The following is a 107,629-nucleotide window of genomic DNA, read 5'->3' as shown; positions in this document are numbered from 1 at the left end:
CCGCTTTCGCAGCATCGTGCCGTCCGGCTACGGTTGCCCGCCGGATGGCCCGACCCAGCAACTGCTGGACCAACTGGGCCGCCATGGCCAGCGCCCGGCGCACATCCACTTCTTCATCTCCGCCGATGACCATCGCCATCTGACCACCCAGATCAACCTGGATGGCGACCAGTACCTGCACGACGATTTTGCCTACGCCACTCGCGACGAGCTGATCGCCCAGATCACCTTCAGCGAAGACCAGGCTCGGGCCAAGGCCCTGGGGGTCAGCGGGCGCTTTGCCGAGATCGAGTTCGACTTCACCCTGCAATCTTCGGCCCAGCCGCAAGAGCAGCAGCGCCACGAGCGGGTCCGCGCCCTGGAGGACTGAAGCGCCGACCGTGCCTGGCCCGGCCACGGAGCACCGACCAGGTGCCCGTGGCTTTTGCCGTTATGCCGGGCCTGACGAGACTGCGTTGCGTGCCTGAAGCGCAGACCCAATAAGAACCATCAGAGTGACCCGATCATGCAGATGCATCTGTTGAGTGAGCGCAGCAGCGTGTTTGTTCAAGCCGATCCCTATGCCGTATCCGGTTACGTCAATCAGCACGTGGGCAGCCACTGCATCCGCCTGCCCCGGGCCGGCCATCCCCAGGCCAGCCTGCAGCACCGGGCCCTGGCCAGCCTGGATTTGTGCAGCATCAGCTACGGCGCCAGCGTGCGCGTCACCTCGCCGGCCCTGGAAAGCATCTACCACCTGCAAGTACTGCTGCGGGGCCACTGCCGGTGGCGTGGCCCGGGCCAGGAGCACTACTTCGCCCCGGGGGAACTGCTGCTGATCAACCCCGACGACCCGGTGGACCTGACCTATTCCGACGACTGCGAAAAATTCATCATCAAGATTCCCACCCGCCTGCTGGAAAACGCCTGCCAGGAACAGCGCTGGCAGTACCCGGGGCAGGGCGTGCGCTTTCTGCGCCAGCGCTACCAACTGCAGGAACTGGAAGGCTTCGTGCCCTTGCTGAGCCTGCTGTGCCAGGAAGCCGAAGCCCTGGAAAGCATGCCCAAGGTCCAGGAGCACTACGCGCACATCCTGGTGGGCAAACTGCTGGGGCTGATGCAGACCAACGTGCAGCGCGGTGCCCTGGGCGCCTCGGCGGCGACCTTCGAACGGATTGCCGACTACATCGAACGCAACCTCAAGCACGACATCGGCTGCGAAGAACTGGCGCAACAGGCGCGCATGAGCCTGCGCTCGTTGTACGCGCTGTTCGAGCGCAACGCCCGCACCACGCCGAAGAACTACATCCGCCAGCAGAAACTGCAACGGGTGCACGCCTGCCTCAGCGACCCGCACAGCCCGGTGCGCAACGTCACCGAACTGGCCCTGGATTTCGGCTTCCTGCACCTTGGGCGTTTTGCCCAAAGCTACCGCCAGCAATACGGCGAACTGCCCTCCGACACCCTCAAGCGTCGGCACTGATCCTCTGGCATCGGCCTCTTGTAGGAGCTGGCTTGCCAGCGAAGGGGTTGGCAGGCTCAGCGCCCCACCCAGGGGCCTCTTCGCCGGCAAGCCGGCTCCTACACAACCCACCGTCGGTGCTTTTGCAGAAAACGGATACAGGTCTGCACGCATTGGCTATTGCCCGTTCCAAGCCCGCCCTAGCATGGCCCTGCCTGAATAAAAACAATGGAGGCGGCGGCCATGTCCCTGCGACCCGAATACCTGCATTCCCTGCTTGAAGAAGACCCCGACCAGGGCGTCTACCGCTGCAAGCGGGAGATGTTCACCGACCCCCGGCTGTTCGACCTGGAGATGCAGCACATCTTCGAAGGCAACTGGCTGTACCTGGCCCACGACAGCCAGATCCCCAATCCCAACGACTACTACAGCACCACCATGGGCCGGCAATCGATCTTCATTGCCCGCAACAAGAACGGCGAGCTCAACGCCTTCATCAACGCCTGCAGCCATCGCGGCGCCATGCTTTGCCGGCACAAGACCGGCAACAAGGCCTCCTTCACCTGCCCGTTCCACGGCTGGACCTTCAACAACACCGGCAAGCTGCTCAAGGTCAAGGACCCGGCCGCCGCCGGCTACCCGGCCAGCTTCAACTGCGAAGGCTCCCACGACCTGACCCGCGTCGCGCGCTTCGAGTCCTACCGTGGCTTCCTGTTCGGCAGCCTCAACCCCGACGTGCTGCCGCTGGTGGAGCACCTGGGGGAGTCGGCGAAGATCATCGACATGATCGTCGACCAGTCCGCCGACGGCCTGGAAGTGCTGCGCGGCTCCTCCAGCTACATCTACGAAGGCAACTGGAAGCTCACCGCCGAGAACGGCGCCGACGGCTACCACGTCAGCTCGGTGCACTGGAACTACGCCGCCACCCAGAACCAGCGCAAGCAGCGCGAGGCCGGGGAAGACATCCGCACCATGAGCGCCGGCAGCTGGGCCAAGCAGGGCGGCGGTTTCTACTCCTTTGATAAGGGCCACATGCTGCTCTGGACCCGCTGGTCCAACCCCGAAGACCGCCCGCTCTACGAGCGCCGCGACGAGCTGGCCCGGGACTTTGGCCAGGCCCGCGCCGACTGGATGATCGAGAACTCGCGCAACCTGTGCCTGTATCCGAACCTCTACCTGATGGACCAGTTCAGCTCGCAGATCCGCATCGCCCGGCCGATCTCCGTGGACCGCACCGAAATCACCATCTACTGCATCGCCCCCAAGGGCGAGAGCGACGAAGCCCGGGCCCGGCGCATCCGCCAGTACGAAGACTTCTTCAACGTCAGCGGCATGGCCACCCCCGACGACCTGGAGGAATTCCGCTCCTGCCAGCTCGGCTACCAGGGCAGCACCACGGCCTGGAACGACATGTCCCGCGGCGCCGAGCATTGGGTCCAGGGCGCGGACGACGCAGCGAAAGAAATCGACCTGCAACCGATCCTCAGCGGGGTGCGCACCGAGGACGAAGGCCTGTTCGTGATGCAGCACAAGTACTGGCAGCAAACCCTGCTCGCGGCCCTGGAGCTTGAAGCCTCTCGCCGGATCGACGTGGAGGCCGTGCAATGACCATTTCCTACGACGTCGTGCGCGATTTCCTGTATCGCGAAGCTCGCTACCTGGACGACAAGGAGTGGGACAGCTGGCTGGAACTCTACGCCCCGGACGCCACCTTCTGGATGCCCTCCTGGGACGACAGCGACCAGTTGACCGAAGACCCGCAGCGGGAAATCTCGCTGATCTGGTACGGCAACCGCAGCGGCCTGGAAGACCGGGTGTTCCGCATCAAGACCGAGCGCTCCAGCGCCAGCATTCCCGACACCCGCACCTCCCACAACCTGAGCAATATCGAGCTGCTGGAGCAGGGCGACGGCCAGTGCAAGCTGCGCTTCAACTGGCACACCCTGAGCTTTCGTTACAAGACCGTGGACAGCTACTTCGGCTGCAGCTTCTACACCCTGGATGTGCGCGGCGAAAACCCGCTGATCCTGGCCAAGAAAGTCATCCTGAAGAACGATTACGTTCGCCAGGTCGTCGATATCTACCACCTCTGAGGCGACTGCCATGAGCCATCAAATCGCACTCAATTTCGAAGACGGCGTGACCCGCTTCGTCAACGCCAACCCGGGCGAAACCGTGGCCGACGCCGCCTACCGCCAGGGCATCAATATTCCCCTGGACTGCCGCGACGGCGCCTGCGGCACCTGCAAGTGCCTGGCCGAGGCGGGGCGCTACGAGCTGGGGGAGGACTACATCGAAGACGCGCTGAGCGCGGATGAGGCCGAGCAGGGGTTTGTCCTCACCTGCCAGATGCGCGCCTTGAGCGACTGTGTGGTACGGGTGCCGGCCTCGTCCCAGGTCTGCCGGGCCGGCCAGGCCACCTTCCAGGCCAGCATCAGCGCGGTGCGCCAGCTGTCCGACAGCACCATCGCCCTGTCGATCAAGGGCGAGGCCCTGAACCAGCTGGCGTTCCTGCCGGGGCAGTACGTCAACCTCGGCGTGCCTGGCAGCGAGCAGACCCGCGCCTATTCCTTCAGCTCCCTGCAGCGCGATGGCGAGGTCAGTTTCCTGATCCGCAATGTGCCCGGCGGCCTGATGAGCAGCTTCCTCACCAGTCTCGCCAAAGCCGGCGACAGCATGACCCTGGCCGGGCCCCTGGGCAGCTTCTACCTGCGGGACATCCGCCGACCCTTGCTGTTGCTGGCCGGTGGCACCGGGCTGGCGCCGTTCACCGCGATGCTGGAGAAGATTGCCGAGCAGGGCAGTGAGCACCCGTTGCATTTGATCTACGGCGTGACCAACGACTTCGACCTGGTGGAACTGGAGCGCCTGGAAGACTTTGCCGCGCGTATCCCGCAGTTCAGCTTCAGCGCCTGCGTGGCCAACCCCGAAAGCCAGTACCCGCGCAAGGGCTACGTGACCCAGCACATCGAACCGGCGCACCTCAACCAGGGCGATGTGGACGTCTACCTGTGCGGGCCGCCGCCAATGGTGGAGGCGGTGAGCCAGTTCATCCGCGAACAGGGCATCGCCCCGGCGAATTTCTACTACGAGAAGTTCGCCGCCAGCGCCGCCTGAAGAGCGCCCCGCCGCTGTAGGAGCTGGCTTGCCAGCGAAGGCGTCCACAAGGGCGTGCAAGGCTCGAGGGCCTCTTCGCCGGCAAGCCGGCTCCTACGGAATCCCACACGGCAAGGCATAACGTTGTAGGAGCTGGCTTGCCAGCGAAGGCGTCCACAAGAGCGCTGCTAGGCTCAAGGGCCTCTTCGCCGGCAAGCCGGCTCCTACGTCGGGTGGTGTTCTCCCTATCTTTTTGCATTTACGAGGTTTCCATGAACCGTTTCCACAACCAAGTCGCCCTGGTCACCGGCGCCGCCCAGGGCATCGGCCGTCGCGTTGCCGAACGCCTGGCCGAAGAGGGCGCCCGCGTGGTGCTGGTGGACCGCTCGGAACTGGTCTTCGAACTGGCCGCTGAACTCGACCCCCGCTACCCGATCCTGGCCCTCACCGCCGACCTGGAGCAGTACAGCGAATGCAGCCGCATCATGGCCGCCGCCATCGACCACTTCGGCCGCCTCGACATCCTCATCAACAACGTCGGCGGCACCATCTGGGCCAAGCCTTTCGAGCACTACGAGCCGGCGCAGATCGAAGCCGAAGTGCGCCGCTCATTGTTCCCCACCTTGTGGTGCTGCCACGCCGCCTTGCCGCAGATGCTGGAGCAGGGCCGCGGCGCCATCGTCAATGTTTCCTCCATCGCCACCCGCAGCCTCAACCGCGTACCCTACGGCGCGGCCAAGGGCGGCATCAACGCACTCACTGCGTGCCTGGCGTTTGAAACCGCCGGCCGCGGCGTGCGGGTCAACGCCACCGCTCCCGGCGGCACCGAGGCACCGCCGCGGCGCATTCCGCGCAACAGCGCCGAGCCCAGTACCGAAGAGCAGGCCTGGTACCAGCAGATCGTCGACCAGACCCTGGATAGCAGCCTGATGCACCGCTACGGCAGCGTTGACGAGCAGGCGGCGGCGATCCTGTTCCTGGCCTCCGACGAAGCCTCCTACATCACCGGCACGGTGCTGCCGGTGGGCGGCGGCGATCAGGGCTGAACGAGGGGCGAACTGGACGCCCCTACCTGTGGCTGGCCACGGCGGTGCTTATGCAGCTGGCCAGCCCGATGGCCTCTATGGCTGCGGTGGAATGGGGTAGGGCAAGGTGATCGGCGGTGCATCCTGCAGTTGCCGCGAAGACTGCGCCATCAGATAACCGATGATCTGCGCCGAGCTCAGCTCGATATGCAACATATCTTGATCGCCAAACCACTCGTTGGGCCAGAAGATCAGGTCCGAGGCATTGGCCTCGGGGAAGTTGGTTTCCAGCAGGCTCAGGGCGTAGTCCGTATCAGATTCCGTGCCTTCGCACTGGCAGATGAAATCCGCCAGGGCGCAGGCCTCGGCGAAGCTCAGGTCGTCAACGTAGCGCTCCTGATGAAAGGCCGTGCGCAGAAAGTTCGCCGCGCTGGTATGGCTGTGCATATCGCGAAATTCGTGGAACTCGAAAGGCCGGCCGGCGTGGCTGTTCCACTGCTGGATCAGTGCATTGATCTCGGGGCTTTCCCGTTCCTGGTTGTCCCAGATGCGGTCGAGGATCTGCTTCAGCAAGCCCTTCATCAGCGCACGTATTTTCGGCGTGGCGGGTGTTGGTTTCAGCCGTTCCGGCATGGCCATGGGTGTCTCCCTGATTGTCATTTCGTTTGTAAGAGTCGGCTGCCGACGAAGGCGATCTTACGGACGCTTTCGCCGGCAAGCCGGCTCCTACGGGGGCGTGCTTGTGTAGGCGCTGGCTTGCCAGCGAATACGCCCGCAAGGCCGCCCCCATTCCCGAGCGGCGCACAGGATAGGCCCTTCGCGCCGCCGACTAAAGCGCCGGTCCCAGCAACAACAATGCACACAGCCCGCCCTCAGGCCGATTGCGCAACTCCAGGCGACCGCCGATCTTGCTGACGATCATCTGCACGATTGCCAGCCCCAGCCCGGCGCCATTGGCGTTGCCCTGGCTGTAGAAGCGCTCCAGCAAACGCTCGCGCTGCTGCTCGTCGATACCCGGCCCCGCATCTTCCACACACAGGTGCATCGCGCCGTCCGCCTGGGGCCGCAGGCCGACCCGTACCTCGCTGCCCGCTGGGGCAAAGTTCAGGGCGTTGGTCACCAGGTTCTGCAGGGCGATGGCCAGGGCCACCGGGTCGGTAGCGATCAGGCAGCCTTCGTCGCCTTCCAGCACCAGTTCGACGTCTTTCTCCAGGGCCAGGGGCGTCAGTTCCGCCAGCTCTTCGCGCACCAGGGCGCTGAGGTCGATGCGGCTCAGACGCGGGCTGTTCAGCTGCGGTTCGATGCGGGCCATGGTCAGCAACTGGCTGCCGATGCGGGTGGCGCGGTCGACGCCGCTCACCAGAAAATCCAGGGCTTCCCGGCGCTGCTCCGGGTTGCCGGCACTCTGGGCGTTCTGCGCATGAATCCGCAGGATCGCCAGGGGCGTGCGCAGTTCATGGGCAGCGTCGGCGATAAAGCGCCGCTCGCGCTCCAGCAGGCTGTCTATCTGGGCCAACAACTGGTTGAGGGCGGTCTGCATTGGCTCCAGGTCCTGGGGCAGGGGCTTGAGCCCGAGCGGCTGCAAGGTGTCGCTGCTGCGTCCGCGAATGGCCCGGGCCATGGCCCGCAGCGGCGCCAGGCCCCAGCCGATGGTCAGCCAGATCAGCAACGCCAGCAGCGGCACGCCGATCAGGGTCGGCCACAGGGTATGGCGCACGATGCGCTGGATCAGGTCCTGGCGGATGTCATCGCGCTCGCCAACCCAGATCAGCAAGCCCTGCTGTGGGTCGGCCAGCAGGAAGGCGCACCAGTCCTTGCCGTTTTCCAGGATGTCGTGGGCCCCCAGGGTGGTGGGCGGCGCCTCCAGCAGCGGGGCCTCGGCGGAGCGCATCAGCAACTGGCCATCGTCGCGCCAGACCTGGAAGGTCAGGCGGGTTTCATAAGGGTGGGCCGCGCCTGCCACGCCGACCCGGCTCATGGCCTGGTCGAAGGCCTGGTGCAGGCGCTCCCAGTCCGCCGCGTCCGGCTTTTGAGCCGGGTCGCGCTGGCGCAGCACCCCTTGCAGCAGGCGCGCGCTCTGGGCCAGCTGGGCGTCGTAGACCTCTTCGATTTCGTGGTGGCTGTCGCGCAGCACCAGCCAGCTGATCAGCAAATCCCCCAGCAGCACCAGGACCAGGACCGGTAGCAGAATCCGCGTGCGCACCGAGTTCATGGCTTGAGCGCCAGCACGTAACCGACGCCGCGCACAGTGCGGATCAGCTCGCTGCAGAGCTTCTTGCGCAGGTTATGGATCAGCACTTCCAGGGTGTTGCTCTCGACCCGGTCCTGCCAGCCGTACAGCGCCCGGGACAGGCGCTCGCGGGTCACCACCTTGCCCGGGCGCACCATCAGCTGGTGCAGCAACTGGTATTCCATGGGCGTCAGCACCACCTCGGCGTCGTGGTACTGCACCTGCTGGTTGGCCGGGTCGAGGCGGATACCGGCGTGTTCCAGCAGCGGCTGGGCACGACCCTGGCTGCGGCGCAGCAGGGCGCGGACCCGGGCCTTGAATTCCTCGACATCGAAGGGCTTGACCAGGTAGTCGTCGGCCCCGGCATCCAGCCCGGCGATGCGTTCGGCGGTGCCGTCGCGGGCGGTGAGGATCAGCACTGGCAGGTCCTGCTGGGCGGCGCGCAATTGCTGCAACAACTCCAGGCCGTCGAGCCGCGGCAGGCCCAGGTCCAACAGCAACAGGTCGAAGCTTTCGGTGCGCAGGGCGTGCAGGGCGCTGGCACCGTCCTGCAGCCAGTCCAGGGTGTAGCCTTCGGCGCTCAGGGCCACGCGGATGCCCTGGCCGAGGGCACGATCATCTTCGACAAGCAGCAGGCGCATGGGCGGTTCTCGGTCGGGCGAGGGGGCAGGGAAGGGGCGCATGATGACGCCGGCCAGGGTCCGTCGGCAGGGGTTTTTAGCGGGGAAAATGTTACCGCGCGTTGCCAACTAAGCTTTCACTAAGCTTGGTTTTGCACAGTGGAATCTCCCCCATCACCGGAGCGTTTTCCATGCGCAAGATCCTCCTGCTGTCCCTGGTTCTCGCCAGCCCCCTGGCCCTCGCCGGCCCGCAATGCACCACCGCCGAACGCTCGCAATGGCAGGATCAGAAGGCCTTTCAGGAACAGCTCAAGGCCCAGGGCTACCAGATCAGCAAGTTCAAGGTCACCGACGGCAACTGCTACGAGATCTACGGCTTCGACAAGGACAAGCGCAAGGTCGAGATCTACCACGACCCGGTCACCGGCAAGGCGGTGAAGACCGAGATCAAAGGCTGATGCCGCACGCTTCCCTGCGGCTGTGGGACCCGCTGGTGCGACTGTTTCACCTGTCCATCGCCGGGGTCTTTATCGGCAACTACTTCTTCAATGAAGCCGGTGACGACTGGCACGTCTGGCTCGGCTACTACGCCATGGCCTGGCTGCTGTTGCGCACAGTCTGGGGATTTGTCGGGCCGCCCAGTGCGCGCTGGTCCGACTTCTGGCCGACCCGGGCCCGGCTGGCGCGGCACCTGCGCTCGTTGCTGGCCGGGCGTCCCGAGCATCGCCTGGGGCATTCGCCCCTCGGGGCTTTGGTGATGTTGCTGATGCTGCTGGCCCTGTTGCTGATCGGCATCAGCGGTTTCCTGATGCAAGAGGTCGATGCCCTGTGGGGCGCCGACTGGCCGCTGCAAGTGCATGAGACCAGCGCCGATGTGCTGCTGGGGCTGGTGCTGCTGCACCTGTGCGCGGCGATTTTTGAAAGCCTGCAGGTGCGCGACAATCTGCCGTTGTCGATGCTCACCGGCCGCCGCCGGCCCTTGCCGGGCAGTGATAAGCGCTAATGGTTTTTCCCTTGTTCCCACCCTGTATTTGCCACGGGCTCTTGTATGCGTGCGCTGTCCTTTCGCCTGATCTTCCTCTGCGGCAGCCTGCTGTTGGCCGTCGTCTTTATCGCCGCCTGGCGCAGCCATCCGCCTCACCAACTGGCGCCGTTCGCCCAGGCCGCCGTCGGCAGCGATGCGGCTAAAGCCAACAGCACGCCGCAATACAACAGCCGCTTCGTCTCTTCGGACCTGGATGACTTCGTGCATTCCTCCTCGGTGACCGCCTTGCCCGGCGGCGACCTGATGGCCGTGTGGTTCGCCGGCTCCCGGGAAGGCGCCGCCGACGTCCAGGTGCGCAGCGCACGCTTTGACGCCCAGAGCGGCGAGTGGGGCGCCGAGCAAGTACTGGCCACCCGCGAATCGACCCGTGACGGCACCGGGCGCTATATCCGCAAGCTCGGCAACCCGGTGATCGCCCTGGGCCCGGACCAGCGCCTGTGGATGTTCTACGTCTCGGTGTCGGTGGGCGGCTGGGCCACCAGCGCCATCAACCTGATGGTTTCCGATGACCTGGGGCGCAGTTGGTCGGCGCCGCGGCAACTGATTACCTCGCCGTTCTTCAACATCAGCACCCTGGTGCGCGCCGCGCCGGTGTTCCATGCCGACGGCGCGATCGGCCTGCCGGTGTACCACGAGTTCATGGGCAAGTTCGCCGAGTACCTGTACCTGAGCGCCGACGGCGCGGTGATCGACAAATTCCGCATCAGCCGTGGCAAGCACTCCCTGCAACCGACCATCGTGCCCCTGGACGAACGCCGCGCCGTGGCCATGCTGCGCTACGCCGGCGACACCCACCACAAGGTCCTGGCCAGCCGCACCGAAGACGCCGGGCAGACCTGGAGCGAGCCCTATCCGCTGCAACCGTCCAACCCCAACTCATCGCTGGCGGCGGTGGGCACCGACGACCAGGGCCTGCTGGTGGCCCTCAACGACCTGCAGGACGGACGCTTCAAACTCAGCCTGTACGGCACCGATGCCGGCCTCAGCCAATGGCGGCCCCTGGTGGAACTGGACCAGTCCCCCGATCCCCTGGGCCAGCCGTTTTCCCACGAGGCCTACAAGGACATCATCGGCGAAGGCTTTCGTGCCTCCAGCGGCGCCCGGCGTCTGCCCCTGGAACAGCGCTTCCTGAGCAACCTCGACTACCGGGTGTGCAAGCCCCAGGGCTGCGACTTCGAGTACGAATACCCCTACTTCAGCCGCGGGGCGGACGGCCTGTACCACCTGGTCTATTCCTGGAACAACACCTTTATCAAGCACGTCAGCTTCAACGCGGCGTGGCTGGCGGAGCGCTTGTGATGCTGTCGCTATGGCAAGCACACCTGAGTTTTATCCTCCTGGGCTTCGTGCTGCTCGGCAGCCTGCGCCTGACCGCGCCCTGGCGGCCCTGGCTGCTGCCCGTGCTGGCCCTGGTCAGCTTTATTCCACTGAACCAGCTGCCGCTGGCGGCCTATGTGCGCAGCTTCACCGATGACCTGGCCATCAGCACCCTGGTGCTGCTGGGCTGGGTCAGCCTGCGGCACTTGGGGGTGATTGCGCCCTTGCCAGCCAAACACCGAGTGCAGGTTTTGCTGCTGTTTATCGGCCTGACCCTGAGCCTGTACCCCGCGACCCTGGGCCTGACCTACCTCGACCCCTACCGCTGGGGCTACAACCCACGGCCGATGATCGTGCTGATGGGCCTGGCGGCGCTGGTGCTGCTGTGGCAGCGCAACCTGCTGGGGGTACTGATGCTGGCGGCCGGGACCCTGGCCTTTGCCCTGCGTCTGAAGCCTTCGGAAAACTACTGGGACTACCTGCTGGACCCGCTGCTGGCGGGCTACTGCCTGATCGCCGGCAGCGGCGCGCTGCTGCTGTGGCTGTGGCGCCGCTTTGCCCTGCGCAGCCGCGGGCAGCCCCTTGCCGGGTAAACCAACAGGCCGCGCCGCGGCCTTCGACAACACCACACAGAGGTCAATGATGGGCGGGTTGCAATCACGCCGCCTGCGCTACGGCGTGGGCGCAATTGGGCTGGTATTCGGCTTGCTGGCACTGCTGCGGCTGCTGTTCGCCGTGGGGTTTTCCGGAGTGGACCTGAGTGCCGCCGACCAGCGCGAGGCCATTCTGCAGACCCTCGGCATCGGTCTGCGCTTCGACCTGCGCCTGACCCTGCTGCTACTGCTGCCCCTGGCCCTGCTGGCCTGGCTGCCGCGCTGGAACCTGCTGCGGCTGCCAACTTTGCGCTGGCTGGCCCGGGCCTACCTGCTGCTTGTACTGGGCGGGGTAGGGCTGCTGTACATCATCGACTTCGGCCACTACGCCTACCTCGGCGTGCGCATCAACGCCACCGTGCTGCGCTACCTGGACGACGCACAGATCTCCCGGCAAATGCTCTGGGAAAGCTACCCGGTGCTGTGGATCGTCCTCGCCTGGGGCAGCGCCCTGGCCCTGTGCTGCTACGCCTTGCTGCGCCTGGAACGCCGGACCCTCGACCGCCCGGCGCAACCCCTGGGCCGCTGGTCCCTGGCCAGCGTCAGCGTCCTGGGCATCGCCGCCGTGTTCCTCGGCCTGCTGGGCCGGGTAGAAAACCTCAACCTGGAAAACCCCGTCCCCCTGCGCTGGAGCGACGCCTACTTCTCCGGCAACAGCCAGATCGCCGCCCTGGGCCTGAACCCCGTGCTGTTCTTCTACGACACCCTCAAGGCCGGCGAGGCCCAGTACGACGAAGCCCAGGTGCGCCAACATTACCCGGCCCTGGCCCGCTACCTCGGCGTCGACCACCCGGACCCGCAGCGCCTGAGCTTCACCCGCCAACAAGGCGTGCAGCCGTACCGCATCGACCGCCCACGGCCGCCCAACGTCATCTTCGTCATGCTCGAATCCCTCGGCACCAGCGCCGTGGGCGCCTACGGCAACCCGCTCAACCCCACCCCCAACCTCGACCGCCTGGCCCGCCAGAGCTGGTTCTTCAAACACTTCTACGTCCCGGTCACCGGCACCGCCAAAACCGTTTGGGCCAGCATCACCGGCGTGCCCGACGTCACCCGCCAAGAGACCGCCACCCGCCAGCCCCTGATCACCCGCCAACACAGCCTGATCAACGCCTTCAGCGACTACCACAAGCTCTACCTGATCGGCGGCAACGCCGGCTGGGCCAACATCAACGGCCTGATCCGCCAGAGCATCGACAACGTGCGCCTGTACGACGAAAGCCACTGGCAATCGCCCCAGGTGGACGTCTGGGGCATCTCCGACCTTGACCTGTTCAAGGAAAGCGACCGCCTGCTGCGCGCCATCCCCCAGGACCAGCCGTTCTTCGCCTACCTGCAAACTTCCGGCAACCACCGCCCGTTCACCATCCCCAAGGACAACGACGGCTTCCAAGCCCAGGACCTGCCCCTGGAACAAGTCCAGGCCGCGGGTTCCCGCAGCCTGGCGCAATACAACGCCGTGCGCCTGCTGGACTTCAACATCGGCCGCCTAATGGAGATCGCCAAAGCGGGCGGCTACTACGACAACACGATTTTCGTGTTCTTCGGCGACCACAACACCCGCATCAGCCAGATCCCCCACATGGCCCCCGCCTTTGAACAGCTAGGGCTGGAAAGCAACAACGTACCGCTGCTGATCCATGCCCCGGGGATGTTGCAGCCCAGAGTGATCGAAGCAGCCGTCGGCCTCGCCGACCTGCTACCCACCGTAGCCGGCATGGCCGGGATGCCCTTCACCAATGGCGCCATGGGGCGGGATATTCAACAGCCTGCACCGGAAGGGGAGCGGGTGGTGCCGTTGGTGTTGAGGGAAGGAACCTTCCCGGTGATTGGCGGTGTGACCAAGGATTTTTTGTTGCAGATGCAACACGACGGCAGTGGTGCGACCTTGCATGATTTAGCGTCGAGCACCCCGCGTGAGGATGGGGCGCAGGAGCATCCGCAGGAGTTTGAGAGGTTGCTGGAGTTGACGCGGGGGATGCATGAGGGGGCGCGGTTGATGCTTTATCGGAATGTGCGGTGACACCGCGTAGTCATCGGTTGACGCCAGCCCGTGTAGGAGCTGGCTTGCCAGCGAAGGTGGCCGAAAGATCGCCACCAAACTGTCCAACCAGCCACTCTGACCCCTAAACCAGGGAGTCACAACATCACATTTACGTCTGCTTCAGATTGGCCTGATACCGCTCCTTCACTTCAGCCACGCTCAGCCACTTGCGTTGCGAATGCACCACCCGATGGCAATTGGCACACAACAACGCCAAATCGGCGAGCTTAGTTTTGTCACCCGGCTGCAGCGTGTGCAGAGGTTTAGTGTGGTGGACGTCAATCACCCCCTCCACATCTGCACCATAGGTTTGGCTGAAGTTAAAACCACACGCCTCACACTGCAGCGCTCCATGTTGCTTCAGCGCCTCTTCCTTTTTGCGCTTAACGATTCTCTTGTCTCTTTCCCGTACCCGATGCACCCGGGTGAGCACTTTGCCTTCCTCTGCCTCGAAGAGGCCCGGGTCATCCGCCGCACTTAAATCGATAGGGTATCCGCCCGCCGGTGTCCTCTAGCCCGCTCTGAAAACTATGATGTCCATCCTTTGGGCGAGTCGGTGAAACAGAGTGACTCGTCTACTCACCTGCTACACCGGAGCACGCTAAACCTAGGTCAGATTCAACCCGCCGTCTGAGAGGAGTATCTCGCCGGTCAAGTAGTCCGACTCGACCAGCATTACAACAGCTTTTGCGATGTCGTCTGGGCTAGCGGCCCTGCGCATAGGGGCGCGAGTTCGCCATAGCTCTTGGGCACCCGTCCACTCTGCGGTCATAGGCGTGTCGACCAAGCCAGGCGCCACAGCGTTTACGCGAATATCTGGCCCCAGGGATAACGCGAGCAAGCGGGTCATGTGATTAAGCGCGGCTTTACTGACCGCATAGGGAATCGATGCACCTTTAGGACGAATACCGGCATGGGAACTGATATTTACGACGCAACCTGCTCGACGGTAACGGGCGGCATCGCGCAATGCCGACTCGGCCAAAGTGACGAGGTGGAACGGCGCCACGACATTCACCTCGTTAAGTTCGTGCCACACCGTCGAGTTGGCCGAGGCAAGGTCGCCGTGGGGAATCACTTTGCTAATACCGGCGTTATTGACCAATACGTCGAGCTGCCCCCACGCGGCGATCGCCTCGTTAATAAGCCTGACCCTGTCAGCTTCGACAGCAAGATCAGCCTGCACGTAAATCGCCTGCTGCATTTCGGCAGCCATAGCGCGTCCCGTATCCGCAGAGTTTCGCGAATGGAGCACCACCGCATAGCCTGCCTGGCTTAGTACACGTGCAATGGCTGCGCCGATACCGGAAGTGGATCCTGTAACCAAGGCGACGCGTAATACGTTATCGATTGTCGGATTGGGGTTCATATGGATTTCTCTAATGGGTTGCTGGAAAGCCAGCACCGGAGCACCAAGCGAGCAACGTCGGCGTCAGGCAGTCACGATGGGCAGGTATCCATCTTCAAATCAGGTTGGCGCTTACCGGGTAAACCGTCGCGGTGAAGGAGATACCGGTTCAGGGCAAGAACGAGCTCGTCGCGGCTCCAAACAGGGTTGGATTGATTGCGGGTAGGTGCAGGGGGCATGCGGGAGCTATCCGTAGGTTTCCCGATTCGCTGTACGACACAGCGTAAGAGGCCGTAAGGATATTCTTTTCCCAACTAGTTTGGGAGTTCAGTAGTGAGTAGGAAAGGGAGGCGAGCAGGGGAGGGACGGGATGCTCTCACTACGCGGCCACGGGTGTGGCAGATCATTGAGAGTGCTTAAGCAATATCGAGTACCACAAGCTCTACCTGATCGGCGGCAACGCCGGCTGGGCGGCCACAACACCCGTATCAGCCAGATCCCCCACATGGCCCCCGCCTTTGAACAGCTAGGGCTGGAAAGCAACAACGTACCGCTGCTGATCCATGCCCCGGGGATGTTGCAGCCCAAGGTGATCGTAGAAGCCGTCGGCCTCGCCGACCTGCTGCCCACCGTAGCCGGCATGGCCGGGATGCCCTTCACCAATGGCGCCATGGGGCGGGACATTCAGCAGCCAGCGCCGGAGGGGGAGCGGGTGGTGCCGCTGGTATTGAGGGAAGGGACCTTTCCGGTGATTGGCGGCGTGACCAAGGACTTTTTGTTGCAGATGCAGCACGACGGTAGTGGCGCGACGTTGCATGACCTAGCGTCAAACACACCGCGTGAGGATGTGGCGCAGGAGCATCCGCGGGAGTTTGAACGGTTGCTGGAGTTGACCCGGGGGATGCATGAGGTGGCGCGGTTGATGCTTTATCGGAATGTTCGCTGACACCGCACAGCCATCGGTTGACGCCAGCCCGTGTAGGAGCTGGCTTGCCAGCGAAGGCGGCCGCAAGATCGCCACCAAACTGTCCAACCAGCCACTCTGACCCCCTAAACCAGGGAGTCACAACATCACATTTACGTCTGCTTCAGATTGGCCTGATACCGCTCTTTCACTTCAGCCACACTCAGCCACTTACGTTGCGAATGCACCACCCGATGGCAATTGGCACACAACAACGCCAAATCAGCGAGCTTAGTTTTGTCACCCGGCTGGAGCGTGTGCAGAGGTTTAGTGTGGTGGACGTCAATCACCCCCTCCACATCTGCACCATAGGTTTGGCTGAAGTTAAAACCACACGCCTCACACTGCAGTGCCCCATGCTGCTTCAGTGCCTCTTCCTTTTTGCGCTTAACGATTTTCTTGTCTCTTTCCCGTACCCGATGCACCCGAGTGAGCACTTTGCCTTCCTCTGCTTCGAAGAAGCCCGGGTCATCCGCTGCACTTAAATCGATAGGGCTAGCTGGAATCGTCTGAACGTTGGCATTGATCGCCGCCACAACCTCAGCAAGACGCTCCGGGTCATTGGCAAATTCCAGCCACACCAACTGCTCATCCTTATTGCCTTTTGCAAGCCCCGTACGCCCATTGTTGGTGTAGCTCGGGTCCCAACGCCGGAAGTTGTTGAGCTTCATGCACACACCGTTGGCATTGCGAAAGCTCTGATTCTTGCTCACCCCGGTGGCATTGCCGATGAGATTAAGAGACTGCGATAACGCCAAAACATCCGGATGATTCACACCGGGTAAACCGTTGCGGTGAAGGAGGTACAAGTTCAGGGCAAGAACGAGCTCGTCGCGGCTCCAAGCAGGGTTGGATTGATTGCTGATAGGTGCAGAGGTCATGCGGGGGGCTATCCGTAGGTTTCCCGATTCGCTGTACGAAACAGCGTAAGAGGCCGTAAGGATATTCTTTTCGCAACTGGTTTGGGAGTTCAGTAGTGAATATGAAAGGGGACGTAGCAGGGGAGGGACGCGTTGCCTCTCACCACGTGTCTATGGCCGTGGCTGGGCAGTGAGAGAGCTTAAGCAATATCGAAGGGCTACAGCATCTGTAGGAGCTGGCTTGCCAGCGAAAGCGACCTAACAGAAACGGGACAAATCAGTCTTCACCCCGTTTCCATATTTTTCGGACCTGAGTATCTAGTCGATTACCGAGGCTGCGCTGGTTTATTGGCATCTAGCAACGAATCCACCACCGCTCTAGCCATCTCCACCGAATGGATCATCGACCAAATCAACCCACGCTCCACACCGCTGGCGCGCTCGGTAATTTCATCGCTGACCTGTACCGCACAGTCCAGCAGCAACGACACATGCACCAACGCTTCTTCGGCATTGATGCCGGGGCGGACACTAAACATGGATTGATGACCTACGGACGTAGACACGGTGTCTTTCAGGTTGTTGAGGATCGAGGTTTCAGCGCTATGCGCCGCCAAGGCCAAGCGAATGCGCTGGGTGTCGATATCGTGTTCGGGGATTCTGAATTGTCCAGGTAAGGACAGGGGGGGATCGGGAACGAGCTTTTTCATGGTGCATCTCCAATGTGAATGGAGCTGCCAGCTATCGCTGCTAAACGAAGGAGTGGCAGCTGTACGCAGGTTAGCAGACCGGTCACATTGGAAACCGGCGCACCCGAAGGTGCCCTGCGCACAGCCACCATAAAGAGCAGAAGAAAAATCTGCCGATAGGTGACGTCGATGCGCCCAATGTGATGTTTCGAGCTGCTAAACCCGATCACTGATATGCAGTGATGAACCGAGCCTAGCCAGCCGAAGTATCAGGCGCAAGCGGGTTGGATTCTCTAGGAAAAGTCGCTCAATAGAAAGGGACTAGCCTTACAAGGAGCTGTGAACTGAGTAGGGAATATGGCACCTGAAGAGTAGAGATGAAGGTGGTTAGTCTTCGTTAGCCATCCAGTGATGGCAGGATTGAGTACGTCATCACTGGTAGAGGAAACGTGACTAATGACACCTACAAAGCTGACTCGCCTTCTGCCAGTCGGTTGGCAAAATATTGCGCCGTCTCTGGGTCGGTACAGTACAAGTAGCAGCCCTTCATTCCTCGGGTCATCAAGGTCCGGTAGGTGTTCTTGATGATGAGATCAGTCTCTTGCTGTGCGAAGTCGGGTTGTTCCTTCATCAGCCTTTTCCAACCACGAATCGTCTTGTCGTATTTGTCTCGCGCTTTGGGGGATGTCACTACTTTTCCATCGCGCACGATCAAATCTGGCCCGATGATCACACCGATATAATCCACCTCTAATCCTTGGCAGGTGTGAATACAGCCGACCTGATCCACGGATTTATCCGCGATGATCCACAGACTGCCGTCTTGATCCAGGTTCCATTGGCGGGCGTAGTGTTCACCGATTTCAATGTCTTTGGCTTTAGGGTCTTTCTTGCTGCTCCATGGCCAGCAGTAACCTGCGACGACACGCGCCTTGTTTCCGTGGTTCTTTTGTTCGATTGCCTCATGCATTGCTTGTGGCGAGTCGAACACTTTGAACTCGTACTCACTGGCATCGAGTATTGGGTTCGCGGTTTTGCGAATGCCCAGCACGTCATCTAGCCATGCCAAGTAACCATCGGAGCCACTGCAACGGAACTGGGAAGACAAGGTGTATTCCTCCACCGTTGCCCCTCGGGCCTCAGCAAACTCTCGGATTGCTTGTTTGCTGCCAATATCCTTAAGGGTTACGCGTTGATCCTCGTCGATAAAGAACACTGAGCATTTAGCGGACCCAATTAGTTCTTTGATCTGGTTTTCACCCTCGTTGCCATAAAAGCCGCTTTTCTCATTCAGCCTGTGGGCTTCATCAATGATCAGCGCGTCGTAAAAGTCAGGCTTGATATCGGTATAGGCCCCCGAGCCGGAGAACAGACTGGAGAACTTGGTGGGCTTGACAGTGCCGACCAGTTTCTTCTCGTACACGGCACGTGGGGCGGCATTTTTTGAGACATACCTGCTCATCAGGCGTAAGGCCGTGAGCCTGACCAACAGGTTGATGGCTACTACTGTCTTTCCGGTACCAGGGCCACCCTCAATGATCAGCACCTTCGGAGCATCGGCAGAGGCCTCTGCGACCGCCGCAAGTACTGACTCGAAGACGGTCTTTTGATCATCAATCAGAACGAACTCAGGCTTGCCTTCCATTAGCCCAGTTAGAGCTTCAGCCAAAGCTTTGGAGGGGCGGCTCTTACCGCTAGAAAGCTCGTAAAGAACGTCTTGGTTGTCGCCGTAATAGATGTGCTGTTTGAGGAAACTTCTCAGTTTCGTCAACTCGTCAGGACCTTTTAGGAACAAAGGTGCCTTGCTGGTATAGGCGTCGTAGTGAGCCGAGTTGATAACACCATCGCTGACATAGTTATGCAGGTAAGCGCATGGGTGTACTTTGATGCCTTGGTCATAGACGGCTTCATTGAAGCCTTCCAGCAAAGTGGCGTAAGACCACACCTGATAGGAAGGATGAATGGTTTCAACATGACTGCCACCCAGCGCGGTTTTTACGATCGCATCTTTACTGGTGGCGCTGGCTTTGCTCCATTGCTTCAGTTCCACCAACACGGCATTTTTACCCTGGTGCTGGTCGTGGCCTGTCAGCAAGAAATCGATACGTTTCATGGATTGCGGAATATGTAGCTCAATGGCTACTCCGGCATCCTCCGGCAGGTCCTTGTCTCTTAGGACCTTGGCCATGTAAGTGAGCGATCCCTGCCAAGATCGGATCTCTGAAGCCGCCACTTTCTTGCCAGTGGCCTCTTTGAAGTGCTTGAGGATCACCTCTTCAATATCGTTGTTGTCGCAAACGTCGAGGAATTGTTGTTTGGTCGCCGAGTAAACGATCACAAGTGGTCCTTAGAGCCCAGGGGGTCAGAGTTGGTCGTACTTCTTGCTGGTGCTTTTGGCTTTGTCGACGGGGTACTTCTGGCCGTTCAACGCGAGTTTGTTTGTCACCGCCTCGTTTAGATCGACGCCCAGCACCGTGCTTAATCGCACGAGGTACATGAGTACGTCGGCCAATTCATCTTTCACGGCTTGAGCGGTTTCTGGACGCATGGCTGCATCCTTGGCGTCGGCTTCGCTCATCCACTGGAAAATTTCGCAGAGCTCACCGGTTTCACCGGTTAGAGCTAGGAGCAGGTTTTTGGGGGAGTGGAATTGCTGCCAGTCGCGATCGTCTGCGAAGCGCTGCAGCGCTTCTGCAAGACGGGTGGTGTTGAGCAGTGGGGCAGGGGAGTCAACAGCGGTGTCCACGATCTCGCCTCTTGGTTGACCACAGCAGGCATGAAGGGGAGCCGTGTGGGAATTCGAAGAGATGATTGTAGGAGTTTTCGGTTTTATGGGAAGAAAATTTGAGGGGAAATAGTGGCATCTGGTAAAGCGAGTGGTCCCAACTGTTCATCGTTTTGAGTGGGCTCTGTTTTTGTAGGCCTATTTTGAATGATCGATTTTTGAGTTGGCTTTTGCTCTTTATGGGTAGGCAACAGACGAGTCTGTTGAAAAAAGTCCACTCTGATTTACACAGAAGAAAAGCAAGCTCCTAAGATTGAGGTCCTGAATATGTGCAGATACTTTCGGACTCGGATTTTACTTAGGAGCTTACTAAAACGTCGTTTCCAGCGATTTATTTCTTACCAGTTTATAAAACGATTTTCGACAGGTTCGGCCAATAGTGGGCTTTCGGCATCGTGCGCTTAAGTTGCAACGCAACAGGTCAAAATCGCCAGCAACCGGTCTTTCGACCCACCGAGGCTCAGGAAGCCTATCTTGTAGCGCTAGATATTTGAATGAGAAACGCCCCGGCCTCAAAGAAGGTTGAGGCTTGCCAAATACGTCCCTACCTCTTTCATTCCTCTTGTTGCCACGGCCACCAAATCATCCCTAGCTTGACGCCCCGAAGGCAGCGGTCCTGCCTGGGGAACCCATCTTGCAGCATCAGCATGTGGCAATCTTCTAGAGGCAAGAATCATAGCCATTAGGTCATCCCGTGCTTTGCTGTCGTTCATCACTGAACTCAGATCTTGCCCTCTTCCGTACTGGGTGGTATCAGTCATGCCTGCTGCATGGAACGATGCCCTACGTATTATGCATGGGACGCATTTGCCACACTGAACATGAGTCCTCTTCCATTTGCCACACGAGACGGTCTCTGATACCAGAAGATTGAGAGAATTTTGGTCTAGGCACTCAATCAGCATCTCCCCCTTTGTTTTCAGTGAATAAGGATTTATGACCTTCACAGGGAGACCAACGGTATCTAAAACCTGTTGGAAGAGCCGGAGGAAATGAGGGTGAGTAGTTCGTGTACTCAGCGCACCTATTCGTCTTCGTGTCATTGGAGGGTTGAGCGCGATTAAGCCGTTTTCAGGAACGAAAAGCTCAACAGGCGGGCCAGCCACGCGGAGCTGAGCTAGGGTCGCACCAACAAGAGTGCCGTACGCAAGGAAATTAAAACTGCGGGTACGCATTTGCACATCAGTCTGTGTTCCCAGCCAGGAGATCGGGTGCGCAACCGCAGCGAATCTCGATACATTCACAGGGAGTTGGTCGCGAATTGATATCTGCTTTTCTGAGTCACCTCGGTAGGAATGGCTGATCAAAAGAGGACGACGACCTTTGGCTAAAAGATCAAGTGCACCGATACCGCTATCCATCCCTCCCGAAAAAAGGCTAACGCAATCATGACCTGCCATGACAGTGATATGCCCACGCTTCTGTGCTGGCAACTGACGTGGCCCATCTGGCATCAATGTGATTTCCCAAATATCTCCGCTCAGAAAATGCAAAGCTTTCTGAAGAGTCGGGACGGCAGGATTCCAAAGGTCCGGGTCTGCTATTGGAATCGATAAACGTAGAACCCGTGCCCACCCATCATCCGACTCTGCTTTATCGACAAAGGTGTCAGCGGCGGTGACCGCCATAGCAATGGTTAACAGATCGAATCCAGCTCTACTAACTGGCGCACCCAGCCGCCGAACCGCATCTCTGACCGGCCCCCCGATGGAGCATGTTCCTCGAGCCGGAGGCCGCGCTCCGTACATGAGCACTGGTATTAAGCCATTTGATGGAGGGGGTAGCAGATGCATTTCATGTTGAAAAATAAGGGTTGTCACTGTTCGTAGCTCTCCCACTCACTCCAAACTTCCTTAATTACTAAAAGCTGGACCTGTTCAACGCGGACAGAGGTAAATGATTTCAAATCTCCACTCAGTAAAGGCCGCATATGCTTGTCAGTGACCGACTCAACCAACGAATGTAGATCCTTCTCCGCTTGCTCCACTTGACCTGCTGAGTTTGTTTTCGCGAATGCATCATTCGAATCCAAAACGACTTGGCTGAATACACAATTCGTCACGTAAACCAACATCATTTGGACAAGCATTTCATCCGTGATGCTAGAAAAGTCGAATTCGTCGTACCCCTGAAGGCATTCTGAGAGCGCTTCATTCATTGCTACGCGAACACGGTCAGAGTCGCCATCCTCAGTTGCCAGAACTTCGACAATAGCGCTGATTGCTAAATCGGTGTCCTGGCCATTGAGTGTTGCCAAATCCAGTCCTGGTATCGATTGACCTTCCCGAAAAGCGGCCATTGCTCCAAAGAGCGCTCCCCCGGCCCCAGCCATAGATCCAAATCTTGCCGCGCCGATCGCGCTACCACCGGTTGCTGCACCTGCATAGCTGCTTACGGCCGATCGAAGATATTCACGGTCGCCACTGGCGACAAACTTTCCCAGGTTAGTGCGGAAGTCCTTGAAGCGCTGCGGAGGTGCCTCAGGTATTGGCGGTTGACCATCAGTGTCAACCCATCCAGGCACGTAGGGAGAATTTCCCCCTGGCCCCTTACTCGATGTCGACGTCCCCATATCATTTCAACTCTTTCTGTTTGAACCACTTAGCACCACGCACCTTTGCGCTGAGCCATGGCTTGAGTTTGCCGGGCATTACCGTGTGGATGAAGTCAGAAAGGACACTTCCCGCATCAGACGAGTTTTCTGCAAGCAACTGCGCGCCCTCGAAACCTGGGGCCCTTACAGACCAATCAGAATGCGACCGCATTGACTCAATTAGCTGGGCCATGACAAGACTTCGTTCTGATGCCGGAATAGTCTTTATGGCTGATATAGCCGCGGGAGAGGACGTGTTGATTGTTCGCTTTAAGATCCCAAGGGCGTTTGCAGCATCCGCCGATAGGCCCGCGCGTAGCACTCGCAACGGCGTCGTTTCTCTGCTCAAGTAAACAATTGGGCGAAGATCGATTGGAGCAAGTGAGGGCTCCAACGTAAGCCACTCACGCAATAACTCACTCTTCTCTTTCCACACATCAGGGCATGCTGCTTTGAACTTTTCTGGATCCTCTAGAAGAGCTTCGAGCACCGCTATGATCTCCGGCTTGCCACCAGCTGCGATATTGATGACGGAGTACAAATGTGCAATCGCCTTTTCTTCCATGCATCGCTCGAAGAGAGCGATCTTTGCTATGAGGGCTTCGTTGACAGGCATTTTCCGGACTTTGGCAACGCGAGACCGCATTCGGATCACATTGAGCATCCGTTTAACTATTCGAGGATTTCCGGAAACTGAGGTCGACGTCGCAAGCATTGATGCGATGCGATCAGCTATTGGGAAAGCCTCGGCGACCTCTGCGGGCGGGTTTACGCCCATGAGGCTTAATGCTTTCTCTGTGCTAATGGGCTCATCCTTCCAAGCCTCACGAAGGTTTGCCTCAAGACCTGTTCTTAGACGCTCAAAGCTTTCGGAGTCTGCTTGACCGCCAGCAGATGCAAAGAGCAGAAATAGATATGCCCTTACCTCTTGAACGCCCAACTTAGGTACCCGGACCGGAACTTGGATCAACTTGTCTAGGTAGTCAGTTACATGCCTATCACCTGGATCTTTGAAGTGCTGACTGACCGAGTGCCGAACCATGTCCTCGTCAGCAGCAACCACGAAAGCTGTGTGCCCCATGAAGAGGAAAAGCCGTAGTGCCTCTAGAGTGTGAATAGTCTGGGCCGGCAGGCATCGATCCAAATTATCTACGAATACAACTAGCGTCTTGTTCAGTCCCTCCAATACATCGGCAAACTCCGCCCTGAAGGCTGCTATTTGCTTAGGGGGAGTGCTTTGCTTTTCGTCTGCTAACAAATCCGTGAAATGTGCTTTTGCCTTAGCTCCATCTTCTCTCAAGACAGACACGGCATTAGCGTCGACTTCGCCGGAAAACAAGTTTCCGATGGCGTCCATGCTCTTTGCACCAAGCCCAAAAGCAGGCACACCAGCAGCGAGTGCGCCGCCCTCAGCCATCAGGCCCAGCAACCGCATTTTCCTGACTCGGGAGAACAGTTTCTTAGCTTTTTCGAAGAGGGTTTCGGATGACCTAGTGGCATCCATTAAGGTGGATGCGATCACCTCCATGAGTGCTGCACGCGAATCATCGAATCCTTGATACAACCATGCGTCGAAGCGAACGACAACGAAGTCAGTGTGGTCCTCAATTGGATTCAGCCCGTCTTCGATTAGGTTCAAAAGCGTCGATTTACCAGTGCCCCAGGATCCAAATACCCCAACGGTTACTGGCCTCATGTTGGGATCACGTATTACATCGATAACGAGATCTGCGACCTCGGAATAGTTAAGAAAATCTTGCTTTGTGTCGACGTCAGCCCACATCGAGGCCTCCCTGCCAGCGTTTTTATGAAAAGGTAAACGAATGCGCCATAAGTTGCAGTGCGATCAATCAATTCGGCTCCCATCATTCGCCAAAAAACGAAGGTGCGCCACTGTTTTGGAATCACTCATGCTGGGACTGTCTGGCTATAGGCATTGAGGAAAAAACCATTTCTATTTTCTGAGGTATGGCGTATGGCTAGGGAGTTTCGGGACAGCTAATGGCGCCGCTGTAGGAATCCGCTTCTTTACGCGTAAATCAAAATGTTTTTGCTATCCTGCGCCCCTTTTCCCCACCGCAAGGAGCGCAGGCATGACCCAGCCCATTGGCAGCAGTTCACAAACAAGGGCTGGCCAACAGCGTCACCTGCCACACCTCCTTTTGCGCCTGACCGCAGCGCTCTTGCTCGGCCTCGGGCTAATCACTCCAACCGCCCAAGCCAACCCCACCACCACCTACCGCGGCACCCTCGGCGACACTCCGGTTGAACTGGCGCTCACCTACGACTCCCAATACGGCGGCGGTATGTCCGGCTATTGGTTTTCCGAGTCCGAGCGCCTGCCGATGGCGTTGGAGTCCACCCCTTTCCATCCTGGCTCCGCGCTGTTGATCAACATCATGGACAACCCGACCCTGCCCGCAACGGCGGTGTCGTTGCAGCCGTTCGCCGAGGGGGCGCAGGCGTTGCAGGGCAGTCTGGTGGATTTGCGCACGGGCACGCAGCAGCCGTTGCAGTTGCAGCGGGTGATGCGCTTTGGCGACAGTCAGCGGGAGGCGTTTGAGGGGGAGTTGTTGCAGCCGGTGTTCGATCGGGATTTCTATTTCAGTGTGCATGCCGCGCGCAAGGCCGGGGAGGAGGTGGCGCAGGTGGACAGTATTCGAGTCATGAGCCGCACCACCGGGCGGCGGGTGCAGGAGATCAGTGGGCAGTGGTGCATGTCGTCGGTCGGTACCAGGACGCTGACTTTCGGGCATTTCCAGGCCGAGGCGCGGATTGATTTTCAGGCCCAGGGCTATCGCCTGGCGGAGTCGGATGGCCGGCTGTGGTGCTCGCCCACTCAGTACTACCTGTACAACCGTGAGCGCCGGGAATACCGGCGCCATCCGCAGTTGGAGCAGTTCGCGGTGGAGGGGGATCTGCGCTTTTCCCCCGGTGGCCAGATGGAGTTCAGCAAGCAGGACTTCATCAATTACGACCAGCGCACTCGGCGTTGGGATTATTACCGGGTGATCAGCCCTGATCGGCTGGAATATCTGTCGTCGGGCGAGGAGCGTTTCTGATGCGTGGGTTTGATGTTGCTCGGGGGCTGGCGGTGCTGGTGTTGGCGCTGTGGCTGTTGCCGGCGCAGGCGTCCCACGGGGTGTATGAGGGCACGGTGGGCAAGCAGGCGGTTGTCTTGACCCTGGGCAGCCAGAATGCGGTCTACCAGGGCACCTATGCCTATCAGCGCTATCGCACGCCGATCCGCCTCAAGCCGACCTTCAGCTACAGCAACAAGACGCTGGCCATGGATGAGCTGGACGAGCAGGGCTTGCCGGTGGCGCGTCTGCAGTTCAATGACTTGCTGAACTCCCGCCAGCAGGAGCAGGTGCGCGGCACCTGGACCAGTTATCGCACGGGCAAGACCTTGCCCATTGCGCTGAAGCTGGTGGGCCTGGTGGATTCGGATCGCTCGTGGCCGCAGCCGGTCACCACGCTGCTGCAAAGTGCTTCCACCAAGCGCTGGTATTTCCAGGTGCCGATGCCGGGCAATGATCAGCGGATCACGACGGTGGAGGTGATGGACAAGGCCAATGGCAAGTTGCTGCAGAGCCTGGCGGTTGCGGCGCCGGGGTGTCGCAACCTGGGGGTGGATACCTTGCAGGTGCAGGCTGAGGGGGAGCAATTGCGGATCGGCTTTCAGGACTGCACGTTGCCGGGGTTTGCGTGGAATACGGGCAGTGGGCGCTTTGAGCCGTTGCCCTGAGGCAGGGGATGGAAGCGCTGGGTAACAGAACAAGGGTCAGGTGTTGAACGTGGAAACTGTGGAGCCCCGTATGGATGACAAGCAATCCCCTGTGCTGATTCAGGTGTACATGGCCGATGACGATGGCGCCGTTCGCGAGGAGCTGTTGGCGCGGCAGATTGATGAGCATACCTACGAGTTGCTGTCCTCGCCGGGCCTGGCGCAGAACCTGGCGCGGGGCGATATCGTTTCCATCCGCAATCCCGATGCGCCGGCGCAAGTGCTGAAGCGGGGCGGGAATTTCTGCATTCAGATCTATGCCGACTACATTGATCCGGCGGTGATCAGTGCGCTTGAAAGCGAGGTTGCTGGTGAGTTGGGCGGAACCCTGGATGGGCTGTTCGAGGGGAACCTTTCATTCGCTGTTCCTGCGAGGAATGGCATGGACCGTATCAATGCGGTGTTCGATCGCTTCCGCGAGAGAACTGGGATTGAGTGGTACTACGCCAATGTCTATAAAAACCTCGATGACGATGAGGACGAGACGCTGTTGAACTGGTGGTTGGACGTTTGATCATCCTTGGAGCTGGAGCCAGAGCGACCAAGTAACCGATCAAGCAGGTTGGCAGCTTCGAGTCATTGCAGAGTGACGCGCCTTGGTTTACCACGGCTCTCTTGAGGACACCTTCGCCGGTAAATCGGCTCCGAGCCTGTAAGGCAAATCTGTATTTTCGGTAAGCAGTGGCTGCCCTCGATGATTGCGGCCACCCTCGGTGATGAGTAGATCAAACGTCCACCCCTTGCGATGCCTGGTTGCGGCAGGGGTATTGGTCTTTCCAGCGCCAGCAGGTTGTGTCGGACGAATGCCTGTCTGTTCGTCTGTACGGCCTTGCCGTAGATGGTGGAGCCATGTATACCGTTATCGAAACCGAGGTCTTCAAGCGCTACGCCGAGCCTATCTGGAATGACGCCGAGCGCTTGGAATTCATCACCTGGTTGGTCGCAGACCCATGGGTTGGAGACGTCATCCCCGGTACCGGAGGGCTGCGCAAGGTGCGCTGGTCTTGCAGTGGCATCGGCAAGCGCGGCGGCACACGAGTCATCTACTACAACCTGCTTTCGGAAGGTCTTATTTGGTTGCTGATCGTCTACACCAAGGCGAAGTTAGACAATCTGCCCATCGGCTTTCTGAATCAATTGAAAGAGGGAATCAGTCATGGACCATGAACTGCAGCAGTTTCAGAAGGATTTGCTGACTTCGGTGGGCCAGATGAAAGCCGGCAAGGCGGCGCGTGCAACGGTGGTAAAACTGTCCGGGGCGGCAGAGGCCCGGGCTAAGGTGGGGCTCTCTCAGAGTGCGTTTGCCACGCTGTTGGGGGTCAGCCTGCGTACACTGCAGGATTGGGAGCAAGGCCGGCGCCAGCCGACAGGCGCGGCTCAAACGCTGCTGCGTGTGGCCAGCCAGTACCCTGAAGCCTTGCGGGCTTTGCAGCCGGTTTGATGGCGAGTAGACCAGGCGCTGACAAGTCGGTCTTGATGACCGGCTTTTTTGTGCATGCCTGACAGATTCGCATAGTCACTGGTTTGCCAGCGAAGGTGTCCTTGAGACCGCCTTCGCCGGCAAGCCGGCTCCTACAATACAGCGGCTAACTTGAGAGGCGTATTCTCGCTGGGCGGTTGGCGCTGCATCAGAAATTCACCGAAGCACTCAACCGAGCCGTCAGCGGCGCGCCCTGGAACAGGTAGTCGTCGCCCATGTATTCCCCGGTGTCGCGCCAGTAGCGCTTGTCGAACAGGTTGTCCACGGTCAGGCGGAACACGGTGTCGTAGCCATCGATACGGGTGCTGTAGCGGCTGCCGATGTTGAAGATGGCGTAGGCGCCGGTGGCGACGTTGCCCTGGCGGTCGGCGTATTGGCTGCCGCTGTATTGCATGCCGCCCAGCAGGGCCAGGCCGTCGAGCCAGGGCAGGGCGTAGTCGCCCTGCAGGCTGGCTCGCAGGCGCGGGACGTTGAGGGTCTGGTGCCCCTCGTAGGCCGGGGTACCGGTGCCCTCCACCCGGGAGCGAATTGCCGCGACGCTGGCGGCAATCTGCAGGCGCTGGGTGGCCCAGCCGTTGGCGGAGAGCTCCAGGCCAGTGTTCTTTTGCTGGCCCTGCTGGACGTAGGTGAAACCGCCGGCAGCGTCGGGGCGCGAGTACTGGTAGGCCTGGCGCATCTGGAACAGGGCGGCGGTAAAACTCATGCGCTGCCAGTCATATTTGATCCCGGTTTCGATTTGGCGCGAGACGGTGGGGGCGAGGGTCTCGCCATTGTTGCTGGCGAACCAGGGGGCCTGGCCACCGAGGGACAGGCCCTTGCTGTACTGGGTGTACAGCGAAATGTTGTTGATCGGTTTGTAGATCAGCGCGGCCTGGGGCAGGAATACATAGCGTTGGGTGTGGCGATCGCGCACGCCGTCCTTGTCGAAGCTCTCTTCGTCCAGGCGTACTTCGCGCCCGCCGAGGACGGTCTGCCACTGTTCGTTGAAGCTGATGCGGTCGCTGAGGAACAGGCCGTATTGGCGGCTGTCCAGGCGTTTGTGGGAGTCACGCAGGTCTTCAGTGGAGCGAGGATGATCTTCCGGTTCGTTGTTGATGTTTCCACTACCGAATGACTCATTGATCGCTTCACGCTTGTTCACCACACGACGAAACGCACTGGTCCCCACGCTCAACTCATGGCCCAGGCCTGCGGCGTCGAAGCGGCCATTGAGCACAGCCTGCACTTCATCGTTGCGCCGGGTGTCGTCGGGGCTGCGGAAGTCGTAGATGTCGTAGTTGCCTTCGGGGCTGAAGTAGTTGCCGTTGGCATTGATGCAGCCGGTGGTACAGCCGCCCCAGGCAAACGAACTGTAGTCATCGATCACCACCTTGCTGCGCGACGCACTGAGGTTGCCCTTCCAGTCATCGTTGAAGCGGTACTCGAAGTTGCCGCCGATGTTCAGCGATTCATTGGTCACCGGCTTTGACCCGCTCTGGTGCCCCAGGAGTTTTTTCGGCGAGGCGTGGTGGGGCAGGCTGGAGCCCCCCAGCAGTTGATAGCCCGGTGCCGAGCGCTGCTGCTTGTTCTGGTATTCGATGTCCAGTTGCAGCAGGGCGTCGGGGCTGATGTTCCAGTCCAGGGCCAGGGAGGCGAAGTCGCGCTGGCCATTGGTGTGCTCGACGTAGGAGTGCAGGTCTTCATGGGCCAGGTTGGCACGCAGGCCGAACTGCTGTTCGCTGCCGAACCAGCCGCCGACATCGGTGGCCAGGTAGCCGCTGCCGCGGTCGTCGGTGGAAACGGTCACCGAACGAATGTCCGTGGGCCGCTTGGTCACATAGTTGATCAACCCGCCGGGCTCGCTGACCCCGCTTTGCAGGCCGGAAAGGCCCTTGAGCAATTCCACCCGCTGCTTGTTTTCCAGGGCGACGTTCTGCTCGCCGGTGATGGTGCGGTTGTTGATCTTGTAGCTGCTGGCGGCATTCAGCGAGAAGCCGCGCACTTCGAAGTTTTCGTAGTAGCCCACCGGCGCGTAGCTCTGGCCCACCGAGGCATCGTTCTTCAGCACGTCGCTGAGCAGTCGGGCCTGCTGGTCGAGGATCATGTCTTCATTGATCACGCTGATGGAGGCCGGGGTATCCAGCAAGGGCGCTTCGCTGAAACCACCCACCGAGGCGCTGTCGACGCGATAGCCGTAGGGCTCTTCGCCGCTGACCGTCTGGGTCGGCAACTGGGTGCCCGCGGCGTTGGCCACGGCGCTGCTGCCGGCCAGCAGCAGGCCCAGGGTCAGGCGGTTGAGGGGCAAAGCTGAGCTGCAGGTGCGCGCGGGGGCAGTCGGGTGAATCCGGCTCATGAACAATCCTAGAAGGCGACGCGGCCCCATGGCAGAAGCCGGAGGAGGTTCCTGGGAAGGCTAGGAGCGTCGACCTGCGTGTGTAGTGAGGAACAGCGGGGGAGCCCTGCGAGCATCAGGCCGGGGCCTGGCGGTTGCCGCTGGGTACTGTCGGGCAGGCGCCATCATACAAGCTGCAGCGAGGGGGTAAAGGCGGGAAAGGTAGAAGATCGCGTGGCGGGAGTCGCCGCTTCAAGTCCTTGCGTAACACGGCGGTGGGCAATCCTGCTCGGGCTCCGGGTGGCCCATCTGCAGGCACTTGATCCGCTCCTCCATGGAATCGACCTTGCGCAGCAGCAGGCTGATGAGTTTCTCATTCATCTCACGGGTTTCATCGACGACCAGGGACTTTTCCAGGCGGTCGACGATTTCATTGTTCATGCTGCGGTTTTCTCGTTTGGCAATGTGTTTGAGCTGGTTGTGCAGGTCGCCTGGAAGACGAACGATGAACTTTTGCAGGGAGGAGCACATAGCGGACCTCAGAGTAATGCCAAAGAGCAGCATCATAAGAATGAGGCAGGCTTGCTTGCTTCAAGAAAATTCTTAAAAGAATGAAAAAAACGACGATTTTTCATTAGGAAAGTTCTGATTCGCACCAGAACCGGCCTCTAATCCGATTAAAAAGCGGACCTGATTCAGGTCCGCTTTTCACCGGGGTCGTTCAGCCTATGACGTGGTCACCGAGCCTCAACGGCGATCCAGCCACACCGTCTGCGCATTGCAGAATTCGCGTACGCCAAAGTGCGACAGCTCGCGCCCGAAGCCGCTTTTTTTCACTCCGCCGAAGGTCACCCGGGGGTCGCTGGCGCTATAGCCGTTGATGAACACGCCGCCGGTTTCCAGCTCGTCGGTCATCTGCCGGGCCCGTTCCAGGTCCTGGGTGAAGATCGTGGCGGTGAGGCCGAACTCGCTGTCGTTGGCCAGTTCCAGGGCGTGTTGCGCATCCCGGGCGCTGATGATGGCGGCCACCGGGCCGAACAGTTCCTGCTTGAAGGCGGTCATCTGCTCGGTGACGTTGGCCAGCACCGTGGGTTGGTAATAGTTGCCGGCGCCTTCGACCTTGTCGCCGCCCAGCAGCAGGGTGGCGCCTTCGGCCAGGGTCGCCTGGACCTGCTGGTGCAGCTCGTCACGCAGGTCGAAGCGGGCCATGGGGCCGATGTAGGTGTCGCTGGCCAGCGGGTCGCCCATGACCAGGGCGCGGGTGGCTTCGACGAATTTGCGGGTGAACTCCGCGACCACCCCTTGCTCGATGATCAGGCGCTTGGCGGCGGCGCAGACCTGGCCGGTGTTCTGGTAGCGGCCGATCACCGCGGCCTTGACCGCTTGGTCCAGGTCGGCGTCGTTGAGCACGATAAAGGGGTCGGAGCCGCCCAGTTCCAGCACGCATTTCTTCAGCGCGGCGCCGGCCTGGGCGCCGATGGCGATGCCGGCGCGCACGCTGCCGGTGAGGGTCACAGCGGCGATGCGGCGGTCGGCGATGGCGCTGGATACGCCGTCCGGGGTGACGTTGAGCAGCTCGAACACCCCTTCAGGGAAACCGGCGCGCTGCATGGCGTCCAGCAGCAGGTAGGCGCTGCCCATGACATTCGGGGCGTGCTTGAGCACGTAGGTGTTGCCCGCCAGCAGCGCCGGCACCGCGCCGCGCAGCACCTGCCAGATCGGGAAGTTCCACGGCATCACCGCCAGGAGCGGGCCCAGGGGCCGGTACTCGATGCGCGCCTTGTCGTTCTCCACCAGGGTTGCTTCCGGGGCCAGCATGGCTGGGCCGTGCTCGGCGTACCACAGGCACAGCTGGGCGCACTTCTCGATTTCACCGCGGGCCTGGGGCAGGGGCTTGCCCATTTCCAGGCTGATCATGCGGGCCATGGCCTCGCTGTTGTCCCGCAGGGCCTGGGCCAGTGCGTTCAGGCGGCTGGCGCGCTCGGCGATGCTCTGGCGTTTCCACTGGGCGAAACCAGCGGCGGCACGGCTCAGCGCGGCGTCCTGCTCAGCCTCGGACTGGTAGGGGTAGGCGCCGATCTGCTCGCCAGTGGCGGGGTTGATCGACAAGGCGTGGGTGTGGCTGGAAACAAGGCTCATGGCACCGTCCTGCTCGGGTGGGAATGGCGGCAGGTTACGGTGCTGGATCTTTGCTGAAAACTGAATAATATTGAGCAAGTCGTTCACGTTTGGAGAATGCCGTGGATCTGGTCCAGCTGGAAATTTTCAAGGCCGTTGCCGAGCAGGGCAGCATCAGCGCCGCCGCGCAACTGATCCACCGGGTGCCGTCGAACCTGACCACCAGGATCAAGCAACTGGAGCAGGACCTGGGGGTGGAGCTGTTTATCCGCGAGAAGAGCCGCATGCGCCTGTCCCCCGCCGGCTGGAATTTCCTCGACTACGCCCGGCGCATTCTCGACCTGGTGGCCGAGGCGCGTCTGACCGTGGCCGGCGAGGAGCCTCAGGGACCGTTCGCCCTGGGCTCGCTGGAAAGCACGGCGGCGGTACGCATCCCGGCGCTGCTCGCGGCCTACAACCAGCAGTACGCCAAGGTGGAACTGGACCTGTCCACCGGACCCTCCGGGACCATGATCGACGGCGTGCTGTCCGGCCGCCTGGTGGCCGCCTTCGTCGACGGCCCGGTGCGCCACCCGGCTCTGGAAGGGCTGCCGGTGTTCGAGGAGGAAATGGTGCTGATCGCCCCGCTGGGGCATGCGCCGATTACCCGGGCGCGGGAGGTCAACGGCGAAAGCATCTATGCCTTTCGCGCCAACTGCTCCTACCGTCATCACTTTGAAAGCTGGTTCACCCAGGACGCCGCGGTGCCGGGCAAGATCCATGAAATGGAGTCCTACCACGGCATGCTGGCCTGCGTCAGCGCCGGCGCCGGGCTGGCGCTGATGCCCCGCAGCATGTTGGAAAGCATGCCCGGCTGCGCCACGGTCAGCGTCTGGCCGTTGTCCCCGCGTTTTCGCTTCCTGCGCACCTGGCTGGTCTGGCGGCGCGGCACCGTGTCGCAAAGCCTGAGCAGTTTCGTGAAGCTGCTGGAAGCGCGGGGCGTGGTGCTGGCCGAGGGGTGAATGGCGGGGGCGGGCAGATCGCCTGTGCTGTCCAGCCGTTGTGTGCGAAAGCGCCCCCGGCAGCCATTAATGTCCTTGTGCAATGGCTGCGCAGGGCCGATGTGTGTAGGCTTTTCGGCCCTTGCCTAACCCCTGGACACTGAGCCATGACCGATCAGCTTTGCCTGGTATTCGTACCTGCGTTGGTGGCCTTGCTGCTGAATGCCGAAAACACCAAGGGCATGCCCCTGACCGAGGCCGAAGTGCTGGAGATTCGTGATAACGCCGCCTGTATCGCGTTGCCGGTGGCCGTGGCGCTGAGCATGGAAAACCAGCGGGGTTACCGCGATCTGGTGGCCGAGAACTGCTGGGAACAGTGGCAACAGTTTAGGAGCGAGGCGCAAGCCTGAGTGGCGGCCTTGGCGTGATCTCGTGAGTTTGTCGGGGGCGTTGGCAGTGGCTGGGAGCGGCTTCTCAGCGCCTGCTCAAGGCCAATCGAGCGGCAAACAGTACGAAGATCATCCCTGTGGTGCGGTCCATCCACTGGATCACCTTTTCCCGCTGCAGCACACCGGCCAGGGGCCGGGTGGCGGCGATCAGCAGTAGCGACCAGCCCAGCCCCAGCACCACGTGAATGCTCACCAGGCCGAAGGTCCAGGCCACCAACGGCTGGCCCTGGGGAATGAACTGCGGCAGAAAGGACACGTAGAACACTCCCACCTTGGGGTTGAGCACATTGCCCAGCATGCCCTTGAGAAACCAGTTGGTGCCGGGGTCGCTGTTCGCGCCTGTGGGAGCAAACGAGTGGCGCGGGCGCAGCAGCATGTTCAGTCCCAGCCAGGCGAGGTAGGCGGCGCCGCAGTACTTCAACAGGTTGAAGGCCAGTTCCGACACCGCTATCAAGGCCCCCAGGCCGAAGGCCACAGCCGCGCCCCAGATCAGGCAGCCGGCATTGATGCCCAACGCCGCGCGCAGCGCCTGCCGCCGGCCTTCCACCGTGGCGGTGCGCAGCACCAGGGCGGTGTCCAGGCCCGGGGTCAAGGTCAGCAGCGTGGCGGCCAGGGTGAAGGCCAGGAGATTCTCAGTGATGGACATGGGGGCTCCGGAGTTAGGGGCACAGGTTAAAAAGGGACCGGTAAGTGGCCTGAGGGCCTGATGCTGCGCTCGTACACTGGATACTCAACCGAGGCTGGTAATCGAGTCCTCATAGTTGAGCTTGCCACACAGTACGTACCTGGCCTCTTCCTTCAACCGTGCTCCGCTGGAGAGAACAGCGTTGGTGACAATGAAAACCTGCGGTGGCGAGGAGCCCATAAAGACCCTGACAATCACTGTTTCGCCACTTTCGAACAACTGCCTTTCGATTTTGGCGTTGAACACCAGCTGCGCGAAGATGTTACTGGGTCTGAGGTACCTGGCTTTGGTGGCCTTGAGTTCGACCTTTTGCCGGGGTTCGCCGTTCTGTTCCAGCCACAGATCAAAGCCACGGTCTCCCGGCTCCTTGGGATGAAAGCGATAATCGGCATGGGTGAACTGATTGAGCAGGTAGTGCCTAGCCAGGTCTTCGATTTTGCGTGTCATTGGGTTTGCCTGAGGGCGGGTAGGACAAAGGAAGGTCGGTGCTAATTGCTTGAGGCAGTTTCTGGCCTTGGGCCATCAGGACGAATGATCATTCGTCCTGACACTGCGGCTCCTCAGCCGAACAGCCCTGCCATTCTGAACAGCGTGTCCAGGGACATCCCGAGAACCTCGGCCATTGAATGCAGGAGGATCGGAACCAGAAGGCCGCCACTGACTATTCTGGCGACCGCGAAAATGCAGCCACTGGCAAAGATCAGGGCCATTGTCGTGCCGTTGCCGTACTGGGTGTGAAGCCCGGCGAAGATGGCCGCACTGACGATAACGGCGATCCATTTCCAGACTTGGCTGTTTTCATACGGAAACAGGCGCAGCAGGTAATGGCGGAAAAACAACTCCTCAACGATGGGGGGCAGCACCATCAGTGAGGCGATCTTGATCAGGGTTTGCCAGCCGTTCAGGCCCGCCAGCAATTCGGCCATGAACGCCTCTTCAGGAGATCCGAGCATGAGGATGGCGACCCCGCACAGCACATAGGCGGCCACCATGCATGCAGCGCCTATGCCCAGAGGATGGCGTATTACCCGTCCGCGCCAGGCGGCGCTGAAATGCTGGCGGTACTGCAGCCAGAACAGGCCGAGCAAGAGCAGCATGCCCAGGCCCTGGGTGCTGATGAATATCAGATAGGTTTGCATCTGTGGCGGCACCAGCAGGATGCCGGGTATTCCCGCCAGGATGTATAACAGGGTGGCCAGAATAAACAGGCCGACCCTGGGAAAGAACCGGTAGGTAGAACGCTCAGGGGCGCAGACCCCAGGCGGGGAAAACAGATGAGTCACAGTCACTCCATGAATGCGGGATAAACGGGGGCGGCATAGTGCCACTATCGTCGACCGCCGGGAACCGCTTTCAGGTGGCGCTTGCAAAGGGCATTCAGCCTTTGCGCTTGACCAGCGCCAGATACACCCCGGCCTCTTTCTTCGGTTCGACGTAGTGGGCGCCTTCCAGATCGGCGACCTGAATCGGCTCCATCGCCAGCTCCAGCTCAGGGGTACCCGTGTAACGGTCAGCGTCATCGCTCAGTGCATGCCTGAAGGCTTGGAGAAAGGCATCACGGTTGGCGAACTTGCCGTAGACATAGTTGCCTCGTTGGTCGCTGTAGAAGCGCGAGTAGGTCAGCAGCACGATGCCCCAGCGTTCGATGTGTTCGTCAGGCGCGGTGTGGGGAATGGGCTTGATCAGGTCCTTGCGAATTTGCCGAATCTTGTCATACGCATTCTTGTTGTTGTGTATCACTTTGAATTCGATAGCGGTGGAGGGATGTTCGCCGTAGCTGTCTTCAACCCAGATATCCACCTTGCGGCGTTCGGCAGCGATCAGCCAGCGAGGTACGTTGCGGCGTTCATCCAGCTGGCCGCCGAGGCCGAACTGGTCGCGGTTGATATCCAGCAGCGCCGCTGACTCCAGGCTCAGCCATAGCTCGGCAGCGACGCTGACTGCGATGGACTTGAGGATGTGCTGGCGCTCTTCTTTTAGGTGGTTTAGCAGGAACGGGGCAAATTCACGGACAAAGGACATGGGATCTCCAAGGAATAACACCGATCTGTAGGAGCGAGCTTGCTCGCGATGATTTCCAAAGCGCCGCCTGTTCCCTGCAAGTGCGCGTTATCGTTGACGTCCTTCGCGAGCAAGCTCGCTCCTACGAGAGGGCGGCGGTCAATAGGGGCCGCGGGGTTCAGGAATGCCCAGCTGCTGTTGCCGGGCGTCGAGCTGTTTGTCCACGGCGCGTTTGCCACTGATGAGCTTGAGGTGCTGCACGCTGGGCGGTAGCTGGCTGTCGATCAGTGTCAGCAGATCCATCTGTGGGGCCTTGATGATGCGCAGATCAGCGATGTTCGAGGTTTGCAGGCCGCTGAGTTCCCCCAGGCTCTTGAGGTTGATCAGGCTCAGCTGGTGCAGCCGCGCCAGCCCGGCGAAATCCAGCCGGCGCAGTTGCGCCTGGTCTTCGATCTTCAGTACCTCAAGCTGTGGAAAGCCATCCAGTTGCAGTTGGTGGAGGCCGCGCACCCGCAGGATCTCCAGATCCGTGACCTGGGGGTTGCGCAACTCCGGCATGCTCTCGCGGCTGCCAAAACTCAGCGCCAGGCTGCGCAGCCCGGCCATGCCGGCCACCATGCCCAGGGTGGTCTTGGCCGGCAGGCGATGCAGGCTCAGGTGCCTGATGCTCGGGCACTGGCTCAGCACATCCAGCTGATGGCTCTGCACGCTGATGCTCAGGCTGTGCAACTCGGGCATCCAGCCAATCGGCGCCAGTTCAATCGCCGGCCCATTGTCCATGGACAGCCGCAGGCTGCGCAGTTGCTCCAGATTGGGCATGCTGAGCAGTTCAGGCAGGTCGGCGCTGATCACCTGCAGGGCAAACTCCCGAAGCAGGGGCAGGCGGCCGATGGCCTCGTAGTGATCCAGGGTGTCGAGGCAGTCCAGGCTCAGGGACTGCACATGGGGCAGGGCCAGCAACACCCGGGCATCGAACGCGCTGCCCGGATAATGGCTATAGAAACGCACATTGAGGCGCTCGCCGAAACGGGCGCAGAGCGTGTCGAGCTGACTCAGCAGTTCGCCGTCGTACTGTTCGGCCTTGGCGAACTGGACGATGACCTGGGCCTGGTCATCGGCCTCCAGCCGGGCGCTAACCTGCAGTTCCAGGTCGGCCTGGCTGGGGGCTTGAATTCGATGGGGAAACATCAGCGGTCCTTGATGATTTTCGCCGCGGCATCATGCCATTGCGCGATCTTCACCGCCATCTGCGCGCAGGCCCGGCCAGCCGCCGGGCCGCCTTGCAGGAAAGGCTACGGGTCGACCTGGCCCATCAGCTCGGCCACCGATTCCGGGCGCTTGGCGTAGCGCTGGGCCAGCACCGCGCAGACCATCAGCTGGATCTGGTGGAACAGCATCAGGGGCAGAATCAGCACGCCCATGGTGCTGCCGGCAAACAGCACCTGGGCCATGGGCACGCCGGTGGCCAGGCTCTTTTTCGAGCCGCAGAAGAGGATGGTGATGCGGTCTTCCTGGTCGAAGCCGAACAGCTTGCCGAGAAAGCTCGACGCCAGCAGCACCAGCGCCAGGAGGACGCAGCAGGCCACCACCAGGCCGGCCAGTTCCCACAGCGGGATCTGGTGCCAGATGCCTTCGTTCACCGCTTCGCTGAAGGCGCCGTAGACCACCAGCAGGATCGAGCCCTGGTCGACGAAGCGCAGCCAGTTCTTGTTGCGCCCGACCCAGGCGCCGATCCAGCGTCGAGCGATCTGCCCGGCGATAAAGGGCAGCAGCAACTGCACGCTGATCTTGAGGATGGCGTCCAGGGTCGAGCCGCCTTCGCCGTGCACGTTCAGCAGCAGGGTCACCAAGAGCGGGGTGAGGAAGATCCCGAACAGGCTCGACGCCGCGGCGCTGCAGATGGCCGCCGGGATATTGCCCCGGGCCAGGGAGGTGAAGGCGATCGCCGATTGCACCGTGGCCGGCAGGGCGCACAGATACAGCATGCCCATGTACAGGTCGTTGCCCACCAGCGGTGACAGCAGCGGCTTGAGCGCCAGGCCCAACACGGGAAAGAGGATGAAGGTCAGGCTGAACACCAGCAGGTGCAGGCGCCAGTGGCCGGCCCCTGCAATGATCGCCTCGCGCGAGAGCTTGGCGCCGTGGAGGAAGAACAGCAGGCCGATGGCGATGTTGGTCAGCCAGCCGAAACCTATGGCCACCTGGCCGCTGGCCGGAAGGAAACTGGCCAGCAGCACCACGCCGATCAGGGTCAGGGTGAAGTTGTCGGGCAAAAGACGCGAGCGAGTCATAGCGGGATCATCCGGGGGTTGCCAAGTGCGGTGGGGCGACTCTAACGTGGCTGCGTTTTACCGACTAACGCCAAGGAGCCAGTTAATGCCGCCTAAAGGACATGAAAAGATCGTCCGGCGCAGTATTCCCGGTTTGCCCAGCCTGCCGCGGCCGGTGTACGGGCGCACCGAATCCTTGCCCAATCGCGCCTTGACCCGGCGTCACAGCCACCCGTGGGTGCAATTGTCCTACGCCATTGCCGGGGTGCTGGAGATCCAGACCAGCGGCGGGCGCTTTATCGCCCCGCCGCAACGGGCAGTGTGGATTCCCGCCGGGGTGCCGCACCGGGTGTTCAGCTCGCCGCGCACCGAGATGCGCAGCCTGTACCTCGATTGCAGCGTTACCACCTGGGCGGCGCCGGACAGCTGCCAGGTGCTGGCGGTCAGCAGCCTGCTGCGGGAGTTGATCCGCGCCTTCAGTGAATTGCCGGTGGAATATGTCGAGGACAGCGCCGACGGGCGCCTGGCCCAGGTGCTGCTGGACCAGTTGGCCGCCGCGCCGCAGTTGGACCTGATGCTGCCGCTGCCCCACGACGTGCGCCTGCGGGCGATCTACCGCAGCCTGCAGGCGCACCCGGAGCAGGCCACGACGCTGGGCCAGTGGAGCCAGAAGCTCGGGGTGACGGAGAAGACCCTCAGCCGCCTGTTCCTCAAGGACACCGGGCTGACCTTCCGTGCCTGGCGCCAGCGCCTGCGCCTGCTGGGCGCCCTGACTCCCCTGGAGCAGGGCGAGCGGGTCACTGATGTGGCGCTGGCCTGTGGTTATGACTCGACCTCGGCATTTATCGCCGCCTTTCGCCAGCAGTTCGACGCCACCCCGGGGGAGTTCTTCCGCGACCTCTGACACCCCGAGCTTCCTGTAGCCGCTGCCCCAGGCTGCGATGGGCTGCGCAGCAGACCCGAACCGGGTTCCTGGCCCTGCGCGGCGCCCGCCCGGCGGTCGCTGCGCGACCGTTCGCAGCCTGCGGCAGCGGCTACAGGGGGCGGTGGTGGGGCCAGGTGCGATAGGTGCGGCAGGTCAGGTTCTTGGTGGGCGCAGCAGTTCGATGCGCTCCGGCGGCACCAGGGTGCGCAGGGTCTTGTACAGGGCCCGGGTCTCCAGCAGGTTCCAGATCCGCAGCAGGGTTTCCAGGGCATCCAGGGGCTTGCTGATGAAGTCCCGGGCGCCCAGGGCCAGCGCCCGCAGGCGGGTGTCGCGGGTGGCGTCGGCGGTGAGTACCAGGATCGGCAGGTAGTCGTTGGCCGGGATCCGTCGGTTGAGCTGTTCCAGTACCGCAAAGCCATCGAACTCGGGCATGTGCAGGTCGAGGATCACCAGGTCCGGCTCGAAGCTGTTGAACAGCTCCAGGCTGCGCAGCGGCTGGGTGCTGCTGAGGACGTTGTGCAGCCCTTCGCGGGCCAGCAGCTGTTCCATCAGGTCGAGGTTGGGGCGCTGGTCATCGATGATGAGGATGCGCAGATCGGCAGTCATGGGAGCTCCGGGAGACAGGCATCGAGGTGGGCGAAGAACACCGGGATGTGGATGGGCTTGGTCAGGATCGCCGTGGCCCCGGCGTCGAGCAGGGCGCGCCGGGTCGGTTCGCTGGCGTCGGCGGTGATCATCAGGATCGGAGTGTCGGCCGTGGCGCTGGAGGCCCGCAGGCGTTGCAGCACGTCCAGGCCGGGCAGGTCCGGCAGGCTGACGTCCAGCAGGATCATCTGCGGCGCGTGCTGGCGGGCCAGGTCCAGGCCCATCTGGCCTTGCATGCTCGACAGCAGCTGGATGCCCGGGCGCCGTTGCAGCAGGGTTTCGATCAGCGCCAGGCTTTGCAGGTTGTCTTCGATGCACAGCACCTTGCCCTGGTAGCGGCTTGCGGGCTGTGGCGCCGGCACGTTCAGCGCCGGGGCGTTGCAGGGCGCCACGGCAGCTGCAGCGGCCAGGCGCACGAAGGGCAGCTCCAGGGTGAAGCAACTGCCGCTGCCCGGGGTGCTCTGTACGCCCAGGCTGCCGTCCATCATTTCCAGCAGGCTCCTGCTCAGGGCCAGCCCCAGGCCGGTGCCTTCGACCCTGGGGTCGGCGTCCAGGCGTTCGAAGGGCTTGAACAGGCGCTCCAGGCGCTCGGCGGTGATGCCGGCGCCGGTGTCGAGCACGCTCAGGCGCAGGCGCGATGCCTCGATCGCCACGTCGATGCTGACCCGGCCACCCGCGCGGTTGTACTTGATGGCGTTGGACAGCAGGTTGAGCAGCACCTGGATCAGGCGCTGGCGGTCGGCGATCACGCCGCTGTCCGCCGCCAGTTCCGGCAGCGGCGCCAGGGTGATGCCGGCGTCCGCGGCCATGGGTGACACCAGGGTCAGGGCTTCGTGCAGCACCGCCGCCAGGGCCATGGGCTCGACGTTCAGCGGCAGGCGCCCGGCCTCGATACGGGCAATGTCCAGCACCTCGTTGATCAGCCCCAGCAGGTGCTGCCCGGCCCGCAGGATATGCCCGACCTGGGGCCGCTGGCCGGCATTGGAATCCATGTCCAGCAGTTGGGCGAAGCCGAGGATGGCGTTGAGCGGCGTGCGCAGTTCGTGGCTCATGCGCGAGAGGAATTCGCTCTTGGCGCGGCTGGCGCTTTCCGCTTCCTCGCGGGCGGTGCCCAGGGCGATTTCCGCGGCACGGCGATCGGTGATGTCCCGGGTGATCTTGGAAAAACCGCGCAGGGCGCCGCTGGCGTCGTACTGCGCGGTGATCACCACGCTGGCCCAGAAGCGGCTGCCGTCCTTGCGACAGCGCCAGGCCTCTTCCATGTAGTGGCCGTGGGCGGTGGCCTCGCGCAGGGCCATGTCCGGGTGCTGGGGGCACTCTTCGGGCAGGTAGAACAGGGAAAAATGCCGGCCGATGATTTCCTGCTCGCTGTAGCCCTTGATCCGTTCCGCGCCGACGTTCCAGGTGGTAACCCGGCCTGCGGTGTCCAGGGCGAAGATCCCGTAGTCCTTGACCCCGTCGATGATCAGCCGCAGGCGTTCCTCGTTGTCGCGCAGGGCCCGTTCGCGCTCGGCCAGCAGTTGCCCGGCCTCCACCAGGCGCGTGCCCAGCTGGCCGATTTCATCCTGTTCCGGCGCTTGCGGGCGCAGCGGCTGGCCCAGGGCCAGGCGCTGGGCATTGCCCTGTACCTGCTGCACCCGGGTGACGATGCCCCGGGACAGCAACAGCACCGCGACGATGGCGCCGAACAGCCCGCAGCCGGCGGCCAGCAAGGTGGCGAACAGCAGGCGCATGCGGGTTGCCGCGGCGGCTGCGCTACGTTCGGCCAGCAGCGCATCCTCGCGCACGCGCATGGCGCTGATCTGCTCGCGCAGCACGTCCAGCACCTGCTTGTTGTCGATCAGGATCGCGGTCACCGTGGCGGCGTCGTCGCGGCTGCCGTTGCGCAGGGCCACCAGGCCGTCGAGCTTGGTGCGGATCAGCGGGGTGATGGTCTGCAGGTAGTCGCGCATGCGTGGGTCCTGGACATTCTGGTCCAGGCGTTGCAACGCGGCCTCGATCTGCGGCCGGGCCTGGAGGTAGGCGGGCAAAAAGTCCTCGCGCCGGGTCAGCAGGTAGCCACGCACGCTGGCGGCGGCCTCGGCCAGGAGGGTGTGCACCGCCTGGATATCGCCCTGCACCAGCAGCACCCGGCGCACGTCCTCCTCGGCGCGGGCGGTCTGGCGCTCGGTGCTGTAGATCAGCACCAGCGACAGCAGCAGGATCACCAGTGGCAGGGAGATCACCACCAGCGCCTTGCCCCGCAGCGGCAGGTCGGCCCAGCGCCGGGCGCTGAGCAGGTTCACGGCCACTGCCCGGCAGGTTGCGCCACCAGCCCCAAGGCCATGCCGCGCACCGCGGCCTGGGTGCGGTCGGCGGCGCCGAGCTTGCCGATCACTCGTTCCACATGGGCCTTGGCGGTGCCGGTGGTGATGCCCAGCTTTTCACCGATCTCGCGGTTGCTGAAGCCGCCGGCCACCAGCCCCAGCACCTGGCGCTCGCGGGCAGTCAGGGCCTGAGCCTGGGGCGCCTGGCCGTTGCCGCGCTCGCTCATGCGCCGCAGCAGGCGGGCGCTGACTGCACTGTTGAGCGCCTCTTCGCCGCGGGCCACACGCTGCAGGGCGTCGAGCACCTCTTCGCGGCTGGCGTCCTTGAGCAGGTAGCCCACGGCGCCGGCGGCCATGGCGGCTTCCAGGTGATCGGGGCTGTCGTCCATGGTGAAGATCACCACCTTGACCTCGGGCTGGCGCTGTTGCAGCAGGCGCGCGGCCCCCAGGCCGTTGAGCAGGGGCATGCGGATATCGAGGATGGCCAGGTCCGGGCGCAGTTGCTCGCACAGGGCCAGGGCTTGCTCGCCATCCCTGGCTTGCCCCACCACCTCGAACTCCGGGTTGCCCGCCAGCAGGGCGATGAAGCCGGTGCGGGTGACTTCATGATCGTCCGCCAGGACCAGGCGTATCACCGCTGTCATACCGCGTGCTCCAGGGAGGGGACGGGGACGCGGGCGAGAATCCGCGTGCCGCTGCCGGGCCGGCTGTGGCAGGTGAAACGCCCGCCCAGCAAATGGGCGCGTTCCTGCATGGCCACCTGGCCCAACTGTTCGATGCCCTGGCCGGATGCCGGCTGGAAACCTGCGCCGTCGTCGCTGATGCCGAGCACCGCCTGGCCTGCTTCCAGGGCCAGGTTCAGGCTGACGCTGTGGGCCCGGGCATGCTTGAGGATGTTGTTGATGGCTTCCTGGGCGATGCGGAACAGGGCGATTTCCAGGGCCGCCGGCAGGCGCTCCGGGTAGCGCTGCTGCCAGTGCACCGCCAGCCCGGCGTCGCGCAGGCGGTCGGCCTCGCGGTCGATGGCCCGCAACAGGCCGAAGTCGTCCAGCACATGGGGGCGCAGGCCGCCGATCAGTTGCCGGCCTTCGCCGACGCAGCCCTGGGCCAGTTGCAGGATGGTCTGCAGTTCATCGTGCAGGTGCTCCGGCAGCGGCGGGCAGCGCCCGGCGAAACCCTGCAGGCGCTGGTGCAACCCGGCCAGGGTTTGCGCCAGGCCGTCGTGCAGGTCGTAGGCGACGCGCTTGCGCTCATCCTCCTGGGCGCTGAACAGGCGCTGCACCAGCTCCGACATACTGCGCTCCCGGGCTTGCAGGTCCTGCAGCAGGCGCTGGTTTTCCAGGTGCGTGGCCAACAGCGTGGCCAGCAGTTGCAGGGATTCCAGGTCTTCGCTGTCCGGCGCGCTGATGGGCACACTGTTGGCCAGCAGCAGGGCGCCGAAGGGCTGGCCGTCGGCGCGGTGCAGCAGTACGCGCAGCACCCCGGTTTGCGCAAGCGGGCGCTCCAGCCACTGGGCCTGCCCGGCCACGGCGCGCAGGGCTTGCAGGCATTCGCCGTGGCCCTGTTCGGCGCTGGCGTGGGCCACGCCGTCGCTGCTCCATTCCAGCAACAGCCCCTGGTCCATGGCGACAAAGGCGCAGGCCCGCTGCACCACCCGCTGGCGCATCTGTCCGGGGGGCAGTTGCAGCAGCTCCTGGCCGGTGTCCACCAGCAGCCGCAGGCGCGCGGCGCGGCTTTGCGACTGCCGGTACTGGCTGCGCAGGGCCAGGGCGCTGGCGGGATCGAGGGGCGGGCTGGGCATCGGGAAACTCCAGGGTGGGGGCGGTGCAGTGGCTCGGGGCAGGGTATTAGACCCCCGTGCCCGGTATCGCGCCTATCTGCCAAATGGCATAGGCCGCAGGCTCCAGTTGGCCGATGGCAGGGGCGACGGCCCGGGGCACAGTGGGGCTCATTGAAACCCACTGGAGTCCGTGAATGAAACTGAAAAGCACCGCCCTGGCCCTGTTCTTCGTGCTGAGCACGCCACTGGCTCAGGCCCTGGAAGCCACCCCTTACGTGTACCGCACCGTGGCCGAGCAGCCGCAGAACCTGCAGGACCGGGAAATCGCCGGTCTCTTCGACCGCTGGAACAGCGCCCTGCAGACCGGCAACCCGCAAGCCGTGGTCAGCCTCTATGCGGCCAATGCAGTGCTGCAACCCACGGTCTCCAACCAGGTGCGCAGCACCCACGCGCAGATTCAGGACTACTTCGAGCACTTCATGGCCTCGCGGCCGGTGGGCCAGATCAACTACCGGGAGATTCGTCACCTTGGCCCGGATGCGGCCATGGACAGCGGCGTCTACACCTTCACCCTGACTGCCGCCGACGGCAAGAAACAGCAGGTCCAGGCCCGTTACACCTTTCTCTACGAGCGCCTGGGCGGGCAGTGGAAAATCCTCAACCACCACTCTTCGGCCATGCCGCAAGTGCAGCCGCAGTTGCAAGCCAGCCACTGATCCAGGCTCCTGTCGCCTTGCGCTGAGCCTTTGCTCGGCGTTGCTGTCACTGCTCGCGGTAGCGCCCCGGGGTCATGCCGAACCAGCGCAGGCAGGCCTTGTGAAAGCTGCTCTGGTCGCGAAAGCCCAACAGGGCGCCGATGTACTTGACGCTGCGCATGGAGTTGCGCAGAAAACTGTGAGCCAGCATCAGCCGCGCCTCGTCCTGCAGCGCCGAAAAGTGCACGTCTTCATGGCCCAGGCTGCGTTGCAGGCTGCGGGTGCTGACCCCCACTGCCTGGGCGATATGCGGCAGGTCGCTGGGCGCGCCCTGGGCCAGGGATTCGGACAGGGCGCGGCGCACCCGCGCAGTCATCGAGCCGCTGAGCAGCACATTGAGGCGGTTGCGGGCGTATTCCATGTGCAGCACATCCAGCGCCGGGTCGGCGGTGGGCAGGGCGATGGCGCAGTCCTGGCTGCTGAAGGTCAGGCTGTTGTGGGGCGCGCAGAACTGCAGGTTGTCGCCCATCAGCCGGCGCAGCATGCGCGTGTCCGCAGGCTCGGGGTAGGTGAAGGCCGCCACCAGCGGCCGCGGCTTGTGCTGGGGCAGCAGCCAGTGCAGCAGGCCCAGGGTCTGGGCGGCGCCGGCGTCGATCACCGCCCGGGGGATCAGCGAAGGCTCGGCGGTGACGTCGAAACCGATCAGTTGCAACGCGTCGGGCTTGCGTTCCAGGCACATGCAGAAGCCGTTGCTGGTCAGCGCCTGGTAATCCACCAGGCGCTGCAGCGCTGCCCCCAGGGTCGCGCAAGACATCACCGCATAGCCCAGGGCCTCCAGGTTGGCCGGGTGGGCCTTGCTGTAGGCCAGCAGCCCGAGGTCCGGGTTGCCGGTGCGGCGGGTGGCTTCGCGCATTACTTGATAGACCAGTTCCAGCCTCACGCCCTTGGGATTTTCCTCAACGTCCTGGATGCTGCTGCCGAAGGTTCTGAGCAGGGCGTCGACATTCGCGCCGCCTTCTCTCATGACATCGGCAAGCACCCGAAAGCTGGCGCTGGTCATTCTGTGCATAGGTCTTCCTGGACTAGTGGCTAAATGATATCGATGAGGCCTTTTGCATGATTGCAATAAACAAAAGGCCACAGACGAATAAGCACCGGCCCAGGTTTCCGAGGACAAGCGAAAGGTATCCGGGAACACTTCCGGGTGGCCCGGGCAGGGTCGATCATGGTTGGGCAGGGACCCTTGGGCGAGTGCGGCGGCGGGCTCGTCGTGCCACGTTCGAGGGTGCGTCGTTGGCTTGCCTATGGATCTGTCATGCAAAGCATCAAAGACTTTTATCGTGAATTGGCCGAGGGCCATTTGATGCTGGCATTCCAGCCGGTGGTGTGGCTGCCCGACAGCAGCCGGGTGCTCTACCACGAAGGGTTGCTGCGCCATGTCGATGCCCAGGGCGGGGATGTCTACCCCCTGGCGCTACTGGAAAAACACCAGGTGATGCGCGAGCTGGACCGCAGTGTGGTGCTCTGTGTGATCGACAGCCTGCAACGGGACGAACGCCTGCGCCTGGGGTGCAATATCTCGGCCCAGAGCGCGATCATCGATTCATTCTGGTACCCCATTGTCCAGCAGTTGCGGGACTTTCCCGGCGTGGCCGCGCGGCTGGTCATCGAGATCACCGAAAGCGCCACGCCACCGAGCATCGAGGCGGCCAGCGAGTTTGTCCTGTGCCTGCGCGAACTGGGCTGCCGGGTGGCCATCGACGATTTCGGCGCGGGCCTGGGCACCCTGGAGTTCATCCGCCAGACCCGGCCGGACATCGTCAAGATCGACAAGGGCTACATCCAGCGCGCCCGCAGCGAACTCAACAGCGCCCAGACCCTCAGCCACCTGGTGCAACTGTGCAAGACCCTGGCGCCCTGCGTGATCATCGAAGGGGTGGAGACTGCCACCGACCAGGGCCTGGCCACGGCCTGTGGTGGCGAGTGGGGGCAGGGCTACCTGTTCGGCCGCCCCCAGGTGGATCGCCTGGGGCGACGTTGCCGCCTGGCGCAGCGGGCGCCCCAGCTGTGCACGCCGGATCAGGCGTAGCCCGGGTGCATGCCCGCCTGAAGGGGTTCAATCAGCCTGCGGGGTGATGGGCGGGGTGTGGGCCGTCGGGTCTTGCACCTCGGCACTGATGGGCAATGCCTGCAGGTCTTGCTCGGGAATCTCCTTCATATCCACGTGCATGTTGCGCTTGGGCCGCTCCGGCTGGAGCGCGTCGTAGGGCAGCAGCACGGTGTCGAGCGCCGCGTCCAGGGGCAGGCTGGCGATCATCAGGATCGGGCACACCACCATCACCCAGCAGCCGCCGGTGATCATGCGTGCGTAGCCCATGTCATAGCCGGTGAGCACTTGGGCGTTGGTCTTGACGCTGCGGTAGTAGCGGTCGTCGCGAAAGTCCAAGGCATTGCCGCGAGTCATGTAGGTGCCGCAGCCGGACAGCAGCAGGGTGTTGAGCAGCAACAGGTAATTGATGATTCGGATGATCGCTCTTCCATTCAGGCCATTGGCAGGGGGGGGGCGCGGCTCAGGGCTTCATCGCGTCATAGGGCAGCAGCGCGGTGTCGGCCACGGCGTCCACCGGCAGGCTGACGATGGCCACCACCGGGCAGACAATGCTCATCCAGCAGAACAGCGTGACGTAGCCGTCGTAGCCGCTGGCTCCGCGCATGGTCAGCAGTTCGATATTGGCCTGGGTGCCTTTGTAGTAGTCGTAGCTGGTATGGGAATTGGGGGTACGGGCGATCAGGGTGCCGCAGCCCACCAGGGACAGCAGGGACAGCAGGGACACAACGAACAGAGCATTGAGGGCTTTGATGGCGCCATTCCTTAGCAAGCGGGTTTTTCCGCGCGCATGGTCGCAGAAGCCCGATGCAGACGCTAGATTGGGCGCTGAATAAATACTGGGCGCAGTGCCGGGAGGGTTCGATGGAGGGAGAGCGCAGCGTCGCACGGCTGTTCGCCGAGGAACCGCTGTCCTGGGGGCTGCGGGGTGACCCCTATTTGTGGCGAGCCATGGCCACGCATCTGGCCCACACGCCCTGGCCGGCCACGGCGCAGCAGTTGGAAGCCCTGATCGTCCAGGCCTTCGAGCAACTGACCGGCAGGGCCTGGAGCTCGGCAGGGCACTTCTTCGTCGAGGCCTTTGCCCATGGCGGCATGTCCAGCGGCGGGATTTCCATGGGCTTCTGGCACGAGCGCGGCCTGCCCCTGTTGTGCGCCCGTTGGGCTCGAGCCTGATCAGATATCGCTGGGTATCAGCATAAGCAGGTCGGTATCGCCGATATCCACCCCGGCCTGGGTCAGCAGGGTGCTGGCCTGGCCGCGGTGGTGGGTCTGGTGGTTGAAGAAATGCACCAGCAGGCTATAGAAATCGCGCTCGGCGACCACGCCCCGGGTGTTGGCGTAATGCAGGCTGCTGTCCAGGTCTGCGTCGCTCAGGGACTGGCTGAAATCGAGGATCAACTGGTCCAGCCACTGACGCTGCTGCCAGAGCCCGCCCAGGTTTGGGAACAGCAGGGTCTTGAGGTCCTGTGGCAGGGCCACCTGCTGCAGCGGCGCCAGGGCCGCAAACCGCGCCGGGTGCTGGGCAAAGCGCTTGAGCCAGATGGTGTCGCCGGCCAGCAAATGATTGAGGGTGCCGAGGATCGAGCCGAAAAAGGCCTGCCGGTCCAGAGCCAGTTGCGCATCGGACAGGCCCATGGCGGCGCTGTACAGCTTGCTGTTCATCCACTGGTTGTAGCGAGCCATCAGGCACAGGTGCTCGGTGCGGTTCATTGCGGTTCCTTTCGGGGTTTGCGGGCTGGCGCGCAGCAGCTTCGCAAGCCCCGGTGCCGCAATGCAAGAGGCGTCACAAAAGCCTCGTGCGCAGGCCGTTTGCAGGGCTGTGCAGCCATTAAAAAAACCGCCCCTTTGGCCCCGATAACATCGTTTCTCGGGGCTTGGGCTTTTCTCTATATTGGCCACCAGATGCAGCGCGGCAACAGGCCGCGCACCCTTTATGGTGAGCCGTTGCAATGAATAAAAAACCTGAACGCACAGGGCTGGAAAACCCCGGGACCGCTACCCGGGTGGTCTGGGGCGGAGAGCAAGTCCGTCATCCCTACAACGCCACGCAACCCCCGATTGTCGCCAGCGCCGCCTATGGCTACGACGACATCGACCAGTGGTACGACGTGGCCCTGGGCAAGGCCCCGGGCTTTATCTACAGCCGCATGAGCAACCCCACGGTGCAAACCCTGGAAGCCAAGCTGCAGGATCTGGAAAACGCCGAATCGGCGGTGGCCTTCAGCAGCGGCATGGCAGCCATCAGCGGCGTGCTCTACAGCTTCCTGCGCCACGGCCAGCGGGTGGTGTCGACCAAGGACAGCTACGGTGGTACCAACAAGATCTTCGAGGAATTCCTGCCGCGCATGGGCGTGGCCGTGACCCTCTGCGAAACCTTCGACCAGCAGCAGATCGAGGCCGAGATCGCCAAGGGCTGCGACCTGCTGTACCTGGAGACGCCGACCAATCCGACCCTGAAGATCGTCGATATCCAGCGTCTGGTCGCCGCGGCGAAACAGGTCGGCGCCCAGGTGGTGGCGGACAACACCTTCGCTACGCCGCTGAATCAGAACCCCCTGGCGCTGGGCGTGGATGTGGTGATCCACAGCGCTACCAAGTTCCTCAGCGGTCACGGCGATGTGCTGGGTGGCGTGGCCTGCGGCAGCGAAGCGCTGATGAGCCAGGTGCGTCACTACCGGGAAATCAACGGTGCCAGCCTCGATCCGTTCTCGGCCTACCTGATCATTCGCGGGATCAAGACCCTGGCCCTGCGCATGCGCCAGCAACAGCACAGCGCCGCGCAGCTGGCGCAGTTCCTGCTCAACGAGCCGTTGGTGGAAGCCGTGAACTACCCGGGCCTGCCCAACCACCCGAACCACGCCGTGGCCTGTGCGCAGATGCGCGGTTTCGGCGCCATCGTCAGCTTTGTCCTGGTGGGTGGCATGGACAGCGTCAAGCAGCTGTTGCCACGCCTGCGCTATGCCCACTGCGCCGGCAACCTGGGGGCGGTGGAAACCATCTACGGCCCGGCGCGCACTACCAGCCATGTGGAGAACACCCTGGAAGAGCGCCAGGCCCTGGGCATTTCCGAAGGCCTGGTGCGGATTTCGGTGGGCATCGAAGACACCGATGACCTGCTGGCCGACCTGCAGCAGGCCTTCGCCTGGCTGCGCCAATCCCTCAAGCAGAATGCGGCGCCTGGCGCCATCCCATCCCAGGACCCGCGGGCCGAGGTCGCCCACTGAAAAGAGCGCGCAACACCCCCACAGCAAGGCAGCCAGTGGGGGCTTCATGAAGAGGAATAACAATAAAAACCTGGTGGCATCCGATTTGTTTTCTGCCCATTTCCACAGTCGCAGAAATTGAGACTTGCCCTGACAACTTTCATGAGAACCATCATGTCCCTACAAGAACAACAGACCGACTTGCGCGGCGGCTTCAAGCAAGAAATGCAGACCCGGCACATTGTCATGCTCGCCCTGGGCGGGGTGATAGGCACCGGGCTGTTCCTCACGTCCGGCTACACGGTGAACCAGGCCGGCCCGCTGGGTGCGGTGATCGCCTACATCATCGGCGCGCTGATGGTGTACCTGGTGATGATGTGCCTCGGCGAGCTGGCGGTGCAGATGCCCGAGACCGGCTCCTTCAGCACCTACGCCACGCGCTTTCTCGGCCCCGGCACCGGCTACACCGTGGCCTGGCTGTACTGGCTGACCTGGACCGTGGCCATCGGCTCGGAATTCACCGCCGCCGGGATCCTCATGGCCCGCTGGTTCCCCGAGACCCCGGTGTGGATCTGGAGCGCGCTGTTCGCCATGGTGGTGTTCTTGTCCAACGTGGTGTCGGTGCGGCTGTTCGCCGAGACCGAGTTCTGGCTGTCGCTGGTCAAGGTGATCACCGTGCTGGCATTCCTGGTGGTGGGCGGCGGGGCGATTCTCGGTCTTCTGCACATCGACCAGGCCCACAGCATCGGCCTGAGCAACTTCACCCGTGAGGGGCTATTCCCCACCGGCTTCATGCCGATCGCCATGACCCTACTGGCGGTGGCCTTCGCTTTCTCAGGCACCGAACTGATCGGCATCGCCGCTGGCGAAACCCGTGACCCGCAACGCAATGTGCCACGGGCGATCCGCACCACGGTGCTGCGCCTGGCGATCTTCTTCGTCGGCACCATCTTCGTCCTCGCCACCCTGTTGCCCCGGGAGCAGGCCGGCCTGGTGGAAAGCCCGTTCGTCACGGTGTTCACCTACATCGGCATTCCGTACTCGGCCGACATCATGAACTTTGTGATCATCAGCGCGTTGCTGTCCGCCGCCAACTCCGGGCTGTACGCCGCCTCGCGGATGCTCTGGACCCTGAGTGACCAGGGGCACCTGCCCAAGCAGTTCTCGGCCCTGACCCGCATGGGCACGCCGCTCAACGCGATCATCGTGAGCATGGCCGGTGGCGCCGCCTCGCTGCTCAGCAGCGTGTTCGCCCCGGACACCATCTACCTGGCCCTGGTGTCGATTTCCGGGCTGGCGGTGGTGGTGGTGTGGATGAGCATCGCCGCCAGCCAGATCGCCTTTCGCCGGCACTTCGTGGCCAACGGTGGTGACGTGCGCGACTTGAAATTCCGTGTTCGTGGCTACCCCTGGGTGCCGTTGGGGGCGCTGTTGTGCTGCACCCTGGCCTGTGTCGGCATCGGTTTCGACCCCGAGCAGCGCGTGGCCCTGTACTTCGGCCTGCCCTTCATCGCCTGGTGCTACCTGGTGTATTACATTACCCGCAGTAGCCGCCAGCGGCGCCTGTCCCTGGCAGCCCTGGCTCGGCCCTCCGATGCCCTGCAGGGTTGACGGGTGCGCCCGGCGCCCAGGGTGTCCATGAGAGCCAGGCCATGAAGCAGAAAAGCTTGCCCCCGCTGAACTGGCTGCGCGCCTTCGAGGTGTCCGCCCGTTGCCTTAACTTCACCCACGCCGCCGAGGAACTGTTCCTCACCCAGGGCGCGGTCAGCCAACAGATCCGCCAGCTGGAAAGCCACCTCGGGGTGGCGCTGTTCAAGCGCCTGCCCCGCGGCCTGGACCTGACCGAGGAGGGCCGCTCCTACCTGCCGGTGGTGCAGGACGCGATCACCCGGTTGGCGGTGGGCACCAACGAAATTTTCGGCCAGCACAAGCGCCGGCCGATCAAGGTGCGCGGCAGCCTGGCGTTTTTCGTCCACTGGCTGGCGCCCAAGCTGGCGGATTTTCAGCACAGGCACCCGCTGGTGGATATCCGCTACATCAGCAATATCTGGGTCAAGGAGCTGGACGGCGAAGACGACCTGGAAATTCGTTGGGGCCACGGCCACTGGCCGGGGCTGGTGGCCCAGCGCCTGACTTGGGACACGCTGTTCCCGGTGTGCGCCCCGGCCTTGCTGGACAAGGCGCCGCTAGAGGTGCCGGCGGACCTGGCCCGGCACCCGCTGCTGCATGTGCTGGGCTACGAAGAGGGCTGGGGCTACTGGCTGCAGCGGGCCGGCGCCGAGCAAGTGGATTCGTCCCGGGGGATGCAGTTCGACACCCTGATTTCCACCTTGCGCATGGCCGAACTGGGCCTGGGCGTGGCTCTGGCCCGTTCCTCCATGGTCGACCAGATGCTCGCCGACGGGCGCTTGCTGGAGCCTTTCAGTCAGCGCATCGAGGCCAGCGAATCCTTTTACCTGGTGCGTGGCGCCGGGGCCGATCCACACCCCGATGCGCTGGAATTTTCCACCTGGCTGGTGGAGCAGGCCCATCGCCATAAATGACTGGCCGGAGCCAAACATGCGTTATGTGAGTACCCGCAGTACCGCCGAGCAGGTGGATTTCGAAAGCGTGGTGTTATCCGGCGTGGCCGCCGATGGCGGGCTGTACGTGCCTGCCGAGCTGCCACGCTTCAGCCCCCAGGAGATCGCCAATTGGTCGACCCTGGATTACCCCGAACTGGCCTTCCGGGTGCTCAGCCCCTTTGTCGGCGACTGCCTGCCCGAGGCGGACTTCAAGGCCTTGCTCAGCCGCGCCTACAGTGGCTTTGGCCACCGCGCGGTGGCGCCCCTGCGACAGATCGACCGCAATGAATGGGTGCTGGAACTGTTCCATGGGCCCACAGGCTCGGCCAAGGATTTTGCCGCGCGGTTGCAGGCGCAACTGGTGGGCTATTTCCTCCAGCGCCGGCAGCGCCACGGGGTGCTGGTGGGGGCCAGCAACGGCGATACCGCGCTGGCGGCTATCGACGCCTTCAAGGACTGCCCGCAGACCCAGGTGCTGGTGTTCTATCCGCAGCACGGCGTGCCCGAGCAGCAAGGGCAGCAGTTGCAGGCGGCACACAACCCCGGGCTGTGGCGCTTTGCCGTGCAGGGCAGCTTCGACGACTGCCAGACCCTGGTGGCCCGCCTGCTGCGCCAATGGCCCCTGGCCGAGCGCGAGGTGATCGGCTTCAACTCCAGCAATTGGGTCGGGGTCATGGCCCAGCTGGTGCTGTATTTCCATGCCGTGCTGCAACTGGGGGGCGGCCAGCGGCCCATCGGCTTCAGCGTGCCGGCAGCGAGCTTCGCCGAGGTCTATGCCGGCTATATCGTGCAGAAGATGGGCCTGCCCATCACCCAGATGATTGTCGCCACCAACCGCAACGACGCCCTGCACCAGCTGTTCCTGAAGAACCGCTATTGCCGCGCCGAGGCCAGCCAGAGCCTGTCGCCGGCCATGGACCTGTCACTGTTCGCCAACCTGGAGCGCTTTGTCTGGGAGCTCTATGGCCAGGACCCGCATGCGGTGGCGGGCCTGATGCAGCGGTTTGAGGGCAGTGGCGAGATGACCCTGGGCAACGAGTTCTGGCTGCAGGCGCGGATGATCATCGACTCCTACTCGGTGAGCGATGAAGAGACCGGCAAGGAGATCAGCAGCCTCTATCGGGACACCGGCTACATCATCGACCCCCATGCCGCCATCGGTGTCCTGGCGGCGCGCCTGTACCGCCGCAGCCTGGTGGCGCCCATGGTCACCCTGGGGGAGATCGCGCCGGCCAAGTCGGCTCGGTTGCTGGGCTCGCTGGGTATTCCCGGGCTGGCACCACAGCCAGTCGCGGCGCCTTCCACGGCGCAGTGGCAGGCACTGGCGGCGGATGATTTTGCCGCCGTACTGCACTGCCTGAAGGCACTGTGATGGGCACCGCGAAGGAGGCTTCATGAAGCGGATCCTGGATCCACTGGACGAACGCATCATCGCCGAGCTGACCCGCAATGCCCGGGCGGCCCATGCCGAGCTGGCGGCCAAGGTCAACCTGTCGCGCAATGCCGTGCGCCAGCGCATCGAACGCCTGGAGCGCGACGGCGCGATCCAGGGCTACACCATTCGCGTGGGCGAAGGGCGCGGGGCGGATACCCGGATCAATGCGCTGATCTTCGTCTACCGCTACGACCGCATGCGCGGGGCCGATGTATTGCAGGCGCTGCGCGCGATGCCGGAGATCATCCAGTGCGAAGTGCTCAGCGGCGAGTTCGATGTGCTGGTGCGGGTCAGCGCCGCCAGCGTAGAGCGGGTGCACCGGGTGTGGAATGACATCGCCGCCTTGCCCGGGGTGGAAAACACCGTGACGTCCTTTGTCTTGTCCTCTGTGGCCTGAGCGCAGAGCCGGATCTTCTGGCCTCCTGTAGCCGCTGCCGAGCCTTTGGCGAGGCTGCGAAAAGGGCCGAAGGACCTTCCTGCGCGGTCAATCAGCATGTTGCGATGAATGGAACCCTGTGTGGTGTCCTGTTGGACCGCACCGCCAGGGTTAGCGTCTCCTGCGGAGCCGGGTGCAGCCTTCGGCAGCGGCTACAGGGGCAGTCTTGGTTGCGGGTTTTGCGTAGCCAGCGCCTGTGAGCGCAGCCTTCGGCAGTGGTCACCGGCGCTGGGCAAAATGCTCAGCAAATACAGCAAAACGGCATATTTCACTGCCCGGTCCCGACCCCTAACCTTGTGTCCATCAGCTTCTCAACCCGGATGGAACACAACAAAAATGACTGAATACAACATCGCCCTGGTGGGCTTCGGCGGGGTCAACCGGGCCCTGGCGCAACTGATTGCCGAGCGCAATCAGACGTGGAAAAAACAACTGGGTTTCAGCTTGAAGATCGTTGGCATCAGCGATCTGTTCCTGGGCTCCATCGTCGCTCCCCAGGGGCTGGATGCCGGTCTGCTGAGCAAGCTGCCGGCAACCAAGGGCGCCTTGGCGCAACTGCCGGGCGGCCAGGTGGAGGCGCTCAACGAACAGGTGATCAAGGACTCCGGCGCCGACATCATTGCCGAGGCCACTTTCACCAACCCGGTGGACGGCGAGCCAGCGAGTACCTTCTGCCGTTGGGCCCTGGAGCAGGGCAAGCACGTGGTGACCACCAACAAGGGCCCCATTGCCCTGCACAGCGCCGAGCTCAAGGCCCTGGCCCAGCGCAATCTGGCGGCCTTCGAATACGAAGGCGCGGTGATGAGCGGCACCCCGGTGATCCGCATGGCCAAGCAGTCCCTGGCCGGCAGTGGGCTACTGGGGTTCGAGGGCATTCTCAATGGCACCTCCAACTTTGTGCTGACCCGCATGGAGGCCGGCCTGGGCTTTGCCGAAGCGGTGGCCGAGGCCCAGGCCCTGGGGTATGCCGAGGCCGATCCGAGCGCGGATGTCGAAGGCTTTGACGTGCGTTTGAAGGTGGTGATCCTGGCCAACGAATTGCTCGACGCGCAGTTGACCGTCAGTGATGTCAGTTGCCGGGGTATCTCCGGCCTGACGGCCAAGGACCTGGAGCAGGCCCGTGCCGAGGGCGCGCGCTGGAAGCTGATCGGTTCGGCCCAACGCCTGGCCGATGGCTCGCTGCAAGCCAGTGTCGAGCCGCGCCTGTTGCCCCTGGCCCATCCGCTGGCGGGCATTGGCGGGGCGATCAACGCGGTGTCGTTCAACACCGAACTGCTGGGCGCGGTGACGGTGTCCGGGCCGGGCGCTGGGCGCATCGAGACCGCCTTTGCCTTGCTCTCGGACATCATTCACATCCACCAGTCGCGCTTGGCCCGCTAGGAGCATGCCCATGAACCTGTCACGTCTGGCGCTGGCCGCCGATTCGATTGATGTCTGCAGCCCCTTCGATGGTCGGCTGATCGGGACAGTGCCACGCCTTGAGGCCTGTGCCGTGCCCTACCTGTTGCAGCAAGCCCGCCAGGGTGTCAGCGACTGCGCGGCGCTGCCGCGCTATCAGCGGGCACGGATTCTGGAGCGGGCGGCCCTGAACATCGAGCGCGACGCCGAACATTTCGCCCGGTTGATCGTCGATGAAGCGGGCAAGACCCTGAAACAGGCGCAGAAAGAGGTCAAGCGCTGCATCAACACCCTCAAGCTGTCGGCCGAAGAGGCCAAGCGCAATGCCGGCGAGGTGCTGCCGTTTGATGCCTATGAAGGTTCGGAAAACCGCCAGGGCTGGTTTTCGCGCGAGCCCTTGGGGCTGATCCTGGCGATCACGCCTTACAACGATCCGTTGAACCTGGTGGCGCACAAGCTGGGCCCGGCCATCGCCGGGGGCAACGGGGTGATTCTCAAGCCCTCGGAGCTGGCGCCGCTGTCGGCGATCAAGCTGGTGGACTACTTGCGCGATGCCGGCCTGCCGACCTCGGTGGTGACCCTGGCCACTGGTGGTGCGGACCTGGGCAAAGCCCTGGTGGAAGCCCGTGAGGTGCGCATGGTGTCGTTCACCGGCGGCTTCGTCACCGGTGAGCAGATCGCCCGCAGCGCCGGGTTGAAAAAGCTGGTCATGGACCTGGGAGGCAATGCGCCGGTGATCGTGATGACCGACTGCGACCTGGCGGCGACGGTGGAAAGCTGCGTGTCCGGGGCCTTCTGGGCGGCGGGGCAGAACTGCATCGGCACCCAGCGCCTGCTGGTCCAGGCCTCGATCTATGAGGCGTTTCGAGAGGCTTTTGTGCGCCTGGCTCGGGAGCAGGTCAGTGGCGACCCGCTGGCCAGCAGCACGGACATCGGGCCGATGATCAGCCTGCAGGCGGCGCAGAACGCGCAGAAGGTCGTGGATGAAGCGCTGCAACAGGGCGCGCGTTTGCTCTGTGGGCATCAGCGCCGGGGTTCCTGTTACGCCGCCACGGTGCTGGAGAATGTCGACCACGGCAGTCGCCTGTGGCAGGACGAGGTCTTTGCGCCAGTGGTGGTCTTGCAACCGTTCGACGATCTGGATCAGGCCATCGCTTTGGCCAATCAGCCCGAATACAGCCTGCATGCAGGGATCTTCACCAATGACCTGCGTATCGCCATGGATGCCGCGCGGCGGATCGAGGCGGGTGGGGTGATGATCAACGACTCTTCCGATTACCGTTTCGATGCCATGCCCTTTGGCGGCTTCAAGTACGGCAGCCTGGGCCGAGAAGGGGTGCGTTTCGCCTATGAGGAAATGACCCAGCCCAAGGTGGTGTGCCTCAACCGCCTGGGCTGAGGCTGATTGCAGCAACACGACAGGTCGCCGGGCACCGGGCAGGTTTGGTCACCTGCCCGGTGTTTTTTTGCTGGCGGTGAGGTGCGGTGAATCGGTCGCGGTACGGGCAGTGGTAAAGTTCGCCGCTTCAGGATGAACGATGCGGGAAGCGGGCCGATGATCAAGGTGTGGTTGCAACAAGGGCGTGGCCTGTGGCTGGCGCTGTTTCTCGGGCTGCTGTTGCCGGCCCTGGTGCACGCCGAGGAGGCGCCGCCGGGGCTGGTGAAGGTGCCCCTGGACCGGCGGGTGATCGACCTGACCGCGACCCTGGATAGCGCCACCCAGGAGCGGATGGTGCACAAGCTGGAGGCGCTGGAGCAGCGCCGCGGCGCGCAGATCGCGGTGATGCTGCTGCCCAACCTGGGCCAGCAGAGCATCGAGGCCCTGAGCAACCAGTTGTTTCGCGCCTGGAAGCTGGGGCGCAAGGGGGTAGACGACGGCATCCTGCTGCTGGTGGCGAAGAACGACCACAAGGTGCGGATCGAGGTCGGTTATGGCCTGGAACCGGTGGTCACCGACCTGCTGGCCGGGCAGATCATCGCCCAGGACCTGACCCCGGCCTTTCGTCAGGGCGACTTTGCCGGCGGTATTGACCGTGCCCTGGATGACTTGATCCTGCTGGTGGACGGGGGCTCGTTGCCCGAGCCTGCGGGGCTGGCGGTGCCGCTCGAAGCCTATGCCTTGCTGCTGGCGTTCGTTTTCGGCTCGGTGGCGGGGGTGATGCTGGCCGCCGGCTGGAACTGGCGCCGGGTGCTGGGGGGCGCAGTGGTGCTGATGGCGGTGCTGGTGGGAGCCGTGGGCGGCCATGAGTGGCTGGCGCAGTTGTTCCTGGTGCCGCTGTGCATGTTGATCGGCGGTGCGACCTTCGCCGGGCTGTGGCAGGCGCGGCGGGTGTTCTACGGGGTGCTGGGGCTGCTGCTGTACATCGGCCTGCTGACCCTGGTCAGCCAGTATCTGGGCCGTTTGACTTTCCTCTACGGCCTGGCCTGGCCGGCGGGGGTGCTGCTGGTGCTGGGCGGCCATTGGCTGCTGTACTGGATGATGCGCAACAGCTGGCGCAAGAGCCCCCGGGGCTTTTTATGGCGCTTTGCCGTGTTGCTGACGCTGGTTCTACTGATGGGCCTGGGTGTGGATGCCTGGCAGGCGGCTCAGCGTTGGCTGAGGGTCGTGCCGTTCGCCTATTTCCTGAGTTTCATACTGTTTGCCGGCGGCAGTGGCTTTCGCTGGAGCAGTGGCGGTGGCAGCAGCAGTGGCGGCCGCTCAAGCTCGGGTGGCGGTTTCTCCGGGGGCGGCGGTTCCAGTGGCGGCGGCGGGGCGTCGGGCAGTTGGTGAGGCTGGGCGCGGTAATGATCACGCAGCCGTCCTGCTCTCCCAAGCCTGCGGGGCCGGGCAACGGGCCGATGGCGGCGCGGAGAATCGTTGAGCGGTCAGGGTGGCGGAAATTGATGGTTGATAATAATTCTCATTGGTGAATATGATATGTTATTACATTAATTTCAGTCCCAAGGAAGCGTTGCCATGAAAGTCCTGTCGTCCCTCAAAGAAGCCAAGAATCGTCACCGCGACTGCCAGATCGTCAAGCGTCGCGGTCGCATCTATGTGATCTGCAAATCCAATCCGCGCTTCAAGGCTCGCCAGGGCGGGGCGAAGAACCGGAACAAGGGGTGAGTGCGGGGGCTGTCGGGAGTGACAAGGCGCTGCTGGAGCGAGCCACTCTCGACAGCACCCAGGCATGGGGGGCAGGTTTTTCAGTCGTGCAGCAGGGTCGAGCCGTACTCGTTGAAGCTGTTGCCCAATGCGCGGTTGCCGTTGAGATTCAGATTGCTCACGCCACCGCCAAGCCGGCACTTGTCCGAATAGCAGGGGTGGGTGGTCGCGCTGGAGCAGGCGCCCAGTAGAAGGGTGGCGCCGATCAGCAATACCTTGAGGCAGTTCAACTTCATTTTCAGCATCTCCAGAGCAGGGTCAGGGATAGAGCGAACCGGAGCCTCATCCTACGCTGTTACATGTTGATACACATTGCCAATCAGGCGGGCCCGGAAAAAATATCTGCCGTGCTTGCAGGATGCCGCCTTGGCACGGGGCTGCTCAGCGCCGCGGGGGCAATTGTGTCCTCGGGCCAGACCCGGTAGAAAGGCGCAACGCATTCAGAAAACAGATACCAGCATGAGCGACATTGAGAAACCCAATAGCCGCCTGTTTGACCTCGACTTGCTGCGGGCCATTGTCACGGTGGCCGACTGCGGCAGTTTCACCACGGCCGCCACTCGCCTGCATTCCACCCAATCCACCATCAGCCAGAAGATCCGCCGCCTGGAGGAGATGGTCGGGCAGCGCCTGCTTGAGCGCGGCAATCGCGATGTGTTGCCCACCGATGCCGGCGAGACCCTGCTGGGATATGCCCGGCGCCTGCTGGCACTGAACGATGAAATGTTCGAGGCGCTGTCCGGGGCCACGGTGGTGCTGACGGTGCGTATCGGCGTGCCGGACGACTTCGCTGCCGGCCGCACCACCGAGCAACTGGCTGCGTTCAACCGGCGCTATCCCCAGGTCAAGCTGGAGGTCACCAGCGGCATGAGTCGCGACCTCAACGCCAGTTATGACCGTGGCGAACTGGACCTGGTGGTGCTCAAGCAACTGCGCAACAGCCGCGAGGCACTGGCCTGCTGGCCGGAGAAGACCCGATGGGTGGATAGCGCGAAAAACCCCTGCATCGATCTCGACCCGCTGCCTATCGTTACCTTCCCGCCGCGCGGGGTGTACCGCGATGCCATGATCAATGCCCTGGAGGCGGTGGGCCGGCGCTGGCATATCAGCTTCACCAGCTCCAGCCTCAGCGGCCTGCAGTCGGCCATTGCCGATGGCATGGGCATAGGCCTGCTGCCATTGCGTGCGGTCACGGCGGGCCACCAGGTCCTGTCCAAAGGCACCGGGCTGCCCTCGGTGGACGTGTTCGAGGTGGCGTTGCTGCACCGCCCGGCGGCAGATCCCATGGTCAAGGAGCTGGCGCGAGTCTTGTCGCGGGTGCTGGCCCAGGACACTCAGGGCTGAAGTCGCGAGGCATTCGATAAATGAATACGGCGGATTCCAGTATTTAATTTGTGCATGTGCGTAACGCTGGATATCGTGGTGGCCAGCAGCGGTCCGCGCCGCTTCCCTGGCGCGTCGACCCGCAGGTTTGTTCACCCTGGCGGCGTTGCCGCGCGGGGCAGCAAAACAACAATGAGGAGAGTCTCCATGTCCAAAACCACCTATTACGCGCCTCACGGCGGGCACCCGGCACAGACCGAACTGCTCACCGACCGCGCAATGTTTACCGAAGCCTACGCCGTGATCCCCAAGGGCGTGATGCGCGACATCGTCACCAGCCACCTGCCGCACTGGGACAACATGCGCATGTGGGTCATCGCTCGTCCACTGTCGGGTTTCGCCGAAACCTTTTCCCAGTACATCGTTGAAGTCGGCGCCAATGGCGGTAGCGACAAGCCCGAGCAGGACCCCAACGCCGAAGCGGTACTGTTCGTCGTCGAAGGCGAGGTCAACCTGACCCTGCAAGGCCAGGTGCATGTCCTCAAACCCGGCGGCTATGCCTTTATCCCACCGGCTGCCGACTGGAAGCTGCGCAACACCAGCGGCACCGAGGCGCGTTTCCACTGGATCCGCAAGCACTACCAGAAAGTCGATGGCGTGCCATACCCGGACGCTTTCGTCACCAACGAGCAGGACATCGAGCCGCGGGTCATGCCCGATACCGAAGGCCGCTGGAGCACCACGCGTTTTGTCGACATGAGCGACATGCGCCATGACATGCACGTCAACATCGTCAACTTCGAGCCGGGCGGCGTGATTCCGTTCGCCGAGACCCACGTCATGGAGCACGGCCTGTACGTCCTGGAAGGCAAGGCGGTGTATCGCCTGAACCAGGATTGGGTCGAGGTCGAGGCCGGTGACTTCATGTGGCTGCGCGCCTTCTGCCCACAGGCCTGCTACTCCGGCGGCCCGGGTCGTTTCCGCTACCTGCTGTACAAGGATGTGAACCGCCAGATGCGCCTGACCCTCAACGCAGCGCATTGATCCGACGGCAGTGCAGAGGCCGTTCTGGCCTCCGCACTGCTGAACGGCGAGTGACAGGAGCCGGCGATCATTCGCCGGTTTTCTTTTGTCTGAGGGGCAGGGTTGCTGCCTATGCCTAGGACTCTCGCTGACCGAGCCGCGCGATCAAACCTTCAAGGGCCGGACGCTTGTCCTGCCACTCCTGGCGAGTAATGCCTAGCAGCACTACGTCGATTCGCTCGCCGTCTTTCAGAATGTTCTGGCGCCGCAGGCCTTCCTGTACGAATCCAAATTTCAGGTGCAGCCTGATCACCGCTGTGTTGCTTGCGAGCACCTCGCAGTTGAGTTTGTCCAGAGCGGCTTGATTGAAGGCATAGTCGAGCAACCAGAACTCCATGAGACTGCCCAGGCCTTTGCCTTGAAGCTCGGCGTCCAGGTAGAACGCCCAGTCGGCAGTTTTCTGCAGGGCATTGATGGCGTTCAGGGACACGACCCCTAAGGCTTGCCCGGCATCGACCGCGACAAACACCTCCTGACGCGGGTTGCCTTGAAGGCTGCTCAGCCAGTTTGCATGCTCCTGTTCGCTGATTTCATGGGAGGTGTACATGTATTTGCGCACCTCCTGCTGGTTGCGCAGCGCGCGCACTTGGGCTTGAACGGTGGGGCTGCTAGCAAGCAAAGGAATGAGCTGCATGGGAGGGTCCTGGATTGGAGGCGAGCCTGGGGTGCGATCTTCAGGCGCGAAGATTCTTTCAGACTAGAGATTATTCGGCCAGCAAGCTTGCTGCAGGTGTCGGGAGATGCTGGAGGTTCGCTTCAAGCGAGGTGGGATCGGCCTGGGCGGCCAGTGCCGGTTTATGTGAGGGCTGGGTGTAATCAGGGAGGGAGCGCTGTTGCGCTGCCCTCACATCTCGATGGTTGGAATGGTGGTCTTGCCGCAGCTTATAAGTTGCCCTGCGGTTACCTGGAGCCCATTGCTGGGCTTGATGCTGTAGCCGATAAGGACGCCTGCCATTACCAAGGCCATGTATAGAGCCGTTTTTCTCAAGATCATGCCGGTGCCCACTGAATGATTGATCGGAAAGCGTGCAGCACTGATTGCCATTCTGGAAAAAGGTTCCTGCTACAGGTGAGCAACGGATACAGCGTGTGGCATTGGCCAGGGTTGTCTATTGGCTCGCCTTATCGGTAAAGTCCCAGCGCGTCGTCAGCGTGCTTGTCAGTCGTCCTAATCCACCTGCGGACACAGTCCATGGTTCATTCAGACCACCTTGCCAGCTACGTCAGTGCAAGCCTGGGAGTTGCATCGCCTCGCACCGCGCTACTTGACAACGCGAGTCAGGAAAGCCGGCTCGATCAGGGGGACACCGTCACCGCCGACGATGACAGGGCACTCATCAAGCGGCTAGCAGAGCAGGGCGGTTTCCCAGCGATGCAGCCTGCGTCGAAGGCTGGATCTGCCATGAAGGGGTTCGCCAACCTCTCGACAAAATCATCCGCCCTGCTCACATCAGCTTCACCAATGAATGCCGGGATGCTTATTGGCTCAAGTACTTCTCTGCTTAGCCGCCGATTCTCTATAGCGCCGAGATATCTGCTCGAGTCGTTTCGCCGACGCTGCAGGATCAGTACTTCCATGGAGCCACGAAATGCTTGAAGAGCCGTTTTTTCCTTACCAGAGCCTGGCGTCCGACTTGCTCGCTTTCCTGCCTGAGGACAGCACGGACGGCTCTCACGATCTTTCTCATATTCATCGGGTCTGGATGAATGTTCGGCGCCTGCAGGACAAGGAAGGTGGGGACCTGGAGGCGTTGCTTGCCGCAACCCTCTTGCACGATTGCGTGGCCGTCGAGAAAAACTCGCCATTGCGGTCGCAGGCATCCACTCTTTCGGCCAATAAAGCAGCGTCTATTCTGCAGCGCATGGGCTGGCCTGCCCCGCGTATTGAGCTTGTTGCCCACGCGGTCCAGGCTCATAGCTTCTCCGCGGGCGTCGAACCCCTCACCCTGGAAGCCAGGATCCTTCAGGACAGCGACCGCCTGGACGCCATCGGCATGATCGGAGTCGCCCGTTGTTTCTACATCGCTGGGCGAATGGGCTCCGCGCTGTACGACATCACAAACCCCACCGCCATCGGCAGGCCCTATCAAGACAAGCGTTTTACCATTGAGCACTTCCACACCAAGCTACTCTCCCTTGCCTCCGGATTTCAGACGGTCGAAGGGGCGCGGTTGGCGGCAGTCAGGCATGCGCGCCTGAAGGATTTCCTGGACGGATTCATGGAGGAGATCGGAGCTCCCGATTAATCGTCAGGCCGTAGGCCTGACGCGGAAGGCCAGGAACACCGGGCCGAATGGGAAAGTACTGACTTCCAGCTCATCCAGGGGATTGAGCGTGCGCGTGCGGCCCCCTGCGTTGCTGTAGATCATGTGGCTGCTCGATACCGCGATGTTGATCTTGCCTGCCGCAGCCTGGATCAGAGTGGCCTTGAACCCTTCAGTCACATCGTCACCTATCGTGAGCGTGACGTCGGTGTCGCTAATGACCAGGATCGACTTGCCTGAATCCGCCATGGTCAGGGGCCTGCTGCCGGTGATCGAGACATTGGGGTGCACATGGCCCCCAGCGTGGTAGCTGACCATCCTGGGGTCGGCGAAGACGCGGGCGAAGGAGCCGACATAATTGACACTGGCGCGCATGTCATCGAATTGTTCGACCACATAGGTACCGATGCTGCCCGAGACTTCGCCGTTGGGGTCCATGACCCATTTGCGTCCGACCATCAGCCCGATCTGGGTGTTGGCTCGTACACCGGCACGCATCTCCTCGAGAAACAGCTGGCTGATCTGGCCGCCGCCTTTGCCCTGGACATAGGTAAAGCGTGCTATGGAGTGGCTGTCCCCGGTAGGGCTGCCTTGGGCTGTATCGACTCGGTAGTCGACAAAGTCCGCTGATACGGTGGTGGTCGTGGTGTTGGCGTTAGGTGCCCAGGTGAAATCCAAGACCCTTCCGGTTTTCACCTGCTCCAGCGATGTGGTGGTCTGCGAGGTCGCAGTAGAGCCTGACTGCTTCAAATCATCGTTCATGCTGCTCATCCTTAAGTGAAGTGCGTGCTTGAGTGCGGGCCGAAATGGCCCGAGGCATATGACCGCCGCCATATCGCCACTTTTCCTGAAAAGCCGTGCTGTCTCGCTTGATACGTATGGAGTTCCTGCCGCGCTCCAGGGGCGTGAGGGGAAGCAGACAATCGGCTGTTGCGGTGCCTCCAGTGTGTGCGGTGCTGACTCGAGTTGGCTGCTGTATATATATACAGTATTCGAAACTTGAGCACGGCGCGATTTGCGCCGACGAACTGTAGGGGGGGCTGGGTCGGCAGAACGCCGGAGGCGGGTTACAGCAGTACCCGTTCAATCCACAGCTGTAACTGAAGCGTCCGAATGCGCCCGCCCTGAGCGGGTTTTTTATTGCCTGGAGAAAATTAAATGCCGATCACCGAGCAGCAGTTGCTGCAGATCCTCCCGAACGCCCGCCCTGTTGCGGGCTTTTTTGTGCCTGGAGTTTGACAATGACCATTCAGAACGCCCTCGGTGTCCGCAACCGCAACCCTGGAAACATAGACTGCAACCCACGCAACCAGTGGGAGGGCCAACTCGGCAAGGAGCCGAACGGCCGCTTCGCCATCTTCGATACCGCCGAGAACGGCATCCGTGCCCTGGGCAAGCTGCTGCTCAACTATCGCGGCAAGGACGGCATGCCCGGCGTGGGCAAGCCCGGTATCGACACGCCCCTGGAGTTCATCAGCCGATGGGCGCCCAGCAACGAGAACAACACCCAGGCATACGCTGCAGCGATTGCCAAGCGCCTGGGCGTCGGCGTACGCGATTCGATCAACATGGCCGACCTCAAGACGCTGCGCGAGACCGTGCTGGGCATCATCGTGCACGAAAACGGTGGCAACCCTTACCCGGCTGCTGTGGTTGAGGAAGGCCTGCGCAGGGCCCTGAAGTGAGCGCCGGCGCCTGGCGGGTGGCTGGCGTCCTACTGACCGCTGTCCTGGTGCTGTTCGCCGGCGCTGCTCTGGGGGCATGGATGGCCTCCAAGCATTACCGGCCGCTGCTCGACACTGCCCTGGGCGACTTGGCCACGGCAAAGGCCGGTCGCGACAACCTGGAAGCCCTGGCGGGTGAGCAGGGCCGGAAACTGGGTGACCTGGTGCTGGCAGGTCAGGAGCGTGAGCGCCACGCTGCCCAGGCCCAGGCTGACGCCCGGGAGCTGGCCAAACATGACTACTCCGCGGCGAATCGTCTCCTGCAGGAACGTACCGGCGGTGACCCGGCGCCGGCGGCGGAATCGATCATTGATCAGGAGCTGGGGTTATGAGCGTGCAGGACCAGCAAAAAGGCGCAGGTAGTGCAGGACCTGCGAAAAAGTGCAGGTGGTACCCCGGCGGCCACCTGGGCCTAAACCCGGGTGAAATTGGGGTTTTTAAAGTCCACAGGCCGCTATTTACAAGGCTTACAGCCTGGGTTGGCCGTGGGCCTGGCCTGGCGGGCATTTGCGCTTTTGCGTTGGTGCTGACGGGGTGCGCAGCCCGGGAGCCCGAGGTGCGCACGGTGCGGGTGGAGGTGCCAGTGCAGGTGCCGTGCAGGGCGCCTGTGGTGCCTGTGCCAGCCTGGGCCACGGGCAGCCTCAAGAAGACCGATAGCTTGGAACTGAAGGTGCGGGCGCTGCTGGCGGAGCGCCGGCAGCGGGTCGGATATGAGCGAGTTCTGGTTGCCGCGGTGGAGGCTTGCCAGTGATCAGCCGTTGTTTACCGCATCGCCGCCGGCGGGCTTGGTAGTGGGCTCGATCAGTTCCGGGCCGTGATTCCTGACGTTGCCGACTGCGGTGCTTACCCTGAACCATTCGAAGGCGCTGGCGGGCTCACCCTGGTGCAGGGCCATCTGCTCGGCGCGTTCCTTCGGCGTTGCCGGATCGAGCCATTCCCGGGCCAGGTCTGGTGCAAGGACCACAGGCCGGCGGTCGTGGATGTCGACCATTCCCCCTTCGCTATCCGCTGTGATGATCACAAAGCCTTCGTGCTCGCTTCGGTCCTGGCCAGGCAACTGTCCGATTGAGGCGCAGAGGATGGGGGAGCCGTTGCGGTGCTTGATCAAGTAGGGCTGTTTCTTAGGTCCGCCTTCGTCCACCCATTCAAACCAGTTGTCGATCGGGCAGATAGCGCGGTGTGGCCAGATTTGCCGGAAGAACGGGCCGTGGGCCACGTTCTCGGCCCTGGCATTGATCGGTGGGGCTCGATCCTTGGCCCAGTGCGGCTTCCAGCCCCAGCGCACCGGGTCGGCGTAAAGCCTGCCAGCGGTGACATGGAACAGGGCCAGTTGCATGCTCGGTGCGCCGTTGTAGTGTCCCAGAGGCTGCTCGCCCAGGTTGTCGACCAGGGCCCCGGGCATGCTCAAGGCCGCCACGAAATCATGAATGCCACGGTACTGGGAAAGGCGCCCGCACATGGTCATGTCCTCAATGCCTGCTTCAACTGTAGATCAGGCACCGGACGCTTTCCTTGGCGGGGCAGCTCTACTGGGGTGTGTCTCCCAACAGCGCCGCTACGAAACGGTTGTGGAACACACCCTGTGGATCGCAGCTTCTGCGGTAGGAATCGAAGGCCTTGATTCTGGCACCGCGCCGCGTCGCCAGATCCTTGAGGAACGCCGGGTTGAACGGTGGCGAAAATGTTCCAGCGGGGCGACTCGGGTCGTAGAAACCGAACATCTTGCCGGTGTGCGGCATTCCTCCCAGGGCCACCCAGGCGCGCTCGATGTCGGCGAAGAAGTGCAGCAGGAGCTGGGGGTATTCAGCCCCCGCGACGGCCGGTACGTAACCGATCAGGTCCAGATTGACGAAGGTCGCGTTGGGGGTTTCGGTGTAGGTTCCGGCCAGTACGCTGTCGCCGCCACGGACGAAGCGGAACTCCATGGGGGCAACCAGCAGGAAGTCGCTGGAACGCTTGAGGCGCTCCATGACCGCGTCAAGACCCTGCCAGGCCTTGCCCAGCCCTGAGTCATCGAGTGCCGGGAGTTCGATGAAATAAGACATGAAGATCACCCGCGACGCCCGGGTCAGCCACAAGTCGGAGTAGACAGCCGCAGCCTGATCGAAGAGCGTTTCGATGGTGAGGTAGCCCGCATCGATGATCGCGTTGGCCGCCGTTTTGTTTCCAAGATACTGCGCCGCAATCAGGGGCGGTTCGAGGATCGGCTCCATCGGTATCAAATAGGGCGCGCCGAAGATGTTTTCTTGCGCCAGGGCGCAGGCATCGGGAACGCTTGCCTTCAGGTTCGGAATCTTCGTCGTTGGGGACGAAACCAGGTCCCACCACAGGATGAGGAAGTTGTGGGTGTACGGATTGACGAAGGACTCAACGCGGTCATGGCTCGCGAGCAGGGTCTTGAATTGGGCAATGAACGCCTGCTGATCGTTACAGGTGATGTTGCCCTCCTTGCCCGATTTCAAGGTCGTGGCCCAGGGGCGTGGCATCAACTCAACGGTGACCGAGGTGACGATTCCCAGGGCCCCCAGAGAGACGCGGGCGAACTGCAGGGGCGACCAGCCATCCACCGCTGGGGTCTGTGTGTCGAGGGTCCTTACCTGGCCATCCGGGCCCATGATGCTGAACGCCGAGACCGTTTCCGCGAAGATCGGCGCGTTGATGGTGGCACCGTGCACGTCCACCGCGGTCATCCCGCCAAGGCTGAAAAAACCGCCGGCGGTCACGGTCTTGAGCATCATGTCGTGGCCCGTCAGAAACGCATCCAGTGCATCCTCGCGTACACCCGTGTTCACCGTGACCTTGGTTTCGGAGGGGTGCAGCACGATGGACTGATTGCCCTCGGGCCCCAGGTCCTTGTAGCAGGAGAGGTCGATCAGCCAGCGCGCCGGGTTCGGCGCGAGGCGATTGTCTTCGGCCACCAGGGCCGGCTGCGCGTGCCGCTGGCCGGAAACGCGGACAGTCGCGCCAGCCAGTACGGCTTGACTGACGATGGCCTGGAGTTCAACCAGGTTCGTCGGCGAGAAGTAATATTCCCCATCGATCGACATTGTATGAACGATGTTCTGAGCCCAGTTCCTCCACGGCAGAGGCTGGACCTTGAAGTCCAGGGTCGTTCCTGTCACTTCGTAAGCTGCCAGCCGGCCGTTATCTGCCGACTGCACCAGGGGCGTCCCTCGACTACTTGTTCCAAGCACTGCACAAACATAAGGGGCCACCCCGATCGCATCGGCTGGAACTCCGAGCGACGAAAGTGCCGGGCTTACCTTGTACAGGCCGTTGTTGAAGTTGCCGCTGTTCCAGGCTGAGGTATGCCAGCTTCCCTTCGAATCAAACCACTGAATCGAAAAGTTCATGATGAAGATGCCATTGTTAAGGCAGCCAATGCGCTCGACTTTTCTCATGGTGATGTCCAGTTGGGTGGTGGCGGCATGAAACATGCGGTCGATTAAATGCGCTGGCGCCAACCCTCCATGGAGCATTGGCGCCAGGCATCATCGGGACAAGGGTTGCGGTCTACTCGATCAAGTTGATTGCAAAGCCAATGAACGTGGTACCGACAGCGTCATAGGTGGCGATCTGACCGTTAGCCGCGAACGCGACAAACGGCGTTCCCTGACCGGAAGTCCCGGCTACTGCGTGTCCATAGACCGTGACCGCCAGCGCATTGGCCGGAACCCCAATGGTGTTCAGATCGGGAGTTGTCCGCGAGGTCGCCACGGGATAGTTGCCGCTATTCCATTCGGAAGTCACCCACCTGCCGTCGCTGCCCAGCCATTGGACCGAGAAGTTGAATACGTAGCCGCCTTTGTTGTTAACGGTGATTTTCTGGACCGGTCTCATAGTAATCTCCTGTTAGGGGAAAAGTTTTCAATCAAGATAATTCGATATCCACCATTGGCGGGTGGATGCCTTGTTTCTTGTTCGACAAGTGTTGAACTAGGGATGTATAAAGCAATTATTCTTGTCTGCTTTCCTTAGTGCTGTTGAATGGCATGTGGGTTGTGTGGCATACCAATCGATGCTGCTTGATGCTGGTTCTGCTTTGGTGGGTTGGGGTGAAGCTTGTTGAAACAATTGCAACAGCTGTCGCGGGCCAAATATCACAGCAGGAACGAGCGTTGTTGCCGATAGGGTGATTCAATTTTATGTAAAGGTTGAATGGCGGTTGCTGCGCTTTGGCTACTTACACTGTAGCAAGCATATTTTTAATGTGGGTGTAGTTTTGAGTTGGGTTTAATAGTTGTCCCTATTAAACGGGGCATTCGGGAATACGATAAAAACAGGATGTTTTTAGCAATCAAGCTGTTGATGGTTATAAAGGGTGGGCCTCTCTACTGCTAGACGTCTTGCGGGGCGTAACTACCTGGCGGTGATCAATTCGGCATGCACTATCCCCGAGCAGAAGGATGGCTGGCGGGGCAGAGCGCGAACCTGCACCTGAAGCAGCGGGTGCGACAGGCTTGCAGCGCGTCAGTGCGCCGTTGCACGGCTGATGCAGATGCACCACCTGCAGGATAGGGACCGCAAGCACGGCATCGAGGGTGGATGCGGGCGCGAGGTCCGGGGTGCTGATTGGCGGCACAAAAGGGTAAAGCCGGGCTCACTGCTGAACCGGGGCCTGGTTCGTGCCGCAGGGGATTGGCCGAGGAGAATCGGCCCGTTATTGCGGAGGTGCAGAGCCGCCAATGAATTTTTCAGTACCAGGCTGGTGGGCACCGTATTCGACGACGTACCACCCACCAAGACGTCTAGCCTGCGCTTCGGCGGTAGGTTTATCTGCGTAGATATCGATGAATTGCCATGATCCGGGAACGTCCCTCATCACTGCCCAGCCGAGTACCCAGCCGTTGTTGTCTGGGTCAGCGGGAAGGTTTTTCCTGAGGCTTCTGATTGACATCACCGCTCCTTGTCTATGAGAGGGGCAACACGTTACTGCTGATGCCGGGCAAGGTGGTAGTGGCATTGGTCTTGATATTGCCAATATCGATGCCGAGCTCCAGGGGGGGATACGGCAGAAGCCGGTGGGACACCTGCCTTCAGCGCTCGCTCAGCGTGCTCTCTCAATTCCTTCTGGTAAGAAGGGATAACTGAAGAGAGTTAGTTGCCCCTGGAAATGCTGGCGGGCAGTGAAATAGGTTCAGGTTGCAGGTGTCCGGTTTTATTAGGCCACTACAGTGGACGCTGCGATTGCTACCTTGCTAATTTCCCTGACCGGTCTAAGGTCTATCTCAGTTCTTACTTCAGCGTGCCAGGAGGCATTCAGTGCAGGGTAGGAATTGGCCACTTTTCACAGTTATATCTAGCAAATTCCCATTGGGAGGGATACCAATGAAAAAACTACCAGCCTGTTTGATTCCACTTGCCTCGGCGCTGAGTCTATCTGTTCTTTCTAGTTATGCTCTAGCGGATGTATACCTTTGTACATCCGATCCTTGTAATACTTGGGAGCCGACTCCACTCACAGAAGATCAACGTAATATAAAGTCTCCAGATATTAATAAAACCACTATTAAGGCGACCCTGGAGAATTCAGTAAGGACAGAAATTTCCAGTGCTTACAAGACTAAGGATCCGAAAGGTAAAAATCTCTACCTCAAGAAAGACCTATGGCATAAAGGGGGTTCAGTTCCTTTTTCGGAGGATGTGCATGTGACTGTTTATATTTATGATAAACCCACCAGCGCGAGGCCCTCTAAGTCATGCCACGCTTTCTCATATAAGAAGCAGGGCAACAAGAACTACTTCGGTACCTGTCAATAGACGTAGTTATCTCGAAGCCGGAGCGCTCAGCAGATTCCGGTCCTGGGGAAGTGTTGTCGCCCACAACGCTTGCTTGGTGCCTATGGCTGATCTTGGCAGTGTTGCTAGTGGCAACCTTGGAGCGTTAATCGAATTCATCCACTACCTCTACTACCTCGGCTGCTCAGTAGTTGCTGTAGGCTGCTCAGCGCCGATCCGCTCGAGCAACGCCCTCTCCTTGGCGCGTTTCTGCTGTTGCAATTCCGCGTTGGTCTTGGCCATGGCCTAGCTCTTCGATGCCGCTGGCCGGTATCGTCGACCAGGTTTGTCGGTGGCTCGGATGTGAGTTCGACGCCGGCGTTGAGTGAAGGCTCAACCGGCGCGCGACAGATCGCTATGCAGTAGGTCTGACACGGAAGGCCAGGTACACCGGGCCGAATGGGAAGGTGCTGACTTCCAATTCATCCAGGGGGTTGAGCGTGCGCGTGCGGCCCCCTGCGTTGGGGTGCACATGGTCCCCAGCGTGGTAGCTGACCATCCTGGGGTCGTCGAAGACGCGGGCGAAGGAGCCGACATAATTGACACTGGCGCGCATGTCATCGAATTGTTCGACCACATAGGTGCCGATGCTGCCCGAGACCTCGCCGTTGGGGTCCAGAACCCACTTGCGTCCGACCATCAGCCCAATCTGGGTGTTGGCTCGTACACCGGCACGCATCTCCTCGAGAAACAGCTGGCTGATCTGGCCGCCGCCTTTGCCCTGGACATAGGTAAAGCGTGCTATGGAGTGGCTGTTCCCCGTAGGGCTGCCTTGGGCTGTATCGACCCGGTAGTCGACAAAGTCCGCTGATACGGTGGTGGTCGTGGTGTTGGCGTTAGGTACCCAGGTGAAATCCAAGACCCTTCCGGTTTTCACCTGCTCCAGCGAGGTGGTGGTCTGAGAGGTTGTAGTAGAGCCTGACTGCTTCAAATCATCGTTCATGATGCTCATCCTTAAGTGAAGTGCGTGCTTGAGTGCGGGCTGAACTGGCCCGACGCCTAAGCTTGTAGAGCATGACTCATGCGGTGCTCGTCAGTAATGGGTTTCCATTGCATCGAAATATGCTCAACCTCCTTTGTGTCATTGCGCAAGTACGCCATCGTCACCCGGCTGCGTATCGCGGCGTTTATCGCCCAGATCGGCCACGAGTCAGGCCAGTTGCAGTGGGTTCGCGAGCTGGGCAGCGACCAGTACTTGAGCAAGTACGACACCGGGACCTTGGCCAAGCACCTGGGCAACACTCCCGAAGCGGATGGCGACGGCCAGAAGTATCGGGGCAGGGGGCTAATTCAGGTCACCGGCCGGGCCAACTATGCGGCTTGCAGCGAGGCTCTGTTTGGTGATGCGCGATTGCTCAACACCCCGGAGTTGCTTGAGCACCCGGTGTGTGCCTCGATGTCGGCCGGTTGGTATTGGCAGCGGGCAGGCCTCAATACCCTGGCCGACCAGGGTGACTTTCTCACTATCACTCGCCGTATCAACGGCGGCACCAATGGCTTGTCCGACCGCGAGGCGCTGTATAAGCGTGTGCTGAAGGTGCTGCCGTGAGCGCGCTGGGTGCACGTGGACTGATTGGCGCCCTGGTACTGGGGCTTGCCCTCGGCGCCTGGGCTGCTTGGGCCTGGCAAGCCAACCGCTACGGCGAGCAACTGGCCGCCCAGGCCGAGGCGAATCAGCGCTCTCGCGAGCAGGCGGCGGTGGCGGTGATCGATTGGCAGGAACGCCAGCAGGTTGAGCGCCGAGCGCTGGAGGATCGGCTGCAGGTGAATGACGAAACCCACTACAAGGAACTGCGAAATGCTCAAACCGAGCAGGCTCGCCTGCGTGACCGGCTGGCTACTGCTGATGTGCGGCTGTCAGTCCTACTCGCCGCCCCGGGTGGTGGCGGTGGGCTGCCAGCCGACACCGGCGGCGCCGGCGTGGATCATGGAGAAGCGCGAGCCGAACTTGACCCAGCGCATGCTCAACGAATTATCGCCATCGCCGGAGACGGTGACCAGGGACTGATCGCGTTGGCTGCGTGTCAGGAGTATGTGCGGGGGCTGCAAGCGAGCAAAGAGTAGTCAGAATGAAGAGGCCCGGCGATAGTCCGGGCTTATTATTGTTTACGTCTAAAATTAACCTAGGCAACGAGTTTGGAGGATCCTGGATTTTTCTTGAGTGCCTTCATCAGCAGCATTTGTTCATTCAACTCTTCAGCCCAAGGAGCAAAGCAAGGGAGGCATGAGCCGTTGACCCAACGTCAATAAACTGAAAATGTTGCAGTTGTCGGGTCTTGGTGTTTTCGTTTCAAAACTGGGCAAAACTTTGGAGCGTCCCTTCAGACCATTATTAGGATTAGGAAAAAATCCGAGGGTGTAATACTAGGCGGTCTGAGGGACTGTTTCGAAAAAATAACTGCCGTGAATCCCCTAATCAGTTATCCCTTCAGTACTTATAGAAGATGCTAAAAGCCTGGGGGAATATAACCGGGAACATAAGGAATATTTTGGCACTTGCCATGAAATACTTCTCCATTCTGAATTTTGAAAAGCACTATTTTTTTTGCTTTGTTCACCGTTGCTTCAATCTTGCAGTCGGAGCTATGACCGACGTTCTCGTAATACTCGGTATGGGTCAAACCATTACTGCCTTGTGTCATGGATGTTCCGGCTGCCTCAGTTGTCGACCACTGAGAGGATTTGTACCACGTCATTACGACAAGTGTACCTGCATCAGGATCTTGAGTTGCTTTCATCGTATCGGGCCTGCCAAACAGATTCAGCGCCTCTTGGGCATCGCGACCTTCCCAACGACTTTGAGCAATTAAGGAACAGCCGCTGCTTACCATTATGCCTGACACTGCTAGCATTAAAGAAAACGTTTTCATCCATTGATATATCATGGAGTTTACCTTACCTGGACTTTTCAGGGTTTTTGTTGTTTAACATTTCATCCAGCTCTTCCATTGGGCTCTTCGGCGGTGCTTGTACCTCCGTGATGATCCCGAGCATTTTCATCTGATCAAATTTACCCAGTGACAACATGCCGTTGAAGACTCGATCTTGGGGATTACATACAAAGGCAAATGTATATAAAAGCGCCTTGTCATCCAACGTATGCCACTCATTGGAGACTTTCAAATCCCGGCGTGCGTAGCTCGTTCGTTCTATTGATGTTCCTTTAAGAAAGCGGGCTCTGTGCTTGGAGCACTGGACTTCAACTGAATAGACATCCGCCAATGGCTTGGATGGGTCAGCGAAGACTTGGTTTACGTCTACTGACTGAAGCCCACCCGCCGCTTGACTCCGTGGCGTCATGGACGTGAGATCAGCGACAAACACTATGTTGTTTTTGCCCGTGCCTATGCTATAGACACGCCACCAATCGCCAATGGGGTTCGCTTTGTCAGCTATCGCTGAAGTGGAGGCAGCAAGTAGTAAAGTAATTGGTATGACGTATTTATTTAATTTCAAAAACTCTGGCATGCTGTGTCGTGCCTCCTTGAATATGAATTTGTTATCCATTTACATTAAATTAATCAAGCCAAACAAGCACGCTAAAAAATAGAATTTCTCAACTGAGTATCTCGAGTCAGTGATATTTGCTGGCCAGCACACGCTGCCATGCTCGTAGCGTCTGGCGACTAAATTAAGAAGCAAATTAGCTTCGTTGCAATCAAAAAGTAAATAACACATTTCATCGATTATCATCAACTTCGAGCGTTAAACTACCCAGCCAAACGTCCCTTGTGATACTGCGCGACTAGTCGAAATGTCCGATTGACTGAAATCTCAGAATGGCAGCACTAGTCGGGACTATGATCCCCGTAGGAGGGGGGGAGTCAACTAGCACAAATGTACTAGTTCGAGCGCTTGAAGAAACCCTGGAAAGGACTTCAAGGTTTGGTGAAACACCCACCACGCACAAACGGAGCAGATGAGTTCCGTTGGAAGAGATGTCCCTGTTGATCAACCTTGGCAAAGAGGGTTATTGCGAACAAGGGTTGATTAGGCGAAGGCCAGCCGAGGTGGGACTGGCCTGCTCGTCTAGGGGATGTTGGTTTCGACGGTTCAAAAAAAGGCCCCTCACCTGGCAGGGATGTGGGCCTTTTTAGTGGTCGTGGTAACCATGCCCCCTACATTTGGCTACTGGTATCGGTCGTGCTGGTAAGCGTATAAGCAGCGCTTAATTTGGGGGATTGGGGCATGCCAGGCATCAGCGTATTAACGATTAGCGATCAGCCCGGTTTGCCGAGCGCAGAGTCCAAACAGCCTGGCTTTTGCGGTTGAACTCAGTACATAAATCGAGCGACTGGGCTTCTGGTGTTCGCGCCTACCATAATGCAATCGGCTACACGCAGGCCCTGCGAGACGCTGAACTTATTACGAATGATACAGAGTTGGCCATGACAGCCTCTCGGGCCGAAGTATGGCAGACGGCTTCGGACCGCTTGAGTGGAAATATGGTGGCGAAAGGCGCATGGGTGACGCGTTCCCACAAAACGGGATCAGCCTGCCGGATTTGATCCACACCGAGTGGCTGATCACTTGGCACACCTCGGACGCGTTATCCTCGCTACCCTGGTTTGCAGATGCCGAACAGGTTGTTGGCTCGAAGCGCAGATGATCTTAGGGCATTTTTAGGGCATAGCGGATACCGCTTTAGGCCTATATAGGCCTTAACTCAGGTGCTACATACTCTAATTTCGTGGCCTTGAGCGGACTGCGGTTGATTATGGTCGGGTTCGAATCCCTATCCTTATGGCTGTTTATGTCGGAGGAAAACTTGAGAGCATTGTGTAAGCGGAAATTGCTCTTTCAAGGAGATCGTCGAATGTGAGGAACTCATCGATGTTGTATTGGTCTATCATCAGTCCCATGTATTCGCGTGCATCTGACACGTTCTTAAAATTTTGCTGAGTAAATCGACTCATGATTACGGACGTTTTGCATTTCGATTGAATACCTGGATAGCGTGAAGCGACTAACGAATAGTGGGTTTTTATATAGTGCTTCCATTCAGCTGTTTGGAATACGGCTTGACTGACTTCTGCTCGTGGTTGTCCCAGCGTTGTGGCTAGTTTTTTTGCGGGGCGTTCGATTTCAATTAATTTGTAAGATTGGTCGGGGTATTTAATGATGAAGTCTGGCTGAAGTTTTGTTTTGCCGATGGGTGAAGTCTGACCATTTGGATAGATTAGTTCGGGCTTGCTTTCGCATGAGCCGTAAACATCTAGCAGTACTGGATGTTTCTCTAAGATAGCGTGAAATATAGACTCAATGCCGTCTGGCTGAAACCTTAAAGCCTCTCCTAAGGTAGAAATGGCAATCTTTAATGAGTCAAGGCGATTATTGTAAGAATCAAGCCATTCCGGTTCGCTACCGAACGATATAGAACCTCCTAGAGGCTCACGCCCGTATGTGGCTAAGGCTGAGCCGATATCTCGGCGGATATCTTGCTGGACGCGTAGGGTTATCAGTCGCTTGTCCCACGCTGCCTCATCGGCATGACTAACTACCTCGATATACTCAAAAAATCTTCTATTGTTTAGGTCTGCCGGGAAAAATCCTAAATTCTTAGTGATGTGAGACCTGCCAAAATCAGCGGCATCATCAAATTTTGGATCAAGCACCGAGCCATATGCACCAAATGTCAGTGTGTTGACTAGTTTTTTATATGGTAAATTTATTTGTTTTAGGGATAGTGTTAGTTCAAGTTCAGGGTCTGAGATTTGCAGCTCTCTCTCTATGCCCTGTACTCGGCTGCGCCATATACAGGAGGCTAGGGGAGTTTTCGATACTATTCTATAAATGCCGATGTCCTTCCCTTGTAGTTGGTTGTCGGCTAAGAATTGGGTGACATCTTTGGGAGTTCTGGTTGGCTCATAATCCACTTTAAGCGCAGGACCGCCAGCAATGTACCACTGGTGTGGTGGTTCGTTTTCAATGGAAATCACAACGCCGTCTTGAGCAACGTAGACCTGAAGTTTTTTGGCGTCTAGATAAGGGGACTGAACTAGATTCGGATATCCAGGACCATCTGGTAGAGGTGTGGTGGCTCTGCGGTACTCGTTACGATACCGCCGTGTGTAGGCGAACATGAATTCCGCAACCATCTCAACGGTGACTGACATGCACTGTGACCATCCCAAATGGCGTTCTCTTACCTATAAGACTCCTGCAACAGCTTTATAGAGTAGGTGGGTGGATTGTTGTAGTTTTTTGGCAGTGAAAGTGGAAGGTTCTACGCCGACTGATCGAATAGAGCTGCGCCTCAAGTGGCGAGGATGATCAAAAGGGTGTGGTACAAAATTGGTACCGAAACTTAGTCTGCCGTTTTGAAGCCTTGATGCTATAGGCTTTCAGGGAACGTCCCCCAATCCATCACGGATTTGGGGGCTAATTTCTGCATCCCTGGCAGCAGTCGAGCAAAGCAGACGCAGATCTGAGGGGGTAGACTCTTGGGTGACCCATTGGAATTGCGCGAGGCCCAAGTGTGGACGGAGTGGTAAAAATCCGCAGAGCATGTGTAGACGATGCTGAGGTGTTAGGAGTGATTGGTCCTGCTGCTTATGCAGCGTCCTATCATTACCTATGGAATGACTGCGTAGCTTTAGCCAATCAACTGGATACCTTTAGTACATCAGCATTTTTGATGCTGCTGCGACAAGCTGAATCAAGGCTTTGGGTAGCCGAGGTTGCTGGGGTTGCGGTTGGATTCTTAACCATGATGGTTGACTCTCGAAACCCGATCACGCACGAATGTGGGGGAGCGGAGATTTCTAGGATCTATCTTCTACCGGGCAGTCAGAAGTCGGGGTTAGGGTTTCGACTTGTGTCTGCAGCAATCGAGCACGCGAAAGAGTTAGGGCTGACGCACGTATGGCTGGATGTAATGGCGTCTGCAGTAAATGCAAGAAACGCCTATCTCAAGTGGGGCTTTTCAGAGATAGGAAGTAAGAATTTTTCTCGTCAAGTCAAAGCCGAGTATTCACAAATGGTTGTCCTGAGGATGGACCTCCGTACCACCGTCTCGTAGTGGCGCCTGTTCTCAAATTTTAGTCGCACCTTTCACTGTCGATCTCTGAACGAAAAGTGGCAGGTGACAGCTTAGAGCTACCAGGTGAAGTGGTAAAAAATTGGTACACAGTCTGATGTTGATCAACGGAGGTCTTTAAAATTAAGGCTTACAGCGTTTGTGTGTCCAATCCATCATCGGGGCGATGCAGCAATTACTCCCGTCCAGTAACTGCAGGCCATGGTGTGTGGCAAGAATCGGTCATCCTGAGGTTAGGAAAATACAGGACAGCATCCAGGTCGGGCCACAGGTTTTGGCATTCTGTCGGCAAGGTGCCGTAGGGGGGTAGTTGCGGAAACTAAAGAAATGATGCGGAAACGGTCAGATGGTGACGGTAAGCGCCCGTGAGCAGCAGAAACAAAAAAGCCCTGAAAAATCAGGGCTTTCTCGTTGAGATTTGGCGGAGGCGTAGAGATTCGAACTCTAGGACCTGTTACAGTCGGCGGTTTTCAAGACCGCTATGCAAAGGCCCATAGATCAAGAGGTCTAGAGTTTTTTCATTGCAAAACTTTGGTATTTTGAATGCTCTACAGGCCGCATTCTACAAGGGGCGTCTTTCGCGTTTTGTAACGGCTTTTCCTCCTATTTGGACGGCTGGGCAATAGCCCCGACTCGCCGGTATACGCGCTCCGTGATGTCGCCTTTGGTGTGCCCCAGAAGCAGGCTTGCCTCGTCGATATCGGTGATTTCTGACGCGGCTTTTGGCCTGATATCTCGGAACTGAAAGTTTGCGATCCTGCTCGCCATAAGCGTGTCGCCCGCTTCAATTGCCTCCGTCTTCGCCTTGTCCCTCGCCTTATCCCATCTGTCGCGCAGCATCTTGGCGGTCATGCGCTTACCTCGCGAGCTCACAATCAGGTAGCTACACAGATGCTGAGCATTGCGCTCGTTCATCTGCGAAATTAGAAGTCCAAGGCTGTTGAGGACTCCGTTGGCTGATACCTGGATGCGAAGCTTCTTGTGCGTCTTGTTCTGCTGAACTCCCAGATAATCCCCCTCTACATCGTCCCTGCGCATAACCAAGACATCTGCCGGCCGCTGGCCAGTCAGATACGCCAAATCCATAGAATCCTTCAGTTCCTGGCACGCCTTCCGGTAAACCGCATCCCACACCACGTCATTTGCGTAATAGTCGCGAGGAGTTTCCTTATTCTTGCGTACGCCCTGGCAGGGGTTCTCTTTCGTGGTAAGGCCCCACTCGCGCGCCATGTTGAACACATGGGAGAGGGTTGCGATCTCTCTGTTCGCTCGTACTTTCGCCGTTCGTGCATCCCGATACCCGGCAATGGTTGCCGGGGTTATGGAGTCGATCGGGGCGCTATCGAACAGAGGGCGCAGTTGCTTGATCTCGGCCAGGTTGTCGCGCTGCGTGCGGGGCGCCTTCTTTGGGATAATGTCACGGATGTACCGATCAAAAATTCCCTTCATAGTGCGCAGATCTAGAGGCTTGTCCTTGGCTTCAAGCTCGGCCCATTTGAGCCGAGCCAGGTCGAGGTCCTTGCCGAGTGAGATGCGCTTACCCGCTGAGTCCAGGTAGAAGTAAGCAGTCCATGCTGTGCCGTCTTTTCGTGGCCGGACCCACTGGTACATCCTGGGGGGCAGGTGTCGATTCTCGGTCTTGCGGGGGCGCATATCAGTTCACTCGCGAAAAGTCTGGCATCCATGCCGGCGCTGCCGGCGGCGGGTTGGGTTCAAAAATTGTCGGAACCACAGCGCCCAGCTTTATGCGTGCGTACTGGCGACCCACTAGCGGCCGGCCGCCGCGGCTCTCGACATACAGCCACTTTCGATCGTCCAGCCAGCGTCTCTGGTGGAATCGACCCTTGTAGCCGGTGATGTCGGCTAGCTCTTCTTCCGAAAGGATCTCGGTTTCCATGGGGTTCTCCACGCCGCGCGTGGCGGCAGATGGTGGTGATCGATTACTCGTCTTCTTCGTCTTCTGGCCAGCCCTTCAGGTCACGTGCCCAGGCAGTCCACTGTTGACGCTGCTCATCGCTCATTCCGTCCCAGCGCCCGGCAACCTCCGACGAGACAGTTTCCCCAGCCTTGAACTTCACGGTTCCGCAGTTACTTCCGAGGTCTTCGTCTGCATAGCGAACGGTGATTTCATCATCTGGGTGGAGCTTTGAAAGCTCCATCAGGACCGGGAGAGGGCATGACCAAGCGGTATCGAATGAAAGCTCGCCTGTATCAAGGTCGATCACCTGGGCGTAAGCGTTCCATTTTGTGCCCCAGACATCGCGGGCGAAGTCCAGCGAGTGGAAGTGCCCAGACGATCGCTTGTTGCGCAGCATCTGGATGAACTGCTCGAAGCATTCCTCGCTCATTTGCAATACGTTGGCTTCGGCGCGGTTACGCCGTTCAAACCCTGCAATCAAAGGATCGTCGTTTAGCGGCATGGCAGTGATTGCCTGCGCAGCGGTCTCCGCCTGCCCACTGATTCCGTCCCAGGGGAATTCGCCGCGGAAAGGCAGGATAGTGTTGAAGTCGATTTTGCCGCTCTCATTTATCAGCGACTTAAGTACGTGGGCAGGAGCGCTCACCTTGTTGGTCACATGGTTTGGCATGGCAATAGTTATCCGCGCCCGCCATCGCCGGCAGGCTCCGATTGTTGAGTGGGGTATTTTAGGCCGAGAGCTCGATCAGTGGGATTCGGCTCATGTGCATCGTGTAGCCGGTCTTCTTTTCCATGGCGTTGTACTGGGCAAGCAGGCCAGGGTGATGCCGGCGACCATTGCGCAGGTCACCCTTGCTACCGAACATGCAGTACACGCAGCTGAGCCGGTCGTTGCCCTCGGCGTAGGCGTAGTGGGGCGTTTGGCCGGCAGCTGCAATGGTGCTGAACACCTCTTCGCTCTTCATGTCGTGCACCACCAGCCACTCGTACCAGGTCAGCACCGAATTACTGATGCTCATCTGGCTGAACTCTTTGCGCTTGGCCCGCCCCGGGGATTCTTCGGCGCGCAGGCCCAGGCAGTTGACCACCACCTTGTATCCGTTGGCCTTGGCATACCGGCGCACTTCGCGTTGGATGGGGCCCCGCTTGAGGTCGCTGGTACATTGCCTGGTGGATGCGGACGGCCAGCTCGGCACCTCGGGCCGGCTCTCGAAACGGCGTTCGACCATTTCCAGTAGGGTCTTTTTGGCCTTGGCTACGATGAAGGGGAGGTCGGCTGCTTCCGCTTGGTCGCGCGCCAGCTCAAGCGCGCCGGGCCACTCCATGTCACCCAGGCAGGCATGGGCGACGATCAGCTGCCTGGTGGGTATCACCTCCAGCAGCTTGATCAGTTGGGCCTGTGAGTCCTTGCCGCCCGAATGATTGGCGACGAAAAGCGCGCCGGAGGCCACCAAGGCCTCAACGTGTTCATTGAGTTTCATGGATACCTCGCCGGATGGCGTGATGGTTGGTTTCGGGTTTGTCTTATCGCCGCCGGCGTTGCGCGTGGCTATGGTTTGCAGCGTTCGCCCGGTTCGTTGTCAGGCTGCTGCAGCGGCCGGCTTATGCCGGGCCGGGCGGACTCTTCAGGCCAGTTCAGCTGGCACGCTGACCACTTCGCCCAGTTTGGCGGCTATGATGGCGCGGCAGGCGGCGATCAGTGGAGTACTGCCATGCCATGGGGCAGTGCTATCGGTCCATGCGCATGGGTCGCAGGTTTCATCCGAGTAGATGACGCTTAAACGATGCGCGGCTATCAGCGGTCCTCCACAATGCCAGCAGGTGGACGGGGCATAGCTCGATTGGTCTTCACCACCGATGCTAAGGGCCAACGACCCGAACAGTGCGAAAGGCTTCTTCGGTTCGCCTTTGCGCGGCGCCATCATGATGGTCTTTACCCCTTCGATTTGAGCAACTGCCCAATCCAGCGCGGGCCCGATCAGTTCCGCGGTCTTCACTTCGATCATTTGCGTCATGGCCTTGGCCCCGTGTAGATGTTCCATGCGAGGTAGAGCAGGGCGGGGAGGATCATTGCTGCACCCTCCGGCGCGCCCACTGCACATAGGGACCATCCTCGGTATCGAAGATACCCATGAGGAACCACTCTGGTCCTGGCGATTCGGGATTCCAGGCGGTGCATGCAGCATCTTCATCTGGAAGGTCGTAGGCTTCGTCGCCAGAGTGCCAGCCTTTCAGCTCCAGCCCTTGTTCCTTGACCCAGGCGATGTAGGGCGCCGGGTCTTCGCCTTCGCCAAAGCTCGGAATATTTGGGTGATACCACCAGCCATCCTTGTCGCGCTGGACCTCCACGGGGCCGAAGCGATTGGGGCTGTGCGTCGCGCAGGGCATCACGTAGAGCACGTCGGAATATTCGCCACCGCCGGAGCTGAAATTCATTTTGCAGCCGCACTTCGCCGGAGCGCCGTTGATGAACACAATCTTTTCTTCAGGCATGACTTCGTCCTTGGCCGCTATAGCAGCTGACTTGAAGGGGGAGGGTGAGGTTTTTTGCGGGAGGAGTACAAATGTACTCCTATCGGGGTTTGGCTTGCTTCAAGCGGCCTTTGCTTGTCGCTCTGTCATTCTCCATGGGTCGTTGGCCCTGGCCAGCGCAGCCATCGGCGGCGGGCTGACGCTGTTGCCGCACATGTGCACCTGCTGGGTCTTAGTGAATGGCTTGCCGTCTGTGCCGTGGCTGATGATGTAGTCGTCGGGGAAGCCCTGAGCCTTGTAAAGCTCGGCCGGTTGCAGCATTCGCAGGCAGATATCGACGATCACATAGGGCGTGCCCTTGATCGTGACGGTGACCAAGCCCAGGCGATCCTTGGTGGTGACTGTGGGTGCCGGCTCGTTGGCGCCGCTCACGTTCTCGGTGCCGTAGTAGCTGATCAGGAATGCCGCGACCCGCAGGGCGCCTGCTTCAACTTCAGGTGAGAGCTGCAGCTCGACCAGCGAGCTCTTGCCGCCACCGCCGGCTGTTATGGTTGGTGCTGGCTCGTCCACGCCTTGGCCGACGCTGGCGCCGAACTGGCGCTCCATGAAGGCGGTGACCAGCCCGTGGTGAGTGCCCCCGGCGCTGATCGTGTGCAGGGGATCACCAGCATCCCGCGCATCGCAGTTACCGCGCAGGTGCACCAGGTTTGCGGTCACCAGCTGCTGCTGACTGCCGGTGTTTGTCACCGTGGTCATCGGGTCCTCGATGCTCTTGGCGTCCGTGGTGTTGAAGCCGCCATTCATCTGGGCCATGAATACCGTGGAGATACCCATTGCGTGTGCGGCACCTGCTGGCCGCTGGTAGTTGCCGCCGCTGGTGATGGTTGGTAGCGGTTCATCGAGCGCCTTGCCTTCATCCGAGAACCGGAACTTCACCAGGTGAGCGGCTGCAACTGAATGCCCGCCGCTGGCTGTCACCGTCCCCAGCGGGGCACCGGCAAACTTGCTGCCGTTGCCCCAGCGTTGAACACCGCCAGGCTTCCCTTCGCCATGCGCAGCAGTGACCATCACCGGACTGATCAACGTCAGCTCGCCGCGATTTGCGCAGGTCACAGTCGGTAGCGGGGCGGACGGGTCGTTGATCCGGTCGCTGCCCTGGTGCGTGGCTGGGGCGATGATAGGGCTCGCCATGGCGAACGATCCGCCACGGGGCCAGGACGTCACGGTCCGTAGCGGATCATGGGCTGATTGCACGCTTCCCCCCGACCAGTTCGCGATCGGCACAATGAACGGGTCAGCCGCATCAATGACGAACTTCTTCATGCCCTTCGCGATTCGGCGCAGGGTGGCGGGTGCCAGCGGCTTGGCGCGGTCGAAGATGCTTTTGCTTGGGATCGTCCAGTCAATGCACTCGGCGGCGGTGCGCCACCTCTTCTGGCCCTTGGCCGGGTTCTTGGCATGGGTTGGCTCTGGCCACACGATGGGCTGACCGTCGCAGCGGGCGATCATGAACAGGCGTTCTCGGCTGGTCGGCGCGCCGAAGTCGCAGGCCTTGATGACCTTCCACTCAACGACATAGCCCATGCCTTCCAGCAAGGCAACGAAGCGGCGCCAGGTGCGGCCACGCTGCTTCGGGTCGGGGACCAGGAACTGCTGGCCCACCGGCACAACTTCACCGGGTGCTGCCACGTCACCGCCGAGTTTCACCACACGGCCCGTGGCTTTGTCGCGCTTGGCGATCAGCCGGCCCCACTGCAGGATCTGCTTCACGTTCTCCAGGCTGATTACCCGGGGACGCTTCATGCCTGCCCACTTAAGACCGATCCACGACAGATTGCGGATCTCGCGCTTGCGTGGCTGGCCGCCGGCTGCCTGGCTGTGGTGCGTGCAGTCCGGGGACATGTGAAACCAGCCGACGGCCTTGCCGCCGCATTCGGTATCCGGATCACCCTCAAACACGTCGGTTGTGAAGTGCTTGGCGCCCGGGTGATTTACGGTGTGCATGCTGATTGCCTGAGGGCTATGGTTCTTCGCCACATTCACCGTGCGGCCCAGGCCCATCTCCAGACCGGTGCCGGCACCGCCGCCACCGCAGAAGAAGTCGACAACGATCTCATCGTCCTGAGGGTTGAAGCCGAGTCCGTATTGGGTTTTGAAATCGAAAGGGTGTTTCTTCTGTTGTGCGGACATAGGGGATCCTCGCCGGCTGGCGTGATTCGTTTAAGTGAGATAGGTTTGAATTGCGTATACGGCGAAAAGGAGATGCAGGATGTCGAAAAAGGATAGGCCGACCCGTGCAGAGCGACATCGACGAAAACACCCATTCAAGGAGCTTGCAGAGTTACTTGAGGCAACCCCTGTCGAGTATCGAGCCAAGCTCTACGAGAAGCTTGAGCGCGAGAGAGTCGCCGAGTCCCTGGAGAAGTCAGGCAAAAAGCGAAAGGGCGGCTGGCCATTTTTGCCTGGCAACTTCGAAGGTGGATCGAGGAAATGACCCGCCGGTGCGCCTAATCTCTCTACTGGCAGCAAGCGTTGATATGGGGTATTACGGGTGACCGGCATGGAGCCGGAAAAAGGAGACGTACTGTGGATTTATTCAGCCCGCAGGTGAGTGAGGATCGACTTCATCAACATTTTCGGCGGATTAGTCAGAACTTACCCAGTAATGTGTATTGTCGAAAAATTGTAGAAAATTGGGTTGAAGGCTTTCCCGATAGGGACGGGAAATTTGTAAAAGAGTTTCAAACCACATTTAACTCAAGCTTTTGGGAGATATATTTGCACGCAGCGCTTCGTGAATTGAGTGCTACGTTTGACTGGAATTATCACGCTCCAGACTTTGTCGTTTCGATCAAAGGCATTGAATTTTTGATAGAAGCCACAACTGCAAATGCAGCTCAGGATGGAGTTCCGGAGTGGAGTAAATCCCTCACGCCGCCTCAGCCGGGAGAAATAAAATTCAATGAGCTAAATCGAGTGTCGATTATTCGTTTGGCAAATGCTTTTATGAATAAATCAAGTCATTATCTTGAAAAATATTCTAAATTAGAGCATGTGAGAGATAAACCTTTTGTAATTGCTATAGCTCCGTTTGAACAACCTTGGTTTAATCTCCAGGTTTTTCGCGCAATCGAAGCTCTTCTTTTCGATTATTATGTTGATGAAGACGAATACCTTGCTAACCCGGAGCAATTCCCGAACGGGCCAGAGGGTCGTAGTTTAGGAAGTATAAAAAAGGATAATGGCTCTGAGATTGAATTGGGTTTTTTCGATTGTGATAGATTCAGTCATGTAAGCGCGGTTGTGTTTAGCAGTACAGCTACGTGGGGCAAAGTCGAAGCGTTATCCGGGAATCCATTATCTGTGGTAGCTACTCACTGGGAAACTCCGGACGGCATAAAACGGATTGTCACTAAAGGCGGCGAAATAGGCGAAACCGTGACAGATGGGCTTCGTGTATACCATAATCCTTTTGCCAAACATCCACTTTCACTAGAAGCTTTTCGAAGTGATCGTCTGGTGCAAGTTTGGGCCGATCCGAAAAGCCGGGAAATGACGTTTGAGAACGCAGAAAACGCTCTTCATCTTCGGCAGGCGATGATTGTGAATCCTACAGACGACTTCAAAGAAAGGTCTGTAAAAGAGTAAATCTGGCTATGGGTGAATAACTTCATCTCCTGGATCCCGCTTCAATTCTGCCAGGCTCTTATTACGAAACATCCGCGCCACGTTTTCACTTACCGTTACTTTGTGGCGCGGACTTTCGATTGCCTGGTAGGAAAGAGTCGGGCCCAGGGCGTGAGCGTTGAGGATCAGGTTCTGGATTGCTTCGCTGATCTCTTCGATATCGTTCCAGGCCATCAGCTCTTCAAGCTTCTGCCGGGTGCCCAGCCGTAGCCGGTGCCGCAACTCCTTCTCGTCGTACTCGATCCGCTTCGCGGCGTTTTTCGCAGATCGCTCTTTTCCAGTCTTGGCCATGACCTACCTCTTCGATGCCGCTGGCCGGTATCGTCGACCAGGTTTGACGTTTGCGCTGTTGCGGGCGGTTGCTGAAGCGCCTCAAGCTCGCTTCTCCCAGCGCTTCGGGAAGTTGAAGTCGTAGTCGAGTACCAGGCGGTTCAGCAGGGTGTCAGAGATCCCAACCTTCCTGCAGGCCGCGATGCGTGATACTCCAGCGTCCCGAAGAGCCGACAGGCGCTCGATGAGCTTCAAATCCCGCTCCCTATCAACGACCTTGCTCTTGAACGTGAACCCGCCTTCGTGGGAGGCCCGGCGCATGGCAGATTCCGACTTCCCAGTGGCGGCCATGGCCTGGTCGATGGTCATGGTCTTGGCGAGCTCTCGGATCGTGTCGACGTAGGCCTTGCGCTGGACGAAGTGGTCTTCGTAGGTGCGCTTGGGTTGCGGGCGGGTGACGCGTTTGCCATGCGGGCTGTTCAGGTCCTTGCGTGGCCGGCGGGGCTGGAACCTGAAAGACTCCAGCACCTGGACCTTGTTGCCTGACATGAAGAAGGCAGCCTTAGCTGCCTCCAGTTCTGCCTGGCGCTCGGAGCGGACCAGGATGTAGTTGTTGGTCATGGTTACCTCACTTGATCCGGATCGAGCTTTCGCCGCGCTCCAGGTGGGCCCAGGATGGTTCCGAAATCAGCTCGTGCTCGCAGTCTTCGCCGGCATCCATGCGCTTGCGTACCGCAGCGTTATGCTCGCGGATTTCCTTAAGCTTGGCGGCGATGGCGCGCTTGTCTGGCGAGAACACGGTCTTCGTGGCGAGGAAGTCGTACGGGATGTCATCTTCCTTGTCGACGATCACCTTCTCCGGCGCCAGAGCCAGGGTGATGGTGAACAGGGGGCGCTTGATCGACTTGATGTCGGCGGCCTCCATGTTGCTGCGCAGATACTCATCGAGCTTGCCGACTGTGCTCTCTCTGACGCGTTTCAGCTCATTCAGACGATCGACCTCCTTGTTGATGGCATCGATGTCGCCCTGGATGTTGCGGCACAACATGACGACGTTCTCGGCCTTCACTTCGAATTCGCCCTGGATGCCATCCATGGTGTCCTGAATGGCCTGGCGCAATCCTTCGTCGTCGGTATCCGCCAGGGCCACGAGCTCGGCCATCTGACCGGTCAAAGCGTAGAGCTGAGTCATGCTGCTTCCTCCTTGGCTGCGGCATCTGTAAGGCGCTTCCATTCCAGCGAAATGCGCTCGGCGCCCTTGGTGTCTTTTCGTGTGGTGAGTTTGCGGACGGCAACGTCGTGGATTTTTTTCAGCTCCTGGGCCGACTGAGCGCCACCCATGGTTTCGATCACCGATTTGAGGTAATCCAGGCGCTCCTGCTTCTGGCGCTCCAGCTCTGCCTGCTTGTCCTCGGCTTGCTCGATTTTTTCTTCGTCCTTGAGCTGTTTGACGTAGTCCTCATCGTCGAACATCCCCAAGAACACGTCGGCGCTGAAACCGAGCATCGAGAGTGATTTCTTGATCGCGTCGGTGAGCGACTTTTTCGGCGCCTCGCCGTCAGTGGTCGTGCCGTACTTTGACTTGTAGAGGTAGCGCGTACAGCCGTACTGCTCCAACTCGCCGCGCTTGCCATCAACATCGAACCAGAACTTGATCTTCACCGTGTGGTTCAGCTCGTGGCCAAGGCTGACGCGCTTGTCGCCTTCGCCGCTGATCATCTCGGCGCCCTTGTCGAAGCGCTCCTCCAGAACACTCCAACCAAAACCGATCCCGGCCGGACCAAAAATCTCGGTGGCCTTCATGATCATTGCCGTACCGCTGAGGCTGGTAATCTTCTGGCCACCGACCTCGGCAGGCTTCGTGTAGCGGGTGTCGGTCTTATCGACCTGTTCCCAGATCCGCATATTCGTGGACATGAGTGTCTCCCGCGCCATGCTTGAAAGGCGCTGTGAAATTCGGTGAGGGGGCTGTGGAGATCTATCTGAGATAGACGTAGGTAAACCAGGCGATTGCGATAACGGAGATCATGGCGACTCCTCCAGTGATAACAGGCGCTCGCCTAAGGTGATCTTGGCGTTGGCCTGCTCCTTCTTGATGCCGGTGGCCTGGGCGACCTCGGAGAGAGACAGACCTTCGCGACGGAGTTTCGCGCAGCGGATCGCCAACTGCTGGCCGCGCTTGTGCGCGCCGGAGCCGCTCATTGCCGCCGCTCCAATTGAGCCACGCGATAGCGCAGAACTTGCAGCACCCGGCCGCGGTAACCAGGTTCCGCGTACTGCTCAACTGGCGGCCCGTAGAAGCCCCGGCGCTCGGCCAGGCTGTAGGCATCGCGCAGGTTGTGGGCGGTGATGTCTTCCAGCTGCTCCTCGATGAGCGACTTGACTGGGGAAGTGGTCATTCTGCCTCCTTGCGCCGGTGACAGGCTTCCATCAGGCGCTTGCAGTAGTGGGTGAATTCGTCGGTAGTGATTGCCCCGTCGGTGAAGAAGCGGGTGATCAGGCCCTGCACCAGGACATCGATGTCGGGCTGGCTGCTGGGATCGGCAACGCCTTCGAGGGCTTGGTCGATGAGAATGTGAGGGCTCACAGCTCATTGTCCTCGGCCTGGGCAATCAGGCCATCAGCAGCAAGAGGGCGAAGGAGGGTGCGTGCAATATCGCGCAGGGTTTCGTCAGGGTCTTGGCTATCCAGCGCCTCAAATGCGGCGCTGCGGGCTTCTGACACGTCTCTACGGTGCGCAGCCAAGATCAAACGACCGATCACTGTGGCGCCCATTCCGGGCTCGCAGAGATGATCCATCACGTATTCATCGACAGCCTGCGCGAATTGGTCATGCGTTACGCCCTGAGTACTGCGCATGCGGCGCTGGAACATTACGTCTTGCCCGTCCAGCAGGTCACAGGCCGCGTTGTCGACCCAGATCCGCTCAGCCTCCTCGGTATCAACCGACTCTGGAGGCAGCATGGCGTCATACCGGGTCTGGCATATCTGCATTGCAGTGTTCATGCTGCCTCCGGCCAGTGGCGATCAATGCTCTCTTTTGCGTAGGTGGACAGCCGCTCATAGCCGTTCACGCCACCGCAGCCTGGCATCGTTCCTTCCAGCTCGACGCAGGCGCGGATATCACAGCGTCGCGAGCAGACCCAGCCGCCGTAGTGGCATTGGTGGATCTCGCCTTTAGGCTCAGGGTGATAGGCGAGGCCACCTTTCCACGATGGCGAGCCGCGAAGCTTCAGCCCGCAGCCACGGCAGACTGCTTGGGTATCGGTACAGTGATGCATGGCGACCTCCAGTGTTTGGTTGATCCAACAAAACTCGGCTGCACTCATCCGCTCCGCTGGTTGCCGATGGGCGCGGAGGGGAGTGCATGCGGGTGGTATCGGGGAAATGGCCCGGTCTCGCTGCTGGCGACAGACCGGGTTTGCAGCATCAAGTTGTCGACGTACTTAGGGGGGGCTACCTAATTCGGCGCGATGCGCCGTGTCTGAAAAAAGTGGCAACACTCCCGAGGCTGTGCCAGCATCCAATCTCGAAATTACGGCACGGACGCTGAACAATGCTCGATGCTCTGGAAGGCACGCCACTCTGGGTTTATGGCGTATTTCTCCTGGTCTGCTACTACGGAATTAGTGCGTGCAAAACCAGTCGGGAAAGCCAACGATCCCTAATCATCACACCGGTTATTCTGGTGATCTGGTCACTCTTTTCTCTCAGCTACGCGGATCGCGTTGAGCTGACAGTGAGCTGTTGGTTGGCAGGAGTGTTTTTAGGTGTCTTGACCGCATTTGCGCTATTTCCTCGACGCGGACTCACCTTAGACGAGGAGGGCAAGCATCTGATCGTGCCCGGGACATGGAAAGTCCTTGGAATCTCACTTCTCTTTTTTGCCGTGAAATACTTCATCGGTTACCAAGCAGCCGTTCATCCAGAATTCTCGGCGACTATGGAAATGCTCGTCCTTGCTGGTGCCGCATCAGGCTTTACGGTCGGATTGTTCTGCGGCCGCGCTGGTGTCTTCTACCTGGCATGGGTTGCACTCCAAGATATCCAAGAAAGTAAACGTACGGTTTGATCTGGCTCGTTGATTGCTCGATGCGCTCTCATAGAGAGGATCGGGCAGTTAACGTCAGGCTGACGCGGCGCTGGTTGTTCAGAAGAACAGGGGGATGCAATTGAATTGCTAAGCTGCTTCGCTAACCGCCCGTTGGAGCTTGAGGAGCAGAGCTGTGGGAAGGCTGATCTCTGGCCCTGAGCTATCCAGGCAGCCATCAGGCAATGCTTTGAAGATTTCCTGTGCTGCTGCACGTATCGCTTCGAGCCGTTGACGGGAAGTTGTGGGGCCGCGCATCGATCCTGCGGTTACCTTTGACTTGCCGGTGGCCTTGGCCTTTTGTAGCTCGCCACCAAGCACTTTGCCTGCCTCCTCGCCATGCTGGCGCACCACCTGCACCGCCGTTGTAGCGGACACCTGGCCGGAAGCGACCAGCTGTAGAACATCGGTATTGGCATTTCCGAGCGTCATCACCTGCTCGACGTGCTGGCGGGTCTTGCCGACCTTCCTGGCGATCTGATCGGGCGTCCAGCCAAATGCGGTGAGTCGCTTGTAGCCGTCTGCCAGCTCAAGAGGAGAGAGCTTCTTTCCTTCCTGACTGGTGATGACCCTGGCTACCCGTTCGGCGTCGTTGCCCTCGAAGGGCACGATCGAGATCCAGGCCTCCAGGCGTTCTGGGTCTTCCTTGCTCGGCACTCTTGGAAGGCGCCCCGCCTGATCCAGCTTCAAGTAGGCGCGGCGACGGCGGTGGCCGTCGACAACCCACATCCCACCTTCAGCGCGAGGTCGTACTTCAAGCGCGGGAATCTGGCCGCCGGCAAAGATGAATTCCGCCAGTGCGCTGATGCTTTCCTCCAGCTCTTCACCTTCGGCCCGAAGGTTGAAGCCGGGTTCTTCGTGTAGATCTTCCAGGCGAGCCTTCATCGCGTCAGCGCGCTTCAGATCCCCGTCTTTGATCATTTGCTTGAAAGACTTGGCCATGCAATTTATTTCCAAGTGGTTGTCATCCCAAGCAGCCCTCGCGAGAAGGCTGCTCAGTGATGCTTTCCATGTTGCTCGCGCCTCCTACCGGGTCATTCGCCAGTTCGGTCAACACCTCGTCCGCCGTCGCAGTTCTGCGCGTTGGTAGCCTTTCGGGGCTATCGGATCGCCGGTCGCCAGTAGTGGCAGCGCGATTTTGTTCACCTGACTTTCTCTCGCCCCACAGGTGTGGCCGGGGCTGACCTCCCAGCGAATCGCCGGGTAATCGTTAATGGCGCAGGTTGTTAAAGAGCGGCGCGGCTTTCGCTGCTGGGCCGGTGGCGCGTTGGCTTGGGAGTGATATTAGGCATAGGCTAATTTTATGTAAATAGGTAATGCCTAATTATTTTCGATTAGGCATGAAAAAGCCCGCGCTAGGCGGGCTTTGTATTTCTGAAAACTCTTAACTGCAGCCTTTCAATCCGAATTGAATGACAGAAAGCGGAGCTGTTGACGTGTCTTGTGGCTGCAAAAATACCTTCCCATTCGAGGTTTCTGCCTTGTAGGAGATAGCGACTGCGGCGCCATTCTTTCCTGAGATGTAAAGAGTTGCTGTACCCTTTTTCGCTAGCAGCCAATCGCTATCAATGGATACCGAGTCTATTCGTGCATTTGCCATGCAGGATGTATTCAGCTTTCCAAGGTTCAGGACTATTGAGGTGCCAAGCTGGCGGACCAGCTTCTCGCTGGTTGTTTCAAAATCGTTGTGTTCGCTCCATGCTCTTGCCAGGAAGCCACAGATGATGAACAGGACCAGGAAAGCCCCAAGCTTTTTTATGAGAGACACTGATCAAGCTCCGTCTAAATCAAGGTGTCGAGATGATATCACCGCCTGCAGAGGGATGATGCCTAGTCAGTCCGAGTTTCGCTTTGGCTTCATGGCGGGGGAGGGCGGCTTTGCAGCAGGTCCGGAGCGGGATTGTGTGAGAAAGGTTGATGCAAAAAGCCCGGTGCTGGGCCGGGCTATAAATTCAGGTAGTGCGTCAGTCCGAAGCCAGAGCTTTTACCCGGGCAAAGAATCAGCATGCGCCGGGCATTATTTCTTTTGCATTCTGAACCAGTACTGAGTGCCTTCGTTATCGTCGAGGTAGACTCGGTAGAATCTGTCAAATTTAGTCTTTGGTTCCTTGAATACGATGGTGCCCTCGGGAAGGGAAATGCAGTGCTGCCCAGGTTTTATGTCACCGGGGCGTGGTGTATAGAACTTCAACCCCATTCGATCGATCCAGGCCCCTACGGTGGTGCAGGCCGCTGTCTCTTCCCTCAATTTTTCCTGAAATGGTGCCCGTACATAGGGGTATTCAGAAATGAATCCTTCTTCCTGTTCGCCCTCCAGCCTCACTTGAACATCGCCTCGCTGGATTGTGTCAGCATTGAGCACCTGCAGCCGTGTGCCGACCCGCAGGCGGCTACAGCCATTCGCTTCAGCGTAGTCCTGGACTTGTTCATCGTCCCACTTCAAAACGCCGGGCATGAGGTAGTTATCAATCCGAACCGCAGCCTGGTACGTCTCGCATATCCAGACAGACTCGTCTAGTTCCACAAGTTTTGGCGCCGCTACTGCAAGCGTGGCAAATACCATCAACAGAGCTGTTGTCGCTCCGCAAGTCATCCTTTTGAGCGCGGTCATACGCGTCCTATTCTCGAAATGTTATTCATTCGATTAGGTATCGGCATATGGCATTTTCGCTTGAATAGAGCCCTTGGCTTTCTTGGGCAAAAAAATGGCCCGCTTATGTGCGGGCCTAAAGGGAATTCTTCAAAGGAGTAGGGGGAGTTTGACCCTGGCGCTGTAAATGCCAGGTGAAAAGGATGTCGCAAAAGCAGAAAGCCCGCACGGGGCAGGCTCCCTGCAACACCTGGGGTGCAGATCCCTCAGCACAGCCAATTTGCAATCGCCGGGATAGCCAGCTCAATGGTGGCACGACGAAGGGTAGATACAAGAAGCCCGGCACTGGGCCGGGCTTGATTACCAAGGAAGTTGGGAAATGGTGTATCGCGGCCTGCCCTTGCCGACTGTTCTAGCGCTTACCTGGATGATAAAGGCTTTGTTTAGATGCATATTGATAACTGCCGGGTCTTCAATGGCAGAGGCAATTCTCCCGTGAATAACCGTCCCATCCTGGGTCTTGAATTCAAATCTTCTTTCTGCAGGGAAGGCACCCAAGAACTCACCAGAAAATTCAACGTCTTTCTCTACAATGTTTTCAGGACTGAGACGGGACCTGCTAATTCTGACTTGGTCAACACTCGTAAACGAGAACAGGTGGTCACGAGTTGCCACCGAGCAGTACGCTTCGTAGGAAATCAGTTTTTCGAGATAATCCGAAATTGTTGCGATCGCTCGCGTTCCTACTCTAGAGGCTGGCTCGGATAGTTCCTCATCACTCTTGGTGGAGGCCTCTAGCAACTCAGCTACCAACTCAAATGCTTGCGAAACGGAGGTGGTTCCCTCAAGAGGTAGCTGCGCATCAAGTGATGGCGCTTCTTCGAACTCAAAGCCGAAAGAGCCGATAGCAGTGCCGGTTATAAGTATCTGATTCTGAGATTTGTTCGGTATAGGACCAAAATCATTCAGAACACCACCAATAGACGCGGCTACGGCAGCAATGGCTTCTGAGAATTTCGCAGTTGCTATGGCGCCAAACTCAGCGACAACACCGTGCACACCCCAAACGGGAGCACCTCGATAGGTCACTACTGCTTTGGCTGGGGAAAATGCTCCTCGGCCAGGATCCAGCAGACGTGATTCTACTTGCTCCTTTCTTGAGTTCATCGATAGTTGTGCGAGCTTGCTTAGCCCAGACTTGCGAGACATGCGATCCAAGAAATTGATTTCAGCCTGCGCGTGGGTGAATTCAGTTCTGTTCATTCTGGACCTCCCGCTTGCGATTCTCCAAAAGGCGTCTGGCATTATCATCATGGTCCGGCTCGAGCCTGACGCTCAAAAAGCCTTTCCACTGCTGAGACCTTCTGTGAGACCACATACTGTACCAGTATGCTGACATCTCGACTAAAAATTCAGCAGGTTCCGACAGAGGGAGAAGGTAGAAGTCAACCTTGTAAGTTTGCTTGATCCAGGGATTGTCAGTTAGCGCCTTGATTTCATCTGGCGATAGGGCGGCTTCTACCTCTGGTCGAATCTCCGCAAAAGTAACAACATCCATGTCGTTTGGCGCCCTCCCTTCCAATAACTCAACGTGCTCCATAAAGCTTCCGTTCAGCCACTGAAAACCAGAAACAACGCCTATACGGTGCATTTCAGCTCGGTGAGAGAGAAAGCCATCAAGAATCTCGCACCTTTCAAGAGTAGTAGAAAAGCGCTCAACAACCTGCTCAACGGTCACCGTGTATGGAGCTCGCTCTAGAGCCGTCGGATCATTTTCATCAATTGGGGGAATTATCCCTTGATGATTCCATTGCGGGATCAACACTTACCTCCTTGTGGTGTTGCTTTAAGATCGCTACACATAGCCTATTTTGATATTGAGCGCGCTGTACGCCCCACCTTCACCTCTTCCACATACCCCGCCAGCTTGTCCTCTGTTTCCTGGAAGGAGAGGGCGATCTTGATCAGAGCGTTGGCGCCTTGCCCATCCGCGCCGGCCTACAACCCGCCCCACCAAACCAAGTGATTGCTCAAATTTCTCTACACAGCCCCAAGCACCAGCCAGGTTGCCCATAGAAATGGCTCAACGTCATCAGCTCAAGCACGACAACCATCACACAGAAAGCTACAAACCCACGCGTGAAGACGCGGCGAGGCTTTTCATAGGACTGGTAATTGCTCAGCCCGCTGAAGAGGTTGCCAATGAGCTCCAGAAGCTCCATCACTCATCCGCCTCGATTACGTAAGGGTTTGGGTCATCGCTCGTACCGCTTGCCATCTGTAGAAACGAGATAAAGCCAATCCGAGTAGGGGAGGCGAGCGATGATTTTGGTTTTCTCAACCACCGCGGCCATAGTCATCCCGCGACACAACAAGCTCACTCCACCTTGGATGCGCTCGCACATAGCGTCTGGGCTGTCTACGAAATTGGTCTTGTTCAGGCGGAGCATTACCAAAGTGCGCCCCTCGGGTACTGCACCTATTGGCGGCACGATGAAAATCGTTATCTGGGTGTAGATGGCAATTGCAATCAGAGCAACTAATCCAGCGATTACTAGCTTTTTCATGGAGTCCATTCCGTTTTTTCTGGATTTCGATTGTCTGTCAGCGAGCAAACATTCCCCACCAGAACACATGGCCCAGGATCGAAATTTGTTGCTCCTGAGCTTCGGCGAAGGTGTAGTCCTCATCCGGGTGTTCGTCGCGGTTGAAGCTACGCAGGCGCAAGCCTGTGGGCAGGCGATAGACCTGCTTCACGCGCAGCTGACCGTTGTGGTTGATCGCATAGAGGTCGCCATCAACGATATCGCCAAGCGAGTTCTTGCCAGTGTTCACGCCGACCGTGGCGCCATCGCGTAGCACGGGGAACATGCTGTTGCCGCGGACGATCAGGCACTTGGCATTGCTGAACTGCACATTGTTGCGGCGCAGATCGCTCTTGAAGAAGCGTAGCTTGGCGGTATCGCTTTCTTCGATCACAAACCGGCCAGAGCCGGCTGCCAGCTCTACTTCGCGCAGGAAGGGGACGTAGACCTCGTCGTCGGGAAGGGGAGTCGCGTCGTCCCAGGTCTCGATGTTGGAAAGCTTGACGCTAGCCTTTGGTGAAGAGTCATAGGCGGCTGGAGCTTCAGCGACGCTCAGAATATCCCCCATACGCTCGCTCAGCCCCCAGTGCGCAGGGGAAACGACATCTGAGAAATACTCAATCAGCTCCATGAGCTTAGATTTGTCGATTCGCCCCGTCTTTACCCAGCCTTGGACAGAGGGGCCCGCCACGCCGAAATCTTCGGCGAGCTTTTTCTTTGTAACGCCTTTGGCGACCCGAGCTCGCTCGATGGCTGCGCCTAATTCTATTCCTGTAAGCATTGCCTAATTAAGCCTAGTCAGTTGCCGAGTAGGCAATGGCTTGTTAGTGATTAGCTAATGCCTTATATTTGGCGCATGACAAACCGGAGAAAACCCATGACACCAGCAGAAGCGGTTCGGAAGGCAGCCGGGATTTTGGGCAGCCAAACAGCGCTGGCCAGCCGTCTTGATGTTCGAACCCCGACTGTAAGCCAGTGGTGTTCGGGAGATCGGCCCGTTCCGGCAGCAAGGGCGCTTCAAATCGAGGCGCTTACAGGTGGCGAAGTTAAGAGGGGGCAGCTTTGCCCTTCGTTTCCCTGGGGCGAGATGGTCGCTTGAGCGACTGCCCCGTCCACCTCCTCAGTAAGTCCAGATTAGAAGAGAGCAGTCTCCATGAATACGTCCAGTTCAAGACACAACGTGCAAACCCGTGACCAGGTGCTGGTGGCGCATGCCGCAAACCAGATCGCCCGTACCAGTCTGAGTCAGGACGCTTTCGCTCAAGCGCTGAGTCGTGAAATCTGCCTGCGTGTTCCCGCCGCCAAGATCATTCAGGCCAAGGTCCCGGACTTTAATGAGCTGGCGCGCACGAACGATGTGGGGGAGTTCGTGAAGGCAACCGGCCGCTGGCTGAAGCGTGTGCAGCGCTGGCTTTCGGGTGATCAGGAAATGCCGTCGTGGCTGGAAGAGCCTTGGGTGAATGCTCTTGAGCCAGAGTATCGCGACCACTGCATCAACGAGCTGGCCGGTCGCCACGGCCTGACAGGCGCCCGCCAGATGCAGAGCGATCAATGCGCCAACAAAAGCTTCGGTGCGTTGATCCGTGCCCTGGGGGACGTGATCGATACCGGCAGCGAAGTATTTGACGACCAGGTGATGTGCGAAGAGGACCTGCCGCATCTTCCGGCGTTCGCCGAGCAATGCCGCCAGGTTGAAGCGCGGGCGGGGGAGCTTGGCCGGAAGGCTGAAGCACTGATCGCAAAACACCGACCGAATTTGAAGCTTGCCTAAATCCCAGGCACAAAAAAGCCGGGATTGCGCCCCGGCTGATTCATTAACACCTGATGAGGCCGATTATGCAGAGCCAGCCCAATTCCAGCAATACCCCTACCAATACCGCGCCACGTTTTCAGAACTCGCAAAACGTGGCGCGGACTATGTCGTCTGTCGAGATCGCCGAACTGACCGGGAAGCTGCACAAGAACGTGCTGGCTGATATCCGTTCGATGCTCGCTGAGCTTGAAATCGACTCGGCTGAATTTTCAGCCCAGTACAAGGACAGCACCGGGCGCTTCCTGCCGTGCTTCAACCTCGACCGAGAGATGACCGACACGCTGCTGACCGGCTACAGCGCCAAGATGCGCCTGGCCGTAGTTCGCCGCTGGCGTGAGCTGGAAGCCGCAATTGCCCAGCCACGCGAGCTTTCCCGCATGGATCTGATCCAACTTGCCTTTGAGGCCGAGCAGGCCCGGCTTCAGTTGACCATCCAGATCGAGGCCCAGGCCACCAAGATCCACTCCTTGGAAAACCTGTTCAAGGAAGGTATGACCCACACCCAATTCTGCAAGGGCCTCAACGGGGTCAACGTGATGCAGGTGGGCAAGTACCTGGAGAGCCGGAACTGGCTCTACAACGAGAGCAAGACCGGCCTGCGCCTTCGCGTGGCTTCCTACGCTCGCGACAAGTACATGACCGAGCACCAGCACGAAGTCACTCCCCACGGGAAAGAGGCCTTCATTTCCTTCACACCAGTCTTGCTCAAGAAGGGCGCTGTGCGCCTGTACGACCTGTACCTGGCCGGTGAGCTGCCTATGAAGAAAACCTGGGACGGCTTGTTCACTCATGACAAAGCACTGAGGGCCGCGTAATGGCCAGAATCCGCACAATCAAACCCGAGTTCTGGTCGAGTGAGCAGGTGATGGAGAGCCGCCCCCTGGCTCGCCTGCTGTTCATTGGTTTATGGAACTTCTGTGACGACGGTGGCAACCACCCATTGGCACCGCGGACCATTAAGGCCCTGGTGTTTCCAGGTGACGACATCACCTCTGAGGCAGTAAGCGAGCTGCTCGGTGAGCTGGAAGGATCTGGCCTAATTCGGAGCTACACCGTGGACGGGAAGCAATACCTTCACGTCAATGGCTGGAAGCACCAGAAGATTGAAAAAAGGACCTTCAAGTATCCGAAGCCTCCCGAACCAAACGCCGACAGTGATGCTGCTGGCGACGATGATGTGCCTACTGAACAGCAAGAAGTCGTCGAGCAGTCGTCGAATGGAAGTGGAGGACTCGCCGATGAGTCGCCGAATGGTCGCGGAGAGCTCGACCCCGGAAGGGATGTAGAAGGGAATGGAAGGGATCAACACCACTCTCTCAACGCGAGCGAGGAAATTCCGACAGTCGAGCCGGGAGCAACGCCCGAGGAATCCTCGGTAGTTGGCTTGGAGACACCCTTCGACCCAAAAGCTCCAGTGGAGATGACCCTGGACTGGATGCCTGATGCCAATCTCCTGAAGACCTACTGCGTGCACTTCGGCGTATCGACCGACCTGTTCACTCAGGAGGCCGTGGCCCCGTTCACTGCCCACCACGAAACTGCCGGAACCCTACAAACCCAATCCAAGTGGGTTTCTCTGCTGGTCAAGTGGGTCAAGGATGACAAAAACCGGGCGAGCAATGTTCTCCGGCTGCCGGTACGCCGCCAGGTCAATGGGCCAGACTTCGACGACCTGAGTTGGGCGGATGACCTGGGTGGTGTGCTATGAGCGATAAGCCAAAGCCGCCGCAAAGCGCTGCTCAGCTGATGAAGTCTGCCGGCGCGACCGTGGACCTGCGATCCGCAGTTGCCGGTTATCAGCCGCCAGCCGCTCCGGTAATCCCACAGACCTTATCGCCCGGCACCGCTGGAGTGGTAAACGCGCTGTTTAAGGAGCTGCAGGCCATCTTCCCGGCCTGGAAGCAGGCATGGCCGACGGACGTAGCCCTGAGCGCCGCCAAACGCAGCTGGATCAAGGCCTTCATCGTCGCAGAGATCAACACGCTTGAGCAGATCCGCTTCGGTATTGAGCGTTGCCGTGCCCTGGGCACCGACTTTGCGCCTAGCGTCGGCAGGTTCATCAAGCTGTGCCTGCCCACCCCGGAAATGCTGGGTATCCCCAGTCACGACAAGGCGTTCCGCGAAGCTCTGGTGAACGCCCACCCAAGCCGCTTCCGAGATCGCACTTGGTCACACCCTGCGGTGCGCCATGCTGCTCTGCAGTGCGAGATGCACAACCTGGGCGACCTGATACCGGAGAAGGCCAGTGAGGTGTTTGACCGGGCCTACGACATCACCATTCGCCGCCTGATGCAGGGGCTGCCCCTGGAAGACATCGCAATCGGCATCGGCCACGACAGTCAGAAGACCGAAGTGCAATTGGCCGAAGAGTTCGCCAATCAGCGCCAGGCCCGCCTGCTGGAGATTCAGGCCATCCCATGCAGCGGATCGGCTGCGCGAGCGCAACTACTGGCTCGATTGAACATCAAGCGCGAATCGCAGCGCGGTAGGGAGAGTTTCTGATGACTGACTACACCGAACTGAATTTGCTGATTGATCGCGTTCTGAATGATCGTCGGTTCTGTTCTGATGAAAACCACCGGATTCTTGCCCTAGGCTCCAAAGCCCTGATTGCTGAGAATGAGCGTCAGCGAAAGAACTCCGAGCGTTATCTTTTCCTACGTGACCGCTGCGGCTTGGTTGCGTATCAAGCTATCGCAGGCTCGATTGGTCCGGGAATGCTTCCTTCAGGAGATGCCCTTGAAGTCGCCATTGACGCGGTAATGGGTAAGGGGGCTTCTCATGGCTGAGCTTGCCCTTATTCGCACCGCCCAGGGCCTGGTACCGGCCACAGAGGCAGACCGTGAAACCATCCAGTGCTGGAAGGCTGGCCAGGTCATCCACGGCAAGTTCACCAAGATGAGAAACGCCCGGTTCCATGGCAAGTTCTTCGCGATGCTGGATCTGGCCTGGGAGTACTGGGAGCCGGTCGGGGGCCTGATCCCACGCCAGGAGATGCGTGGCATTCGCGGCCTGGCCAAGTTCTTCGAAGCGCAGAACGGCAGGCCGGGGCAGCTATCGAATGCGGTTGATGCCTACATTGCCGGGCTTGAGCAGGCCCGCGCCGAGCGTTTCCCCTCAGTCGACAAGTCCCGTGAAGCCTTTCGCGAGTGGGTGACCATCGAGGCCGGCCACTTCCACCTGGTGCGTACCCCCGACGGCGTCCGCAAAGAGGCCAAGTCCATCAGTTGGGCCAGCATGGACGATACCCAGTTTGAGCCCCTTTACCGCGACGTCTTCAACGCCTGTTGGCGCCTGGTGCTGTCCGCGCACTTTGAAACCGAAGGCGCCGCCCTGGCTGCTGCTGATCAGATTGGGAGCTTTGCATGAAGCGCACCCCACTGCAGCGCAAAACCCCGCTCACGTCCGGCGGCACACGTCGTAAACGCTGCCCGGCCTGTCGGGTGATGTTCACGCCCGTACGCGCCTCCCAGGCCGTGTGCGGGGAGATAGAGTGCGCCATCGCTCACGGGCAGTCAGAGAAGGGACAGGCAAGCGCCCGGAAAGCCCTGGCTGATGTTGAGCGCCGGGAGATCAAGGTCCGCAAGGCAAGGCTGAAGAGTAGGGCGGACCACCTCCGAGAAGCCCAGGCCGTGTTCAATGAATGGGTACGCCTACGCGACGCCGATCTGCCCTGCATCAGCTGCGGGCGGCACCACGACGGCCAGTATCACGCCGGCCATTACCGCACCGTAGGCGCGAACCCAGAAATCCGCTTCGAGCCCTTGAACGTCTGGAAGCAATGCGCCCCATGTAATACGCACCTGTCCGGCAACTTGGTGAACTACCGGCTTTCGCTTCTGCAGCGAATCGGCGCCGAGAAACTGGGGTGGCTGGAAGGGCCCCATCCCGCACGCAAGTACACCATCGAAGAGATCAAGGCCATCAAGGCCGACTACCGCGAAAAGATCAAAGAAATGAAGAAGGGGATTGCAGCATGAAGCTGATCAACGCAAGGCAGGTATGGACAGAGGCTCAGCATGAATCGAATGCGTCGATCAGTGCTGTGGCAATTGAGCGGGCCGAGTCGGCACCGGTGAAGACTGGCGGCCGTATCGGTAAGCGCGAGGTGCAGTTCCCGGCGCTGGGCAGCGAGAAGGGGGAGGAGGCCGCGCGCTTCGCTGTACCTGGGCAGCGAATCAGCATCAACGAAACGCGCCGCACGCCGATTGGCCGGTCCACAGCCCGTGCTGCGCACCTGGCCACGATCGGCAAGGTACTGCGCGCCATCGACACGCTGCCGTTCCAGGTGCAGCAGTTCGGGCACTACCTGTACCACCCGGCGATGAACATGCGGCACCTGCTGAACGCGGTGCTGTTGGTCACCGCCAAGGCCCAATTGCCAGACCTGACATCGGCCAAGCGCGTGAAGGCTCAGTATTTGGTAACCCTGGCCCTGCAGTCTTACAAGGGGGAGGCTCACGGCGCGGCAGAGTGGGGGGCGGCTCGGGTCGCCTCTGAGATGAAGGAGTTCTTCGGTGTCACTATCGAGCCTAAGCATTGGAATCGTGACTGGCTCGACTTATGGGAATCAATGAAAGCAGTGATCAAGGAAGTGGATATTCAGGCTCAGCAGCCGATCTGGCAGGTGATTCACTCGGAAAATGATGAAAGAGCGGCATAAAGATATTGACATGGTGGGGTTTTGTGCGTACTTTTCCCATAGTGCACAAGTAACGCGAAACGCACACGAAACTCTGGACCCGGCCAAGCGCCGGGTTTTTTATTGCCCGAAACTCGCCGTCTTAGTTCCAGCGGTCGAGAAGTCGCCTTGTAAGCTGATGAGCTAAGTCGTTAGTGGGGTCTGGTGTGGCGTGATGGCTTTTGGCTGGCATGGCTTTGGGCTCTTGGATATGATCCGGCAAAGGGCCAATCACAAGGAGCTTCGAAGTGGCTGATGAGTCGAAACATGTCGCAAAATTCAGGGCCAAACATCTTCAGAGCGGTGAGCAGATTCTCGCCTGGGGTGAGGGCTACATCGGCGAAATGATGGGCAAAGGGAAGGATGCTCAACACAACGGTGTATTGATCATCACTGGCTCTAGGGCGGCTTTTTACCGGAAGGGGCTTTTTGGCGAGGTCATCGAGACCATGCCGCTGAAGGGCATCACCTCGATCGAGCGAAAGTCTTTCATGGGGCACCGTTCGCTCCGCCTACATACATCGCATGACGCGCTTGAGTTCAAGACCTTTAAAAAGGAAAAGGAGCAGGCGCTATTTGATGCAATTGAAGAGGGCCGCCATGCAGGCGCTCAAGCAGCGGCTCCAGCAGCACCACCGGCAGGCGGTGACGCCATGGCAGCGCTAACTAAGCTGGGCGAGCTCAAGGCTGCCGGCGTGCTGACTGAGGAAGAATTCAGCGCCAAGAAAGCTGAATTGTTGGCTCGACTCTAAAGCAGCGGTCAATTGTACCTACTAGAGCCTCGGCATTTGCCGGGGTTTTTTCGTTTATGGCTTCCCACACCCTTTGCTCCGAGCTGCTAATACAGGTGGGCAAACAGGGTCCAAAATACTGGTTGTATGTACAGTATTTTGTTGAGATAGTCATTCCGCTCCTCGGACGCACAGGATGTGGATATCAGCTCGATATAGGGCCTGACCTACAGGTCTCTGAGTGAAGGCCTTGAGCCTCGAACCATCGCCCTTGAGCGACATGAAAGCGGAATCCTCCGCGAACAATCATTCGACTCAAAAGGTGCTAAAAATGAGCGCAGTAAAAATTGGTAAACACTTCGGCAATTTGTTCCCGAAGGGGGTTGTACAGATCGTCTCGCCAGCCGAGAACTTGAACGGTCTGACCATTCAGACGGCCTACATTGACCCTGCTGATGGGTACGTCAACCTTTATGCCTCGGAGGCTGCTCCTGCCAGCGCTGGCGACGCCAACACGCGGATTATTTTCTGCGGTAACGGCCCAGCTGTCGCGACCAGCCACTCCTTAATTACGCTTCCAGAACCCCTGTTCGTGCCTGCCGGTATGGGGCTTTGGGTTACTGCTGGCTCTAGGATCGCAGGCGCTGCTGCTACTGGATCGATTGCAATCACGTGGGACTTGGTTGCGTAAAGGCCACAACTAGTTACAGGCCCAGCCATGCGCCGGGCCTTCTATCTAGTGGTTTTTAACTTTGGGCTTCGCCCAGACCAGCAATGGTCTTTTTCTTTGACTATGCCCACGGAGTCGAGCGCATGGAGTTTCTGCAACGTTTGCTCGACAGGCTTGATACGTGGTTTACCGCGGGGTTGGTTGGTGCGTTGGGCGTGAAGTTTGGGGGGGGGGGGGGCGGTTGCATTTCGCAGCAGCGTGTTCTGCTTTGCCCTGATGAGTGATGCTGATATTGTTGATGGCAAATTGAAATCATCGCTTTAGAGGGAGCTTATGAACTCGTTGTTTGCAAAGACATTTGGCGGGCTGACAGCTAGCTATTATCTCCGACAGTTATTTTTTGGCGCACTTTGCGCTGCCTTCTTTATCTTCATGAAATCGAGGGCGCCCAGCGGTATCGACTTTACAAACGCTGCGCTTTCCGTCGTGAGCGCTCTGCTGTATCCGTACTCGCGTTTTGTGTACGAGAGCATTGTTGGTTTCGTCATGGGCACTAACGTGTTCTACGTCAATGCAGGACTGATGCTCGGAGTGAAATTTCTCACGATGTTCATCTGCTGGTTTCTCGCGATGTTCATCGCACCTTTGGGTTTGTTGTACCTCTACTGGTATCACAGTCGGCATCAAGCCGATTAGGACAGACCTGTCCGATTTCCTATAAGCCCTGGCATTCGCCGGGGCTTTTTCATTTGTGCTCCCCGAAAGGGAGGAATCGAGTATGTCCAACATGCCAGAAAAGAACCCTGACCTGTGGGCGGCAGCACTGGCATGGTTTGCTGTGCATCAGCCACAGATCTATGCAGGTGGTACGGCTGCCATTGTTGCCGTTTTCCGCGTGATCTATGGCGGTGGTAGTGGTCGCAAGATGGTGCTTGAGGCCGTCATCTGCGGCCTGATCGGCTCCAGCCTGATCCCGCTGCTGGAGTACTTCACGCTCCCGGCCAACCTGGCCACCTTCGCTGGCTGCATGGTCGGCTTTGTTGGAGTAGAGAAGCTGCGGGACTACTCCGATCGGTTCATGAGCCGTAAGGCTGAGGGCTGATCCGCGCCACGTTTTAGAATGCGCCGTTTCGTGGGGCGGACCTAAGAGTGGTCGCTCAGCAACTTCTCAATACCGTGCAGCTTATACGAAAGCTCCATCTCTACCTCGAATAGCCCTCTTGACCAAAGCTCACTGCACGGGCTGGTGTCTGTTCGCATACGGAAGTTTGCCGAGGTGCTTCTGACCGCCGGACCAAAGTAGCATCGTTCGAGATCGGTTTTCTCAGCCTTGCGCCGGGAAATCGTCTCATGTTTTGCAGCCTCCTTGATCTCGGCTTTCAGTGTTACAAGCCTTGATTTCAGAGATTCAATACTGGTTGCAGACAGCCTCGATTTGTCGGAAGCGTCATTGATCAGGCTTCGAGCTTCGTCGTGCCATCGCTGCAGCTCAGCTCTGATTGCTGCAGCCTCGTTTCGGTCAAAATCCATGTGCTCTCCTGAGGGTTAGATAGGAATGCCGCAGGTGAGTGCGGCACGGGTGGGTCACTTAACTTTCATCGCCTCTTGAATCAAGTCAGCGTATTCGCCGAGGTTGCTCATTTCATCCTTGATGATGTTGCAGTCAGCTGGTGTGTTCGCTGCCTTCGCATGTATGACTGCAAGCGCGGCAGATACTGCAAGCGCGCGTTGTTGTGCGGCCGGTTTCACGCGATCGTTGTGACCGGCTAGATCTGTAATTGCTTGAGTCAAGGTGAAGCTCCTTTTGTGGGTTGAGATTCACAGATACCGGCAACGAGCCACTATTACAAGCTCGAGGTTATCCATGGGCAGGCCACACCCCCCATCTTCACTTCTTGAGCTGTCGGATTTATCCGACTTCGGCATCCGCCTTACGCCCGCCCCCGAAGTATGGGAATGGCTCCAAGCCGAGATTCTTGCCGACACCGGCAGCATCCACAACGAAGACCATGCTCACCTACTGGATGCAGACATCCGGGTCATGTGGGCATCGTCGAGCTTCGAGAAGCAGGGCCGAACAGTTCTTGGCCAGGCCGAACAGGTGGCGTTCCGGGCCGGTGGATGGCAGAAGGCCCGGATGGAGCAACAGATGCGTGATTGGTTCGGCGACGTGCCGGCCTTCATCATCACTCTGGCTGCTGACTACTGCGCTCAGTGCTCAGACGCTGACTTCTGCGCCCTGATCGAACACGAGCTCTATCACATAGCCCAGGCGACCGATAAGTACGGTCAACCAGCCTTCACCCAGGAAGGCGCGCCCAAGCTGAAGCTGCGCGGCCATGACGTCGAAGAGTTTGTCGGTGTGGTCCGCCGCTATGGCGCGAGCCCTGACGTTCAGGCGCTGGTAGACGCTGCAAACAATCCTGCTGAGGTGGGGAAATTGAACATATCGAGGGCCTGCGGAACCTGTCTGCTCAAGTCGGCCTGATGTGAGACAGGCATGAGACGGAATCCAACCTATGGCAGCCCTGAAAAGCGATGTGAAAGCCTTCATCGTTCAGGCTTTGGCGTGTTTCGACACCCCCAGCCAGGTCTCACAAGCGGTGAAGCAAGAGTTTGACATCGATGTGACCCGCCAACAGGTGGAGCAGCACGACCCAACCAAGCGCGCCGGGTCTCATCTTGCACTCAAGTGGCAGACCCTGTTCCACGACACCCGCAAGCGATTCCGCGAAGAGACAGCTGATATCCCGATCGCCAACCGCGCGTTTCGCCTCCGCGGCCTGGCCAGGATGGCCGAGAAGGCCGAGAACATGCGCAACCTGGCTCTGACTGCCCAGCTGTACGAGCAGGCCGCCAAGGAGTGCGGGGACATGTACGTCAACCGGGCCCGCAAAGAAGAGCCGGACGACGAGCCGCTGACCCCGACCCGCATCCAGGTCGACGTGGTGGATGCGAGGAAGCCGGATGCCCAGCCTTAACATACCCCAGGCTCAGTTCCTCACGCTGCCCCATAAATTCCGCGCCTTTGTTGCCGGCTTCGGGTCGGGGAAGACCTGGGTAGGCTGTTCCGCGCTGAGCAAGCACTTCATGGAGTGGCCCGGCGTCAACGCTGGATACTTCGCGCCAACCTATCCGCAGATCCGGGACATCTTCTATCCGACCATGGATGAAGTGGCCTATGACTGGGGGCTGAAGACCAAGATCAACCAGGCGAACCATGAGGTTCACATCTACAGCGGCCGGCAATGCCGCGGCACTGTGATCTGCCGGTCGATGGAGAAGCCCCAGACCATCGTCGGCTTCAAGATCGGCCACGCCCTGGTGGATGAGCTGGACGTGCTGACGTCGATCAAGGCACAGCAGGCCTGGCGCAAGATCATTGCCCGGATGCGCTACAACCTGCCGGGCCTGAAGAACGGGGTAGACGTCACCACGACGCCCGAGGGCTTCAAGTTCGTCTTCCAGCAGTTCGTGA

126 protein-coding genes and 2 pseudogenes (2 of these 128 only partly in view) are annotated in these 107,629 nt (G+C 59.9%); 61 read left to right on the top strand and 67 right to left on the bottom strand.

The window, feature by feature from the left end:
• The 6 genes from catA to PFLCHA0_RS19590 form a co-directional block, all read left to right on the top strand.
• Positions 1-370, top strand: partial view of a catechol 1,2-dioxygenase gene (gene catA / locus PFLCHA0_RS19615; protein ID WP_015636272.1) — the 3' portion only. 560 nt of this gene lie to the left of the window's left edge; only the last 370 of its 930 coding nucleotides appear in the window; the start codon falls outside the window, past its left edge; the stop codon is at positions 368-370.
• Positions 371-505: 135 nt separating this feature from the next.
• Positions 506-1,462: an AraC family transcriptional regulator gene (locus PFLCHA0_RS19610; RefSeq protein WP_015636271.1), complete on the top strand. Its 957-nt coding sequence runs from the start codon at positions 506-508 to the stop codon at positions 1,460-1,462.
• Between the two features lie 222 nt (positions 1,463-1,684).
• Entirely contained in the window at positions 1,685-3,049 is a 1,365-nt protein-coding gene (gene benA / locus PFLCHA0_RS19605; protein ID WP_015636270.1) for a benzoate 1,2-dioxygenase large subunit, read from the top strand.
• On the top strand, positions 3,046-3,534 hold the full coding sequence (gene benB / locus PFLCHA0_RS19600; protein WP_015636269.1) for a benzoate 1,2-dioxygenase small subunit: 489 nt from the start codon (positions 3,046-3,048) through the stop codon (positions 3,532-3,534). Before benA ends, benB begins: the two co-directional genes overlap by 4 nt.
• Positions 3,535-3,544: 10 nt before the next feature.
• The gene (benC, locus tag PFLCHA0_RS19595; RefSeq protein ID WP_015636268.1) at positions 3,545-4,558 is read left to right on the top strand and encodes a benzoate 1,2-dioxygenase electron transfer component BenC; all 1,014 of its coding nucleotides are present in this window, start codon (positions 3,545-3,547) and stop codon (positions 4,556-4,558) included.
• Positions 4,559-4,809: 251 nt separating this feature from the next.
• Positions 4,810-5,583 carry a 1,6-dihydroxycyclohexa-2,4-diene-1-carboxylate dehydrogenase gene (locus tag PFLCHA0_RS19590; protein WP_015636267.1) on the top strand — a complete coding sequence of 258 codons (774 nt, stop codon included), beginning with the start codon at positions 4,810-4,812 and terminating at the stop codon, positions 5,581-5,583.
• Positions 5,584-5,658: 75 nt separating this feature from the next.
• Here PFLCHA0_RS19590 and PFLCHA0_RS19585 read toward each other — a convergent pair whose 3' ends face one another.
• The 3 genes from PFLCHA0_RS19585 to PFLCHA0_RS19575 form a co-directional block, all read right to left on the bottom strand.
• Entirely contained in the window at positions 5,659-6,201 is a 543-nt protein-coding gene (locus tag PFLCHA0_RS19585; RefSeq protein WP_015636266.1) for a hypothetical protein, read from the bottom strand.
• A 190-nt stretch (positions 6,202-6,391) separates the two neighbouring features.
• Positions 6,392-7,774, bottom strand: a complete 1,383-nt coding sequence (locus PFLCHA0_RS19580; RefSeq protein WP_015636265.1) for an ATP-binding protein — start codon at positions 7,772-7,774, stop codon at positions 6,392-6,394.
• Positions 7,771-8,433 (bottom strand): response regulator, encoded by a 663-nt coding sequence (locus PFLCHA0_RS19575; RefSeq protein WP_016966833.1) that lies wholly within the window; start codon positions 8,431-8,433, stop codon positions 7,771-7,773. The genes PFLCHA0_RS19580 and PFLCHA0_RS19575 overlap by 4 nt, the downstream gene beginning before the upstream one ends.
• A 170-nt stretch (positions 8,434-8,603) precedes the next feature.
• Here PFLCHA0_RS19575 and PFLCHA0_RS19570 point away from each other — a divergent pair, with 170 nt between their 5' ends.
• From PFLCHA0_RS19570 to PFLCHA0_RS19550, 5 genes are read left to right on the top strand one after another with little or no spacing between them, the layout of a single operon-like run.
• Positions 8,604-8,870 (top strand): PepSY domain-containing protein, encoded by a 267-nt coding sequence (locus PFLCHA0_RS19570; RefSeq protein WP_041752407.1) that lies wholly within the window; start codon positions 8,604-8,606, stop codon positions 8,868-8,870.
• The gene (locus PFLCHA0_RS19565; RefSeq protein WP_041752405.1) at positions 8,870-9,415 is read left to right on the top strand and encodes a cytochrome b/b6 domain-containing protein; all 546 of its coding nucleotides are present in this window, start codon (positions 8,870-8,872) and stop codon (positions 9,413-9,415) included. Before PFLCHA0_RS19570 ends, PFLCHA0_RS19565 begins: the two co-directional genes overlap by 1 nt.
• Before the next feature lie 45 nt (positions 9,416-9,460).
• Entirely contained in the window at positions 9,461-10,756 is a 1,296-nt protein-coding gene (locus PFLCHA0_RS19560; RefSeq protein WP_015636262.1) for a sialidase family protein, read from the top strand.
• Positions 10,756-11,367: a hypothetical protein gene (locus PFLCHA0_RS19555; RefSeq protein WP_015636261.1), complete on the top strand. Its 612-nt coding sequence runs from the start codon at positions 10,756-10,758 to the stop codon at positions 11,365-11,367. Before PFLCHA0_RS19560 ends, PFLCHA0_RS19555 begins: the two co-directional genes overlap by 1 nt.
• Before the next feature lie 49 nt (positions 11,368-11,416).
• Positions 11,417-13,450 carry an LTA synthase family protein gene (locus tag PFLCHA0_RS19550; protein ID WP_015636260.1) on the top strand — a complete coding sequence of 678 codons (2,034 nt, stop codon included), beginning with the start codon at positions 11,417-11,419 and terminating at the stop codon, positions 13,448-13,450.
• A 130-nt stretch (positions 13,451-13,580) separates the two neighbouring features.
• Here the strand turns inward: PFLCHA0_RS19550 and PFLCHA0_RS31330 are convergent, their stop codons facing one another.
• Positions 13,581-13,904 (bottom strand): HNH endonuclease, encoded by a 324-nt coding sequence (locus tag PFLCHA0_RS31330; protein WP_015636259.1) that lies wholly within the window; start codon positions 13,902-13,904, stop codon positions 13,581-13,583.
• Between the two features lie 174 nt (positions 13,905-14,078).
• Entirely contained in the window at positions 14,079-14,840 is a 762-nt protein-coding gene (locus PFLCHA0_RS19540) for an SDR family NAD(P)-dependent oxidoreductase (protein ID WP_080644466.1), read from the bottom strand.
• A 448-nt stretch (positions 14,841-15,288) separates the two neighbouring features.
• Between PFLCHA0_RS19540 and PFLCHA0_RS19535 the strand changes: the two are divergent.
• Positions 15,289-15,765, top strand: a pseudogene (locus PFLCHA0_RS19535) (sulfatase); the annotation flags it as partial.
• Positions 15,766-15,896: 131 nt separating this feature from the next.
• Here PFLCHA0_RS19535 and PFLCHA0_RS32000 read toward each other — a convergent pair.
• The 7 genes from PFLCHA0_RS32000 to PFLCHA0_RS19505 all read right to left on the bottom strand — a co-directional run bounded on the left by PFLCHA0_RS32000 (position 15,897) and on the right by PFLCHA0_RS19505 (position 24,493).
• Positions 15,897-16,664 carry an HNH endonuclease gene (locus tag PFLCHA0_RS32000; protein WP_015636256.1) on the bottom strand — a complete coding sequence of 256 codons (768 nt, stop codon included), beginning with the start codon at positions 16,662-16,664 and terminating at the stop codon, positions 15,897-15,899.
• Between the two features lie 305 nt (positions 16,665-16,969).
• Positions 16,970-17,353: a DUF6124 family protein gene (locus tag PFLCHA0_RS19525; RefSeq protein ID WP_015636255.1), complete on the bottom strand. Its 384-nt coding sequence runs from the start codon at positions 17,351-17,353 to the stop codon at positions 16,970-16,972.
• Between the two features lie 442 nt (positions 17,354-17,795).
• On the bottom strand, positions 17,796-19,670 hold the full coding sequence (locus PFLCHA0_RS19520) for a DUF2075 domain-containing protein (RefSeq protein ID WP_015636254.1): 1,875 nt from the start codon (positions 19,668-19,670) through the stop codon (positions 17,796-17,798).
• A gap of 24 nt (positions 19,671-19,694) precedes the next feature.
• Positions 19,695-20,078: a nucleotide pyrophosphohydrolase gene (locus PFLCHA0_RS19515; RefSeq protein ID WP_015636253.1), complete on the bottom strand. Its 384-nt coding sequence runs from the start codon at positions 20,076-20,078 to the stop codon at positions 19,695-19,697.
• A 551-nt stretch (positions 20,079-20,629) separates the two neighbouring features.
• Entirely contained in the window at positions 20,630-21,910 is a 1,281-nt protein-coding gene (qatC, locus tag PFLCHA0_RS31325) for a Qat anti-phage system QueC-like protein QatC (RefSeq protein WP_310793917.1), read from the bottom strand.
• 23 nt (positions 21,911-21,933) lie between these two features.
• Positions 21,934-22,641: a hypothetical protein gene (locus tag PFLCHA0_RS30930; RefSeq protein WP_230493573.1), complete on the bottom strand. Its 708-nt coding sequence runs from the start codon at positions 22,639-22,641 to the stop codon at positions 21,934-21,936.
• 49 nt (positions 22,642-22,690) lie between these two features.
• Positions 22,691-24,493, bottom strand: coding sequence for a KAP family P-loop NTPase fold protein (locus PFLCHA0_RS19505; RefSeq protein ID WP_015636251.1), 1,803 nt, complete (start codon positions 24,491-24,493; stop codon positions 22,691-22,693).
• Between the two features lie 310 nt (positions 24,494-24,803).
• On the opposite strand from PFLCHA0_RS19505, the gene PFLCHA0_RS19500 reads away from it, so the two are divergent.
• From PFLCHA0_RS19500 to PFLCHA0_RS19480, 5 genes are all read left to right on the top strand, one after another.
• Positions 24,804-25,772, top strand: coding sequence for a hypothetical protein (locus PFLCHA0_RS19500; protein WP_015636250.1), 969 nt, complete (start codon positions 24,804-24,806; stop codon positions 25,770-25,772).
• Positions 25,772-26,458, top strand: a complete 687-nt coding sequence (locus PFLCHA0_RS19495) for a hypothetical protein (protein ID WP_015636249.1) — start codon at positions 25,772-25,774, stop codon at positions 26,456-26,458. Before PFLCHA0_RS19500 ends, PFLCHA0_RS19495 begins: the two co-directional genes overlap by 1 nt.
• 70 nt (positions 26,459-26,528) lie before the next feature.
• Positions 26,529-27,011, top strand: a complete 483-nt coding sequence (locus PFLCHA0_RS19490; protein ID WP_015636248.1) for a DUF4265 domain-containing protein — start codon at positions 26,529-26,531, stop codon at positions 27,009-27,011.
• Between the two features lie 335 nt (positions 27,012-27,346).
• Positions 27,347-27,664, top strand: a complete 318-nt coding sequence (locus PFLCHA0_RS19485) for a hypothetical protein (RefSeq protein ID WP_015636247.1) — start codon at positions 27,347-27,349, stop codon at positions 27,662-27,664.
• Positions 27,654-27,938, top strand: coding sequence for a helix-turn-helix domain-containing protein (locus tag PFLCHA0_RS19480; protein ID WP_015636246.1), 285 nt, complete (start codon positions 27,654-27,656; stop codon positions 27,936-27,938). The genes PFLCHA0_RS19485 and PFLCHA0_RS19480 overlap by 11 nt, the downstream gene beginning before the upstream one ends.
• Before the next feature lie 187 nt (positions 27,939-28,125).
• On the opposite strand, the gene PFLCHA0_RS19475 is transcribed toward PFLCHA0_RS19480, so the two are convergent.
• From PFLCHA0_RS19475 to PFLCHA0_RS19465, 3 genes are all read right to left on the bottom strand, one after another.
• Positions 28,126-30,309, bottom strand: a complete 2,184-nt coding sequence (locus tag PFLCHA0_RS19475; RefSeq protein WP_015636245.1) for a TonB-dependent siderophore receptor — start codon at positions 30,307-30,309, stop codon at positions 28,126-28,128.
• Between the two features lie 231 nt (positions 30,310-30,540).
• Positions 30,541-30,819 carry an Arc family DNA-binding protein gene (locus tag PFLCHA0_RS19470; protein WP_015636244.1) on the bottom strand — a complete coding sequence of 93 codons (279 nt, stop codon included), beginning with the start codon at positions 30,817-30,819 and terminating at the stop codon, positions 30,541-30,543.
• Positions 30,820-31,035: 216 nt separating this feature from the next.
• Positions 31,036-32,427 (bottom strand): aldehyde dehydrogenase family protein, encoded by a 1,392-nt coding sequence (locus tag PFLCHA0_RS19465; protein ID WP_015636243.1) that lies wholly within the window; start codon positions 32,425-32,427, stop codon positions 31,036-31,038.
• A gap of 101 nt (positions 32,428-32,528) precedes the next feature.
• Between PFLCHA0_RS19465 and ptrR the strand changes: the two genes are divergently transcribed.
• Positions 32,529-33,407, top strand: a complete 879-nt coding sequence (gene ptrR, locus PFLCHA0_RS19460) for a putrescine utilization regulator PtrR (protein WP_015636242.1) — start codon at positions 32,529-32,531, stop codon at positions 33,405-33,407.
• Positions 33,408-33,553: 146 nt separating this feature from the next.
• The gene (locus PFLCHA0_RS19455) at positions 33,554-33,796 is read left to right on the top strand and encodes a hypothetical protein (protein WP_015636241.1); all 243 of its coding nucleotides are present in this window, start codon (positions 33,554-33,556) and stop codon (positions 33,794-33,796) included.
• Between the two features lie 64 nt (positions 33,797-33,860).
• Here PFLCHA0_RS19455 and PFLCHA0_RS19450 read toward each other — a convergent pair whose 3' ends face one another.
• From PFLCHA0_RS19450 to PFLCHA0_RS19425, 6 genes are all read right to left on the bottom strand, one after another.
• Entirely contained in the window at positions 33,861-34,481 is a 621-nt protein-coding gene (locus PFLCHA0_RS19450) for a LysE family translocator (protein WP_015636240.1), read from the bottom strand.
• Positions 34,482-34,565: 84 nt separating this feature from the next.
• Positions 34,566-34,967, bottom strand: coding sequence for a hypothetical protein (locus tag PFLCHA0_RS19445; RefSeq protein WP_015636239.1), 402 nt, complete (start codon positions 34,965-34,967; stop codon positions 34,566-34,568).
• Between the two features lie 113 nt (positions 34,968-35,080).
• Positions 35,081-35,890, bottom strand: a complete 810-nt coding sequence (locus PFLCHA0_RS19440; RefSeq protein WP_230493571.1) for a CPBP family intramembrane glutamic endopeptidase — start codon at positions 35,888-35,890, stop codon at positions 35,081-35,083.
• Between the two features lie 7 nt (positions 35,891-35,897).
• Positions 35,898-36,542, bottom strand: coding sequence for a hypothetical protein (locus tag PFLCHA0_RS19435; protein WP_015636237.1), 645 nt, complete (start codon positions 36,540-36,542; stop codon positions 35,898-35,900).
• Positions 36,543-36,680: 138 nt separating this feature from the next.
• Entirely contained in the window at positions 36,681-37,709 is a 1,029-nt protein-coding gene (locus PFLCHA0_RS19430; RefSeq protein ID WP_015636236.1) for a leucine-rich repeat domain-containing protein, read from the bottom strand.
• Between the two features lie 104 nt (positions 37,710-37,813).
• Positions 37,814-38,812, bottom strand: a complete 999-nt coding sequence (locus PFLCHA0_RS19425; RefSeq protein WP_015636235.1) for a bile acid:sodium symporter family protein — start codon at positions 38,810-38,812, stop codon at positions 37,814-37,816.
• A gap of 85 nt (positions 38,813-38,897) precedes the next feature.
• Here PFLCHA0_RS19425 and PFLCHA0_RS19420 point away from each other — a divergent pair, with 85 nt between their 5' ends.
• The gene (locus PFLCHA0_RS19420; RefSeq protein WP_015636234.1) at positions 38,898-39,695 is read left to right on the top strand and encodes an AraC family transcriptional regulator; all 798 of its coding nucleotides are present in this window, start codon (positions 38,898-38,900) and stop codon (positions 39,693-39,695) included.
• 174 nt (positions 39,696-39,869) lie between these two features.
• Here PFLCHA0_RS19420 and PFLCHA0_RS19415 read toward each other — a convergent pair whose 3' ends face one another.
• From PFLCHA0_RS19415 to PFLCHA0_RS19400, 4 genes are read right to left on the bottom strand one after another with little or no spacing between them, the layout of a single operon-like run.
• Complete coding sequence (locus tag PFLCHA0_RS19415) at positions 39,870-40,322, bottom strand: response regulator (protein ID WP_015636233.1); 453 nt, start codon at positions 40,320-40,322, stop codon at positions 39,870-39,872.
• The gene (locus PFLCHA0_RS19410) at positions 40,319-42,646 is read right to left on the bottom strand and encodes an ATP-binding protein (RefSeq protein WP_172621751.1); all 2,328 of its coding nucleotides are present in this window, start codon (positions 42,644-42,646) and stop codon (positions 40,319-40,321) included. The genes PFLCHA0_RS19415 and PFLCHA0_RS19410 overlap by 4 nt, the downstream gene beginning before the upstream one ends.
• Positions 42,643-43,311, bottom strand: coding sequence for a response regulator (locus tag PFLCHA0_RS19405; protein ID WP_011062112.1), 669 nt, complete (start codon positions 43,309-43,311; stop codon positions 42,643-42,645). The genes PFLCHA0_RS19410 and PFLCHA0_RS19405 overlap by 4 nt, the downstream gene beginning before the upstream one ends.
• Positions 43,308-44,468: a sensor histidine kinase gene (locus tag PFLCHA0_RS19400; protein WP_015636231.1), complete on the bottom strand. Its 1,161-nt coding sequence runs from the start codon at positions 44,466-44,468 to the stop codon at positions 43,308-43,310. The genes PFLCHA0_RS19405 and PFLCHA0_RS19400 overlap by 4 nt, the downstream gene beginning before the upstream one ends.
• 173 nt (positions 44,469-44,641) lie before the next feature.
• Here PFLCHA0_RS19400 and PFLCHA0_RS19395 point away from each other — a divergent pair, with 173 nt between their 5' ends.
• Positions 44,642-45,163, top strand: a complete 522-nt coding sequence (locus tag PFLCHA0_RS19395) for an SgcJ/EcaC family oxidoreductase (protein ID WP_011062110.1) — start codon at positions 44,642-44,644, stop codon at positions 45,161-45,163.
• A 46-nt stretch (positions 45,164-45,209) separates the two neighbouring features.
• Here the strand turns inward: PFLCHA0_RS19395 and PFLCHA0_RS19390 are convergent, their stop codons facing one another.
• A complete protein-coding gene (locus PFLCHA0_RS19390) occupies positions 45,210-46,211 on the bottom strand; it encodes an AraC family transcriptional regulator (protein ID WP_011062109.1) in 1,002 nt (333 codons plus the stop codon).
• A 246-nt stretch (positions 46,212-46,457) separates the two neighbouring features.
• Here PFLCHA0_RS19390 and PFLCHA0_RS19385 point away from each other — a divergent pair, with 246 nt between their 5' ends.
• Positions 46,458-47,231 (top strand): EAL domain-containing protein, encoded by a 774-nt coding sequence (locus PFLCHA0_RS19385; RefSeq protein ID WP_041752399.1) that lies wholly within the window; start codon positions 46,458-46,460, stop codon positions 47,229-47,231.
• 27 nt (positions 47,232-47,258) lie between these two features.
• Here the strand turns inward: PFLCHA0_RS19385 and PFLCHA0_RS19380 are convergent, their stop codons facing one another.
• Both PFLCHA0_RS19380 and PFLCHA0_RS19375 read right to left on the bottom strand, forming a co-directional pair.
• Positions 47,259-47,648: a YceK/YidQ family lipoprotein gene (locus PFLCHA0_RS19380; RefSeq protein WP_011062107.1), complete on the bottom strand. Its 390-nt coding sequence runs from the start codon at positions 47,646-47,648 to the stop codon at positions 47,259-47,261.
• A gap of 64 nt (positions 47,649-47,712) precedes the next feature.
• The gene (locus tag PFLCHA0_RS19375) at positions 47,713-48,021 is read right to left on the bottom strand and encodes a YceK/YidQ family lipoprotein (protein ID WP_041752398.1); all 309 of its coding nucleotides are present in this window, start codon (positions 48,019-48,021) and stop codon (positions 47,713-47,715) included.
• A 92-nt stretch (positions 48,022-48,113) separates the two neighbouring features.
• On the opposite strand from PFLCHA0_RS19375, the gene PFLCHA0_RS19370 reads away from it, so the two are divergent.
• Positions 48,114-48,425: a hypothetical protein gene (locus tag PFLCHA0_RS19370; RefSeq protein WP_015636227.1), complete on the top strand. Its 312-nt coding sequence runs from the start codon at positions 48,114-48,116 to the stop codon at positions 48,423-48,425.
• Here PFLCHA0_RS19370 and PFLCHA0_RS19365 read toward each other — a convergent pair whose 3' ends face one another.
• On the bottom strand, positions 48,426-48,962 hold the full coding sequence (locus PFLCHA0_RS19365; RefSeq protein WP_011062104.1) for a DinB family protein: 537 nt from the start codon (positions 48,960-48,962) through the stop codon (positions 48,426-48,428). It lies immediately after the preceding gene.
• Positions 48,963-49,201: 239 nt separating this feature from the next.
• On the opposite strand from PFLCHA0_RS19365, the gene PFLCHA0_RS19360 reads away from it, so the two are divergent.
• From PFLCHA0_RS19360 to ykgO, 9 genes are all read left to right on the top strand, one after another.
• Complete coding sequence (locus PFLCHA0_RS19360) at positions 49,202-50,476, top strand: cystathionine gamma-synthase family protein (RefSeq protein WP_015636226.1); 1,275 nt, start codon at positions 49,202-49,204, stop codon at positions 50,474-50,476.
• A gap of 153 nt (positions 50,477-50,629) precedes the next feature.
• Complete coding sequence (locus PFLCHA0_RS19355) at positions 50,630-52,066, top strand: amino acid permease (protein ID WP_041752397.1); 1,437 nt, start codon at positions 50,630-50,632, stop codon at positions 52,064-52,066.
• Between the two features lie 41 nt (positions 52,067-52,107).
• Positions 52,108-52,998 carry a LysR substrate-binding domain-containing protein gene (locus PFLCHA0_RS19350; protein ID WP_011062101.1) on the top strand — a complete coding sequence of 297 codons (891 nt, stop codon included), beginning with the start codon at positions 52,108-52,110 and terminating at the stop codon, positions 52,996-52,998.
• 16 nt (positions 52,999-53,014) lie between these two features.
• Positions 53,015-54,391 carry a threonine synthase gene (gene thrC, locus PFLCHA0_RS19345; RefSeq protein WP_015636224.1) on the top strand — a complete coding sequence of 459 codons (1,377 nt, stop codon included), beginning with the start codon at positions 53,015-53,017 and terminating at the stop codon, positions 54,389-54,391.
• A 22-nt stretch (positions 54,392-54,413) separates the two neighbouring features.
• Positions 54,414-54,851, top strand: coding sequence for an Lrp/AsnC family transcriptional regulator (locus PFLCHA0_RS19340; protein ID WP_015636223.1), 438 nt, complete (start codon positions 54,414-54,416; stop codon positions 54,849-54,851).
• 375 nt (positions 54,852-55,226) lie between these two features.
• On the top strand, positions 55,227-56,270 hold the full coding sequence (locus PFLCHA0_RS19335; protein ID WP_041752396.1) for a homoserine dehydrogenase: 1,044 nt from the start codon (positions 55,227-55,229) through the stop codon (positions 56,268-56,270).
• Between the two features lie 10 nt (positions 56,271-56,280).
• Complete coding sequence (locus PFLCHA0_RS19330) at positions 56,281-57,687, top strand: aldehyde dehydrogenase family protein (RefSeq protein WP_015636221.1); 1,407 nt, start codon at positions 56,281-56,283, stop codon at positions 57,685-57,687.
• Positions 57,688-57,843: 156 nt separating this feature from the next.
• Positions 57,844-59,058, top strand: coding sequence for a TPM domain-containing protein (locus PFLCHA0_RS19325; RefSeq protein WP_015636220.1), 1,215 nt, complete (start codon positions 57,844-57,846; stop codon positions 59,056-59,058).
• Positions 59,059-59,244: 186 nt separating this feature from the next.
• Positions 59,245-59,394: a type B 50S ribosomal protein L36 gene (gene ykgO / locus PFLCHA0_RS19320; RefSeq protein WP_011062095.1), complete on the top strand. Its 150-nt coding sequence runs from the start codon at positions 59,245-59,247 to the stop codon at positions 59,392-59,394.
• 80 nt (positions 59,395-59,474) lie between these two features.
• Here ykgO and PFLCHA0_RS19315 read toward each other — a convergent pair whose 3' ends face one another.
• Complete coding sequence (locus tag PFLCHA0_RS19315) at positions 59,475-59,669, bottom strand: hypothetical protein (RefSeq protein ID WP_015636219.1); 195 nt, start codon at positions 59,667-59,669, stop codon at positions 59,475-59,477.
• Between the two features lie 223 nt (positions 59,670-59,892).
• Here PFLCHA0_RS19315 and PFLCHA0_RS19310 point away from each other — a divergent pair, with 223 nt between their 5' ends.
• Both PFLCHA0_RS19310 and PFLCHA0_RS19305 read left to right on the top strand, forming a co-directional pair.
• Positions 59,893-60,777, top strand: a complete 885-nt coding sequence (locus PFLCHA0_RS19310; protein WP_015636218.1) for a LysR substrate-binding domain-containing protein — start codon at positions 59,893-59,895, stop codon at positions 60,775-60,777.
• 186 nt (positions 60,778-60,963) lie between these two features.
• Entirely contained in the window at positions 60,964-61,800 is an 837-nt protein-coding gene (locus PFLCHA0_RS19305; RefSeq protein WP_011062092.1) for a bifunctional allantoicase/(S)-ureidoglycine aminohydrolase, read from the top strand.
• Positions 61,801-61,915: 115 nt separating this feature from the next.
• On the opposite strand, the gene pseH is transcribed toward PFLCHA0_RS19305, so the two are convergent.
• The gene (gene pseH / locus PFLCHA0_RS19300) at positions 61,916-62,473 is read right to left on the bottom strand and encodes a UDP-4-amino-4,6-dideoxy-N-acetyl-beta-L-altrosamine N-acetyltransferase (protein ID WP_011062091.1); all 558 of its coding nucleotides are present in this window, start codon (positions 62,471-62,473) and stop codon (positions 61,916-61,918) included.
• Between the two features lie 210 nt (positions 62,474-62,683).
• Positions 62,684-62,884, bottom strand: a complete 201-nt coding sequence (locus tag PFLCHA0_RS19295; protein ID WP_019094218.1) for a hypothetical protein — start codon at positions 62,882-62,884, stop codon at positions 62,684-62,686.
• A 544-nt stretch (positions 62,885-63,428) separates the two neighbouring features.
• Between PFLCHA0_RS19295 and PFLCHA0_RS19285 the strand changes: the two genes are divergently transcribed.
• Positions 63,429-64,085 (top strand): HD domain-containing protein, encoded by a 657-nt coding sequence (locus PFLCHA0_RS19285; RefSeq protein ID WP_011062090.1) that lies wholly within the window; start codon positions 63,429-63,431, stop codon positions 64,083-64,085.
• Positions 64,086-64,088: 3 nt separating this feature from the next.
• Here PFLCHA0_RS19285 and PFLCHA0_RS19280 read toward each other — a convergent pair whose 3' ends face one another.
• Positions 64,089-64,865, bottom strand: coding sequence for a hypothetical protein (locus tag PFLCHA0_RS19280; RefSeq protein WP_230493570.1), 777 nt, complete (start codon positions 64,863-64,865; stop codon positions 64,089-64,091).
• Positions 64,866-65,261: 396 nt separating this feature from the next.
• Here PFLCHA0_RS19280 and PFLCHA0_RS31995 point away from each other — a divergent pair.
• The 4 genes and pseudogenes from PFLCHA0_RS31995 to PFLCHA0_RS31990 all read left to right on the top strand — a co-directional run.
• Positions 65,262-65,333 (top strand): annotated as a pseudogene (locus PFLCHA0_RS31995) (glycoside hydrolase family 19 protein); the annotation flags it as partial.
• A gap of 11 nt (positions 65,334-65,344) precedes the next feature.
• Positions 65,345-65,788, top strand: coding sequence for a structural protein P5 (locus PFLCHA0_RS19275; RefSeq protein WP_015636216.1), 444 nt, complete (start codon positions 65,345-65,347; stop codon positions 65,786-65,788).
• 17 nt (positions 65,789-65,805) lie between these two features.
• Positions 65,806-66,159: a hypothetical protein gene (locus PFLCHA0_RS19270; protein WP_230493569.1), complete on the top strand. Its 354-nt coding sequence runs from the start codon at positions 65,806-65,808 to the stop codon at positions 66,157-66,159.
• A 164-nt stretch (positions 66,160-66,323) separates the two neighbouring features.
• Positions 66,324-66,578 (top strand): hypothetical protein, encoded by a 255-nt coding sequence (locus PFLCHA0_RS31990; protein WP_041120661.1) that lies wholly within the window; start codon positions 66,324-66,326, stop codon positions 66,576-66,578.
• Here the strand turns inward: PFLCHA0_RS31990 and PFLCHA0_RS19260 are convergent, their stop codons facing one another.
• From PFLCHA0_RS19260 to PFLCHA0_RS19240, 5 genes are all read right to left on the bottom strand, one after another.
• Positions 66,579-67,286 (bottom strand): SOS response-associated peptidase family protein, encoded by a 708-nt coding sequence (locus PFLCHA0_RS19260; RefSeq protein ID WP_015636213.1) that lies wholly within the window; start codon positions 67,284-67,286, stop codon positions 66,579-66,581.
• A 67-nt stretch (positions 67,287-67,353) separates the two neighbouring features.
• A complete protein-coding gene (locus PFLCHA0_RS19255; protein ID WP_230493568.1) occupies positions 67,354-69,264 on the bottom strand; it encodes a D-arabinono-1,4-lactone oxidase in 1,911 nt (636 codons plus the stop codon).
• Between the two features lie 76 nt (positions 69,265-69,340).
• A complete protein-coding gene (locus PFLCHA0_RS19250) occupies positions 69,341-69,667 on the bottom strand; it encodes a hypothetical protein (RefSeq protein WP_015636211.1) in 327 nt (108 codons plus the stop codon).
• A gap of 820 nt (positions 69,668-70,487) precedes the next feature.
• Positions 70,488-70,724: a hypothetical protein gene (locus PFLCHA0_RS19245; RefSeq protein WP_041752391.1), complete on the bottom strand. Its 237-nt coding sequence runs from the start codon at positions 70,722-70,724 to the stop codon at positions 70,488-70,490.
• A 1,236-nt stretch (positions 70,725-71,960) separates the two neighbouring features.
• A complete protein-coding gene (locus PFLCHA0_RS19240) occupies positions 71,961-72,548 on the bottom strand; it encodes a hypothetical protein (protein WP_015636210.1) in 588 nt (195 codons plus the stop codon).
• 96 nt (positions 72,549-72,644) lie between these two features.
• On the opposite strand from PFLCHA0_RS19240, the gene PFLCHA0_RS19235 reads away from it, so the two are divergent.
• Both PFLCHA0_RS19235 and PFLCHA0_RS19230 read left to right on the top strand, forming a co-directional pair.
• Positions 72,645-73,154, top strand: a complete 510-nt coding sequence (locus PFLCHA0_RS19235; protein ID WP_015636209.1) for a glycoside hydrolase family 19 protein — start codon at positions 72,645-72,647, stop codon at positions 73,152-73,154.
• Positions 73,151-73,669 (top strand): lysis system i-spanin subunit Rz, encoded by a 519-nt coding sequence (locus PFLCHA0_RS19230; protein ID WP_015636208.1) that lies wholly within the window; start codon positions 73,151-73,153, stop codon positions 73,667-73,669. Before PFLCHA0_RS19235 ends, PFLCHA0_RS19230 begins: the two co-directional genes overlap by 4 nt.
• A 383-nt stretch (positions 73,670-74,052) precedes the next feature.
• On the opposite strand, the gene PFLCHA0_RS31320 is transcribed toward PFLCHA0_RS19230, so the two are convergent.
• From PFLCHA0_RS31320 to PFLCHA0_RS31310, 4 genes are all read right to left on the bottom strand, one after another.
• Positions 74,053-74,490: a hypothetical protein gene (locus tag PFLCHA0_RS31320; RefSeq protein ID WP_227454121.1), complete on the bottom strand. Its 438-nt coding sequence runs from the start codon at positions 74,488-74,490 to the stop codon at positions 74,053-74,055.
• A gap of 10 nt (positions 74,491-74,500) precedes the next feature.
• On the bottom strand, positions 74,501-75,073 hold the full coding sequence (locus PFLCHA0_RS19225) for a hypothetical protein (protein ID WP_041118967.1): 573 nt from the start codon (positions 75,071-75,073) through the stop codon (positions 74,501-74,503).
• A 39-nt stretch (positions 75,074-75,112) separates the two neighbouring features.
• Complete coding sequence (locus PFLCHA0_RS32365; RefSeq protein WP_077934458.1) at positions 75,113-75,298, bottom strand: ATP-binding protein; 186 nt, start codon at positions 75,296-75,298, stop codon at positions 75,113-75,115.
• A 1,058-nt stretch (positions 75,299-76,356) separates the two neighbouring features.
• Positions 76,357-77,721 (bottom strand): Shedu anti-phage system protein SduA domain-containing protein, encoded by a 1,365-nt coding sequence (locus PFLCHA0_RS31310; RefSeq protein ID WP_080644464.1) that lies wholly within the window; start codon positions 77,719-77,721, stop codon positions 76,357-76,359.
• A gap of 419 nt (positions 77,722-78,140) precedes the next feature.
• On the opposite strand from PFLCHA0_RS31310, the gene PFLCHA0_RS19220 reads away from it, so the two are divergent.
• Positions 78,141-78,626: a GNAT family N-acetyltransferase gene (locus PFLCHA0_RS19220; RefSeq protein WP_134532620.1), complete on the top strand. Its 486-nt coding sequence runs from the start codon at positions 78,141-78,143 to the stop codon at positions 78,624-78,626.
• A gap of 621 nt (positions 78,627-79,247) precedes the next feature.
• Here PFLCHA0_RS19220 and PFLCHA0_RS19215 read toward each other — a convergent pair.
• The 7 genes from PFLCHA0_RS19215 to PFLCHA0_RS19185 all read right to left on the bottom strand — a co-directional run bounded on the left by PFLCHA0_RS19215 (position 79,248) and on the right by PFLCHA0_RS19185 (position 85,224).
• Entirely contained in the window at positions 79,248-80,297 is a 1,050-nt protein-coding gene (locus tag PFLCHA0_RS19215) for a tyrosine-type recombinase/integrase (RefSeq protein ID WP_015636206.1), read from the bottom strand.
• Between the two features lies 1 nt (position 80,298).
• On the bottom strand, positions 80,299-80,541 hold the full coding sequence (locus tag PFLCHA0_RS19210) for a DUF4224 domain-containing protein (protein ID WP_015636205.1): 243 nt from the start codon (positions 80,539-80,541) through the stop codon (positions 80,299-80,301).
• A 43-nt stretch (positions 80,542-80,584) separates the two neighbouring features.
• Entirely contained in the window at positions 80,585-81,232 is a 648-nt protein-coding gene (locus PFLCHA0_RS19205; RefSeq protein WP_015636204.1) for a DUF1281 family ferredoxin-like fold protein, read from the bottom strand.
• A gap of 58 nt (positions 81,233-81,290) precedes the next feature.
• Positions 81,291-82,043 carry a phosphoadenosine phosphosulfate reductase domain-containing protein gene (locus tag PFLCHA0_RS19200; RefSeq protein WP_015636203.1) on the bottom strand — a complete coding sequence of 251 codons (753 nt, stop codon included), beginning with the start codon at positions 82,041-82,043 and terminating at the stop codon, positions 81,291-81,293.
• Positions 82,044-82,187: 144 nt separating this feature from the next.
• Positions 82,188-82,577 (bottom strand): phage protein NinX family protein, encoded by a 390-nt coding sequence (locus PFLCHA0_RS19195; RefSeq protein WP_230493567.1) that lies wholly within the window; start codon positions 82,575-82,577, stop codon positions 82,188-82,190.
• A 52-nt stretch (positions 82,578-82,629) separates the two neighbouring features.
• On the bottom strand, positions 82,630-83,055 hold the full coding sequence (locus PFLCHA0_RS19190) for a hypothetical protein (protein WP_015636201.1): 426 nt from the start codon (positions 83,053-83,055) through the stop codon (positions 82,630-82,632).
• 99 nt (positions 83,056-83,154) lie between these two features.
• Positions 83,155-85,224 carry a DNA cytosine methyltransferase gene (locus PFLCHA0_RS19185; protein ID WP_015636200.1) on the bottom strand — a complete coding sequence of 690 codons (2,070 nt, stop codon included), beginning with the start codon at positions 85,222-85,224 and terminating at the stop codon, positions 83,155-83,157.
• Between the two features lie 79 nt (positions 85,225-85,303).
• On the opposite strand from PFLCHA0_RS19185, the gene PFLCHA0_RS19180 reads away from it, so the two are divergent.
• Both PFLCHA0_RS19180 and PFLCHA0_RS31305 read left to right on the top strand, forming a co-directional pair.
• Positions 85,304-85,528 (top strand): hypothetical protein, encoded by a 225-nt coding sequence (locus tag PFLCHA0_RS19180; protein ID WP_041752386.1) that lies wholly within the window; start codon positions 85,304-85,306, stop codon positions 85,526-85,528.
• Positions 85,529-85,620: 92 nt separating this feature from the next.
• Positions 85,621-86,682, top strand: a complete 1,062-nt coding sequence (locus tag PFLCHA0_RS31305; protein WP_015636199.1) for a hypothetical protein — start codon at positions 85,621-85,623, stop codon at positions 86,680-86,682.
• 6 nt (positions 86,683-86,688) lie between these two features.
• On the opposite strand, the gene PFLCHA0_RS19175 is transcribed toward PFLCHA0_RS31305, so the two are convergent.
• The 9 genes from PFLCHA0_RS19175 to PFLCHA0_RS31740 form a co-directional block, all read right to left on the bottom strand.
• Entirely contained in the window at positions 86,689-87,012 is a 324-nt protein-coding gene (locus PFLCHA0_RS19175; protein WP_015636198.1) for a hypothetical protein, read from the bottom strand.
• Between the two features lie 81 nt (positions 87,013-87,093).
• Positions 87,094-87,612: a hypothetical protein gene (locus PFLCHA0_RS19170; protein WP_015636197.1), complete on the bottom strand. Its 519-nt coding sequence runs from the start codon at positions 87,610-87,612 to the stop codon at positions 87,094-87,096.
• A gap of 7 nt (positions 87,613-87,619) precedes the next feature.
• Positions 87,620-88,183 carry a siphovirus Gp157 family protein gene (locus PFLCHA0_RS19165; RefSeq protein WP_015636196.1) on the bottom strand — a complete coding sequence of 188 codons (564 nt, stop codon included), beginning with the start codon at positions 88,181-88,183 and terminating at the stop codon, positions 87,620-87,622.
• Entirely contained in the window at positions 88,180-88,908 is a 729-nt protein-coding gene (locus tag PFLCHA0_RS19160; protein ID WP_015636195.1) for a hypothetical protein, read from the bottom strand. The genes PFLCHA0_RS19165 and PFLCHA0_RS19160 overlap by 4 nt, the downstream gene beginning before the upstream one ends.
• A 108-nt stretch (positions 88,909-89,016) precedes the next feature.
• Positions 89,017-89,193 carry a hypothetical protein gene (locus tag PFLCHA0_RS31865; protein ID WP_015636194.1) on the bottom strand — a complete coding sequence of 59 codons (177 nt, stop codon included), beginning with the start codon at positions 89,191-89,193 and terminating at the stop codon, positions 89,017-89,019.
• A complete protein-coding gene (locus PFLCHA0_RS19155) occupies positions 89,190-89,390 on the bottom strand; it encodes a hypothetical protein (RefSeq protein WP_015636193.1) in 201 nt (66 codons plus the stop codon). The genes PFLCHA0_RS31865 and PFLCHA0_RS19155 overlap by 4 nt, the downstream gene beginning before the upstream one ends.
• The gene (locus PFLCHA0_RS19150; protein WP_015636192.1) at positions 89,387-89,578 is read right to left on the bottom strand and encodes a hypothetical protein; all 192 of its coding nucleotides are present in this window, start codon (positions 89,576-89,578) and stop codon (positions 89,387-89,389) included. The genes PFLCHA0_RS19155 and PFLCHA0_RS19150 overlap by 4 nt, the downstream gene beginning before the upstream one ends.
• Positions 89,575-89,997 (bottom strand): hypothetical protein, encoded by a 423-nt coding sequence (locus PFLCHA0_RS19145; RefSeq protein ID WP_041752385.1) that lies wholly within the window; start codon positions 89,995-89,997, stop codon positions 89,575-89,577. The genes PFLCHA0_RS19150 and PFLCHA0_RS19145 overlap by 4 nt, the downstream gene beginning before the upstream one ends.
• The gene (locus tag PFLCHA0_RS31740; protein WP_134532617.1) at positions 89,994-90,272 is read right to left on the bottom strand and encodes a hypothetical protein; all 279 of its coding nucleotides are present in this window, start codon (positions 90,270-90,272) and stop codon (positions 89,994-89,996) included. The genes PFLCHA0_RS19145 and PFLCHA0_RS31740 overlap by 4 nt, the downstream gene beginning before the upstream one ends.
• Before the next feature lie 275 nt (positions 90,273-90,547).
• Between PFLCHA0_RS31740 and PFLCHA0_RS19140 the strand changes: the two genes are divergently transcribed.
• The gene (locus tag PFLCHA0_RS19140; protein WP_041752384.1) at positions 90,548-91,063 is read left to right on the top strand and encodes a hypothetical protein; all 516 of its coding nucleotides are present in this window, start codon (positions 90,548-90,550) and stop codon (positions 91,061-91,063) included.
• 108 nt (positions 91,064-91,171) lie between these two features.
• Here the strand turns inward: PFLCHA0_RS19140 and PFLCHA0_RS19135 are convergent, their stop codons facing one another.
• From PFLCHA0_RS19135 to PFLCHA0_RS19105, 7 genes are all read right to left on the bottom strand, one after another.
• Positions 91,172-92,023 (bottom strand): ParB/RepB/Spo0J family partition protein, encoded by an 852-nt coding sequence (locus PFLCHA0_RS19135; RefSeq protein ID WP_015636190.1) that lies wholly within the window; start codon positions 92,021-92,023, stop codon positions 91,172-91,174.
• 442 nt (positions 92,024-92,465) lie between these two features.
• Complete coding sequence (locus PFLCHA0_RS31735) at positions 92,466-92,849, bottom strand: hypothetical protein (RefSeq protein ID WP_134532613.1); 384 nt, start codon at positions 92,847-92,849, stop codon at positions 92,466-92,468.
• Between the two features lie 249 nt (positions 92,850-93,098).
• The gene (locus tag PFLCHA0_RS19130; RefSeq protein ID WP_041752383.1) at positions 93,099-93,692 is read right to left on the bottom strand and encodes a hypothetical protein; all 594 of its coding nucleotides are present in this window, start codon (positions 93,690-93,692) and stop codon (positions 93,099-93,101) included.
• Between the two features lie 339 nt (positions 93,693-94,031).
• Positions 94,032-94,934: a hypothetical protein gene (locus tag PFLCHA0_RS19125; RefSeq protein ID WP_041752381.1), complete on the bottom strand. Its 903-nt coding sequence runs from the start codon at positions 94,932-94,934 to the stop codon at positions 94,032-94,034.
• The gene (locus tag PFLCHA0_RS19120; protein ID WP_230493566.1) at positions 94,921-95,496 is read right to left on the bottom strand and encodes a DUF6932 family protein; all 576 of its coding nucleotides are present in this window, start codon (positions 95,494-95,496) and stop codon (positions 94,921-94,923) included. The genes PFLCHA0_RS19125 and PFLCHA0_RS19120 overlap by 14 nt, the downstream gene beginning before the upstream one ends.
• Positions 95,497-95,926: 430 nt before the next feature.
• The gene (locus tag PFLCHA0_RS19110; RefSeq protein ID WP_041752767.1) at positions 95,927-96,238 is read right to left on the bottom strand and encodes a hypothetical protein; all 312 of its coding nucleotides are present in this window, start codon (positions 96,236-96,238) and stop codon (positions 95,927-95,929) included.
• Positions 96,239-96,275: 37 nt separating this feature from the next.
• Positions 96,276-97,037 carry a LexA family transcriptional regulator gene (locus PFLCHA0_RS19105; protein WP_015636188.1) on the bottom strand — a complete coding sequence of 254 codons (762 nt, stop codon included), beginning with the start codon at positions 97,035-97,037 and terminating at the stop codon, positions 96,276-96,278.
• Positions 97,038-97,094: 57 nt separating this feature from the next.
• On the opposite strand from PFLCHA0_RS19105, the gene PFLCHA0_RS31300 reads away from it, so the two are divergent.
• From PFLCHA0_RS31300 to PFLCHA0_RS19040, 13 genes are all read left to right on the top strand, one after another.
• Positions 97,095-97,355: a transcriptional regulator gene (locus PFLCHA0_RS31300; RefSeq protein WP_324608107.1), complete on the top strand. Its 261-nt coding sequence runs from the start codon at positions 97,095-97,097 to the stop codon at positions 97,353-97,355.
• 54 nt (positions 97,356-97,409) lie between these two features.
• On the top strand, positions 97,410-98,027 hold the full coding sequence (locus tag PFLCHA0_RS19100; protein WP_015636187.1) for a hypothetical protein: 618 nt from the start codon (positions 97,410-97,412) through the stop codon (positions 98,025-98,027).
• Positions 98,028-98,092: 65 nt separating this feature from the next.
• Positions 98,093-98,884, top strand: coding sequence for a Rha family transcriptional regulator (locus PFLCHA0_RS19095; protein WP_015636186.1), 792 nt, complete (start codon positions 98,093-98,095; stop codon positions 98,882-98,884).
• Positions 98,884-99,777, top strand: coding sequence for a DnaT-like ssDNA-binding domain-containing protein (locus PFLCHA0_RS19090; RefSeq protein WP_015636185.1), 894 nt, complete (start codon positions 98,884-98,886; stop codon positions 99,775-99,777). The genes PFLCHA0_RS19095 and PFLCHA0_RS19090 overlap by 1 nt, the downstream gene beginning before the upstream one ends.
• Positions 99,774-100,571 (top strand): replication protein P, encoded by a 798-nt coding sequence (locus tag PFLCHA0_RS19085; RefSeq protein ID WP_015636184.1) that lies wholly within the window; start codon positions 99,774-99,776, stop codon positions 100,569-100,571. The genes PFLCHA0_RS19090 and PFLCHA0_RS19085 overlap by 4 nt, the downstream gene beginning before the upstream one ends.
• Entirely contained in the window at positions 100,571-100,858 is a 288-nt protein-coding gene (locus PFLCHA0_RS19080; protein ID WP_051167113.1) for a hypothetical protein, read from the top strand. Before PFLCHA0_RS19085 ends, PFLCHA0_RS19080 begins: the two co-directional genes overlap by 1 nt.
• Entirely contained in the window at positions 100,851-101,438 is a 588-nt protein-coding gene (locus PFLCHA0_RS19075) for a DUF1367 family protein (RefSeq protein ID WP_015636183.1), read from the top strand. The genes PFLCHA0_RS19080 and PFLCHA0_RS19075 overlap by 8 nt, the downstream gene beginning before the upstream one ends.
• On the top strand, positions 101,435-102,049 hold the full coding sequence (locus tag PFLCHA0_RS19070; RefSeq protein WP_015636182.1) for a recombination protein NinG: 615 nt from the start codon (positions 101,435-101,437) through the stop codon (positions 102,047-102,049). The genes PFLCHA0_RS19075 and PFLCHA0_RS19070 overlap by 4 nt, the downstream gene beginning before the upstream one ends.
• Entirely contained in the window at positions 102,046-102,732 is a 687-nt protein-coding gene (locus tag PFLCHA0_RS19065) for a hypothetical protein (protein WP_015636181.1), read from the top strand. The genes PFLCHA0_RS19070 and PFLCHA0_RS19065 overlap by 4 nt, the downstream gene beginning before the upstream one ends.
• 266 nt (positions 102,733-102,998) lie before the next feature.
• Entirely contained in the window at positions 102,999-103,502 is a 504-nt protein-coding gene (locus PFLCHA0_RS19060) for an SHOCT domain-containing protein (protein WP_015636180.1), read from the top strand.
• A gap of 259 nt (positions 103,503-103,761) precedes the next feature.
• Positions 103,762-104,172 (top strand): hypothetical protein, encoded by a 411-nt coding sequence (locus PFLCHA0_RS31985; protein WP_210457193.1) that lies wholly within the window; start codon positions 103,762-103,764, stop codon positions 104,170-104,172.
• A gap of 312 nt (positions 104,173-104,484) precedes the next feature.
• Positions 104,485-104,847, top strand: a complete 363-nt coding sequence (locus PFLCHA0_RS19045) for a hypothetical protein (protein WP_015636179.1) — start codon at positions 104,485-104,487, stop codon at positions 104,845-104,847.
• A gap of 82 nt (positions 104,848-104,929) precedes the next feature.
• On the top strand, positions 104,930-105,253 hold the full coding sequence (locus PFLCHA0_RS19040; protein ID WP_011062053.1) for a phage holin, lambda family: 324 nt from the start codon (positions 104,930-104,932) through the stop codon (positions 105,251-105,253).
• A 41-nt stretch (positions 105,254-105,294) separates the two neighbouring features.
• Here PFLCHA0_RS19040 and PFLCHA0_RS19035 read toward each other — a convergent pair whose 3' ends face one another.
• Positions 105,295-105,681: a hypothetical protein gene (locus PFLCHA0_RS19035; protein WP_041752376.1), complete on the bottom strand. Its 387-nt coding sequence runs from the start codon at positions 105,679-105,681 to the stop codon at positions 105,295-105,297.
• A gap of 54 nt (positions 105,682-105,735) precedes the next feature.
• Positions 105,736-105,942 carry a hypothetical protein gene (locus tag PFLCHA0_RS19030; protein ID WP_041752375.1) on the bottom strand — a complete coding sequence of 69 codons (207 nt, stop codon included), beginning with the start codon at positions 105,940-105,942 and terminating at the stop codon, positions 105,736-105,738.
• A gap of 73 nt (positions 105,943-106,015) precedes the next feature.
• Here PFLCHA0_RS19030 and PFLCHA0_RS19025 point away from each other — a divergent pair, with 73 nt between their 5' ends.
• The 3 genes in view from PFLCHA0_RS19025 to PFLCHA0_RS19015 are tightly spaced (at most 31 nt apart) and all read left to right on the top strand, a layout consistent with a single transcriptional unit that may run on beyond the window.
• Positions 106,016-106,639, top strand: coding sequence for a putative metallopeptidase (locus PFLCHA0_RS19025; protein ID WP_015636178.1), 624 nt, complete (start codon positions 106,016-106,018; stop codon positions 106,637-106,639).
• A gap of 31 nt (positions 106,640-106,670) precedes the next feature.
• Entirely contained in the window at positions 106,671-107,132 is a 462-nt protein-coding gene (locus PFLCHA0_RS19020) for a DUF2280 domain-containing protein (RefSeq protein ID WP_015636177.1), read from the top strand.
• Positions 107,119-107,629, top strand: partial view of a terminase large subunit domain-containing protein gene (locus tag PFLCHA0_RS19015; protein ID WP_015636176.1) — the start only. The gene runs 791 nt beyond the window's last position; 511 of the gene's 1,302 nt are visible here — the first part of the coding sequence; it begins with the start codon at positions 107,119-107,121; the stop codon falls past the right edge of the window. Before PFLCHA0_RS19020 ends, PFLCHA0_RS19015 begins: the two co-directional genes overlap by 14 nt.

This window comes from Pseudomonas protegens CHA0 (assembly GCF_000397205.1).
In the GTDB taxonomy this organism is placed as follows: domain Bacteria; phylum Pseudomonadota; class Gammaproteobacteria; order Pseudomonadales; family Pseudomonadaceae; genus Aquipseudomonas; species Aquipseudomonas protegens.
Note: the sequence above shows the minus strand (reverse complement) of the source record. Positions and strands in the feature narration are given on the sequence as shown.

Coding starts and splice junctions, on each gene's coding strand:
- PFLCHA0_RS19165 (WP_015636196.1), bottom strand. CDS start 88,183: ATGACTCAGCTCTACGCTTTGACCGGTCAGATGGCCGAGCTCGTGGCC.
- PFLCHA0_RS19355 (WP_041752397.1), top strand. CDS start 50,630: ATGTCCCTACAAGAACAACAGACCGACTTGCGCGGCGGCTTCAAGCAA.
- PFLCHA0_RS19565 (WP_041752405.1), top strand. CDS start 8,870: ATGCCGCACGCTTCCCTGCGGCTGTGGGACCCGCTGGTGCGACTGTTT.
- PFLCHA0_RS31985 (WP_210457193.1), top strand. CDS start 103,762: ATGAAAGCGGAATCCTCCGCGAACAATCATTCGACTCAAAAGGTGCTA.
- PFLCHA0_RS19250 (WP_015636211.1), bottom strand. CDS start 69,667: ATGAGACCGGTCCAGAAAATCACCGTTAACAACAAAGGCGGCTACGTA.
- PFLCHA0_RS19045 (WP_015636179.1), top strand. CDS start 104,485: ATGAACTCGTTGTTTGCAAAGACATTTGGCGGGCTGACAGCTAGCTAT.
- PFLCHA0_RS19555 (WP_015636261.1), top strand. CDS start 10,756: ATGCTGTCGCTATGGCAAGCACACCTGAGTTTTATCCTCCTGGGCTTC.
- PFLCHA0_RS19450 (WP_015636240.1), bottom strand. CDS start 34,481: ATGTCCATCACTGAGAATCTCCTGGCCTTCACCCTGGCCGCCACGCTG.
- PFLCHA0_RS19310 (WP_015636218.1), top strand. CDS start 59,893: ATGAGCGACATTGAGAAACCCAATAGCCGCCTGTTTGACCTCGACTTG.
- PFLCHA0_RS19255 (WP_230493568.1), bottom strand. CDS start 69,264: ATGTTTCATGCCGCCACCACCCAACTGGACATCACCATGAGAAAAGTC.
- PFLCHA0_RS19210 (WP_015636205.1), bottom strand. CDS start 80,541: ATGGAAACCGAGATCCTTTCGGAAGAAGAGCTAGCCGACATCACCGGC.
- PFLCHA0_RS19105 (WP_015636188.1), bottom strand. CDS start 97,037: ATGCTTACAGGAATAGAATTAGGCGCAGCCATCGAGCGAGCTCGGGTC.
- PFLCHA0_RS19065 (WP_015636181.1), top strand. CDS start 102,046: ATGAAGCTGATCAACGCAAGGCAGGTATGGACAGAGGCTCAGCATGAA.
- PFLCHA0_RS19405 (WP_011062112.1), bottom strand. CDS start 43,311: ATGACAGCGGTGATACGCCTGGTCCTGGCGGACGATCATGAAGTCACC.
- PFLCHA0_RS19580 (WP_015636265.1), bottom strand. CDS start 7,774: ATGAACTCGGTGCGCACGCGGATTCTGCTACCGGTCCTGGTCCTGGTG.
- PFLCHA0_RS19585 (WP_015636266.1), bottom strand. CDS start 6,201: ATGGCCATGCCGGAACGGCTGAAACCAACACCCGCCACGCCGAAAATA.
- PFLCHA0_RS19505 (WP_015636251.1), bottom strand. CDS start 24,493: ATGTGGGCTGACGTCGACACAAAGCAAGATTTTCTTAACTATTCCGAG.
- PFLCHA0_RS19225 (WP_041118967.1), bottom strand. CDS start 75,073: ATGCCAGAGTTTTTGAAATTAAATAAATACGTCATACCAATTACTTTA.
- PFLCHA0_RS19385 (WP_041752399.1), top strand. CDS start 46,458: ATGCAAAGCATCAAAGACTTTTATCGTGAATTGGCCGAGGGCCATTTG.
- PFLCHA0_RS19465 (WP_015636243.1), bottom strand. CDS start 32,427: ATGAGCCTTGTTTCCAGCCACACCCACGCCTTGTCGATCAACCCCGCC.
- PFLCHA0_RS19575 (WP_016966833.1), bottom strand. CDS start 8,433: ATGCGCCTGCTGCTTGTCGAAGATGATCGTGCCCTCGGCCAGGGCATC.
- PFLCHA0_RS19395 (WP_011062110.1), top strand. CDS start 44,642: ATGAAACTGAAAAGCACCGCCCTGGCCCTGTTCTTCGTGCTGAGCACG.
- PFLCHA0_RS31310 (WP_080644464.1), bottom strand. CDS start 77,721: ATGTCAGTCACCGTTGAGATGGTTGCGGAATTCATGTTCGCCTACACA.
- PFLCHA0_RS19445 (WP_015636239.1), bottom strand. CDS start 34,967: ATGACACGCAAAATCGAAGACCTGGCTAGGCACTACCTGCTCAATCAG.
- PFLCHA0_RS19245 (WP_041752391.1), bottom strand. CDS start 70,724: ATGTCAATCAGAAGCCTCAGGAAAAACCTTCCCGCTGACCCAGACAAC.
- PFLCHA0_RS19390 (WP_011062109.1), bottom strand. CDS start 46,211: ATGCACAGAATGACCAGCGCCAGCTTTCGGGTGCTTGCCGATGTCATG.
- PFLCHA0_RS19495 (WP_015636249.1), top strand. CDS start 25,772: ATGCGTGGGTTTGATGTTGCTCGGGGGCTGGCGGTGCTGGTGTTGGCG.
- PFLCHA0_RS19315 (WP_015636219.1), bottom strand. CDS start 59,669: ATGAAGTTGAACTGCCTCAAGGTATTGCTGATCGGCGCCACCCTTCTA.
- benB (WP_015636269.1), top strand. CDS start 3,046: ATGACCATTTCCTACGACGTCGTGCGCGATTTCCTGTATCGCGAAGCT.
- PFLCHA0_RS19330 (WP_015636221.1), top strand. CDS start 56,281: ATGAACCTGTCACGTCTGGCGCTGGCCGCCGATTCGATTGATGTCTGC.
- PFLCHA0_RS19240 (WP_015636210.1), bottom strand. CDS start 72,548: ATGAACGATGATTTGAAGCAGTCAGGCTCTACTACAACCTCTCAGACC.
- PFLCHA0_RS19400 (WP_015636231.1), bottom strand. CDS start 44,468: ATGCCCAGCCCGCCCCTCGATCCCGCCAGCGCCCTGGCCCTGCGCAGC.
- PFLCHA0_RS19500 (WP_015636250.1), top strand. CDS start 24,804: ATGACCCAGCCCATTGGCAGCAGTTCACAAACAAGGGCTGGCCAACAG.
- PFLCHA0_RS19350 (WP_011062101.1), top strand. CDS start 52,108: ATGAAGCAGAAAAGCTTGCCCCCGCTGAACTGGCTGCGCGCCTTCGAG.
- benA (WP_015636270.1), top strand. CDS start 1,685: ATGTCCCTGCGACCCGAATACCTGCATTCCCTGCTTGAAGAAGACCCC.
- PFLCHA0_RS32365 (WP_077934458.1), bottom strand. CDS start 75,298: ATGATAATCGATGAAATGTGTTATTTACTTTTTGATTGCAACGAAGCT.
- PFLCHA0_RS19430 (WP_015636236.1), bottom strand. CDS start 37,709: ATGTTTCCCCATCGAATTCAAGCCCCCAGCCAGGCCGACCTGGAACTG.
- PFLCHA0_RS31865 (WP_015636194.1), bottom strand. CDS start 89,193: ATGAGCGGCTCCGGCGCGCACAAGCGCGGCCAGCAGTTGGCGATCCGC.
- PFLCHA0_RS19100 (WP_015636187.1), top strand. CDS start 97,410: ATGAATACGTCCAGTTCAAGACACAACGTGCAAACCCGTGACCAGGTG.
- PFLCHA0_RS19360 (WP_015636226.1), top strand. CDS start 49,202: ATGAATAAAAAACCTGAACGCACAGGGCTGGAAAACCCCGGGACCGCT.
- PFLCHA0_RS19455 (WP_015636241.1), top strand. CDS start 33,554: ATGACCGATCAGCTTTGCCTGGTATTCGTACCTGCGTTGGTGGCCTTG.
- PFLCHA0_RS19490 (WP_015636248.1), top strand. CDS start 26,529: ATGGATGACAAGCAATCCCCTGTGCTGATTCAGGTGTACATGGCCGAT.
- PFLCHA0_RS19275 (WP_015636216.1), top strand. CDS start 65,345: ATGACCATTCAGAACGCCCTCGGTGTCCGCAACCGCAACCCTGGAAAC.
- qatC (WP_310793917.1), bottom strand. CDS start 21,910: ATGCATCTGCTACCCCCTCCATCAAATGGCTTAATACCAGTGCTCATG.
- PFLCHA0_RS19470 (WP_015636244.1), bottom strand. CDS start 30,819: ATGTGCTCCTCCCTGCAAAAGTTCATCGTTCGTCTTCCAGGCGACCTG.
- PFLCHA0_RS19110 (WP_041752767.1), bottom strand. CDS start 96,238: ATGAAAAAGCTAGTAATCGCTGGATTAGTTGCTCTGATTGCAATTGCC.
- PFLCHA0_RS19145 (WP_041752385.1), bottom strand. CDS start 89,997: ATGAACACTGCAATGCAGATATGCCAGACCCGGTATGACGCCATGCTG.
- PFLCHA0_RS19125 (WP_041752381.1), bottom strand. CDS start 94,934: ATGAACAGAACTGAATTCACCCACGCGCAGGCTGAAATCAATTTCTTG.
- PFLCHA0_RS19035 (WP_041752376.1), bottom strand. CDS start 105,681: ATGGATTTTGACCGAAACGAGGCTGCAGCAATCAGAGCTGAGCTGCAG.
- PFLCHA0_RS19370 (WP_015636227.1), top strand. CDS start 48,114: ATGGAGGGAGAGCGCAGCGTCGCACGGCTGTTCGCCGAGGAACCGCTG.
- PFLCHA0_RS19610 (WP_015636271.1), top strand. CDS start 506: ATGCAGATGCATCTGTTGAGTGAGCGCAGCAGCGTGTTTGTTCAAGCC.
- PFLCHA0_RS19175 (WP_015636198.1), bottom strand. CDS start 87,012: ATGGCCAAGACTGGAAAAGAGCGATCTGCGAAAAACGCCGCGAAGCGG.
- PFLCHA0_RS19420 (WP_015636234.1), top strand. CDS start 38,898: ATGCCGCCTAAAGGACATGAAAAGATCGTCCGGCGCAGTATTCCCGGT.
- PFLCHA0_RS19130 (WP_041752383.1), bottom strand. CDS start 93,692: ATGACCGCGCTCAAAAGGATGACTTGCGGAGCGACAACAGCTCTGTTG.
- PFLCHA0_RS19285 (WP_011062090.1), top strand. CDS start 63,429: ATGCTTGAAGAGCCGTTTTTTCCTTACCAGAGCCTGGCGTCCGACTTG.
- PFLCHA0_RS19415 (WP_015636233.1), bottom strand. CDS start 40,322: ATGACTGCCGATCTGCGCATCCTCATCATCGATGACCAGCGCCCCAAC.
- PFLCHA0_RS19195 (WP_230493567.1), bottom strand. CDS start 82,577: ATGACGCAAATGATCGAAGTGAAGACCGCGGAACTGATCGGGCCCGCG.
- PFLCHA0_RS19040 (WP_011062053.1), top strand. CDS start 104,930: ATGTCCAACATGCCAGAAAAGAACCCTGACCTGTGGGCGGCAGCACTG.
- PFLCHA0_RS19190 (WP_015636201.1), bottom strand. CDS start 83,055: ATGCCTGAAGAAAAGATTGTGTTCATCAACGGCGCTCCGGCGAAGTGC.
- PFLCHA0_RS19155 (WP_015636193.1), bottom strand. CDS start 89,390: ATGACCACTTCCCCAGTCAAGTCGCTCATCGAGGAGCAGCTGGAAGAC.
- PFLCHA0_RS19160 (WP_015636195.1), bottom strand. CDS start 88,908: ATGTCCACGAATATGCGGATCTGGGAACAGGTCGATAAGACCGACACC.
- PFLCHA0_RS31320 (WP_227454121.1), bottom strand. CDS start 74,490: ATGATATATCAATGGATGAAAACGTTTTCTTTAATGCTAGCAGTGTCA.
- PFLCHA0_RS19570 (WP_041752407.1), top strand. CDS start 8,604: ATGCGCAAGATCCTCCTGCTGTCCCTGGTTCTCGCCAGCCCCCTGGCC.
- PFLCHA0_RS19075 (WP_015636183.1), top strand. CDS start 100,851: ATGGCTGAGCTTGCCCTTATTCGCACCGCCCAGGGCCTGGTACCGGCC.
- PFLCHA0_RS19185 (WP_015636200.1), bottom strand. CDS start 85,224: ATGTCCGCACAACAGAAGAAACACCCTTTCGATTTCAAAACCCAATAC.
- thrC (WP_015636224.1), top strand. CDS start 53,015: ATGCGTTATGTGAGTACCCGCAGTACCGCCGAGCAGGTGGATTTCGAA.
- PFLCHA0_RS19020 (WP_015636177.1), top strand. CDS start 106,671: ATGGCAGCCCTGAAAAGCGATGTGAAAGCCTTCATCGTTCAGGCTTTG.
- PFLCHA0_RS19550 (WP_015636260.1), top strand. CDS start 11,417: ATGGGCGGGTTGCAATCACGCCGCCTGCGCTACGGCGTGGGCGCAATT.
- ykgO (WP_011062095.1), top strand. CDS start 59,245: ATGAAAGTCCTGTCGTCCCTCAAAGAAGCCAAGAATCGTCACCGCGAC.
- PFLCHA0_RS19280 (WP_230493570.1), bottom strand. CDS start 64,865: ATGAACGATGATTTGAAGCAGTCAGGCTCTACTGCGACCTCGCAGACC.
- PFLCHA0_RS19140 (WP_041752384.1), top strand. CDS start 90,548: ATGCTCGATGCTCTGGAAGGCACGCCACTCTGGGTTTATGGCGTATTT.
- pseH (WP_011062091.1), bottom strand. CDS start 62,473: ATGCAGCTCATTCCTTTGCTTGCTAGCAGCCCCACCGTTCAAGCCCAA.
- PFLCHA0_RS19025 (WP_015636178.1), top strand. CDS start 106,016: ATGGGCAGGCCACACCCCCCATCTTCACTTCTTGAGCTGTCGGATTTA.
- PFLCHA0_RS19340 (WP_015636223.1), top strand. CDS start 54,414: ATGAAGCGGATCCTGGATCCACTGGACGAACGCATCATCGCCGAGCTG.
- PFLCHA0_RS19200 (WP_015636203.1), bottom strand. CDS start 82,043: ATGAAACTCAATGAACACGTTGAGGCCTTGGTGGCCTCCGGCGCGCTT.
- PFLCHA0_RS19085 (WP_015636184.1), top strand. CDS start 99,774: ATGAGCGATAAGCCAAAGCCGCCGCAAAGCGCTGCTCAGCTGATGAAG.
- PFLCHA0_RS19590 (WP_015636267.1), top strand. CDS start 4,810: ATGAACCGTTTCCACAACCAAGTCGCCCTGGTCACCGGCGCCGCCCAG.
- PFLCHA0_RS19480 (WP_015636246.1), top strand. CDS start 27,654: ATGGACCATGAACTGCAGCAGTTTCAGAAGGATTTGCTGACTTCGGTG.
- PFLCHA0_RS19525 (WP_015636255.1), bottom strand. CDS start 17,353: ATGAAAAAGCTCGTTCCCGATCCCCCCCTGTCCTTACCTGGACAATTC.
- PFLCHA0_RS31300 (WP_324608107.1), top strand. CDS start 97,095: ATGCCTTATATTTGGCGCATGACAAACCGGAGAAAACCCATGACACCA.
- PFLCHA0_RS19205 (WP_015636204.1), bottom strand. CDS start 81,232: ATGCCAAACCATGTGACCAACAAGGTGAGCGCTCCTGCCCACGTACTT.
- PFLCHA0_RS19070 (WP_015636182.1), top strand. CDS start 101,435: ATGAAGCGCACCCCACTGCAGCGCAAAACCCCGCTCACGTCCGGCGGC.
- PFLCHA0_RS32000 (WP_015636256.1), bottom strand. CDS start 16,664: ATGACCTCTGCACCTATCAGCAATCAATCCAACCCTGCTTGGAGCCGC.
- PFLCHA0_RS19435 (WP_015636237.1), bottom strand. CDS start 36,542: ATGTCCTTTGTCCGTGAATTTGCCCCGTTCCTGCTAAACCACCTAAAA.
- PFLCHA0_RS19090 (WP_015636185.1), top strand. CDS start 98,884: ATGGCCAGAATCCGCACAATCAAACCCGAGTTCTGGTCGAGTGAGCAG.
- PFLCHA0_RS19335 (WP_041752396.1), top strand. CDS start 55,227: ATGACTGAATACAACATCGCCCTGGTGGGCTTCGGCGGGGTCAACCGG.
- PFLCHA0_RS19325 (WP_015636220.1), top strand. CDS start 57,844: ATGATCAAGGTGTGGTTGCAACAAGGGCGTGGCCTGTGGCTGGCGCTG.
- PFLCHA0_RS19080 (WP_051167113.1), top strand. CDS start 100,571: ATGACTGACTACACCGAACTGAATTTGCTGATTGATCGCGTTCTGAAT.
- benC (WP_015636268.1), top strand. CDS start 3,545: ATGAGCCATCAAATCGCACTCAATTTCGAAGACGGCGTGACCCGCTTC.
- PFLCHA0_RS19180 (WP_041752386.1), top strand. CDS start 85,304: ATGTCGAAAAAGGATAGGCCGACCCGTGCAGAGCGACATCGACGAAAA.
- PFLCHA0_RS19305 (WP_011062092.1), top strand. CDS start 60,964: ATGTCCAAAACCACCTATTACGCGCCTCACGGCGGGCACCCGGCACAG.
- PFLCHA0_RS19235 (WP_015636209.1), top strand. CDS start 72,645: ATGGGTTTCCATTGCATCGAAATATGCTCAACCTCCTTTGTGTCATTG.
- PFLCHA0_RS19485 (WP_015636247.1), top strand. CDS start 27,347: ATGTATACCGTTATCGAAACCGAGGTCTTCAAGCGCTACGCCGAGCCT.
- PFLCHA0_RS19425 (WP_015636235.1), bottom strand. CDS start 38,812: ATGACTCGCTCGCGTCTTTTGCCCGACAACTTCACCCTGACCCTGATC.
- PFLCHA0_RS19215 (WP_015636206.1), bottom strand. CDS start 80,297: ATGCGCCCCCGCAAGACCGAGAATCGACACCTGCCCCCCAGGATGTAC.
- PFLCHA0_RS19260 (WP_015636213.1), bottom strand. CDS start 67,286: ATGTGCGGGCGCCTTTCCCAGTACCGTGGCATTCATGATTTCGTGGCG.
- PFLCHA0_RS19095 (WP_015636186.1), top strand. CDS start 98,093: ATGCAGAGCCAGCCCAATTCCAGCAATACCCCTACCAATACCGCGCCA.
- PFLCHA0_RS19135 (WP_015636190.1), bottom strand. CDS start 92,023: ATGGCCAAGTCTTTCAAGCAAATGATCAAAGACGGGGATCTGAAGCGC.
- PFLCHA0_RS19540 (WP_080644466.1), bottom strand. CDS start 14,840: ATGAACCCCAATCCGACAATCGATAACGTATTACGCGTCGCCTTGGTT.
- PFLCHA0_RS19560 (WP_015636262.1), top strand. CDS start 9,461: ATGCGTGCGCTGTCCTTTCGCCTGATCTTCCTCTGCGGCAGCCTGCTG.
- PFLCHA0_RS31740 (WP_134532617.1), bottom strand. CDS start 90,272: ATGCATCACTGTACCGATACCCAAGCAGTCTGCCGTGGCTGCGGGCTG.
- PFLCHA0_RS19170 (WP_015636197.1), bottom strand. CDS start 87,612: ATGACCAACAACTACATCCTGGTCCGCTCCGAGCGCCAGGCAGAACTG.
- PFLCHA0_RS19295 (WP_019094218.1), bottom strand. CDS start 62,884: ATGGCAATCAGTGCTGCACGCTTTCCGATCAATCATTCAGTGGGCACC.
- PFLCHA0_RS19475 (WP_015636245.1), bottom strand. CDS start 30,309: ATGAGCCGGATTCACCCGACTGCCCCCGCGCGCACCTGCAGCTCAGCT.
- PFLCHA0_RS19365 (WP_011062104.1), bottom strand. CDS start 48,962: ATGAACCGCACCGAGCACCTGTGCCTGATGGCTCGCTACAACCAGTGG.